General features: G+C 47.6%; 110 protein-coding genes, 2 tRNA genes and 1 riboswitch (1 of these 113 only partly in view). Of the genes, 53 read left to right on the top strand and 59 right to left on the bottom strand.

Going from position 1 to position 115343, the window contains the following annotated elements:
• The first annotated feature begins 376 nt into the window (after positions 1 to 376).
• Positions 377 to 742 carry a histidine triad nucleotide-binding protein gene (locus AMJAP_RS14365; RefSeq protein WP_019623240.1) on the top strand — a complete coding sequence of 122 codons (366 nt, stop codon included), beginning with the start codon at positions 377 to 379 and terminating at the stop codon, positions 740 to 742.
• Positions 743 to 787: 45 nt separating this feature from the next.
• Here the strand turns inward: AMJAP_RS14365 and AMJAP_RS14360 are convergent, their stop codons facing one another.
• From AMJAP_RS14360 to AMJAP_RS14330, 7 genes are all read right to left on the bottom strand, one after another.
• Positions 788 to 2305, bottom strand: a complete 1518-nt coding sequence (locus AMJAP_RS14360) for a SpoVR family protein (protein WP_019623239.1) — start codon at positions 2303 to 2305, stop codon at positions 788 to 790.
• 4 nt (positions 2306 to 2309) lie between these two features.
• Entirely contained in the window at positions 2310 to 3581 is a 1272-nt protein-coding gene (locus AMJAP_RS14355; RefSeq protein WP_019623238.1) for a YeaH/YhbH family protein, read from the bottom strand.
• 39 nt (positions 3582 to 3620) lie between these two features.
• Positions 3621 to 5543 (bottom strand): PrkA family serine protein kinase, encoded by a 1923-nt coding sequence (locus AMJAP_RS14350; protein ID WP_019623237.1) that lies wholly within the window; start codon positions 5541 to 5543, stop codon positions 3621 to 3623.
• Between the two features lie 177 nt (positions 5544 to 5720).
• Positions 5721 to 6836 (bottom strand): dihydrolipoamide acetyltransferase family protein, encoded by a 1116-nt coding sequence (locus AMJAP_RS14345; protein ID WP_019623236.1) that lies wholly within the window; start codon positions 6834 to 6836, stop codon positions 5721 to 5723.
• The gene (locus AMJAP_RS14340) at positions 6833 to 7816 is read right to left on the bottom strand and encodes an alpha-ketoacid dehydrogenase subunit beta (RefSeq protein WP_019623235.1); all 984 of its coding nucleotides are present in this window, start codon (positions 7814 to 7816) and stop codon (positions 6833 to 6835) included. The genes AMJAP_RS14345 and AMJAP_RS14340 overlap by 4 nt, the downstream gene beginning before the upstream one ends.
• A complete protein-coding gene (gene pdhA / locus AMJAP_RS14335) occupies positions 7809 to 8897 on the bottom strand; it encodes a pyruvate dehydrogenase (acetyl-transferring) E1 component subunit alpha (RefSeq protein WP_019623234.1) in 1089 nt (362 codons plus the stop codon). Before pdhA ends, AMJAP_RS14340 begins: the two co-directional genes overlap by 8 nt.
• 11 nt (positions 8898 to 8908) lie before the next feature.
• A complete protein-coding gene (locus AMJAP_RS14330) occupies positions 8909 to 9955 on the bottom strand; it encodes a Leu/Phe/Val dehydrogenase (protein WP_019623233.1) in 1047 nt (348 codons plus the stop codon).
• Positions 9956 to 10493: 538 nt separating this feature from the next.
• On the opposite strand from AMJAP_RS14330, the gene AMJAP_RS14325 reads away from it, so the two are divergent.
• Positions 10494 to 11717: a L,D-transpeptidase family protein gene (locus AMJAP_RS14325; protein WP_019623231.1), complete on the top strand. Its 1224-nt coding sequence runs from the start codon at positions 10494 to 10496 to the stop codon at positions 11715 to 11717.
• Between the two features lie 57 nt (positions 11718 to 11774).
• Here AMJAP_RS14325 and AMJAP_RS14320 read toward each other — a convergent pair whose 3' ends face one another.
• The 10 genes from AMJAP_RS14320 to aroQ form a co-directional block, all read right to left on the bottom strand.
• A complete protein-coding gene (locus tag AMJAP_RS14320; protein ID WP_083935428.1) occupies positions 11775 to 13211 on the bottom strand; it encodes a L,D-transpeptidase Cds6 family protein in 1437 nt (478 codons plus the stop codon).
• Positions 13212 to 13353: 142 nt separating this feature from the next.
• Positions 13354 to 14637 (bottom strand): phosphoribosylamine--glycine ligase, encoded by a 1284-nt coding sequence (gene purD / locus AMJAP_RS14315; RefSeq protein WP_019623229.1) that lies wholly within the window; start codon positions 14635 to 14637, stop codon positions 13354 to 13356.
• Positions 14638 to 14711: 74 nt separating this feature from the next.
• Positions 14712 to 16295 (bottom strand): bifunctional phosphoribosylaminoimidazolecarboxamide formyltransferase/IMP cyclohydrolase, encoded by a 1584-nt coding sequence (purH, locus tag AMJAP_RS14310; protein ID WP_019623228.1) that lies wholly within the window; start codon positions 16293 to 16295, stop codon positions 14712 to 14714.
• 38 nt (positions 16296 to 16333) lie between these two features.
• Positions 16334 to 16618, bottom strand: coding sequence for a DNA-binding transcriptional regulator Fis (fis, locus tag AMJAP_RS14305; RefSeq protein ID WP_261872439.1), 285 nt, complete (start codon positions 16616 to 16618; stop codon positions 16334 to 16336).
• A 28-nt stretch (positions 16619 to 16646) separates the two neighbouring features.
• Positions 16647 to 17633, bottom strand: a complete 987-nt coding sequence (gene dusB / locus AMJAP_RS14300; RefSeq protein ID WP_019623226.1) for a tRNA dihydrouridine synthase DusB — start codon at positions 17631 to 17633, stop codon at positions 16647 to 16649.
• A 220-nt stretch (positions 17634 to 17853) separates the two neighbouring features.
• Positions 17854 to 19035: a DUF3426 domain-containing protein gene (locus AMJAP_RS14295; RefSeq protein WP_019623225.1), complete on the bottom strand. Its 1182-nt coding sequence runs from the start codon at positions 19033 to 19035 to the stop codon at positions 17854 to 17856.
• A gap of 12 nt (positions 19036 to 19047) precedes the next feature.
• Positions 19048 to 19941: a 50S ribosomal protein L11 methyltransferase gene (prmA, locus tag AMJAP_RS14290; protein WP_019623224.1), complete on the bottom strand. Its 894-nt coding sequence runs from the start codon at positions 19939 to 19941 to the stop codon at positions 19048 to 19050.
• Positions 19942 to 20045: 104 nt separating this feature from the next.
• Positions 20046 to 21389: an acetyl-CoA carboxylase biotin carboxylase subunit gene (gene accC, locus AMJAP_RS14285; RefSeq protein ID WP_019623223.1), complete on the bottom strand. Its 1344-nt coding sequence runs from the start codon at positions 21387 to 21389 to the stop codon at positions 20046 to 20048.
• Between the two features lie 25 nt (positions 21390 to 21414).
• On the bottom strand, positions 21415 to 21855 hold the full coding sequence (gene accB / locus AMJAP_RS14280) for an acetyl-CoA carboxylase biotin carboxyl carrier protein (RefSeq protein ID WP_019623222.1): 441 nt from the start codon (positions 21853 to 21855) through the stop codon (positions 21415 to 21417).
• A gap of 29 nt (positions 21856 to 21884) precedes the next feature.
• Positions 21885 to 22328, bottom strand: a complete 444-nt coding sequence (aroQ, locus tag AMJAP_RS14275; RefSeq protein WP_019623221.1) for a type II 3-dehydroquinate dehydratase — start codon at positions 22326 to 22328, stop codon at positions 21885 to 21887.
• A gap of 337 nt (positions 22329 to 22665) precedes the next feature.
• Between aroQ and AMJAP_RS14270 the strand changes: the two genes are divergently transcribed.
• The 5 genes from AMJAP_RS14270 to AMJAP_RS14250 all read left to right on the top strand — a co-directional run bounded on the left by AMJAP_RS14270 (position 22666) and on the right by AMJAP_RS14250 (position 27694).
• Positions 22666 to 23697: a DUF2333 family protein gene (locus AMJAP_RS14270; RefSeq protein ID WP_019623220.1), complete on the top strand. Its 1032-nt coding sequence runs from the start codon at positions 22666 to 22668 to the stop codon at positions 23695 to 23697.
• Positions 23698 to 23724: 27 nt separating this feature from the next.
• On the top strand, positions 23725 to 24501 hold the full coding sequence (locus AMJAP_RS14265; protein ID WP_019623219.1) for a ParA family protein: 777 nt from the start codon (positions 23725 to 23727) through the stop codon (positions 24499 to 24501).
• Positions 24502 to 24718: 217 nt separating this feature from the next.
• Positions 24719 to 25345 (top strand): uracil phosphoribosyltransferase, encoded by a 627-nt coding sequence (gene upp / locus AMJAP_RS14260; protein WP_026340274.1) that lies wholly within the window; start codon positions 24719 to 24721, stop codon positions 25343 to 25345.
• Between the two features lie 12 nt (positions 25346 to 25357).
• Positions 25358 to 26671: a uracil-xanthine permease family protein gene (locus tag AMJAP_RS14255; RefSeq protein WP_019623217.1), complete on the top strand. Its 1314-nt coding sequence runs from the start codon at positions 25358 to 25360 to the stop codon at positions 26669 to 26671.
• Positions 26672 to 26842: 171 nt separating this feature from the next.
• The gene (locus AMJAP_RS14250; protein ID WP_019623216.1) at positions 26843 to 27694 is read left to right on the top strand and encodes a 3-hydroxybutyryl-CoA dehydrogenase; all 852 of its coding nucleotides are present in this window, start codon (positions 26843 to 26845) and stop codon (positions 27692 to 27694) included.
• Positions 27695 to 27864: 170 nt separating this feature from the next.
• Here AMJAP_RS14250 and AMJAP_RS14245 read toward each other — a convergent pair whose 3' ends face one another.
• From AMJAP_RS14245 to AMJAP_RS14230, 4 genes are all read right to left on the bottom strand, one after another.
• On the bottom strand, positions 27865 to 28701 hold the full coding sequence (locus AMJAP_RS14245) for a DUF6159 family protein (protein ID WP_019623215.1): 837 nt from the start codon (positions 28699 to 28701) through the stop codon (positions 27865 to 27867).
• Positions 28702 to 28969: 268 nt separating this feature from the next.
• The gene (locus tag AMJAP_RS14240; protein ID WP_019623214.1) at positions 28970 to 30145 is read right to left on the bottom strand and encodes a vWA domain-containing protein; all 1176 of its coding nucleotides are present in this window, start codon (positions 30143 to 30145) and stop codon (positions 28970 to 28972) included.
• Between the two features lie 12 nt (positions 30146 to 30157).
• On the bottom strand, positions 30158 to 31003 hold the full coding sequence (locus tag AMJAP_RS14235; protein ID WP_019623213.1) for an AAA family ATPase: 846 nt from the start codon (positions 31001 to 31003) through the stop codon (positions 30158 to 30160).
• Between the two features lie 113 nt (positions 31004 to 31116).
• Entirely contained in the window at positions 31117 to 32025 is a 909-nt protein-coding gene (locus AMJAP_RS14230) for a DMT family transporter (protein ID WP_019623212.1), read from the bottom strand.
• A 217-nt stretch (positions 32026 to 32242) separates the two neighbouring features.
• Here AMJAP_RS14230 and AMJAP_RS14225 point away from each other — a divergent pair, with 217 nt between their 5' ends.
• Both AMJAP_RS14225 and AMJAP_RS14220 read left to right on the top strand, forming a co-directional pair.
• A complete protein-coding gene (locus AMJAP_RS14225; protein ID WP_019623211.1) occupies positions 32243 to 33160 on the top strand; it encodes a LysR family transcriptional regulator in 918 nt (305 codons plus the stop codon).
• Between the two features lie 181 nt (positions 33161 to 33341).
• Complete coding sequence (locus tag AMJAP_RS14220; RefSeq protein ID WP_019623210.1) at positions 33342 to 33944, top strand: nitroreductase family protein; 603 nt, start codon at positions 33342 to 33344, stop codon at positions 33942 to 33944.
• A 34-nt stretch (positions 33945 to 33978) separates the two neighbouring features.
• Here AMJAP_RS14220 and AMJAP_RS14215 read toward each other — a convergent pair whose 3' ends face one another.
• Positions 33979 to 34317, bottom strand: a complete 339-nt coding sequence (locus AMJAP_RS14215) for a DUF2956 family protein (protein WP_019623209.1) — start codon at positions 34315 to 34317, stop codon at positions 33979 to 33981.
• A gap of 77 nt (positions 34318 to 34394) precedes the next feature.
• Between AMJAP_RS14215 and AMJAP_RS14210 the strand changes: the two genes are divergently transcribed.
• Positions 34395 to 35309: a DUF808 domain-containing protein gene (locus tag AMJAP_RS14210; protein ID WP_019623208.1), complete on the top strand. Its 915-nt coding sequence runs from the start codon at positions 34395 to 34397 to the stop codon at positions 35307 to 35309.
• 64 nt (positions 35310 to 35373) lie between these two features.
• Here the strand turns inward: AMJAP_RS14210 and ppa are convergent, their stop codons facing one another.
• Complete coding sequence (ppa, locus tag AMJAP_RS14205) at positions 35374 to 35907, bottom strand: inorganic diphosphatase (protein ID WP_019623207.1); 534 nt, start codon at positions 35905 to 35907, stop codon at positions 35374 to 35376.
• A 114-nt stretch (positions 35908 to 36021) separates the two neighbouring features.
• Positions 36022 to 36993 (bottom strand): class 1 fructose-bisphosphatase, encoded by a 972-nt coding sequence (locus tag AMJAP_RS14200; protein ID WP_019623206.1) that lies wholly within the window; start codon positions 36991 to 36993, stop codon positions 36022 to 36024.
• 264 nt (positions 36994 to 37257) lie between these two features.
• Here AMJAP_RS14200 and mpl point away from each other — a divergent pair, with 264 nt between their 5' ends.
• The 5 genes from mpl to AMJAP_RS14175 all read left to right on the top strand — a co-directional run bounded on the left by mpl (position 37258) and on the right by AMJAP_RS14175 (position 41818).
• Positions 37258 to 38646: a UDP-N-acetylmuramate:L-alanyl-gamma-D-glutamyl-meso-diaminopimelate ligase gene (mpl, locus tag AMJAP_RS14195; RefSeq protein WP_026340273.1), complete on the top strand. Its 1389-nt coding sequence runs from the start codon at positions 37258 to 37260 to the stop codon at positions 38644 to 38646.
• Entirely contained in the window at positions 38646 to 39284 is a 639-nt protein-coding gene (locus AMJAP_RS14190) for a flavin prenyltransferase UbiX (RefSeq protein WP_019623204.1), read from the top strand. The genes mpl and AMJAP_RS14190 overlap by 1 nt, the downstream gene beginning before the upstream one ends.
• A 78-nt stretch (positions 39285 to 39362) precedes the next feature.
• Positions 39363 to 40064, top strand: a complete 702-nt coding sequence (tsaB, locus tag AMJAP_RS14185) for a tRNA (adenosine(37)-N6)-threonylcarbamoyltransferase complex dimerization subunit type 1 TsaB (RefSeq protein WP_019623203.1) — start codon at positions 39363 to 39365, stop codon at positions 40062 to 40064.
• Positions 40065 to 40155: 91 nt separating this feature from the next.
• Entirely contained in the window at positions 40156 to 40959 is an 804-nt protein-coding gene (locus AMJAP_RS14180; RefSeq protein ID WP_019623202.1) for an undecaprenyl-diphosphate phosphatase, read from the top strand.
• A gap of 31 nt (positions 40960 to 40990) precedes the next feature.
• Complete coding sequence (locus tag AMJAP_RS14175) at positions 40991 to 41818, top strand: class I SAM-dependent methyltransferase (protein WP_019623201.1); 828 nt, start codon at positions 40991 to 40993, stop codon at positions 41816 to 41818.
• A gap of 54 nt (positions 41819 to 41872) precedes the next feature.
• On the opposite strand, the gene AMJAP_RS14170 is transcribed toward AMJAP_RS14175, so the two are convergent.
• Positions 41873 to 42082, bottom strand: a complete 210-nt coding sequence (locus AMJAP_RS14170) for a SlyX family protein (RefSeq protein WP_019623200.1) — start codon at positions 42080 to 42082, stop codon at positions 41873 to 41875.
• 198 nt (positions 42083 to 42280) lie between these two features.
• Between AMJAP_RS14170 and AMJAP_RS17830 the strand changes: the two genes are divergently transcribed.
• A complete protein-coding gene (locus AMJAP_RS17830) occupies positions 42281 to 42691 on the top strand; it encodes a cold-shock protein (protein ID WP_019623199.1) in 411 nt (136 codons plus the stop codon).
• Between the two features lie 72 nt (positions 42692 to 42763).
• Here the strand turns inward: AMJAP_RS17830 and AMJAP_RS14160 are convergent, their stop codons facing one another.
• Positions 42764 to 43378 carry a DsbA family protein gene (locus AMJAP_RS14160; RefSeq protein ID WP_019623198.1) on the bottom strand — a complete coding sequence of 205 codons (615 nt, stop codon included), beginning with the start codon at positions 43376 to 43378 and terminating at the stop codon, positions 42764 to 42766.
• A gap of 125 nt (positions 43379 to 43503) precedes the next feature.
• Between AMJAP_RS14160 and AMJAP_RS14155 the strand changes: the two genes are divergently transcribed.
• From AMJAP_RS14155 to AMJAP_RS14145, 3 genes are all read left to right on the top strand, one after another.
• A tRNA-Met gene (locus tag AMJAP_RS14155) sits at positions 43504 to 43580 on the top strand.
• A gap of 839 nt (positions 43581 to 44419) precedes the next feature.
• Entirely contained in the window at positions 44420 to 44788 is a 369-nt protein-coding gene (locus AMJAP_RS14150) for a hypothetical protein (RefSeq protein WP_019623196.1), read from the top strand.
• 240 nt (positions 44789 to 45028) lie between these two features.
• Positions 45029 to 45105 (top strand) — tRNA-Met (locus AMJAP_RS14145).
• A gap of 698 nt (positions 45106 to 45803) precedes the next feature.
• Here AMJAP_RS14145 and AMJAP_RS14140 read toward each other — a convergent pair.
• Together AMJAP_RS14140 and AMJAP_RS14135 are read right to left on the bottom strand one after the other, a co-directional pair.
• A complete protein-coding gene (locus tag AMJAP_RS14140; protein WP_019619881.1) occupies positions 45804 to 47033 on the bottom strand; it encodes a hypothetical protein in 1230 nt (409 codons plus the stop codon).
• 74 nt (positions 47034 to 47107) lie between these two features.
• The gene (locus tag AMJAP_RS14135) at positions 47108 to 49894 is read right to left on the bottom strand and encodes a glycosyltransferase (protein ID WP_019619882.1); all 2787 of its coding nucleotides are present in this window, start codon (positions 49892 to 49894) and stop codon (positions 47108 to 47110) included.
• A gap of 261 nt (positions 49895 to 50155) precedes the next feature.
• On the opposite strand from AMJAP_RS14135, the gene AMJAP_RS14130 reads away from it, so the two are divergent.
• Both AMJAP_RS14130 and hpaD read left to right on the top strand, forming a co-directional pair.
• Entirely contained in the window at positions 50156 to 51151 is a 996-nt protein-coding gene (locus AMJAP_RS14130; protein WP_019619883.1) for a hypothetical protein, read from the top strand.
• 699 nt (positions 51152 to 51850) lie between these two features.
• Positions 51851 to 52777, top strand: a complete 927-nt coding sequence (gene hpaD / locus AMJAP_RS14125) for a 3,4-dihydroxyphenylacetate 2,3-dioxygenase (RefSeq protein WP_019619884.1) — start codon at positions 51851 to 51853, stop codon at positions 52775 to 52777.
• A gap of 347 nt (positions 52778 to 53124) precedes the next feature.
• On the opposite strand, the gene AMJAP_RS14120 is transcribed toward hpaD, so the two are convergent.
• Positions 53125 to 53745, bottom strand: coding sequence for a TetR/AcrR family transcriptional regulator (locus AMJAP_RS14120; protein WP_019619885.1), 621 nt, complete (start codon positions 53743 to 53745; stop codon positions 53125 to 53127).
• Positions 53746 to 53880: 135 nt separating this feature from the next.
• Between AMJAP_RS14120 and AMJAP_RS14115 the strand changes: the two genes are divergently transcribed.
• Positions 53881 to 55908: an NADPH-dependent 2,4-dienoyl-CoA reductase gene (locus tag AMJAP_RS14115; RefSeq protein WP_019619886.1), complete on the top strand. Its 2028-nt coding sequence runs from the start codon at positions 53881 to 53883 to the stop codon at positions 55906 to 55908.
• Positions 55909 to 56061: 153 nt separating this feature from the next.
• Here AMJAP_RS14115 and msrA read toward each other — a convergent pair whose 3' ends face one another.
• The 4 genes from msrA to gatC all read right to left on the bottom strand — a co-directional run bounded on the left by msrA (position 56062) and on the right by gatC (position 60043).
• Positions 56062 to 56532: a peptide-methionine (S)-S-oxide reductase MsrA gene (gene msrA, locus AMJAP_RS14110; protein ID WP_019619887.1), complete on the bottom strand. Its 471-nt coding sequence runs from the start codon at positions 56530 to 56532 to the stop codon at positions 56062 to 56064.
• A gap of 188 nt (positions 56533 to 56720) precedes the next feature.
• Entirely contained in the window at positions 56721 to 58178 is a 1458-nt protein-coding gene (gene gatB / locus AMJAP_RS14105; RefSeq protein WP_019619888.1) for an Asp-tRNA(Asn)/Glu-tRNA(Gln) amidotransferase subunit GatB, read from the bottom strand.
• 90 nt (positions 58179 to 58268) lie between these two features.
• A complete protein-coding gene (gene gatA / locus AMJAP_RS14100; RefSeq protein ID WP_019619889.1) occupies positions 58269 to 59717 on the bottom strand; it encodes an Asp-tRNA(Asn)/Glu-tRNA(Gln) amidotransferase subunit GatA in 1449 nt (482 codons plus the stop codon).
• A 38-nt stretch (positions 59718 to 59755) separates the two neighbouring features.
• Complete coding sequence (gene gatC, locus AMJAP_RS14095) at positions 59756 to 60043, bottom strand: Asp-tRNA(Asn)/Glu-tRNA(Gln) amidotransferase subunit GatC (protein ID WP_019619890.1); 288 nt, start codon at positions 60041 to 60043, stop codon at positions 59756 to 59758.
• Positions 60044 to 60199: 156 nt separating this feature from the next.
• Between gatC and AMJAP_RS14090 the strand changes: the two genes are divergently transcribed.
• The 6 genes from AMJAP_RS14090 (at position 60200) to AMJAP_RS14065 (ending at position 68956) form a co-directional block, all read left to right on the top strand.
• Entirely contained in the window at positions 60200 to 61243 is a 1044-nt protein-coding gene (locus tag AMJAP_RS14090) for a rod shape-determining protein (protein WP_019619891.1), read from the top strand.
• 64 nt (positions 61244 to 61307) lie between these two features.
• Entirely contained in the window at positions 61308 to 62222 is a 915-nt protein-coding gene (gene mreC / locus AMJAP_RS14085; protein ID WP_156815086.1) for a rod shape-determining protein MreC, read from the top strand.
• Positions 62212 to 62697: a rod shape-determining protein MreD gene (gene mreD, locus AMJAP_RS14080; protein ID WP_019619893.1), complete on the top strand. Its 486-nt coding sequence runs from the start codon at positions 62212 to 62214 to the stop codon at positions 62695 to 62697. The genes mreC and mreD overlap by 11 nt, the downstream gene beginning before the upstream one ends.
• Positions 62698 to 62719: 22 nt before the next feature.
• Positions 62720 to 63358, top strand: coding sequence for a Maf family protein (locus tag AMJAP_RS14075; protein ID WP_019619894.1), 639 nt, complete (start codon positions 62720 to 62722; stop codon positions 63356 to 63358).
• A 127-nt stretch (positions 63359 to 63485) separates the two neighbouring features.
• Entirely contained in the window at positions 63486 to 64970 is a 1485-nt protein-coding gene (gene rng, locus AMJAP_RS14070) for a ribonuclease G (RefSeq protein WP_019619895.1), read from the top strand.
• A gap of 2 nt (positions 64971 to 64972) precedes the next feature.
• On the top strand, positions 64973 to 68956 hold the full coding sequence (locus tag AMJAP_RS14065) for a YhdP family protein (RefSeq protein ID WP_156815087.1): 3984 nt from the start codon (positions 64973 to 64975) through the stop codon (positions 68954 to 68956).
• A 33-nt stretch (positions 68957 to 68989) separates the two neighbouring features.
• On the opposite strand, the gene yjgA is transcribed toward AMJAP_RS14065, so the two are convergent.
• From yjgA to AMJAP_RS14000, 13 genes are all read right to left on the bottom strand, one after another.
• Complete coding sequence (gene yjgA / locus AMJAP_RS14060; RefSeq protein ID WP_019619897.1) at positions 68990 to 69523, bottom strand: ribosome biogenesis factor YjgA; 534 nt, start codon at positions 69521 to 69523, stop codon at positions 68990 to 68992.
• A 29-nt stretch (positions 69524 to 69552) separates the two neighbouring features.
• Complete coding sequence (gene mgtE, locus AMJAP_RS14055; protein ID WP_019619898.1) at positions 69553 to 70902, bottom strand: magnesium transporter; 1350 nt, start codon at positions 70900 to 70902, stop codon at positions 69553 to 69555.
• Between the two features lie 119 nt (positions 70903 to 71021).
• A complete protein-coding gene (locus tag AMJAP_RS14050) occupies positions 71022 to 71291 on the bottom strand; it encodes an HPr family phosphocarrier protein (RefSeq protein ID WP_019619899.1) in 270 nt (89 codons plus the stop codon).
• 16 nt (positions 71292 to 71307) lie between these two features.
• A complete protein-coding gene (gene rapZ / locus AMJAP_RS14045) occupies positions 71308 to 72165 on the bottom strand; it encodes an RNase adapter RapZ (protein ID WP_019619900.1) in 858 nt (285 codons plus the stop codon).
• A 5-nt stretch (positions 72166 to 72170) separates the two neighbouring features.
• Entirely contained in the window at positions 72171 to 72629 is a 459-nt protein-coding gene (gene ptsN / locus AMJAP_RS14040) for a PTS IIA-like nitrogen regulatory protein PtsN (protein WP_019619901.1), read from the bottom strand.
• 10 nt (positions 72630 to 72639) lie between these two features.
• Positions 72640 to 72930 carry a ribosome hibernation-promoting factor, HPF/YfiA family gene (gene hpf, locus AMJAP_RS14035; RefSeq protein WP_019619902.1) on the bottom strand — a complete coding sequence of 97 codons (291 nt, stop codon included), beginning with the start codon at positions 72928 to 72930 and terminating at the stop codon, positions 72640 to 72642.
• 60 nt (positions 72931 to 72990) lie between these two features.
• Positions 72991 to 74496, bottom strand: coding sequence for an RNA polymerase factor sigma-54 (locus tag AMJAP_RS14030; protein ID WP_019619903.1), 1506 nt, complete (start codon positions 74494 to 74496; stop codon positions 72991 to 72993).
• Between the two features lie 21 nt (positions 74497 to 74517).
• On the bottom strand, positions 74518 to 75243 hold the full coding sequence (gene lptB / locus AMJAP_RS14025; RefSeq protein ID WP_019619904.1) for an LPS export ABC transporter ATP-binding protein: 726 nt from the start codon (positions 75241 to 75243) through the stop codon (positions 74518 to 74520).
• Positions 75240 to 75794: a lipopolysaccharide transport periplasmic protein LptA gene (gene lptA, locus AMJAP_RS14020; protein ID WP_019619905.1), complete on the bottom strand. Its 555-nt coding sequence runs from the start codon at positions 75792 to 75794 to the stop codon at positions 75240 to 75242. Before lptA ends, lptB begins: the two co-directional genes overlap by 4 nt.
• Positions 75784 to 76353 carry an LPS export ABC transporter periplasmic protein LptC gene (gene lptC, locus AMJAP_RS14015; protein WP_019619906.1) on the bottom strand — a complete coding sequence of 190 codons (570 nt, stop codon included), beginning with the start codon at positions 76351 to 76353 and terminating at the stop codon, positions 75784 to 75786. The genes lptA and lptC overlap by 11 nt, the downstream gene beginning before the upstream one ends.
• Positions 76354 to 76890 carry a KdsC family phosphatase gene (locus AMJAP_RS14010; protein WP_019619907.1) on the bottom strand — a complete coding sequence of 179 codons (537 nt, stop codon included), beginning with the start codon at positions 76888 to 76890 and terminating at the stop codon, positions 76354 to 76356.
• Positions 76890 to 77864, bottom strand: coding sequence for a KpsF/GutQ family sugar-phosphate isomerase (locus AMJAP_RS14005; protein WP_019619908.1), 975 nt, complete (start codon positions 77862 to 77864; stop codon positions 76890 to 76892). The genes AMJAP_RS14010 and AMJAP_RS14005 overlap by 1 nt, the downstream gene beginning before the upstream one ends.
• Positions 77865 to 77915: 51 nt before the next feature.
• Complete coding sequence (locus AMJAP_RS14000; RefSeq protein ID WP_019619909.1) at positions 77916 to 78869, bottom strand: calcium/sodium antiporter; 954 nt, start codon at positions 78867 to 78869, stop codon at positions 77916 to 77918.
• Positions 78870 to 79131: 262 nt separating this feature from the next.
• On the opposite strand from AMJAP_RS14000, the gene AMJAP_RS13995 reads away from it, so the two are divergent.
• The 9 genes from AMJAP_RS13995 (at position 79132) to hisD (ending at position 85855) form a co-directional block, all read left to right on the top strand.
• Positions 79132 to 79938: an ATP-binding cassette domain-containing protein gene (locus tag AMJAP_RS13995; protein ID WP_019619910.1), complete on the top strand. Its 807-nt coding sequence runs from the start codon at positions 79132 to 79134 to the stop codon at positions 79936 to 79938.
• Positions 79938 to 80729, top strand: coding sequence for a lipid asymmetry maintenance ABC transporter permease subunit MlaE (gene mlaE, locus AMJAP_RS13990; RefSeq protein ID WP_019619911.1), 792 nt, complete (start codon positions 79938 to 79940; stop codon positions 80727 to 80729). The genes AMJAP_RS13995 and mlaE overlap by 1 nt, the downstream gene beginning before the upstream one ends.
• Positions 80730 to 80732: 3 nt before the next feature.
• On the top strand, positions 80733 to 81191 hold the full coding sequence (gene mlaD, locus AMJAP_RS13985) for an outer membrane lipid asymmetry maintenance protein MlaD (protein ID WP_019619912.1): 459 nt from the start codon (positions 80733 to 80735) through the stop codon (positions 81189 to 81191).
• A 41-nt stretch (positions 81192 to 81232) separates the two neighbouring features.
• Entirely contained in the window at positions 81233 to 81862 is a 630-nt protein-coding gene (locus AMJAP_RS13980) for an MlaC/ttg2D family ABC transporter substrate-binding protein (protein ID WP_236588726.1), read from the top strand.
• Positions 81862 to 82155, top strand: a complete 294-nt coding sequence (locus tag AMJAP_RS13975) for an STAS domain-containing protein (protein WP_019619914.1) — start codon at positions 81862 to 81864, stop codon at positions 82153 to 82155. The genes AMJAP_RS13980 and AMJAP_RS13975 overlap by 1 nt, the downstream gene beginning before the upstream one ends.
• A gap of 112 nt (positions 82156 to 82267) precedes the next feature.
• Positions 82268 to 82507, top strand: coding sequence for a BolA family protein (locus tag AMJAP_RS13970; protein WP_019619915.1), 240 nt, complete (start codon positions 82268 to 82270; stop codon positions 82505 to 82507).
• A gap of 21 nt (positions 82508 to 82528) precedes the next feature.
• Positions 82529 to 83791 carry a UDP-N-acetylglucosamine 1-carboxyvinyltransferase gene (gene murA, locus AMJAP_RS13965; protein ID WP_019619916.1) on the top strand — a complete coding sequence of 421 codons (1263 nt, stop codon included), beginning with the start codon at positions 82529 to 82531 and terminating at the stop codon, positions 83789 to 83791.
• An 88-nt stretch (positions 83792 to 83879) separates the two neighbouring features.
• Complete coding sequence (hisG, locus tag AMJAP_RS13960; RefSeq protein WP_019619917.1) at positions 83880 to 84548, top strand: ATP phosphoribosyltransferase; 669 nt, start codon at positions 83880 to 83882, stop codon at positions 84546 to 84548.
• Positions 84548 to 85855 (top strand): histidinol dehydrogenase, encoded by a 1308-nt coding sequence (hisD, locus tag AMJAP_RS13955; RefSeq protein ID WP_019619918.1) that lies wholly within the window; start codon positions 84548 to 84550, stop codon positions 85853 to 85855. Before hisG ends, hisD begins: the two co-directional genes overlap by 1 nt.
• Before the next feature lie 73 nt (positions 85856 to 85928).
• On the opposite strand, the gene AMJAP_RS13950 is transcribed toward hisD, so the two are convergent.
• Entirely contained in the window at positions 85929 to 87122 is a 1194-nt protein-coding gene (locus AMJAP_RS13950; protein ID WP_201356466.1) for a S1C family serine protease, read from the bottom strand.
• 95 nt (positions 87123 to 87217) lie between these two features.
• Between AMJAP_RS13950 and AMJAP_RS13945 the strand changes: the two genes are divergently transcribed.
• Entirely contained in the window at positions 87218 to 87979 is a 762-nt protein-coding gene (locus tag AMJAP_RS13945; protein ID WP_019619920.1) for a Nif3-like dinuclear metal center hexameric protein, read from the top strand.
• Between the two features lie 67 nt (positions 87980 to 88046).
• Here AMJAP_RS13945 and AMJAP_RS13940 read toward each other — a convergent pair whose 3' ends face one another.
• Together AMJAP_RS13940 and AMJAP_RS13935 are read right to left on the bottom strand one after the other, a co-directional pair.
• The gene (locus AMJAP_RS13940) at positions 88047 to 88619 is read right to left on the bottom strand and encodes a Z-ring associated ZapG family protein (protein WP_019619921.1); all 573 of its coding nucleotides are present in this window, start codon (positions 88617 to 88619) and stop codon (positions 88047 to 88049) included.
• 86 nt (positions 88620 to 88705) lie between these two features.
• On the bottom strand, positions 88706 to 89452 hold the full coding sequence (locus AMJAP_RS13935) for a FadR/GntR family transcriptional regulator (RefSeq protein WP_019619922.1): 747 nt from the start codon (positions 89450 to 89452) through the stop codon (positions 88706 to 88708).
• A 187-nt stretch (positions 89453 to 89639) separates the two neighbouring features.
• Between AMJAP_RS13935 and acuI the strand changes: the two genes are divergently transcribed.
• Complete coding sequence (acuI, locus tag AMJAP_RS13930; RefSeq protein WP_019619923.1) at positions 89640 to 90623, top strand: acrylyl-CoA reductase (NADPH); 984 nt, start codon at positions 89640 to 89642, stop codon at positions 90621 to 90623.
• A 158-nt stretch (positions 90624 to 90781) separates the two neighbouring features.
• Here acuI and AMJAP_RS13925 read toward each other — a convergent pair whose 3' ends face one another.
• On the bottom strand, positions 90782 to 91087 hold the full coding sequence (locus AMJAP_RS13925) for a TfoX/Sxy family protein (RefSeq protein ID WP_019619924.1): 306 nt from the start codon (positions 91085 to 91087) through the stop codon (positions 90782 to 90784).
• A 124-nt stretch (positions 91088 to 91211) separates the two neighbouring features.
• On the bottom strand, positions 91212 to 92399 hold the full coding sequence (locus AMJAP_RS13920) for an NnrS family protein (protein ID WP_019619925.1): 1188 nt from the start codon (positions 92397 to 92399) through the stop codon (positions 91212 to 91214).
• A 117-nt stretch (positions 92400 to 92516) separates the two neighbouring features.
• Here AMJAP_RS13920 and AMJAP_RS13915 point away from each other — a divergent pair, with 117 nt between their 5' ends.
• Positions 92517 to 93404 (top strand): cobalamin-binding protein, encoded by an 888-nt coding sequence (locus AMJAP_RS13915; RefSeq protein WP_019619926.1) that lies wholly within the window; start codon positions 92517 to 92519, stop codon positions 93402 to 93404.
• A 48-nt stretch (positions 93405 to 93452) separates the two neighbouring features.
• On the opposite strand, the gene AMJAP_RS13910 is transcribed toward AMJAP_RS13915, so the two are convergent.
• The 5 genes from AMJAP_RS13910 to AMJAP_RS13890 all read right to left on the bottom strand — a co-directional run bounded on the left by AMJAP_RS13910 (position 93453) and on the right by AMJAP_RS13890 (position 98598).
• A complete protein-coding gene (locus AMJAP_RS13910; protein ID WP_019619927.1) occupies positions 93453 to 93725 on the bottom strand; it encodes a hypothetical protein in 273 nt (90 codons plus the stop codon).
• A gap of 80 nt (positions 93726 to 93805) precedes the next feature.
• Entirely contained in the window at positions 93806 to 94366 is a 561-nt protein-coding gene (locus AMJAP_RS13905) for a cob(I)yrinic acid a,c-diamide adenosyltransferase (protein WP_019619928.1), read from the bottom strand.
• Between the two features lie 125 nt (positions 94367 to 94491).
• Complete coding sequence (locus tag AMJAP_RS13900) at positions 94492 to 96426, bottom strand: TonB-dependent receptor family protein (RefSeq protein WP_019619929.1); 1935 nt, start codon at positions 96424 to 96426, stop codon at positions 94492 to 94494.
• A gap of 36 nt (positions 96427 to 96462) precedes the next feature.
• A riboswitch (cobalamin riboswitch) is annotated at positions 96463 to 96688 on the bottom strand.
• A 90-nt stretch (positions 96689 to 96778) separates the two neighbouring features.
• Positions 96779 to 97615 carry a polyphosphate kinase 2 gene (gene ppk2 / locus AMJAP_RS13895; RefSeq protein WP_040403919.1) on the bottom strand — a complete coding sequence of 279 codons (837 nt, stop codon included), beginning with the start codon at positions 97613 to 97615 and terminating at the stop codon, positions 96779 to 96781.
• A 71-nt stretch (positions 97616 to 97686) separates the two neighbouring features.
• Positions 97687 to 98598 carry a ketopantoate reductase family protein gene (locus AMJAP_RS13890; RefSeq protein ID WP_019619931.1) on the bottom strand — a complete coding sequence of 304 codons (912 nt, stop codon included), beginning with the start codon at positions 98596 to 98598 and terminating at the stop codon, positions 97687 to 97689.
• 119 nt (positions 98599 to 98717) lie between these two features.
• Between AMJAP_RS13890 and AMJAP_RS13885 the strand changes: the two genes are divergently transcribed.
• Positions 98718 to 99200, top strand: a complete 483-nt coding sequence (locus tag AMJAP_RS13885; RefSeq protein ID WP_019619932.1) for a YajQ family cyclic di-GMP-binding protein — start codon at positions 98718 to 98720, stop codon at positions 99198 to 99200.
• 14 nt (positions 99201 to 99214) lie between these two features.
• On the opposite strand, the gene AMJAP_RS13880 is transcribed toward AMJAP_RS13885, so the two are convergent.
• Positions 99215 to 100633, bottom strand: a complete 1419-nt coding sequence (locus AMJAP_RS13880; RefSeq protein ID WP_019619933.1) for an AmpG family muropeptide MFS transporter — start codon at positions 100631 to 100633, stop codon at positions 99215 to 99217.
• Between the two features lie 271 nt (positions 100634 to 100904).
• A complete protein-coding gene (locus tag AMJAP_RS13875) occupies positions 100905 to 101666 on the bottom strand; it encodes an SDR family oxidoreductase (protein ID WP_019619934.1) in 762 nt (253 codons plus the stop codon).
• 420 nt (positions 101667 to 102086) lie between these two features.
• Between AMJAP_RS13875 and AMJAP_RS13870 the strand changes: the two genes are divergently transcribed.
• The 10 genes from AMJAP_RS13870 (at position 102087) to AMJAP_RS13825 (ending at position 111600) form a co-directional block, all read left to right on the top strand.
• Positions 102087 to 102569, top strand: coding sequence for an FxsA family protein (locus tag AMJAP_RS13870; RefSeq protein ID WP_019619935.1), 483 nt, complete (start codon positions 102087 to 102089; stop codon positions 102567 to 102569).
• A 136-nt stretch (positions 102570 to 102705) separates the two neighbouring features.
• Entirely contained in the window at positions 102706 to 102999 is a 294-nt protein-coding gene (locus tag AMJAP_RS13865; protein WP_019619936.1) for a co-chaperone GroES, read from the top strand.
• Positions 103000 to 103054: 55 nt separating this feature from the next.
• Positions 103055 to 104704, top strand: coding sequence for a chaperonin GroEL (groL, locus tag AMJAP_RS13860; protein WP_019619937.1), 1650 nt, complete (start codon positions 103055 to 103057; stop codon positions 104702 to 104704).
• 130 nt (positions 104705 to 104834) lie between these two features.
• Entirely contained in the window at positions 104835 to 105770 is a 936-nt protein-coding gene (locus AMJAP_RS13855) for a coiled-coil domain-containing protein (RefSeq protein WP_019619938.1), read from the top strand.
• Between the two features lie 34 nt (positions 105771 to 105804).
• A complete protein-coding gene (locus tag AMJAP_RS13850) occupies positions 105805 to 106419 on the top strand; it encodes a glutathione S-transferase family protein (protein WP_019619939.1) in 615 nt (204 codons plus the stop codon).
• 92 nt (positions 106420 to 106511) lie between these two features.
• The gene (gene thpR / locus AMJAP_RS13845) at positions 106512 to 107072 is read left to right on the top strand and encodes an RNA 2',3'-cyclic phosphodiesterase (RefSeq protein WP_019619940.1); all 561 of its coding nucleotides are present in this window, start codon (positions 106512 to 106514) and stop codon (positions 107070 to 107072) included.
• 31 nt (positions 107073 to 107103) lie between these two features.
• Complete coding sequence (gene trhP, locus AMJAP_RS13840; RefSeq protein ID WP_019619941.1) at positions 107104 to 108468, top strand: prephenate-dependent tRNA uridine(34) hydroxylase TrhP; 1365 nt, start codon at positions 107104 to 107106, stop codon at positions 108466 to 108468.
• Between the two features lie 76 nt (positions 108469 to 108544).
• Positions 108545 to 109372 carry a prenyltransferase gene (locus AMJAP_RS13835; RefSeq protein WP_019619942.1) on the top strand — a complete coding sequence of 276 codons (828 nt, stop codon included), beginning with the start codon at positions 108545 to 108547 and terminating at the stop codon, positions 109370 to 109372.
• A gap of 168 nt (positions 109373 to 109540) precedes the next feature.
• Positions 109541 to 111046, top strand: coding sequence for a fumarate hydratase (locus AMJAP_RS13830; protein ID WP_019619943.1), 1506 nt, complete (start codon positions 109541 to 109543; stop codon positions 111044 to 111046).
• A gap of 173 nt (positions 111047 to 111219) precedes the next feature.
• Complete coding sequence (locus AMJAP_RS13825) at positions 111220 to 111600, top strand: c-type cytochrome (RefSeq protein WP_019619944.1); 381 nt, start codon at positions 111220 to 111222, stop codon at positions 111598 to 111600.
• Positions 111601 to 111682: 82 nt separating this feature from the next.
• Here AMJAP_RS13825 and AMJAP_RS13820 read toward each other — a convergent pair whose 3' ends face one another.
• Positions 111683 to 112012: a hypothetical protein gene (locus AMJAP_RS13820; RefSeq protein ID WP_019619945.1), complete on the bottom strand. Its 330-nt coding sequence runs from the start codon at positions 112010 to 112012 to the stop codon at positions 111683 to 111685.
• Positions 112013 to 112182: 170 nt separating this feature from the next.
• Here AMJAP_RS13820 and AMJAP_RS13815 point away from each other — a divergent pair, with 170 nt between their 5' ends.
• Together AMJAP_RS13815 and AMJAP_RS13810 are read left to right on the top strand one after the other, a co-directional pair.
• The gene (locus AMJAP_RS13815; RefSeq protein WP_019619946.1) at positions 112183 to 112626 is read left to right on the top strand and encodes a flavodoxin domain-containing protein; all 444 of its coding nucleotides are present in this window, start codon (positions 112183 to 112185) and stop codon (positions 112624 to 112626) included.
• A gap of 256 nt (positions 112627 to 112882) precedes the next feature.
• On the top strand, positions 112883 to 115343 hold the 5' portion of the coding sequence (locus AMJAP_RS13810) for a putative bifunctional diguanylate cyclase/phosphodiesterase (RefSeq protein WP_019619947.1). It continues 1067 nt past the right edge of the window; the window shows 2461 of its 3528 coding nt (coding positions 1-2461); its start codon is at positions 112883 to 112885; the stop codon falls past the right edge of the window.

The raw sequence follows: 115343 nt of genomic DNA, 5'->3' as shown, positions 1-115343 counted from the left end.
TTTCAAAGTGCCTAAATAGGCCTTCAGAAGGAATGATGTTAATTGGTAAAGGAAAATATAAATAAAGTGGGCTATATCGTTTTTATCCATAAAATGCACCTTTCTATATGTGGCCGAAACATCCTTGTACGCGCCAGACTATGATTTAAAGGGTGCTGAAAATCAAGTGGCTTTTATATCTGCTAAGTGTCGAAAGCAGACCTCAAATACAACAAAGATCAGAATATTTTAAATTCGCTGTTTCTAGCAAGTAAAACGCAGTTTTACGTCTAGCCACTAGCGAGTCGCGTAGCGACGTTCTGTTCCCGGATACTTGCTATCCGGGAAGCGCTGCGGTGTAATCCAGTAATCGATTTAAGACTGAAAGGGTGGATGAATGGACTGTCTGTTTTGTAAGATTCTGAATAAAGAGATTCCAGCGGATGTTATCTATGAGGACGATAAGGTCATCGCTTTTAATGATATTAGTCCACAGGCTCCAACTCATGCGTTGATTATTCCCCGCAAACATATCTCAACGTTAAATGATATTGAGCCAGAGGATTGTGAGGTCGTGGGTCATATGACTATGGTGGCGGCTAAGATTGCAGAGCAGCAGGGATTTGCCGCAGACGGCTATCGCACCGTATTTAACTGCAACAGCCATGGTGGTCAGACGGTTTATCATATCCATTTGCACCTGCTGGGTGGAAAGCCGATGGGCTGGCCGCCTTATCAGGACACGCTGAAAACACCTGTTTGAATAGAAACCGCCATTTGGCGGTTTTTTTCGATTGATTCCCGCTTGTCAGGCCACCTCTTCGGTCTGAGGACGTACCGGACAGTGGTGCTCATCAACAATGTTGCCTTCGGGTGCAACGGACTCAAGGTGCACTTCAAACCCCCAGAGGCGATGAATATGCTTGAGTACCTCTTCGGTATCTTCACCGAGGGGTTGTTGGTTATGCATATAGTGTCGAAGCGTCAGGGAGCGATCTCCCCGAACATTAACGTTATAGACCTGAATGTTGGGTTCCCGGTTACCGATATTATAGCTGGCCGCCAGATCCTCACGGACTTTCTGGTAGCCGGTGTCATCGTGTATGGCAGTAATCTGCATAGTGCTGAGAGTGGAATTATCGGTAATGGTAAAGAGCTTCAACTCGCGGATCATACGGGGTGACAGGTATTGCAGGATAAAACTCTCATCTTTGTAGTTGCGCATCGCATGTTGCAGGGTCTTATTCCAGTCACTGCCGGCAATATCGGGAAACCATTTACGATCCTCTTTGGTGGGGTACTCGCAGATACGGCGAATGTCCTGCATCATGCCGTAGCCCAGCGCGTAGGGATTGATGCCATTAAAGTAGGGGGCGTCGAAGGGGGGCTGAAAGACCACACTGGTATGTGAGTGGAGGAACTCCATGATAAAGCCATCGGTTACCAGTCCTTCATCGTGTAGGTGATTCAGCAGGGTGTAGTGCCAGAAACAGGCCCAGCCTTCATTCATCACTTGTGTCTGGCGTTGTGGATAGTAGTACTGGGCTATTTTTCGCACAATCCGTACCAGCTCCCGCTGCCAGGGCTCCAGTAAAGGGGCATTTTTCTCAATAAAATAGAGTAAATTCTCTTCCGGATCTTTTGGGAAACGCGGGTTTTTAGATTCCTGAAGTTCTTCTTTCTTGGGAATGGTATTCCAGAGCCGGTTGAGGTGGCGTTGAACATATTCTTCCCGCTCTTCTAAGCGGTTTTTTTCCTCTTCAGGGGTGATTGGCTTAGGGCGCAGGTAACGGTTTACACCATAGTTCATCAGGGCGTGGCAGGAATCCAGAACCTGCTCTACAGCATCAACCCCGTGGCGCTCTTCGCATTTGGCAATGTAGTTCTTGGCAAACAACAGGTAATCAATAATGGCAGAGGCGTCGGTCCAGGTACGGAACAGGTAATTACCTTTGAAGAAAGAGTTGTGACCGTAACACGCGTGGGCGATGACCAGTGCTTGCATGGTCATCGTGTTTTCTTCCATCAGATAAGAGATGCAGGGGTCCGAGTTAATGACGATTTCGTAAGCCAGACCCATCTGGCCGCGTTTATATTGCTGCTCGGTAGAGACAAACTGTTTACCAAATGACCAGTGATTGTAGTTTAACGGCATGCCAACGGAGGAGTAAGCATCCATCATCTGTTCAGAGGTGATGACTTCGATCTGATTAGGGTAGGTATCCAGACCATAGTGACTGGCAACCCGGGCGATCTCTTCATCGTATTTCTGGATCAGTTCGAAGGTCCATTCAGACCCGGTGGAAATCGGCTCTCGCTGCTTCATAGGGTCACTCCTTTTTCTCGAACAGTTTTCTGAATACCGGATAGATATCTGAGGGCTCAATAATCGTTTGCATGGCAAAGGTTTCGCCGAACCTTTCCCGAATCTGTTCATATTCCAGCCACAGATTCTGATGCGGTCCGGTGGTGATCTCCACATAGGCGAAGTATTGCACCAGAGGCAGGATGCGCTGTTCAAGCATTTCGCGGCAATGGTGCGAATCGCCATCCCAGTTATCGCCGTCTGAGGCCTGAGCGACATAGATATTCCAGTCCCCTGGAGGGTAGCGGTCACGAATAATATCGGCACTCAGGTTGAGCGCGCTGGAGACAATGGTGCCGCCGGTTTCACGTGAGTAAAAGAACTCCTCTTCGTCCACTTCCTTAGCGTGGGTGTGGTGTCGGACAAAGACCACCTCAATTTTCTTATAACTTCGGGTTAGAAACAGGTAGAGCAGGATAAAAAAGCGTTTAGCGATGTCTTTGATCGACTGGGTCATTGAACCGGATACGTCCATAACGCAGAACATTACCGCTTTTGAGCTGGGCACAGGGGTACGTACCAGGTTGTTGTATTTAAGATCAAACTCATCAATAAACGGCATCCGTTTGATGCGCTTGTTGAGTGCTTTGATCTCTTCGTTGAGCGCGGCAATCTGAATGACCGCATCATGGTTGGGTAATAAACCTTCCAGTGTTTTGATCTCTTTTTTTAGTTCGCGAATCTTGCGTCGCTCTTTACCTGACAGCGCAATGCGTCGGGCGTTGGCGGCGCGCAGGGAGCGAACGACATTGAGCTTGTCCGGTGAACCGACACTGGTGAAGCCTGCCCGGCGCACTTCAAAACTGGTGGCATCCCGTAGCTGCTTTTTGATCATATTCGGCAGTTCAAGATCTTCGAACATGAAGTTGAGAAACTCTTCCTGATTGATCTGGAAAGTGAACTCGTCTTCCCCTTCACCCTGATTGCTGGCCTGCCCCTGGCCTGAACCGCCCCCGCCACCTTCGGGGCGTTTTATTTCATCGCCAACGACAAACTCTTTGTTACCGGGAAATACCCGCTCGCGAACGCCGCCGTTACCATGATGAAAGACCGGTTCAGAAATATCCTTAGTGGGAATACTCACTTCACCGCCCTGATCAATATCACGAATACTGCGGGTGTTCACCGCGTCTTCTACAGCACGTTTTATATGCTTTTTATAACGGCGTAGAAAACGCTGCCGATTAACGGTGCTTTTTTTCTTCGCATTGAGGCGGCGGTCGATGATGTAACTCATACAGCGCTCTCCTGCTCCAGCCCGACATTAGTAAACCCCTTACTGGGATTTACGCACCCTGATATACCATTCAGATAACAGCCGAACCTGCTTCTCGGTATAACCACGTTCGGTCATACGTTTGACAAATTCGCTGTGCTTTTTCTGGTCCTCAGTGGATGCTTTAGGGTTGAAGGAGATCACCGGCAGAAGGTCTTCTGTATTGGAGAACATCTTCTTCTCGATCACGGTGCGCATCTTTTCATAGCTATTCCAGGCTGGGTTCTTGCCATCATTATCAGCCCGGGCACGTAGTACAAAGTTGACGATCTCGTGGCGGAAGTCTTTCGGGTTACTGATGCCCGCAGGTTTTTCAATTTTCTCCAGTTCTTCGCTGATTGACTGGCGGTTGAGAATGTCGCCGGTATCAGGGTCCCGGTACTCCTGATCCTGAATCCAGAAGTCAGCGTAGGTGACATAGCGGTCAAAAATATTCTGGCCGTATTCTGAATAGGATTCCAGGTAAGCGGTTTGAATCTCTTTACCCAAGTATTCGATATATTTAGGTGAGATGAACTCCTTCAGGTAGCCGATCAACTTTTCGTGGGTTTCCTGGGGGAATTGTTGCTGTTCTATCTGTTGCTCCAACACATACATCAGATGTACCGGATTGGCGGCGATCTCTGTGGAATCAAAGTTGAACACTTTGGATAGAATCTTAAAGGCAAAGCGGGTTGAGATGCCTTCCATACCTTCATCAACACCGGCGCTGTCTTTGTATTCCTGCATCGATTTCGCTTTAGGGTCGGTATCTTTGAGGTTCTCACCGTCGTAGATTCTCATCTTCGAATAGACATTCGAGTTTTCGGGCTCTTTTAAACGTGACAGTACGGTAAATTGAGCCAGCATGCTGAGTGTATCAGGAGCGCAAGGTGACTTATGTAACGAGCTGTTTTCCAGTAATTTCTGGTAAATTTTGACCTCTTCAGAGACCCGCATGCAATAGGGGACTTTGACGATATAAACCCGGTCTATAAAGGCTTCGTTAGTTTTGTTGTTCTTAAATGTCTGCCACTCTGACTCGTTAGAGTGGGCCATGATAATGCCGTCAAAGGGGATAGCAGCCATCCCTTCGGTGCTGTTGTAATTGCCTTCCTGAGTCGCTGTCAGTAGCGGATGCAGCACCTTAATAGGGGCCTTAAACATCTCGACAAATTCCATCATGCCCTGGTTGGCGTGGCACAATGCACCTGAGAAGCTGTAGGCATCGGGATCGTGCTGAGGGAACTCCTCCAGCATACGAATATCGACTTTACCTACAAGACTGGAGATGTCCTGGTTGTTCTCATCGCCGGGCTCGGTTTTCGCCACGGCTGTCTGGTTGAGAATGGATGGGTAGAGCTTAACGACCCTGAACTGGCTGATATCACCACCAAATTCATGCAGGCGTTTAACGGCCCAGGGGGACATCAGTCCTTTCAGGTAGCGATGGGGGATGTTGTATTCTTCATTCAGAATTGTACCGTCCTCTTCCGGATTGAACAGGCCCAGCGGTGACTCATGGATAGGTGAACCCTTGATGGCATAGAAAGGGATGTGCTCCATCAATGCCTTGAGCCGTTCAGCCAGTGACGACTTACCTCCGCCAACCGGTCCCAGCAGGTAGAGAATCTGTTTGCGTTCTTCCAGACCTTGCGCCGCGTGCTTAAAGTAATCGACGATCTGCTCAATCGCATTTTCCATACCATAGAACTCGAAGAACGCAGGATAACGACGGATCATTTTATTGGAGAATATTCTACTGAGTTGAGGATCGCGGGAAGTATCGATCATCTCTGGCTCGCCTATTGCTGCCAGCAGTCGCTCTGCCGAACTAGCGTAGGCCATGGGATCGTTTTTACAAATATCCAAGTACTCCTGCAGGCTATATTCTTCTTCCTGCTTGGAGTCGTAACGCGCCTTATACTTTTCAAAAATACTCATATACCACCTTCCTGCAATCTCTGACTCTATCGGGCTGCCGGTGTTCGGTGCCCGTGATTAATTAAGGGCTCATAACGTTTCTCTCATTTTTTCCTAACTTTAGTTTAGTTCATGGATAACTTGCTTGTAGCAAATCTGAGATTTTTTTTGTCCTCGCTTTGGTAGTCAAAAATTATATTAACTAATTGATTCTTTGGCTAAATCGTCTATAACAGCACGAATAAAACGTGCAGCTTCCCCTCCGGTTGCTGCCCGATGATCAAAGGTTAGAGAGAGCGGTAATGTTCGTCGTGCAACAATCTCTCCTGCTACGCAAACCGCTTGATCCCGGATCACACCGGCTCCCAATATAGCGACTGTCGGCGGAACAACGATTGGGCTGGCGTAACGCCCGGCAATCGTTCCAAAGTTGCTTAAAGTGATCGTGCCACCCTGAAGTTCTGAGGGTGGAATGGTGCGGTTAATGACATCCTCCCGCAGCTGATTTAACCCCCCGCGAATGTCGTGGAGGCTGCGATTACCGATATCACGAATCACCGGGACAAAGAGCCCCTGTGCTGTATCAACCGCAACGCCAAGATTAATTTTGCTATGTTTCCGCCGGGCTAACTGCTGACCATCAAACCAGGCATTGAGCGCCGGTTCTGCCAGACAGCCGGCAGCAATCGCGTGGATCAGACGTATGGTGATATCTTCAGTTTCGGCCCAGTTATGAATATCGGCATCTTCAACCAGCGTTACCGGGACGACTTCTGCATGAGCCATCGCCATATTCCGGGCCATCTGTTTGCGGACCCCCCGAAGCGGCTCTGCTTTACCATGGGTACGATCGGTACGAGCCAGTCGTTCAATGTCTTCAGTGGTTAGCTGCCCATTCAGACCGCTGCCCTGTAAGTTATCGGTTTCAACATTGAGGCGGCTGGCGAGGGAGCGCACTGCAGGGGTCATTTTCTGACTGTGCGCCTGGGTACTGGGTGCGGCGCCGATAAAAAAGTGGTCCGTGGCGGCGGTATCTGATTCCTTTTTCAGTACGCCGACTACTGTCCCGCTGTCATCTTCCTCACCGGCAAATTCCAGTAGCGGCTCTCCGGTATGAATGGTGTCTCCGGCAAGCCCGAAAAGATGTGCGATTGTGCCATCCTGAGGGGAGGGGATCTCGATGATCGCTTTAGCGGTTTCGACGGTTGCCAGAATCTGATCGGTTTTAACGCTGTCTCCTTCGCTGATCATCCATTCCACAATTTCAGCTTCGGGTAACCCCTCGCCCAGGTCGGGTAGCTTGAAATATTTCATGAGAACTCCAGTGTGCTAGTGACCGCTTCGATGATGTCGGCGGTATTCGGCATATAGTGATTTTCCATTTGGTAGTAAGGCATAACGGTGTCATAACCGGTTACTCTGCTGACCGGGGCTTGTAGGTTAAGAAGCCCTCGCTCGGCGATGGTGGCCGATATCTCGGCACCGACAGCGCAACTCTTGGGTGATTCATGGATGATGACACAGCGCCCGGTTTTTGCGACTGATGCGAGAATTGTTTTATGGTCTATCGGGTTAAGGGTAACCAGATCAATTACCTCGCAACTGATTGTTCTCTCTGCGAGTTTATCTGCCGCTTCCAGCGTCTCTTTGATCATCGCTCCCCAGCTAATCAGGGTTATATCTGAGCCTTCTCTCAGGGTGTAACAGCTGTCCAGGGGAAGTGCTATGCCGGTGTCATCTACCGGTTGTGCATTGAGTCGGTAGATCCGCTTTGGCTCCATAAATATAACGGGATCAGGGTTCCGAATTGCGGCTAATAGCAACCCGTATGCACGTGCCGGAGAGGAGGGGATAACAACTCTGAGGCCGGGGGTGTGGGCGAACAGGACTTCGGTACTTTCTGAATGGTGCTCCGGTGCATGTATTCCTCCACCGAAAGGCACTCGCAGTACCATTGGACAGTGTAAGCGGCCCCGGGTACGGTGGCGTAGTCGGGCAGCATGAGCGATAAGGTGCTCCATTGCGGGAAAAATAAAGCCCATGAACTGGATCTCTGCGACAGGTTTCAGCCCCTGTGCCGCCATGCCCACTGAGAGTCCGGCAATCATAGTTTCTGCCAGCGGGGTATCGAGGACCCGTTTGATACCAAACTCCTCACGTAACCCTACGGTGGCGCGGAACACGCCGCCATTGACGCCGACATCTTCTCCCAGCACCACGACGGATGGGTCTTTTTGCATTTCGGAGCGCAGGGCAAGGTTAACCGCTTCAACGATGGTTAGTAGATTACTCATGATGGTTTCCTCCCGGCTGGGCATTACGGAGCAGGCGCTCGCGCTGCTCTTTCAATGCGTCAGGCAGCTTCTCATAGAGAAAATCGATCAGATCTGATGCCGGTTGAGGTGGACGCTGCAGGTATTCGGTCAGACCTTGTTGGATAATCTGACCGACTTCGTTCTGCCAGGCTGTTTCTTGTACCTCATCCCACCATCCTCTGGAGTGAAGGAAGGTTTGCAGGCGTTTTATGGGTTCCCGCTCCCAGGCTGCTTTGAGCTCTTCATTGCTTCGGTAGCGGGTCGCATCATCGGCAGTTGTATGGTCCGATAGCCGATAACTGATGGCTTCAATCAGGGTTGGCCCTTTTCCCTCTCTGGCGCGGTGTAAAGCATCACTGATCGACTCATGCAATGCGATAACATCATTGCCATCCACCTGCTCGCCTTGAATACCTGCTGCTACAGCTTTTTGAGCCAGGGTTGGTGCGCCACATTGAAGGCTGCGGGGTACAGAGATCGCCCATTGGTTGTTATTGATGATGAAAACCACCGGCAGTTGCCAGGCCCCGGCAACATTAAGCGCTTCCATGAAATCACCTTTTGAGGTGCCGCCGTCCCCGCATATGGTGACAGCGGCTCTTTTTTCACCGCGAATTTTAAATGCAGTGGCGACACCGGCGGCATGCAATGCCTGAGTCGCAATCGGGACGGCATTGGGGAAGTCTTCCCCCATTCCGACGGACGCATTACCCCTTTCATCGCCTCCCCAGTAACTGAGCATATCCGCCATTGGCAGACCTCTCAGCATCTGCAGGGCGTGATTACGATAATAAGGCACCAACACATCGCTGCTGTTCATTAGATCGCCCAGCACGATATCAATGGCTTCGGCGCCCAGTTGAGAAGCGTAGGTGCCTATTTGACCGGTGCGTTGCAGGGCGATGATTTTATTGTCCAGCTGACGGGCCAGGACCATATTGCGGTAGTAACGCACCAGTGTGTCAGCTGTATGTGCCCACTCGGGCAGTGGTTGCAGCGGCAGGCCGGCTTCAGACAGATAACCGCTGTAGGAAATATTAGTCGTAAATACGGTTTCCATAGAGTATCTCCTTATGCGGCCTGGTGAGATTTCAGGCTGGCTTGATGGATAATGGCTTCGGCTCTGATGTCAGCCACATAGCTGGTGGCGAGTTGATCGGCATCGGCATGTTGATAGAGCTCAAGCAGGGAATCATAGATGGTTGCTACTTTCTGTCGGATCGCTTGCTCATGGTGTCGGGCGTGTTGCAAAGCGACGAATATCAGCCCTCCTGAGTTGATCAGGTAGTCAGGCGCATACAGAATCCCCCGTTCGCAGAGTGCATCCCCCATGGCTTCATCGGCTAATTGATTGTTGGCAGAACCGGCGACGATGCCACACCGAAGGCGATTTATCGTGTCTGGGCTGATAATAGCTCCCAGCCCGCACGGACAGAATATATCGGCCTCGACATCATATATTTCATCAGGGGAAACAACGGTGGCGCCAAGCTCCGTTTTCGCCCGAGCTGTTTTTACCGGGTCAATGTCGGTAACGCTAAGGCGGGCGCCAGCATTATGTAGCTGCTTTGCCAATGCCCAGCCGACATGTCCTAATCCTTGTAGTGCAATATGAACCTTGTCCAGTTCGTTATGACCCAATCGAAATTGAAGGCTGGCTTTAATTCCTGCAAATACCCCGTCGGCTGTAGAAGGTGATGGATCACCCATATCCTGAGTGCAGGTCACATAGCGGGTAGAGAGGGCGATATTATCCATATCACTGATCTGAGTTCCGCTATCCATGGCTGTGATATAGCGTCCGTCCAGGCTGTCGACAAAGCGACCAAAGCTTTGCATCAGAAGCCCCCTGTTATAACGTCCGGCTGGTTTGATAATGACGGACTTACCTCCGCCATGGGGTAAGCCGGCAAGGGCTGATTTATAGCTCATCCCTCTGGCCAGTCGGATAGCATCTTCAATTGCCGCGCTGGTGTCTGGATAGGTTATAAAACGGCAGCCGCCGATGGCTGGGCCGCGGAATGTGTCGTGGATAGCGATTATCGCTTGCAAACCGGTGTCTGGATCCTGCCAGAAATGGAGATCCTGTAAACCGGCGCTTTCCATCTGTCTAAACATGACGGGATCCTCCGTACGCGTTTCAAACTTTGGAACTACCTGATCAAATAGCCTGCACTGTTTTTCCAATCTTATGGTCTGAAATGTTTTACAGGCCTGTCTCTTGGATAGCACAGCTTTGCAGAAAGTTCAGCCTGGCAGGTAAGACTGAAAATAAAGTTGAGGGCCGTTTAATTGTGAAAGCTTTTATCCACATAGTCGGTTATCCGCAGTCGTGGCAAGGGGTAGAAAGAAAGTTGAATTATCAGTATTTCGTATGCGGGAAGGTGAAAAAAAATATCAGAAAAAAATTACTCTTGAATAAAACTGAATAATTGCTAGCTTTTGGCGAGGCCGTCAGGTTTTGTTATTAATTGTGTTGAACGTGATAAATATAGAGGTTTTTTTCGGTTAAATAACGTAAAGTCTGATATGAGTCAGCTGTATTTTGCTTAGAATGAGTCGTCGAGCGCAGATTACAGCTGCAAAAGCGCACTGTATAGGTATAATTCTGCACACACATTGAATCTGTTGTAGTTAAAGGTTGCCGATCTGAGTTATGAAAACTCTTCCCTTATCTTATCTCAAGAAACCGTTGAAACGAGCGCTTCTGGTAGCGGCCTTTGCTGTGGCCCCTGGCGGTGTGCAGGCCGAAGATACTGTTTTGAGTCTGGACCAGGAAACACTGTTGTTGGCCAGTTTGGGTGATTTGCAACAGAATCAGATGAATGGCGCAATGTCTAAGTTACGTACCCTGATTGAAGAACAGCCGGATTTTAGGCTGGCTCAGCTGATTTATGCTGATTTGATGGCCGCTCAGGGAGTTACGCTGAGTGCTGTGGGTAATAATGGTCAAAGTGACAAAAAAACGTTGCAAGGGCTTATTTCTGAAGCGCGTGCACGTATGAGTGTTGATCGTTACAAGCCTCTGCCAGATACCATCCCAGGCAGCCTGTTACAGATGTCTGCGGATCAGAAACATGTGATCGTTGTTGATACAACGCTGTCTCGTTTGTATCTGTTTGAAAATAAGGCCGGTGTACCGAAACTGATTAAAGATTATTACGTTTCTTATGGCCGGGGTGGTGTAGAAAAGACTAAACGGGGTGATTTGAGAACGCCTTTAGGTGTCTATTTTACAACGGGCCGATTGACCGACGATCAGTTACCGCCACGCTATGGCACTGGTGCGCTGCCTATTAACTATCCGAATGCCTGGGATCAGCGCCTGGGGCATACCGGTAGTGGTATTTGGGTTCATGGTTCGCCAAAAGATACTTTCAGTCGACCACCTCAGGCGAGTGAAGGTTGTTTATCCCTGAGTAATAATCACTTTTCTGAATTAGATGGGATCATCGATTTGAGTGCGACTCCGGTACTGATAGGGACGTCATTTGAGTGGCTTGATCTGGATAGCTGGAAGCAGAAAAAAACGGTATTTACTCAGGTAGTCGATAGCTGGCGTAGTGACTGGGAAAGTAAAAATACCGATAACTACCTGAGTCATTACTCTAAAGAGTTTAATAACGGGGATATAGGGTTTGAGCAATTTGCTTCCCATAAACGTCGCGTTAATAGCAGTAAGTCGTTTATTGATGTAGAGGTTGATAATTTAAGTATTTATCAACATCCGGATAACCAGGGTATGTTTATCGCTACTTTTGTGCAGAATTATAAGAGCGATAATTACAGTGGTAGTGATATCAAACGACAATACTGGGTCAATGAGAATGGTCACTGGCGGATCGCCTATGAGGGGCTTCCGCAGAAAGGAAAACCATAATATCTACGCATAAAAAAACCTCCGGCTGGAGGTTTTTTTTATGTCTGATCACCGCGGTTAAAGCGTTGTTTCCGCCGAAATTTTCCATTGCCCGTTTTCCCGGGCGAGTATCAGTGTTTTGTATACCGTATCCTGATAAGTATCGGATTGATAAGCTTGACGGAAAACTGAGCGAACGGAACCATTACCTGCATCTGCAAGAGAAATGTCTGAGACCTCTATCTTGATGAAAGCAGGCTTGCTTAAACGTTTATGTCGTCCCCACTCCCATTGTTTATGCGTCACTGTTGGATCGGGAGAGTAGTTTCCGGAATAGAACTCCAGGTAAGCTTCTACATTTTGAGCAGACCATGATGTGGCCCAGTTGGCGATAAGTTGTTGCAGCTCACTACGGATCTCGTCAGAAAGAAGAGGGTCATTGTTAGTCTCAGCAACTGAGCTGGTCTGTGCATCGCTTTGCTTTGTGCTGTCAGGTTCTGCAACAACGGCAGGTGCTTTCACTGATGCAGTATCCACCGGCTGGGAGGTTTCCGTGGTGGCTACTTGTTCAGCCACGATTGTCGGGACGCTACCTTCCGATATCTGTCGTTCTTCAATCACCAGCTCAGAAGGTTGTGTCTCTGCGGTCTTAGCGGCGACTGTCGGGGTTACAGCGGGTTTCTGAACGGCAGGGGGTTGTGCCGCAGCGACTATGATAGTTGGTGCGGGAGTAGGGTTATAAACCTGATCCAGAATATCCAGATTCGCTCTTGGAGGCTGAGTGCTGGAGTCCAGATTCAAAGCCCGGTTGTAGGCCTGGGTGGCGAGGGTCGCATAGATACTTTTCAGGTTTGTCTGGACCTGAGCGTAGCTCGGGTGGGTTTCAAATGCCTGTAACAGTACCTTAACCGCTTCCTCGTTTTCTCCTTTACGTGCGTGAACCACTGCCAGGTTATTATAGGGCTCGGGAGATTCAGGGTAGAGTTGAATCAGCCGGCTAAACACATCGGCTGCCTCATCCAGTTTGTTCTGGTTAATCAGCGATATTCCGTATAACAACCACCCGTTAGGGTCTTTCGGATTGCTTGTCAGGTAACTATTGACCTTATCAAAAGCGCCTCGATGATCTCCTTTGCTTTGTAACTTTTTAGCTTGTTTTAATTCGGCGGCTAAGAGCTGAGCATTGAATTCAATTTTTTCTCTGAGCTTGTCTGAATCCGGTTGTCCTGCTTTGACAACTGGCGAGGTTAACGCTTGTTTCTGATCTTCTAACCAGTTATTCAATGCATTAAGTTTGGCGTCGATATCCGACTGGGTAGCCTGGAAATCAGATGTTTTAGTGCAGTCATAATTGTTGCTTGCACCTGCACTTTGACAGAACTTATCCGACTGAGTTGCACCACTGACTGTCATCGAACCGGTGAGCAGACCGATAGCGACAGCAAGTGTCAATTTGCGGGTCATGGCCGCTCGAGAGTGGTGTTTACCGTTATGAGTCATCGGAAAGGTATCCATTCATGAATATTCAGGCGTCGAAGTTAATAATTAAAGAGCGATTATAACTCGAAACGCGCTCTGCGAAAGCATTTACGGGGTAATCCCGTACATAAAAAAACAGCCACTTAAAAGTGGCTGTTCATCAGGGAGGGTAAAGTGATTACTGCTGTTCGCGGGCAATAGCCCGATAGGCAATATCATCCCGGTAGTAAACACCGTTCCAGTTGATCTGCTTAACCAGCTCATAGGCCCGTTGCTGGGCTTCTGTTACAGTATTTCCCATCGCGGTTGCACAGAGTACCCGACCACCACTGGTAACGATTTGACCGTCTTTCTGAGCGGTACCAGCATGGAATACTTTAGTACCTTCAGCAACTTCGGTTGGCAAACTGATAATATCCCCTTTGCCATAGTCGCCAGGGTAGCCGCCGGCAGCAAGAACGACACCCACCGCGCAACGGGAGTCCCAGTTTGCAGTGGTCTTATCCAGGTTGCCATCCAGTGCTGCATTACACAGCTCAGCGATGCTGGATTTCAGGCGTAACATAATTGGCTGTGTTTCAGGGTCACCAAACCGGCAGTTGTATTCAATAACCTTTGGTGTGCCGTCAGCCATGATCATCAGACCGGCGTAGAGGAACCCGACATAGGTATTGCCTTCCTCAGCCATACCTTTAACAGTCGGCAGGATAACCTCTTGCATAATGCGCTGGTCGATCTCTGGCGTGACCACAGGGGCAGGGGAGTATGCACCCATACCGCCTGTATTCAGACCGGTATCGCCGTTACCCATGCGCTTGTGATCCTGGCTGGTTGCCATCGGCAGAACATTGGTGCCGTCAACCATGACGATAAAGCTGGCTTCTTCGCCATCGAGGAACTCTTCAATGACAACTCTGTGACCGGCTTCGCCAAAGGCATTGCCAGCTAACATATCTTTAACGGCGTCTTCAGCTTCCTGCAGTGTCATCGCAACGATAACGCCTTTGCCTGCAGCCAGGCCATCAGCTTTTACTACAATTGGCGCACCGACTTTCTGCAGATATGCGAGGGCGGGCTCAACTTCGGTAAAGTTCTGGTAATCGGCCGTTGGAATTTGCTGGCGTTCCAGAAAGTCTTTCGTAAACGCTTTAGAGCCTTCCAGCTGTGCTGCACCCTTAGACGGACCAAAACAGCGCAGACCTTCACTCTGAAAGCGATCAACGATACCTTCTACCAAAGGCGCTTCCGGGCCAACGATGGTTAAGGCGACATCGTTATCTTTAGCAAATGTGACCAGAGAATCCTGATCCATTACGTCGATGGCTACGTTTTCTACTTTCGACTCAATCGCAGAGCCGGCATTTCCCGGGGCGACGAATACTTTAGTGATGTTGCTATCCTGAGCTGCCTGCCACGCTAAGGCGTGTTCACGGCCGCCGGAGCCAATTACCAATACGTTCATATCTCTACCTTTATCCTGACTTCGTCCGACAAAAGAAGAGCCAGATTAACTGGCTCAGTCTGTGTGCTCCGCGCTTAGTGGCGGAAGTGACGCATACCGGTGAATACCATCGCCATACCGTGCTCGTTGGCTGCATCAATAACTTCCTGATCGCGCATAGAGCCTCCAGGCTGGATAATCGCCTTGATTCCCGCAGCTGCTGCAGAGTCGATTCCATCACGGAATGGGAAGAATGCGTCTGATGCCATTACTGAACCTTCAACTTCCAGGCCTTCGTCAGCGGCTTTGATACCGGCAATCTTGGCACTGTATACGCGGCTCATTTGTCCAGCGCCAACACCGATGGTCTGGCCATTACGGGCATAGACAATCGCGTTAGATTTAACAAACTTAGCAACTTCCCAGCAGAATAGTAGATCACGGATCTCCTGTTCGGTTGGCTGGATAGTAGTCACGACTTTTAGTTCGCTGACATCAACCATTCCCAGGTCCTGGTCCTGAACAAGCAGACCGCCATTGACCCGCTTATAGTCGAATCGAGCGGTACGATCGGCAGACCATTCACCACATGAGAGCAGACGAACGTTTGGCTTGGCAGCCACGATGTCAGACGCTTCCTGAGTGACGCTTGGCGCGATAATGACTTCAACAAACTGGCGCTCAACGATCGCTGTAGCAGTCGCAGCATCCAGTTCACGGTTGAAGGCGATAATACCGCCAAAAGCGGACGTAGGGTCGGTTTGGAACGCTTTGTTATAAGCTTCCAGAATGTCTGCACCGATAGCTACACCGCATGGGTTAGCGTGCTTAACGATAACGCAGGCGGGCTCTTTGAACGGCTTAACGCATTCTAGGGCAGCGTCGGTATCGGCCACGTTGTTAAAGGAAAGTGCTTTGCCCTGAAGCTGACGGGCTGTGGAAACACTCGCTTCAGCAGGGTTTGCTTCAACATAGAACGCCGCTTTTTGATGCGGGTTTTCGCCGTAACGCATCTCCTGAGCTTTAACAAACTGGGTGTTAAAGGTGCGCGGGAAGTCAGCTGGCTCTTCTTCAGAACCATCGGTGATAGCGCCAAGGTAGTTGGCGATCATGCCGTCATAGGCTGCAGTGTGTTCAAATGCCTGCACAGCCAGATCGAAACGGGTTGGATGAGTCAGACCTTTGTTCTCGTCCAGTTCGGCAATAATACGGTCGTAGTTGTCAGCCGCAACAACGATAGCCACATCTTTATGATTTTTTGCAGCAGAGCGAACCATCGTTGGGCCGCCAATATCAATGTTCTCAATTGCCATGGGCAGATCGCAATCAGGGCGGGCAATGGCCTGCTCGAAGGGATACAGGTTCACTACCACCATGTCGATAGGCGTAATGCCATGCTCGTTCATGATTGTATCATCGGTTCCGCGACGGCCCAGAATTCCACCGTGAACTTTCGGGTGAAGGGTTTTTACCCGGCCATCCATCATTTCAGGGAATCCGGTGTAATCGGATACTTCAATCGCGGGTACATCGTTGTCTTTCAACAGTTTGTATGTGCCACCGGTGGAAAGAATCTCAACACCGCGCTGGGTCAGTGCCTGGGCGAATTCAACGATTCCGGATTTATCTGACACACTGATGAGTGCGCGGCGAACCGGAGTGATTTTCTGCTCTGCCATGGTTTAGTTCTTCTGAATTAAGTTAAAAAAGTAATCGGTTAAAGTAAGCCGTACTGCTTCAGCTTTTTCCGCAGCGTGCCACGGTTCAGACCCAGCAACTCAGATGCTTTAGTCTGGTTGTCACGGGTATAAGTCATGACGGCTTCAAACAATGGGGCTTCAATCTCTGCAAGTACCATCTGATAAACATCCGTTACTGGTTGTCCATCAAGTTGACGAAAGTAGTTATGCATCGAAACCTGTACGCTGTCGCGTAAAGTACGTTCCTGAACATCCATGTTTTCTGTATGTATTACTTGTGTATTCAATGTATTGTTATCCACGTGCATTAACCTAAAAATGAACTGTCACTCAGGCGGCGGCTTCTGCCTTATCCGTTCGGCTAAAAAATGATCGGATCGCGTTTTGCTGGAGTGCAGCTTCTTCTAATTGATTGAACTCTTTTCTAAATAATTCGGAACCGGGCCTGTTTCGGAGGTACCAACCAACATGCTTGCGGGCGATACGAACACCAGCAAACTCGCCGTAAAAATCTGACAGGGCCTCCAAGTGACCTAATAGGGTGTCTCTGACTTCAATCCGGGTCGGAGAGGGTAGCATTTCACCGGTATTGAGGTAATGACTTATCTCACGAAAAATCCATGGATTACCCTGAGCAGACCGACCAAGCATAACGGCATCAGCGCCGGTATAATTCAATACGTCTTGTGCTTTTTTCGCGGTATTGATATCACCATTGGCAAACAGAGGGATATCGATACTGTTGCGAATACGGGCAATCGTGTCATATTCGGCATCGCCCTTATAACCACAGGCCCGGGTTCTACCATGTACCGCCAGAGCCTGAATTCCACAGTCTTCGGCAATGCGGGCAATGGTTTCCCCATTACGGTTATCAGTATCCCAGCCGGTGCGAATCTTCAGCGTTACCGGAAGTTCGACGGCTGCGACTGTTGCCGTAAGTATCTCCCTTACCAGCTGTTCGTCTTTTAACAGGGCGGACCCTGCTGCTTTATTGCAGACCTTTTTAGCCGGGCAGCCCATATTGATATCAATAATATGAGCACCGTTGGCCGCATTAACTCTGGCGGCCTCAGCCATCATGTCAGGGTCGCCACCGGCAATCTGTACGACATGTAAACTTTCATGCTGATCTTTCTGTAAACGGTAACTGGATTTTCGGGTGTTCCAGAGGCGGGTATCAGAGGTGACCATTTCGGAAACCACCATGCCTGCACCTAATCGCCGGCAAAGCTGACGAAACGGTATGTCGGTAACACCGGCCATTGGTGCCAGGATGACCTGACTATCAACGGTGTGTTCTCCGATCTGAAACATGGCTGACCCCGTTTTTTTAAGAAATAGCTGCCCTTGGATACCTGCTGGGTAACCGTTCTACTGCTGTTTTGAAGGCGGACAATAATACTCTTTCAGAGGGGGAGGGCCAAGGACTTTTTGATGCTTTTTTGATCATTTTTGTCGTTTTGACTTGTTGCAAAATAATTTGAAAATGCTATGCAAAGCAGATGTTTGTATTTGCGGAAGTAGCAGGTCAGACTTAATGGATACTGGCGGGTATTGTGAGAATGGCCTCATAGCTGAGTGCTCGGCGGCCTGGATCCAGAATATCGAAACTGACTTTTACCGGCGTTCTGGCGGGCATGTCTATCGGTACTGTTTTGCTGTTTTTCAGGTATTCAGTTGGTTGAATAATCCGTTGGCTGATGAGTTGTCCCCGCCGATCTGAGAAGGATAGCTGAATGGCTGGGAATGGTTGATTAAAGGCCGCCTTGTTTTCTAATAAGAGCGTAACACTCAGTGCTCCCTGGTAATCCTTCTGGGGATGAACGACTAATTGTTGAGTTTTAATCAACTCAAGTGCAAGCGGTGTTTTAAGGTGGCAGGGCAGGTGTTTACATGCCAGTGTATAAATTGAAGCCAGTTCGGGGTAAACGCTGAGTTGTTGTCGGTTAAACCACATAAACTGGCTTGCCAAAAGTAGGCCTGCGAGAAGGGTGCAGATTGTCCAGCCGGCCCAGGAAGCGGGTTCCTCTCTGGTTGCTTTGATCACCACAGGCTCAGGCCGAAAATCAGTAACAGGCGATAAAGGTAGCTCTGCAGGTTTATCAACGGTGTCAGAAGCGGCTCGGTCATCGGTTGTGTCCGAAGCGCTTAAGGCGATGTTGCTCTGTTCTTTGTTGTGGACGTCAGTCGGAGGCACAGATGAGTTGTCTGATCTGGTCTCTATTGATTGCTGTAAAGCCCCATCTTCAGATGAGAGAGTAGAGGTATCGACAGCTATATCTGTAACAGAGAGGTTAGCCTTAAGTGCTGTTGTCTGTACTGGACTGGATTGCTGATCATTGATGTCTTCAGTGTTTATCAGTTCCTGAACCGGTTGCTCCAGCTCAACCGAGCGTTCATCGTCTGGTTCGCTATTTAACTGATCGGCAACTAAAGGCTCTTCTTCGGGTATTACGTAGCGTTTATCGAAACCTGTCGGGCTACGTCGGGGGGGCGCGAACGCGGGGACTTCTATCTGATCAAACAGGGGGTCTTTATGGCTTTGCTCAGACGCTTCCATCGGTGAACTGAGGTCATCGCAACGATAAACCTCAGCGTTAAATACCTCAAGACATGAGCCGCAGCGTACCTTGCCGTTGGCAATTTTTAACTGCCCCTGAGTCACCTGAAATCTGGTGGTGCAGGCGGGGCATTCGGTGACGATGTTAGCGGCCATGATGCTGCGCTATTACCGTTTTAAGCCAGTCACGCGGATCCAGCCTTCTTTCTCTGCGATGATGTCCAGTTCGAATTCGTTACCGTAGGCTTCTCTGATTTCAGTTTCCTGGTCACTTAACAATCCCGAGAGTATGAGTTGGCCGCCTGTTTTGCAGAGTGCCGATAGGGTTGGAGCCAGTTGCACCAACGGGCCTGCGAGAATGTTCGCAACTACCAGGTCTGCGGGATCTTGGGGAGCTTTCTCGGGAAAGAAGACTTTCAGGCTTTCTTTGGGTAATTGGTTGCGCTGCAAATTATCCAGACTCGCATCCAGCGCCTGGGGATCGATATCAACGGCGGTGACATGTTGTGCTCCCAGGAGCAGCGCTGCGATGCCGAGAATACCCGAACCGCAGCCGTAGTCGACGACTTGTTTTCCTTCGAGCGCAAGTTGGTCAAGAAATTCCAGACAAAGAGCAGTCGTGGGGTGTGTGCCGGTACCGAAAGCGAGGCCGGGGTCAAGCATCAGATTAACAGCGTCCGGCTCGGGTACTGCTTTCCAGCTGGGGCAGACCCATAACCGTTTGCCGAATTTCATCGGATGATAGTTATCCATCCACTCTCTTTCCCAGTCTTTATCTTCAAGAATTTCAGTTTTCATACTCGGGAAAGGAGTGTTGGGAAACAATTGTAGGTGAGATTCTTTCAGAAACAGTTCTGTCGCTTCCAGATCATGGTCCGCAGAAAAAAGGCCGGTCAGTACGGTGTTTCTCCACAAAGGAGTAGTGCCCAGGTCCGGCTCGAAGATTGGTTGATCTTCTTTGTCCTGCAGGGTAACGGCTGCGCATCCGGCAGCGAGTAGCAGATCTTCGTATTGATCAGCATTGTCAGGCAGGACGTCCAGTTTTATCTGTAACCAGGGCATGCAGTATTCCTTAATAAGCAACGATATATAGTCTTTATAGCAAGAGCGACAAACGAAAAAAAGCCTCCAGAGGAGGCTTTTTCGTGGTTAGATCCGGATTAGATTCAATCCAGTCCCAGCTTCTTCTCGAGATAATGGATGTTAACACCACCTTCGGCGAAGTTAGCATCTCGAACGATCTCTTGGTGGAGAGGGATATTGCAACGAATACCGTCGATAACCATCTCATCCAGCGCGATTTCCATTCGGCGAAGAGCGGTTGCTCTGTCTTCTCCGTAGGTGATCAGCTTGGCGATCAGAGAGTCGTAATGGGGTGGTATGCTATAACCGTTATACAGGTGTGAATCAACCCGCACGCCGATACCGCCCGGCGCATGAAACTGATTAACTTTTCCAGGACAAGGCATGAAGGTTTTTGGATCTTCAGCGTTAATTCGGCACTCAATAGAGTGGCCGAGGAGTTTAACGTCTTCCTGTTTGATGGAAAGCGGAAGTCCGGATGCAATACGCAGTTGTTCTTTGACGATATCAATACCGGTGACCATCTCCGAGACCGGGTGCTCAACCTGAACACGGGTATTCATCTCGATAAAGTAGAAACCGCCATTTTCATAAAGAAACTCAAAGGTTCCGGCACCGCGGTAGTTGATCTCATTACAGGCATCAACACAACTTTTCAGAACTTTGGCGCGGGCTTCAGGATCCAGATGTGGCGCAGGCGCTTCTTCAACAACTTTCTGATGACGACGCTGCATTGAGCAGTCACGGTCATACAGGTGCACTGCGTTGCCCTGACCATCGGATAGAACCTGAACCTCAACGTGGCGAGGGTTTTCCAGGAACTTCTCCATGTAAACCGTATCATCGCCAAATGATGCTTTAGCTTCAGCTTTAGTCACATAAACAGAGTTCAGCAGGCTGGCTTCACTATGCACAACACGCATGCCGCGACCACCGCCACCGGCAGCTGCTTTAATGATAACGGGATAGCCAATTTTGCGTGCGATCTCAATGACTTTGTTGCCGTCTTCGGGCAGCTCGCCGTCAGACCCGGGAACCGTGGGTACGCCAGCTTTTTGCATCGCTGAAATGGCCGCTACCTTATCTCCCATGATGCGTATTGTTTCCGCTTTAGGGCCGATAAAAGCGAAACCGCTCTGCTCAACCCTTTCTGCGAAATCAGCATTTTCAGCCAGGAAACCATAGCCTGGGTGGATACCCATAGCATCGGTGACTTCAGCAGCAGCAATAATGGCAGGAATGCTCAGATAACTTTGAGCCGAGGATGCCGGGCCAATACATACCGCTTCGTCTGCAAGGCGAACATGCATCAGGTCACGATCCGCTGTCGAGTGGATTGCAACGGTTTTGATGCCGAGTTCTTTGCAGGCTCGGAGGATACGCAGAGCGATCTCACCCCGGTTAGCAATAACAACTTTTTCTAGCATGTTGTGAACCTGTCAGATGAATAACTTAAACGATAACTACCAGTGGCTGATCAAACTCAACCGGCTGGCCATCTTCTACCAGAATTGCTTCGACAACACCTGCTTTGTCAGAATCAATTTGGTTCATCATTTTCATCGCTTCAACGATGCAGATAGGATCACCAACTTTAACGGTCTGTCCTACTTCAACAAAAGATGAAGAGGTTGGAGATGGAGAGCGATAAAAGGTTCCAACCATCGGTGACAGTACAGCGTTGTCGTTGGATGTCGAAGCAACAGGTGCTACCGCAACTGGAGCTGCTACTGGTGCAGCCACGGGTGCTGCTACTGCAACAGGAGCGGGTGCTGCAACAACGTTGGAGCCACGACTGATGCGAACAGACTCTTCGCCTTCGTGAATCTCAATCTCGTTAATGTTGGATTCTTCCAACAGTTCAATCAGTTTTTTAACTTTGCGAATGTCCATGTTAATGAAATTCTCTATTAATTCAGATGTTAAAGTGACTCAATCCGGCTAATAGCGGATTGTAATGCAAATTCATAACCCAGGACGCCCAGACCACAGATCACACCGACAGCTACATCCGAAAGATAAGAATGATGGCGGAATGACTCACGGGCGTGCACATTGGAGATGTGGATCTCGATAAAGGGGATAGCAACCCCCAGTAATGCGTCACGCAGTGCGACACTGGTGTGAGTATAGGCAGCAGGATTGATCAGTATAAATTGAACCTGCTCATCTCGGGCTTGATGAATCCGCTCGATAAGAACATGTTCAGCGTTGCTTTGCAGGCTATCCAGTTGATGACCTGCCTGCTGAGCAAGCACAGAGAGGCGTTGGGTAATATCCTGTAACGTATCGGCACCATAAACCTCGGGCTCGCGAGTACCGAGCAGATTAAGGTTTGGACCGTTAAGAAGCAGTATTTTAGCCATTAATTAGCCTCATATGACGCAAGATCGCGACCGATGGGTATATAAGACTCAATATTTTGCCGTAAAAGATAAACGCTGTAAACATCTTTACTACTTATTGTGTTTTATCATCAATTTACCCGACGTTCTGGATAGTTTCTGATCAGAATTTAACTTGTATCTCTGTTTTAGACCGGGTTTCAGATCATCAATTGTTAAGCGAGTGCAGTTTCAGGCGCAACCAAAGGGGAAGTCATAGTATAGTTAATCATTATTTACAGGATGTCCGGCATTGACCCGCTCTGGCAAATCGGACATATTGCGGTGCAATAAGTGCTTTATCGTTAAAGGAAATACCATGGATATGTTACAGCGGTTGTGGTTGAAAATGTGGGACAGGCTGACGGGACTCAAGTTAATGGGGCCTATCGGTGTTGTTATAGGGCTGTATCTGCTTGTGAGTTTGGTGTTAGGTATCTGGTGGAGCCAGGAGCCGGATCCATTTGAGGTGCAACCTGTATTTATTCAAACCACTGAAGGTGTGGAAAAGCCGGTTATCGGTTCAGCAACAGTATCAACACTGATTGCTATTACAGATACCTTGTTACAAAAGCCCGGCGGATATCTGTCTAATGACCGCACCCCTCCAGGAGTCTGGCTTGATAATATTCCCAACTGGGAATTTGGTGTATTGGTTCAGGCCCGAGATATGTCCCGGGCGATGCGAAAAGATTTTAGCCGTTCGCAGTCGCAGTCAACTGAAGATGTGGACCTGAAAGAAGCAGAACCGCTACTCCATTTTGATAATAACAGCTGGCTTATTCCTTCGAGTGAAGGGGAATACAAAAAATCACTTAAGTTCCTGCGCGCTTATGAAGCCCGCTTAATTGATCCACAGCAGCAAGATGCGCAGTTTTATGCCCGCGCTGATAATTTGCGGGGCTGGTTGGCGGACGTATCTACCCGATTGGGTAGTTTATCTCAGCGACTCAGTGCCAGTGTTGGTCAGAAAAGGGTTAATACGGATCTTGCTGGCGAAGAAAGTGCTCGCCAGTCAACCAACAATGCCGCCGAACTTGAAGTGAAAACCGGTTGGTTTGAAATTGATGATGTGTTCTACGAAGCACGCGGTACTGCCTGGGCGCTGATTCATCTTCTGCAAGCTGTAGAGGTCGATTTTGCTGATGCGCTTGAGAAGAAAAATGCATTGATCAGTTTGCGCCAGATTGTTCGTGAACTTGAAGCGACTCAGGGGACTGTCTGGAGTCCGATGATTATGAATGGAAATGAATTTGGTTTATTGGCAAACCATTCATTAGTGATGGCTTCCTATATCTCCCGTGCGAATGCAGCAATTATTGATCTGCGGACGCTACTGGAACAGGGTTAAGCTGAGAGATAAGCAGGGCTTTGAAATATGGGAAACAGTATGATTCGGGTTGTCTTTAATCAAAAAGGTGGTGTCGGTAAGTCTAGTATCAGTACCAATCTTGCAGCGATCAGCGCTAGCAAGAATAAGCGTACGCTGGTGGTGGATCTGGATCCACAATGTAATACCAGTCACTATCTCTTAGGTGAGCGGGTGAATGACACTGAGGGAGATATTAAAGATTTCTTTGAGCAGACGCTGAGTTTTCAGGTGCGCCCAAAAGAGATTACTGACTTTATTCATTCCACTTCCTATGAAAATCTTGATCTGTTGCCGTCTAATCCGGAGTTAGGTGATCTGCATGCAAAGCTGGAAGCGAAGCATAAGATCTATAAATTGCGTGATGCGTTACTGAATCTTGAGCAGTACGATGCGATCTATATTGATACACCCCCGGCGTTCAATTTTTACACTCTGTCGGCTCTATGTACGGCGGATAGCTGCCTGATTCCATTTGACTGTGATGAGTTCTCCCGTCAGGCGCTCTATAGCCTGATGTATAATATTCAGGAGACGCAGGAGGACCATAACGATCGATTAAAAATTGAAGGTATTGTGGTTAATCAGTTTCAACCCCGTGCTAATGCGTCGAAAAATATTGTCGAAACGCTAAAAGATGATGACCTGCCGGTACTGGAAGCAAAAATATCTTCATCGGTGAAGATGAAAGAGTCCCATAATGAGTGCAAACCGTTGATCTATTTTGCCCCAAAGCACAAGCTTACGCAGGAATTTATGGCTTTATATGAAGAGTTGAACGGGTAGTCATGTGCTTATAGTTTGTTGCCTAATGCCACATATAAACGTGGCAGCTTAACCGCTCTTATAAGAAACGCACCTCAGGTGCGTTTTTTTGTGATAGGGGGCTAAGACTTTCTGCTTAGGCTGGAGTATGATATTTCAAAATTTTGGGCTGACTCTGATGCTGCTATCAGTTGATGCTTCTGTTTATCTTATCGTCGCCTTGAAGAGAGACTTCAGTATGCGTATTCATGAAATTAACCACCCTTTGGTAAAACATAAAATCAGCCTGATGCGGGCTGCCGATATCAGTACTCGCGCTTTTCGTCAGTTGGCGGCAGAGGTGGGTGCTCTACTGACTTATGAAGCGACTAAAGATCTGACCACTGAAACCTATCAGTTTGAAGGCTGGTGTGGAGAGATGACCGGTGAACAGATTAAAGGTAAAAAAGTGACTGTTGTGCCTATTCTGCGTGCGGGCATCGGCATGCTGGATGGTGTTCTTGATCTGATTCCCAGCGCTAAGATTAGCGTGGTCGGGTTGTATCGGGATGAGGAAACACTTCAACCTGTTACATATTTCGAACGGCTTACCAGTGATATGGAAGAGCGTACGGCACTGGTTATCGATCCGATGCTGGCAACCGGTGGTTCAATGAATGCCACTATCGATATGTTGAAAAAAGCGGGCTGCACAGAGATCAAAGCGCTGGTATTGGTAGCTGCTCCTGAAGGAGTAAAGGCGGTGAATGAAGCTCATCCGGATGTAGAGTTATATACAGCGGCGGTGGACAGTCACCTTAACGAAAACGGTTATATTATTCCGGGTCTGGGCGATGCGGGTGATAAGATTTTTGGTACTAAATAAAGGGCAGTTCAGATGAATCATAATATTGATGATAGCTTGAACGGCAGCGAACCGTTGTGGCGGACCGTCCTGGCGGGGTCTCAAATGCTGTTTGTTGCTTTTGGTGCGCTGGTGCTGATGCCGTTATTGACCGGAATGGATCCGAGTGTTGCGTTGTTTACCGCAGGCTTTGGTACGCTTCTGTTCCAATTTGTGACTAAGCGTCAGGTGCCGGTTTTTCTGGCCTCTTCGTTTGTATTTATCGCACCGATTCTTTATAGCACTCAAACCTGGGGGATGCCTGCTACCTTAGGCGCGCTGTTCTGTGCTGGTCTGATGTATATGATGCTGGCCATGGCGGTTAAGTTTCGCGGTGTTGGTTTCTTACACCGTCTGCTGCCACCGGTGGTCGTTGGTCCGGTCATCATGGTCATCGGTCTTGGTTTGGCGCCTATTGCTGTGAATATGGCGATGGGCAAAGCTGGTGACGGTAGCATCCAGTTGTTTCCTTATATTGATTCGATGATCGTATCGATGTCCGCATTGGGAACAACGTTGCTAGTGGCCACGTTTGGTAAAGGCGTGTTTCGCTTGTTACCGATTTTAGCGGGTGTGGTTGTGGGTTATCTGGTTGCTAACTTTTATGGCATGGTTGATTATCAGGTTGTGTCCGATACAGCCTTTATCGCGGTGCCTGCGTTCGTTATGCCAGAGCTTAACTGGCAGGCGATTCTGTTTATGATTCCCGTGGCTATTGCGCCTGCAATTGAGCATGTGGGGGATGTTCTGGCTATCGGTCATGTGACCGGAAAAGACTATATTAAGAAGCCGGGTCTGCACCGTACTTTGTTTGGAGATGGCTTGGCGACCTCTGCTGCGGCGCTATTTGGTGGTCCACCTAATACAACTTATTCTGAGGTCACTGGTGCGGTGATGCTGACCCGCTCCTTTAATCCGATGATTATGGTGTGGGCGGCGGTCTTTGCGATTCTGATGGCATTTGTCGCGAAGTTTGGTGTGCTGCTGCAGACGATTCCAGTGCCGGTTATGGGCGGTATTTTGATTCTGTTGTTTGGCTCTATTGCAGCCGTAGGTCTGAATACTTTGATCAAAGCGCAGGTCGATCTGGCTGAGCAACGTAATCTGGTTATTGTTGCCACTACGCTGGTATTTGGTATTGGTGGGATGGTGATCGGTCAGGGTGAGTTCAGTATGCAAGGCGTGAGTCTGTGCGGTATTGTTGCTATCGTACTTAATCTGATCTTGCCGATGAATAAACCCGTTGCGAATGATCTTCGTGAAGAGCAAGAAGTTGTTGATGACTTGGTTGATCATGCCAATAAATGAATGAGGTCGGCAAAGCCTGAGGTTACGCTTCAGCTTTGAATGATTCTGATTAAACCGGCTTATGCCGGTTTTTTTATGGGATTTTAGCGTGTAAGGGTTATCCCTTGTTTTGTTGCATTTCAACAGATGGGGTGGAACACTGTGTCACTGTTTTAGTGAGGATGATCTGATATGACGATTAATAGTTTTGGTGTGGTGGGAGCTGGTCAGATGGGTGGCGGTATTGCCCAGGTTGCAGCCTGTTCTGGTTTTGATGTTGTTCTTTATGATCTTAATGATTCGGCGTTAACGCGCGGTGTGGGAGCGATTAGCGCGAGTCTTTCCCGAATGGTTAAGAAAGAAAAGCTAACTCAGGATGAAATGGATCAGGCTCTGGCCCGGATTAAGCAAACCTCCGATATGGCAGATATGGTCTCTGTTGATATTGTGGTTGAGGCGGCCAGTGAGGATGAGGAGATCAAGAAGAGCATCTTCCGTCAACTGGACGAGGTTTGTCAGCCCGGTGCCATTCTTGCGACTAACACATCGTCAATCTCTATTACCCGTTTAGCTGCGGCGACTTCCCGGCCAGGCCAGGTGATTGGAATGCACTTTATGAATCCGGTGCCGATGATGCAGCTGGTAGAAATCATCCGTGCGTTGCAAACAGAGGAAGCTGTATTTGATAAGGTTAAGCAGCTTTCATTGGACTTGAATAAAGTGCCGGTAGATGTGAAAGATGCGCCCGGTTTTGTGTCTAATCGCATTCTTATGCCGATGATTAATGAAGCGGTATTTTGTCGCTATGAAAATCTGGCGTCAGCTGAAGAGATTGATACCGTAATGAAGCTGGGAATGAGTCACCCAATGGGGCCTCTGGCATTGGCGGATCTGATCGGTTTGGATACCTGTCTGAGTATTATGGAGGTATTGTACGATAACTTTAAAGATTCAAAATATCGTCCTTGTCCTTTGTTGGTACAGATGGTGGATGCGGGTTATCTGGGACGTAAGAATGGCCGGGGTTTTTATCACTACGACTAGCCAGAACGGCACTACGTGCCTTGCCAGACGCGACTTCGTCGCTTGCTAGGAAAAGATAAGAGCGCCAAAGGCGCTCTTTTTATGTCATCTGTCGATCCAAAGCGGACAAGGCTGAGTAGCTAGAGCGTTGCTTCTCAACTCGCTAGAGGGAAAAGCCAGTCCATATCTGATTATCGAAAGGCATTATCAAGGTTTTTGGTATCAAATCCGGGCACTGATTGTTTTGCCATGGCAAAGCGGTAGAGTACGACAGTCAAAACCGACTTGGCTATCTGGTTGAGAAGGGTTAAAGCTAGAATGTACACAGTCCCAAATATAATGATATGGATGGTTCTGGTGCTTTCTATATTGGCGTAATAGATAAATATCAGGAAGACCGGAAGGCTGAGTAGCAGGGTATACAACCAAATACTAAATTGCGCACTAACATTTTCACCCCAGCTTTGTTTCATCAAATTGATGCTGCTCCCAACCGATGAAAAAACATTCTTTCGTTCGAAGATCATTACCGGCATAACAAAGTAGGTGAGAGCAGACCATGCGGTACCTATAATTGAGCGTAAAATACGACCGCCCTTTTCGTTGCTTTCTATTACACTGAGTAACAGACCAACAGTACCTGAAACCACTGACCAGGCGAGAATCGATAGAAGATGCGCATTTGCTGCTTTAAAACCATCGCCGAGGGTAGTGTCTTTCCCATCAAGGCTCAGCGCTGCTGCACCGATCAGGGCAGCATTGAAATAGATGGTTACAAATGACAGGGCGAAGTACAGTATCAGAGCTAATAAAGCCCCAAGCCAGGGGATTTCTCCTGTTTTGTCTTGGGTCTCAATCCATCCCTGAATATTGTCCGGTCCAATGCCTAAATAAAAGGCTGCAATTATCCCTACGGATGCTATACCTGAAATCAATGGAAACAGTGCCAGAGACTTATCATTCCATATGACGGCTAAAGATTGTTTCCCCAACTGCCAACCATTAGAGAGTCGATCAAAAAATCCCATACTAAACTTTCCTGTTCTGTAATGAGTTATTGAAAATAATCAGAGCCTGTAATTTCCAATACTTATCTCCTATCTGATTGATTTTGCTATAGCTAATGGTTTTTTACTATAAAAAAGTGCCTCAATCGCTTACTAAGGGAGTTGCAAAACGGCCCATATGGCTACAAAAAAGAGCGCAGATGCGCCCTTAATCTTTTTCTAGCAAGTCGTGTAGCGACGTCTGGCCACTAGCAGGAAGCGAAGCTTTCGTTCTAGCTACTATCGAAATTTATTTCGACAGGTATCGAATACCTTCTTCCATGCCTCCCAGTGTCAGCGGATACATTTTATCGTCCATGATCTGCTTTATCATCTGAGTGCTGGCCGTGTAGCCCCAGTAGCGATGATGACTAGGGTTTAACCAGATCGCTTTATCCCAGTTGTCCAGTATGCGTCTTAGCCAGACTGCTCCGCTTTCAGGGTTACGGTGTTCAACACTGCCGTAGCGCTCGGTTACTTCGTAGGGGGCCATTGATGCGTCGCCGACGAAGATGATGCGGTAATCTTTGCCATAAGTATGCAGTAGATCGAATGTATCGATATGCTCGTTCCAGCGGCGCTTATTATCTTTCCATACCCGTTCGTATACGCAGTTATGGAAGTAAAAGTATTCCAGATGTTTGAACTCAGTTCGGGCGGCGGAGAATAGTTGTTCGCATTGCTTGATGTAGGGATCCATCGACCCACCGACATCAAAAAATAGCAGAACCTTAGCGGCATTGTGACGTTCAGGTACCATCTTAAGGTCCAGTAGGCCGGCGTTGTTGGCTGTGGACCGGATGGTATCATCCAGATCCAGCTCTTCGGCGGCACCTGTTCGTGCGAATTTACGAAGTTTTCGCAGCGCAACTTTCATGTTGCGAGTTCCCAGTTCAACGCTATCATCCAGGTCACGGAACTGACGCTTCTCCCATACTTTGACCGCTCTCTTGTGTTTGCTTTCTCCTCCGATCCGCACCCCTTCAGGGTTATAGCCGCTATGGCCAAAAGGTGAAGTGCCTCCGGTGCCGATCCATTTACTGCCTCCAGCATGACGCTTTTCTTGCTCTTCAAAGCGTTTTGCCAGAGTCTCCATGAGCTTGTCCAGGCCGCCTAATCTTTCTATCTCGGCTTTTTCTTCTTCGCTGAGATTGCGGATGAAATCAGATTCCAGCCAGTCTTCTGGAATAATATTATTCAATGGATCAGGCAGTTCAGCGAGGCCTTTGAAGTAGTGGCTGAAAGCCAGATCAAAGCGGTCGAAATATTTTTCATCTTTTACCAGGCAGGTGCGGGCCAGTAGATAGAAGTCATCCCAGTTCCCGAACGCCAGATGTTTTTCTAAAGCTTCCAGTAGCGTCAGAAGCTCTTTAATAGAAACAGGCACCTGGGCTTTGCGCAGGGTGTAAAAGAAGTCTACGAGCATTTTTAATCCTGCTTAACGATTTTCGCGACGGGCCATAAAGGCTAGTCGCTGTAGCATATGAACATCCTGCTCATTTTTCAGCAGGGCTCCATAAAGGGGAGGAATGGCTTCACTGCTATCCCGGTTCTGCAGCAGGTCGACAGGGATGTTATCGGCGAGTAGTAGTTTCAGCCAGTCGATCAGCTCAGAGGTGGAAGGTTTCTTCTTCAGACCATTGATATCCCGAACCTGGAAGAATATTTCCAGTGCTTCATTAACTAAATCTTTCTGAATAGTGGGGAAGTGAACATCCACTATCTGCTTCATGGTTTCAGCGCTGGGAAAGTTTATATAATGGAAGAAGCAGCGGCGCAGGAAAGCGTCGGGCAGCTCTTTTTCATTATTACTGGTAATGATGATGATTGGACGGTGCTTCGCGACTACTCTTTCTCCGGTTTCGTAGACGCTAAATTCCATCTTATCCAGTTCAACCAGTAGATCGTTCGGAAATTCGATATCTGCCTTATCTATTTCGTCGATGAGTAAAACTACCTGCTCATCCGCGTCGAAGGCTTCCCATAGCATCCCTTTACGGATGTAGTTTGCAATATCATGGACTCTGTCATCACCGAGTTGAGAATCACGCAGGCGGGACACTGCATCATATTCATAGAGGCCTTGCTGGGCTTTAGTGGTCGATTTTACATGCCAGCGTAAGAGTTTCTTGCCAAAGGCCGTGGCCACTTCTTCAGCCAGCATTGTTTTACCGGTACCCGGTTCGCCTTTGATCAGTAGGGGGCGTTGCAGGGTGGCTGCAGCGTTTACTGCCATTCGCAAATCATCAGTGGCGACGTAGCGCTCGGTACCTTCAAACTTCATCTGACAAACCTCTGGAGAAACAGTTAACAAAGAGGTCTATCTTAGCAGAAAAGAACGGTTGAAATAGGGTTAAGAAATTGACTGAATCGGACATTATTTGACCAGTATGGCCTTTATGGAAGATGGGTCCCGGTGTCTCTCTTGTGAACTAGTATCATGGCGATGAGTACTAGAAAAAAACCGGGTAACAGCTGCCACTGAAAGCCTCCGGTTCCGATAATGAAATTCAGCATTGCAACAAAAATTGGTGTGAGGAAGCTATAGGATGCAACCTGTGTTGGTCCTAGTTTCAGAGTACCAAATTGCAGGAGAAAGAAGGTGATTAAGGTGGTGAAAATAGCTAGGTATGCAATGCCAGCATAGGTCCCGATACTGACATCGTTCCATTTTTGCGTTTCGAGTGCTGGCAGGGCCAGAATCAGAAGCCAGGCACTGCCAATACAGATTACCCAAAAGGTCATCACTTCCATCGGCTCGCCAGAGTAAAATTTCTTGATCAGGGGGTTATAGGCACCCATAAACAGACAGCCGATCATAAACAGGGCGTCGCCATAATTTAGCTGCATCTGGAGTAGTTCTTTGAGATCCCCGTGAAAGATAATCCATAGCGCGCCCAATGTGCCTAACAGCAGTCCTAATGCGCGACGCTTACCGGTTCTTTCCTGATTGATTAGCAGGACATACAAGGCGGTGATGGCTGGTACGGTGGTATAGATAGCGCTGGTGTTGAGAGCGCTAGTGTACCTTAGCCCTTCAAACATGCACCAGAAAAAGACGACTAAAGGAATGCTGAGCACTGTGTAGACCAGGAGTTGTTTCTGGCCTGGCAGGTGAACCCCATTTTTCATAAATACATAGGGTGCGAAGCACAGTGCTGCGAGTAAAAAACGAATAAACACCAGTAATTCTGGCGGTAAATCAGAGGTAATCATCTTACCAATTGGGAATGAGCTGGCAACAAGCACGCCCATCAGCAGCATCAGCGTATGAACTAGGGTATTTGAGGAGATGGCAATATTCATGAGTCTTTCTCAGTTGAATTAATCTGATATTAAACAGTGTGTCTTTTTCCAGGGGTAAGGTTGTAGGGGTAAGGTTGTAGGGGTTAGGTTGCAGAGATAATGCTATGGAAATGAGCTTACCCTGTTTCTAAATGATTGATAATCTATGAAATATGATATTCACTGTTGAGTAAAAGTTTACAAATGGGTGGTCTGGTGTTGAGTATGAGTAGCGTATATGGATAGTTTTGGTGCAATTCCCGTATTTGTTGCAGTGGTTGAGTCCGGTGGATTTTCCCCGGCTGCCCGCTTTCTGGGTATATCTAAATCAGCCGTCAGTAAGCGGATAACCCAGCTAGAGCAGCAGTTAGGCGTCAAATTGTTGCACCGGACTACCCGTAAGCTAAGTTTGACTGAAGCTGGCGAGCACTATTTTGAGCATGCGGTAATGGCGAATCGGGCCGCTAAGGATGCGGAAGATGCGGTGGCTCAACTGCAGGGTGAGCCCCAGGGGCGGTTGCGTATTAATGCCGCGATGTCATTCGGTCGTCTGCATGTGGTGCCAATGATTCCGGCGTTCTTAAAACGCTACCCTAAGGTCAGTATTGATCTCGAGCTTGATGATAAAACGGTCGATATGGTTCAGGGAGGGGTTGATATCGCCATTCGGGGTGGCACGATGATTGATTCTACTCTGATAGCCCGAAAATTAGTGCCCTTACGCAGTGTTTTATGTGTTTCGCAATCTTATTTAAATCAGTTTGGCAGGCCGAAGCAACTGGATGATTTGCTACAGCATAACTGTCTTTCTTTCCGTTACTCTAATGATTCTAAGGGCTGGAGTTTTCGTCAGAACGACCGGACTCAAATGGTTGCGGTATCAGGTAATTATCAGGCGAATAACAGTGAAGCGTTACTGGATGCTGTGTTACAAGGGGTGGGTATATCGCGTCTGCCTACCTTTGTGGTGGGGCCTTATCTTCGGTCGGGTCAGTTAATCCAGCTGTTTCCTGAATATCAGATGCCAGCGCAAGATATCAGTGCGGTAATGATTGAACGTCAGTATATGCCGGCGAAGGTCAGAGCGTTTCTGGATTTTGCTATTGAGTATCTTGGTAGTGATGCCCCTTACTGGGAGCAGGGTATCGATCTGTAAATAGCTTTATTGTTGATATTTAGTTAACAGTATTGTTATTTTTATGGTTATTATCATCGATTAGTAAACTGTTTAATCTGTACATCCTGGCTTGGTTGAAACGGCGAGCGGATACTCTCTTCGAAAGTATTCGGGGCACGTTTAAACCATTTTTCAAAAGATGACAAATTAAGGGTTTATTATGGAACTGTTTACTGCAATAGAAACGCGCCGTGCGGTGAAACACTACTCAATTACCGAGACGGTTAGCGAAGCCGACTTTGAACGTATTATGGAAGCGGTTTTGCTTTCTCCCACCTCTTATAATATTCAGCACTGGCGGTTTGTCAGAGTCGTTGATGCTCAAATACGAGCTCAAATCCAAGAGGCTGCCTGGGGGCAGGCTCAGGTGACAGAAGCGGCTGAATTGATTGTTTTATGTGCTGATACTCAGGCATGGTTTGTTAACCCACAGCGTTACTGGGCTAATGCTCGGCACGATGTTCAGGAGGTGATGTTGCCGATGCTGAAGTCTTTTTATCAGGGCAAGGAACAGTTGCAACGCGATGAAGCGATACGTTCCAGTGGGATGGCCGCACAAACCATGATGCTTGCCGCGAAAGGGTTGGGTTATGATACCTGCCCTATGATTGGTTTTAATGCCGAGCGGGTTGCTGAGATTATTAATCTGCCTTCAGGGCATGTTATCAGTATGATGATTACGTTGGGAAAGGCTGCTAAGCCTGCAAATCAAAGGGCAGGCCAGTTGCCGCTTGCTGAAGTGCTGGTAGAAAATAGTTTTTGAGGATAGGTGTTCCGTAACGATAGGGTAGCAAAGCCTACAGAGGGTTGTATAAGGCCGCGTAAACGGCAAAACCAATCCAGCTTAAGAGCAGTAACACCCAGCTTAGTCTGTTTTGCTGCCCCGATTGTTCTGTCGGTATCTCTGATGTGGAGTCGACTTCAGATGCTTTTTTGACTTGTTGCAATTTTCGCTTCTGCTTATCAAGCTCGCGAGACTTCTCTTTGTGGCGTTTTTTGTATTCTTCGATCCCTTTCTGAATCCCTTGGGCGATCAGTTTCGTTTGTTCTTTTGATTGTCCGGGCCGCTGGGTTGCCCGGGCAACCTGTAACGCTTCGGTTACCACCTGTTCAGATACTTTTTGTTTCTTAGCCATAGTCACTCCCCCGGTTTGAACTGTATCATCTCACGTTAAGTAAAGGTAATGACTGAAAAATACAAAAGGATATTCAGATGGCTGCTTCAAACCTTCTGGCATTAATTGATGATATAGCGACCCTGATGGATGATGTCGCTGGTATGACTAAAGTCGCCGCCCGTAAAACCGCAGGCGTGTTGGGTGATGATCTGGCGCTGAATGCGGAGCAGGTGTCTGGTGTGCGTGCCGATCGTGAATTACCCGTCGTCTGGGCGGTAGCCAAAGGCTCGCTGGTGAATAAAATGATCTTGGTGCCGGGCGCGCTGGCGATCAGTTACTTTATTCCCTGGTTGATTATTCCACTGCTGATGATCGGTGGCTTGTTTCTTTGTTTCGAAGGGTTTGAAAAGGTTTTCCATACCTTTTTTCATTCTGCGGAAGGGGATGAGGTGCATAAAGCTGAATTAAAGAAAGCGGTGGAAGATAGTTCGGTCGACCTAGTGGCGTTTGAAAACAGGAAGATTAAGGGAGCGGTGCGCACCGACTTTATACTCTCAGCCGAGATAATCGTATTGACCCTGGGCACAGTGGCGGGAGCTTCTCTGGCAACACAATTGGGTGTGCTGGTGGGGATCTCCTTAATAGTGACTGTCGGTGTTTATGGTCTGGTGGCAGGTATTGTAAAACTGGACGATCTGGGTCTATATCTGGTGCGTAAATCTGATGCGGCAGACATCACTAAAATCATCGGTCGCGGCATTCTTAAAGCGGCTCCAATGCTAATGAAAGGCCTTTCTATAGTAGGCACTGTAGCGATGTTTATGGTTGGTGGCGGTATTCTGGTTCACGGCCTGCCATTCCTGCATCACTTTATCGAACAACTGAATACCGGGCTGAATGAGATTGTTATGGTGTTTCTGCCGGTGTTGTTGGAAGCGCTGGTTGGAGTTGCAGCTGGCGGGGTGGTGTTTTTGGTGATTGGCTTGGGTAAAAAACTGTTTGAAAAATAGCCTGGTATTCGAGTATGCAAAAAAAAACCCGCTGAAGCGGGTTTTTTTATAAACTGCTAAGTAGTTACTTAGCGGCTTCGTAAGCTTTTTGAGACTCGATGATCGCTGCTTTAGCCGCATCTGCGCCTTCCCAGCCTTCAACTTTAACCCACTTACCTTCTTCCAGACCTTTGTAGTTCTCGAAGAAGTGCTTGATACGAGCGAGAAGAAGTTCTGGCAGGTCGTTAACGTCCTGAACGTTTTTGTAAGCTTTGCTCAGCTTGTCGTGCGGTACCGCAACCAGCTTAGCATCTTCACCGGCTTCGTCGGTCATGTTCAATACGCCAACCGGACGGCAGCGGATAACAGAACCAGGAACGACTGGGTAAGGTGTTACAACCAGAACGTCCAGAGCATCGCCATCGTCAGCCAGGGTATTGTTGATGTAACCGTAGTTAGCAGGGTAGAACATAGGTGCTGCCATGAAACGGTCAACGAAGATTGCATCAGAATCTTTGTCGATCTCATATTTAACCGGATCGCTGTCCGCTGGAATCTCGATGATTACATTGATGTCGTTTGGCAGATCATTGCCAGCAGGGACTTTTTCAAAGCTCATGTATCGCCTTCCTGTTTAAAGTATAGAAATCTGTTTTGAATCCAAAGGCCGCATTATATACAGCCTTTGGTGATAATTTGAATACGACTTAAAGAGCATAAAACACTATAGGTATTAATCTTTAGCGTGATACTTCATCATGGTTTCTACTTCGCCTGTAGAGCCAAGGCCAACAGCGACCCGTTGATGAATTTTTGTTGGCTCTACATCCATGATGTTGTCATAGCAGGTTGTGCTAAGGCCGCCAGCTTGCTCAATCAGGAAGCTCATTGGGTTGCCTTCATACATAAGGCGAAGCTTGCCTGGCTTACTGGTATCTCGATTGTCCCATGGGTATAAAAAGATACCGCCCCGGGTCAGGATGCGATGCACCTCTGCCACCATTGAAGCAACCCAACGCATATTATAACGTTTGCCTAGTGGGCCTTCTTCGCCTTGTAACAGATCAGCGACATAGGCCTGCATTTCTGGTTCCCAGAAACGCTGGTTAGACATATTAATACCGAATTCCTGGGTCTGTTCCGGAATCTGTACATTCTCTTCGGTGAGAATGAAGTCACCGCCGTGGCTCAGGGTGAACATGTTCACGCCGCTGCCAGTGGTCATTACTAAGACTGCGCAAGGCCCATAGAGGACATAACCAGAGGCGATCTGCTTACGACCATTCTGCATATAAGCGGCTTCATCACCACCGTCAATCCCTTCAGGCTTGCTCAGGATTGAGAATATAGTGCCGACAGAAACGTTTACATCGATGTTGGATGATCCGTCCAGCGGATCAAATGTAACCAGGTATTTGCCTTCTGGGTTACCACCGACCGGGAAATCTTCCTCTTCGGAAGCGATGCCCGCTACAGTTGGGTTGTCCAGGAGTATTGCTTTAAGAATATCGTTAGATATTACATCCAGCTTTTTCTGGGTTTCCCCTTGAACATTGACGCCTTCTGCAGTGCCTAAAACGCCAGCAAGTGCGCCTTCACGCAGTTTAATGGCGATCTCTTTGCAGGACAGCATCAGGCTGTCAATCAGGTCAATAAGATCATCGGGAGTTTCGTGGTGCTTGAGATACTGGTTCAGCAGTAACATGTGGCCAAAAACCTGTAGGTTTGGGAGGTTTAAAAGTAGTAGTGATTTTACGCTTAATTCTGAGGTAATTACACAGTCGGACCGTCAAAATTGTGTAAAAAAATTGTAATTATGGCGATTGCCTGCGCTCATAGTTCTGCTTATTGAGCGTATCGCTCGGCGAGGCCAGAGAAAAGGGAGCAACAAAGGGCATTACAGATCTCGGTTAGCTGTTATTATAGCGACTGATTTTGAGACTCAGAAAACGATTTGGAGAGCCCGTCTGTGCATGTTCATATACTGGGAATTTGTGGCACCTTTATGGGGAGTCTTGCGGTACTTGCGAAGGAATTGGGGCACCAGGTTAGTGGCTCAGATGCTAACGTTTATCCTCCGATGAGTACACAGCTTGAGCAGCAGGGGATTAGTCTGATCGAAGGTTATGACCCGTCACAACTTAATCCGGCGCCGGATATCATTATTGTGGGTAATGCGATGACCCGCGGTAATCCTTGTGTGGAATCTATGCTCGAACAGGGGCTGCCTTATACCTCTGGCCCGCAATGGTTGTCGGATAACCTTCTACGGGATAAATGGGTGCTGGCTGTGGCAGGTACTCATGGGAAAACGACAACAGCTACCATGCTAGCCTGGCTGCTTGAGTATGCTGATATGGCTCCTGGTTTTCTTATTGGCGGTGTACCGAAAAATTTTGATCGTTCTGCCCGGGTGGGTGAAAGCCCGTTTTTTGTTATAGAAGCAGATGAGTATGACACCGCCTTTTTTGATAAACGGTCAAAGTTTGTTCACTACCATCCTCGGACACTGATTCTCAATAACCTTGAATTTGATCATGCTGATATTTTTGATGATCTGGCAGCTATTCAACGCCAGTTCCATCATGTTGTAAGAATCGTGCCGGCAAATGGTCAGGTTATTATGCCTGCTGGCGTTACAGCGATTGATCAGGTGATCGATCAGGGGTGCTGGACACCAGTAGTGAAAACCTGTGTTGGAAACGAACCTGAGTTGGATGTTTCTGCTGAGTGGCAGGCGCGGCTGTTAAAGGATGATGGCTCTGAATTCGAGGTACTGCATCAGGGTGAAGTTGTTGGGATCGTGCGCTGGAATATGACCGGCTTACACTCCGTAAATAATGGTCTGATGGCGCTGGTTGCTGCCCGTAATGTTGGTGTGCAAATTGCGCATGGGATAGAGGGATTGTGTAACTTCGGTGGCGTAAAGCGACGCATGGAGCTGATTGGTGAGGTAGCAGGTGTTCGGATATATGATGATTTTGCCCATCATCCGACAGCAATTGAAACGACCTTGCAGGGGATTCGTGCGCAGGTAGGTGATGAAACTGTTTTGGCAGTGATTGAGCCGCGTTCGAATACGATGCGAATGGGGATGCATCGACAGAACCTTGCTAAGTCAGCTAATCGTGCTGATACCGTGTATTGGTATCAACCGGCCGGACTCGAATGGTCGCTGCAGGATGTCGTTGATAGCTGTGATAACCCAGCAATGTTGGCACGGGATACAAATAAGCTTATTCAACATTTGCTTGCTGACGTTAAGCCGGGTAGTCATATTGTTATAATGAGTAATGGTGGTTTTGAGGGGATTCATCACCGCTTGCTTGAAGCCCTGCAACAGAAGTTTGGAAACTAATGGAGTCGACCGTGGCAGAGACCTATAAAGACAGAGTAACTCTGGCGATTACCGGCGCGTCCGGTGCTCAGTACGGGTTACGTTTGTTGGAGTGTTTGGTGGCCGCTAATTGCCAGGTGTTGGTGATGATTTCCCGAGCGGCACAGGTTGTTATTGCGACTGAAACCGATGAGACGTTACCGGGTGCGGCTAAAGAACAGGAGGTGTGGCTGACGGCACGCTTCTCAGCGGCAGCAGGACAGGTACGAGTTTTTGGGCGGGAGCAGTGGATGGCTCCGGTTGCATCAGGTTCAGGTGCTCCGAGTAAAATGGTGGTGTGCCCCTGTTCAACCAGTACGCTTTCGTCGATCGCTAATGGTGCCAGTAATAACCTGATTGAGCGGGCAGCGGACGTGGCTCTGAAAGAGCGTCGACAACTTATTCTGGTGCCTCGTGAGGCGCCATATTCAGAGATTCATCTGGAGCATATGTTAAAGCTGACCCGAATGGGTACGGTGGTGATTCCCGCGAGTCCGGGCTTTTATAACCGGCCTGAATCAGTTGAAGATATGATCGATTTTGTTGTCGCAAGGATTTTGAATCAGCTACAGATCGAGCAGAACCTTATGCCGCGCTGGGGTGAGGATAGCCTTTCCTGAGTATTGCGCTTAAAATGCAGCGCTTTGGCGAACTGCCTTAATACAAACCTGCATACTCTGACTAATCGGATTAAAAAAATGGCTAAAATTCTTGCCCTGGATACATCAACAGATGCCTGCTCAGTGGCGCTGTCTATTGATGGTGAAATTCAGGAGGATTTCCGAATAATTCCTCGTCAACATACCCGTGAATTATTGCCAATGGTGGATGAGATTCTTTCGGCTGCCGGACTCAAAGTAAAGCAGCTGGATGCGATCGCCTTTGGTCGTGGGCCAGGATCATTTGCCGGTATCCGTATCGCCACGGGTGCTGCCCAAGGATTGGCGTATGCGGCAAATTTGCCGGTTTTGCCCATATCAACACTAGCGGCTATCGCGTTAAAAGCGGCTCGTGAATATAAAGCAGAACGGGTTATGAGCACGCTGGATGCGCGTATGAATGAACTATATAGCTGTGCCTATGAGATACGCTCGGGTCTGCCTGTCGCAGTGACAAAGGAAGCTGTTAGTGCCCCGGAAAACATTGTTTTACCTGAAGGTGATGGCTGGTTTGCCGCAGGTAAAGGCTGGGTTTATCTCGAGAGCATGTCGGAACAGGTACAGCAGGGGATCAGCGTGCCTGTTATGGATATTTATCCGGCTGCCGGCATCATGGCAGAGCTGGCTCAGGAGGCTTTTGTTCGAGGTGAAGGCGTCTCGGCAGAATTAGCACAACCGGTTTATCTTCGTGATGAAATATCCTGGAAGAAGATCAGTGAACAGAAAAAGAAAGGTCAGTGAATAATTGTCGGAAATGAGACGGCCATGTGGTTCAGTCAATAAGTTCTGGCAAGGTTATTAAATTTAAGGAAAGCGAGAGGAAAGGTTAAACATGGATTGGTTTCAGGTTGTTTTCCTGGCTTTACTGCAGGGACTGACAGAGTTTTTGCCGGTATCAAGTTCGGCGCATCTGATATTGCCCTCACAGCTCTTTGGCTGGACCGACCAGGGACTCGCATTTGATGTGGGTGTGCACATAGGTTCATTGACCGCGGTGATGGTCTACTTTCGTCAAGACATCTGGCGCATGTTAACCGCCTGGACAGGGAGCCTTACCGGCCAGGGCCGGAGTGTCGATTCGGTGTTGGCCTGGTATGTCATTCTGGCAACGATTCCAGCGGTAATAGCAGGGTTTATGTTTAACTCCGCCATCGATCATTATGGGCGCAGCATTTTAGTCATTGCGGGTACGACGCTGATCTTTGGTGCGCTGCTATGGTGGGCTGATATCAGTCGGACCGAAGTACGTCCTCTGGAAAAAATTACCCTTAAAGATGCAGTGATTATCGGGCTTGCACAGGCGGTTGCTTTGATTCCCGGGACTTCCCGGTCAGGTATTACGATTACCGCCGGATTGATGCTGGGTTTAAATCGTCAGTCAGCTGCGCGCTTTTCGTTCCTGCTGTCTATTCCGGTTATTCTTGGGGCCGGTTTATTGAAAGGCCTGGAGTTGTTGGAAACCGGTACGGGTGATCAATGGACTATGATCATCAGCGGCACAGTTTTGGCGGCTATTAGTGCTTACTGTTGTATTCATCTATTTTTGAAATGGCTGGATCGGGTGGGCATGTTGCCATTTGTTATTTACCGTATGTTGTTGGGACTTGTCCTGCTGGCAGTATATTTTCTGGTTTAAACATTGATTGGCCTAAGGTTGGTTTTAAGGAATGATTTTGACTCAAGAATCCTCGCTTTCAATTTCCACTGATATAGCTGTTTGTTATGCCGATGAAGGCGGTATGGAGGATGCCCGGTCGTTGGCGCAACGACTGGGCCTGCCCTTGCTTGATCAATATGATCTTCGTGATCAACAGTTTCCTCAGCTGTTGATCTGTGAGTCTGGAACTAGGCGATTACAGCAAACGGGGCGAAAAGCGCCGGGGCCGGTGTTAGCTGATTTTGTCTCTGGTGCGGTAGCTCATCGACGTAAGTTCGGTGGCGGTAAAGGGCAGATGATTGCTAAAGCGGTCGGTATCAAAGGTAGTATTCGCCCTCGGGTGGCAGATGTTACTGCTGGGTTAGGGCGGGATAGTTTTGTTTTGGCCACGCTTGGCTGTGAGGTTCAGATGGTGGAGCGCTCGCCGATTATCCATGCATTATTGGAAAGTGGTTTGCAACAAGCGCAGGAAGACCTGGAAGTTGCTGATATTGCTGCCCGTATGAGTCTGGTACATGCAGACAGCATCAGTTGGCTGTCTGGTCGGCAGGGTGACATTCAGCCGCCACAAGTGGTCTATGTCGATCCGATGTTTCCCCATACAGACAAGTCTGCGTTAGTGAAGAAAGAGATGCGAGTATTCCGGGATGTGGTGGGTGATGATCGTGATTCAGAAGCGCTGCTTAGGGCTGCGCTTAACCTGGCGGAATACCGGGTAGTGGTTAAGCGTCCCCGTAAGGCCCCTGCTATCGAAGGGCAGACTCCGAGTTATCAGTTGAGCGGTAAATCCAGCCGCTATGATATTTATACTTTGAAAAGTCTGTCTCAGAGCCAGTGATATAAAGGTCATTTGCTAAAGTGAAATGCCAGAAGAGGCCTGCTCCGCTATTAATTAATAGTGAGGAGGGGGGGACTCTTCTTCAGGCGCGCTGATCTGATCAGGCGCTACTTGCTTTAGTTGTTGGTGAAGAACTTTAACAATGCGAGAAAGACGCTCAATTTCAACGCCTTGCTGGGCCATCTCTGTGCTCATTTTATCCAGAGTGTCTTCCTGAAAGGCGACCCGGGTTTCCAGATCTTCCAGTTGTTGTTGCTGATTCATAAAGCTGGTGTTTCCCACTATTGGTTGTGCTTAATCAGTAAATTAGTCGTAATTATACCCTATTCAAGCGCTGTATCAGAGATTAAGTCGCTAAGCTGTTGAAAAAAAACCTGAAAGTCGGTATATAGAATAGTCTGGGTTCTGTTTATCTAGAACTCTGTTTTTTTTAACAACATTAATTAATTATAAGAGATATATATGAGTGTTAATCAACTTATACGCAGTGTAGTTGTCAGTGCACTTGCTACTGTAGTTATCCTTTTTCTTCAGGGATCGCTGACAGGTGAAGGCGGGTTGCCAGTTTTTGATATTGGCGTTGTATTTGCGGTTGTACTGATTAGCTGTGTTATTTCAGGTTTGGGTAGCTCCAGCATTGAAGAGGAATCCGATGAAAATGATGATCGCGAGTTGGGTACGGTAAAGTGGTTTAATGTTTCAAAAGGATTTGGCTTTATTACCCGTGAGAACGGTGATGATGTGTTCGTTCATTTCCGTAATATCCGTGGCCGAGGACATCGTTCTCTTACAGAAGGTCAGGGCGTTCGGTTTACAGTGAAAGAGAGTGATAAGGGTTTACAGGCAGAAGATGTGTCTGTCGCACGTACCTGATCAGACCTTTCTATGAAAAACGGGAGCTTTGGCTCCCGTTTTTTTTATCTATCGGCTATAGAAATAGCTGCATCAGATCAGTTCCAGGCTAGAGCACCGTCGTAGTAATTCATCCTGACTGCAGTAGCCTGCACAGATAAGGTTTAATCCTTCAGGGGTTTCTAGTCCAAGGAAGGGATAACCTTGAATACCTTTATCCTGACAGTAACTAAGATCTTCGAAGAGTATCTGAGCGGTCTTCTCGCCATACATCTGATTAGTGAAGCGTTTAGGATTTAACCCGATCTCTTCCGCCAGCTCTGTTAGAACAGAAAAGTCAGAAGGGTTACGTGCTTCCCTGTAATAGGCTTGTTGAATAGCCTCTGCCATTAGCATACCGCTGCCTGTTGAAATTAATTCTGCACTGATTACTGCACGACAGGCGGGGTAAGTCGATCGGCGAGGCTGGCATTCTTGCCAGAAATCATGGTTAAACAAAGTGTCAGTTCGTTTCTCAATATCATGCCAGGTTCGGGCAATAGCTTGTTGCAACTCATCTGGCATAGGTTTGTCGCTGTCAGGGGCCAGTCCGCCCATATAGCACAGGACTTTAACACCAGGTTTGAGTCTGCTGATCAGCGCTCTTAAATGGGGTTGAAATGCATAACACCAGCTACACATCGGATCCATAACATAAATCAGTGCCATACCCAGCTCCGCATCGAGGACTCGTAATATTTTAGTTATATCAGATAAAACGTAGTAATTGATTGAAAAGATTATTTATTAATTGCTTTTGTCGGAATCTGTCAGTAGTATCCCTGCCACGTTGATGCGGGGTGGAGCAGCCTGGTAGCTCGTCGGGCTCATAACCCGAAGGTCGTCAGTTCAAATCTGGCCCCCGCTACCAACGTAATAATTAAAGGTGTGTCGTAATGGCATGCCTTTTTTTGTGCCTGAAATTTATGGTCTTTGCGAAGAAAGGCGTCGGCTCGGCTCTTTATAAGGGCAGGAAGGTCGTTCGTTCAAATCTGGCCCCCGCTACCAACGTAATAATTAAAGGTGTGTCGTAATGGCATGCCTTTTTTTGTGCCTAGAGTTTGTGCTTTTAAGAAGAGAGGCGTCGTGCTCGGCTCTTTATAAGGGCAGGAAGGTCGTCAGTTCAAATCTGGCCCCCGCTACCAACGTAATAATTAAAGGTGTGTCGTAATGGCATGCCTTTTTTTGTGCCTGAAATTTATGGTCTTTGCGAAGAGAGGCGTCGTGCTCGGCTCTTTATAAGGGCAGGAAGGTCGTCCGTTCAAATCTGGCCTCCGATACCAACGTAATAATTAAAGGTGTATCGAAAGATATGCCTTTTCTTGTGCTGATAAAAGGTGAAATCTCTTGGCGAAAGTGGGTTGGAAAGGTGCTGGTTAGGTTCTATATGAGGAGGGTGATCTCAATTTTCAAAGTTGTTGTCCCCAGTGAAATTACAGGCTTTTGGGGGGCTGATAGATAATAGATGCTAATAATATACACTCTGTCAGAGAGGAAGTGTCGGTGTTCTGAAACAGGTCTGTAAGCATTACCCAAATTGGGTAATTGAGGTGAAGGAAACTGACATAGACCTGCTTTTATCCTTTTGGACTGTGTTATCTTTTGTTCACAAAGTGATCAAACAATTGTTTGTTTAGGGTTTGATGCCTGGGGGGGCTAACAACACGTGGGTTGATTGAAACTTCATTAGCTTTGAAGAGGAATAAAGCGATGAACAGATATCTGATTCCAGTAATGTCTCTCCTGCTTCTGCTTCCTGTCAGTGGGCATTGTAGCGGTTTGGACGGCTTGGCAGACCTGCTTTCAAGTGCTCTGGAAAGTGATGCTCCTGAGCAAAGTGAACAGAACATGCCGCTTCAGTTTGAAGGGTATACTGCGCTTGGTGCTCCCTCCTCAGTAGCTTTACGCAAGGAAAATAATCGGGTTGCGAACGTTGATACAGGCCAGTTTATGTTGGTCCGTGTTTCTTCTGGAGTGTATGCACTATACAGTCTGGATTCAGAAGACAGAAAGGATCCGGGTGTATGGCTGGGTAGCGTTAAGGGGCGCATCGGAATGGGGGTCTCTTACCGGTTTTGAAAGTGATTCAGGGCTATTATTTACGGATTTACTTTTTAATTAAAAGGGTGTGCCTCGCCTGTACCATTAGATGATTCTCTCTAGCAGGGAAGGCTAGAAATAAGTTACGTTAATGCCATTTCTACTGCTGTTCATATAAGGCGGCTAAGCTTGTTTTGGGAGTCTGGAATTATTTATCAGTTTTTCTGTGAAATCGTTTGCCAAGAGAGTAACTCGTATGTAGTATACGCCCCACGTTGATGCGGGGTGGAGCAGCCTGGTAGCTCGTCGGGCTCATAACCCGAAGGTCGTCAGTTCAAATCTGGCCCCCGCTACCAACGTAATAATTAAAGGTGTATCGAAAGATATGCCTTTTTTTGTGTCTGAAATTTGTGCTTTTTGTGGAGAAAGGCGTCGGGCTCGGCTCACTATAAGGGCAGGAAGTCGTCAGTTCAAAACTTGGCCCCCGCTACCAACGTAATAATTAAAGGTGTATCGAAAGATATGCCTTTTTTTGTGTCTGAAATTTATGGTCTTAAAAAGAAAGGCGTCGGGCTCGGCTCTTTATAAGGGTAGGAAGGTCGTCAGTTTAAATCTGGCCCCCGCTACCAACGTATAAAATCAGACTAGCCGAAAGGTTGGTCTTTTTTTGTCTGAAATTTAGGCGTTAATAATTATCAGTGAAAACGTCGGGCTCGGTTTTTTGTAAGGTCAGGAGGGTCGTCAGTTAACTAATTGTGCTTAGAGCATAATTAGCATCAAGACGTGAAGCGTCGAAGCCCGAAGGGGCATAACAGTCAACAGACTGTTATGAATTAATCTGGCCCCGCTACTAACGTAAAAATTAACAGATGTATCAAAAGGAATGTCTTTTGTTGTATCTGACGTGAGATGTTATTGGTTAGTAGGATATAGCAAAAAGTGCGTAGAACTTGGTTTATTACTAAAGACCAATTAGTTGAAGAAGTTTTGCGTAGGTGCTTTATTATTTGTTGTGTACTGTTCAGAGTATTAATTGCATTAAAGTTACAAAAAATTAAATTTCCCCGTCATTCACGAATGCAGCGAACTTTTTCTTACGTATGCGAATTATTTCATCAGTCAACTCTGTGGATGTGGGTTGACATGTTTGAATGATAGCTAATAGTAATAGCGCTTCGTTGTTTGTTATATAGTTGCTATCAATCAAACGATAAGTAAGTTTATGCAGCTGATCCAACTCTGTGTCTGCAATAACGGTAAGCCCTTGTGTTCCGCAAATAGCTTCTATTATCTGCAGCACTTCTTTAGCGGAGTAGTTACTGGTCGTATCGCTAACGTTTTGTGTACTACTGGTTGGAGCTTTAAATAAATTACGCCTTTCCCCAAAAAAATGCTCAAAAAAATTAACATTGGAAGTGTTCATTTGTTGGTATAGATCGTGTTGCTCAGGATAGGGCGGATTTTCACCAGGTTTTAGTAGCTCTAGGTTAAAAAGGTGTTTCTTGATAGATCTCACGCATCTGATTGGCACGTAGCCCAATTTTTGTACAAAACCTCGGTTGATTGCACGTGCGAAGGAAACCTGGCGGTCAGTTAAGGACTGGTTTTCTTTGTTGGAGTTGAATGTTAACTTGCTTCGATCAATGCTTGGTAATACCGAGAACAAAAAATCTAAACGAATGTCACTCTCGATAAAGTGACTTTTGTCGTAGACACGAATGATTAGCTGTTCTTTGCTAAAGACTGATTCCCATCTCTGGAATGTTGAAAAATAATTGTAAAAGCTATCATTTTTATTAAATGACTGGGCAAAGGCCTTAATATCTTCAGTAAAGCCTCCCTTCATTTTATTTGAGTAGCGGCTTTTTATTAACGCGCTTTGTTCGCGAACATAGCAAATTACTTGAATGTCATTGAACCATTGTAAAAGCCACTCTTTGAACGCATGGAGTTCTCCTTCGGTAGTTAAATTACGATAAAGATGTTCAGACGTAAAAAGGACGGTGTGGTGGTTCGTGCGAATGTCATCAAGCTCGGCTTTGAAATTTTCTGTTAATGTGGCTTTGAATTGGTCTCGTCCTCTTGAATCATAGAATCCTTCCATTCTTCCAATTTTATCAATATTGTCTTGAAACATGGTTGCCAGAAAACGATTGTTACCTGTCCGGAAGGTAGTAGTTAAGGCTATGGATTGGTTTGATAAAGCACTTTTATTTTCGTAAAGCCATTTTTGTAAAAGAGTTGTTGCTGTTTTTGGGGTTCCTATGTGGATGATGCATTTCATAAAAATACTCTTATGGTGGCTCTACAGTTCTATAGGATCTTAGGTCATAGCTTTAAGATATGACCTATGTTGTTTTATTTGTCTATATATCGAGCCATAAGGTCTTCGATAATTGTAAGCCGTTGCTTTATATCCTTCGCTGGAATAAGGTTTATCTCTATTAGACCCACTCCGAGTATGCGTGTATCTGCATGATCATTCATGGTGGAGCAGTCCATTACTTTGTTTGAATGAAGTGATAGAAAAATTGGTGAATTTTCCTTAACTGGCTCAATAACACCATGAATGATTTTTCGTTGATTAGGTGGCAAGTTTCCTTCCCAAAGTATTGTGTCACCTGAACGAACATGAAACGGTGTTGGGCTATGATTGTTGGAAATTGTGACAACGCCATAGAAGAAGTAAGGTTCTATCGTTGGAAGTTGGAAGCAAAGTTCGGCTTTAACTTTTCTCGTCCAGCTACCCCAGGAGTCAGGCGCATTCCAGCCATTGCCGCAGAGTAATTCTAGTCCCACCGTTTCGGGCTTTTTCAGATCAATGGTTTGCCGTTTACCAAAGTGATAGGCTTTTCCTGCTGAAAGTTTTGGCCACGTAACAGGGGTAGTGTTTTGAGATGCTAATTGGGTTTCAATTTGCCTTAGCTCCGAAGAAAATTCCTTCCAGGATTTAAAACAAACCTCTTGCTTAATTCGACTTTGTAGCTGAGATAGACGAGTTCTATCTTCTAGGAGGTGTGAAATTACATCGACGATATTGCTTTCGGAGCGTTCGTCGACAGGTATGATTAGGTTTTGCTTCGACGCCGTAGCAGCGGAGTTTTTCCCAACGACGCATACGCGGCCACTCGCTAGAGTCTCTGTTACGGGCAAGCCCCATCCTTCGCATCGGCTAATATATAGAGAGAAAAGGCAGCGTTGATAAAGCAGTGCTAGCTGTTTATCACTGATATTGTCGAGATGAATAGCATTGATGCGATCACCTTCCTCCTCCAAAATATGGGTGACGGCTTGAGGGTACGCCATCCACCCGGCTTTACCAACAATGACGAGCTTTGGACATGAGTTGCCGTGGATTCGTACGAGTGATTGCCATACATGAATTGCTGTAAGATGGTTTTTTCGGGGCTCAATCGTTCCGACCATTAAAACAAACTCACAGTTTTCAATGCCTAAACTTTTTAACTGGTCATCTTCGTTTAGGAGGTTCTTATTGGGGGGGGCATTAATAAAATTTGGATGAACATTGAGATTAGCAATAGCGGTGGGACCGCGGTAGGCGGTTTCAGAAAGTAATGCTGCTTGAGTTTCTTCTGAGTTACAGACGATGCCATCGGCGTTGCGTAAACAGTCGCTTAGCCAGTGCGTAATCATTATGTTGTGCTTCTGTTCGAAGAATTCAGGGTATTGAATTGGTAAAAGATCATGCATGTAGAAGATGCAGCGAACACCATTTGCTCGTAAATGCGTTAACGTTGAGAACAATCCAGGGCTATCCCATGTTGATCCAATAAAGTAAAGAGTCTCTCCCTTAAGGAAGCTAGGAGCCTTTAGGCTGGGAATAGTATTTTTGAACTCTAGGAGTTTACTTTTCAAGTCAGGAGTTTCAATGAACAAGTTTGCAAAATCTTGAAGAGGTAAAGACTTCCAACCTATATCTTGATCAAAATAGATAGCAAATTGTTTACTATTAATTTCCTGAGAGGCGATCGCTCGAATGACTTCTAATTGGACTCGTTGAATTCCCGTGAAATTACCAGAGGTAATGTAAAAATCGACTAAATTGGAGAAATCAAAATATTGTGCCTCTCTGGAGGACGCTATTATCTGATTACTTGCAGTTAAATCTGACGTTTGATGTAGAGAGCTTTCTTTTTTTGAATGAAGAGCCTGGTCGCATAGAGGTCCTTGCATAGCTGTTTCAAGAGCGACAGCAAAATCAGTGTCCAAAGTCTTCAATACGTTAAAATAGGGTTGAGCCATTCGTTTATGGTAGGCCCGAATGTCTGGATCTTGGACCTCTGTAACATAGGTTAAAACTTCCTCGAAAAAGGTTCTGTCTTGAAGGAGAGAGGTAAAGAGGGCCGTTAAATCGTTTTGCAGCTCTTTTAGGTTACAAGTTATATGATCATTGACGATGCTTATGACGTCTTTAAAAAAACTAGAGCTTGTCGAAAAGGTGAAATCATGAGCTGGCCGCTCGAGTTTGATTGATTGTTCTGTTCTATTCCACTCTGCATCCATAGTTGAGAGCATCTGTTCGGTATCATCTAGAAGCAGGTGTTCAGCTACGGCTTCTAATACTATTTTTCGCTTTGTCTTGGAGATGAAGTGATCGTAAGAAAGTAGCAAGCACTTACCTGGGCTTTGAAGTTTGGTCAATCGCCAGACAAGGATCATCATTTCGATATAAGGAGTAACCCCGTATTGGCCTGGATGCCAACTGGTGTCGTGCATATTGATAGCACGTCGATACCAGGAATATTCTACGTCCTCAATGTTTCGGAATATTGAGATTATTTGTAGTGATTGGGTAGCGTCGTTGAAACGTGGAATTATCTTATGAAAGTGCAAGTATGAGCGCGGACATTTTTCACCAATTATAATATCTGGTTGCTCTATTTTCTGCTTGATTAAATCATGGTGTTTAGAAACTGAAGCTCGTTCGAGGTCTAGTGTTTTGAATCCTTCAAACGTTAAATGTGCAGGTGAGAGTGATGGGCCGTTAAAACGCTCTAATCCGCATAATAAGCGCGGGTGTTCGTTAAGTATTCTGGCAAAAAATGTAGTGCCTGACCTTGGGACTGCTGTCACTAGAAAGTTGGGAGTTCCATTTTTTTCATGGATTATTTCGGTTGCAGTCATTTAAAAGCCTTCAGTACTGATATAAGTATAATTATCTATTAGATAAACACTGCCATGACTCATGATTAAACTCCAGATGAATTTTTGGCATACAGAAGATAGTTATCTTGAATTATTCTAAATATATGGGGCTAGGTTGTTGCGGTATGCGCTGATCAATAGATGATATTTAGTGATTGCTGTAGTCTTAAATGCATCACTCCTATGCAGCGCTAGTATAGGTTTTCTTATATAGATATTAATATGTAAAGGGCTTAATAGATGTCACGAAGGCAGCCTCCACGAATTCTTATACATATTGGTCATACAAAGTGTGGTTCAACAACATTTCAGAAGTTTCTTGCTGCGCATCGTGTACAGCTTGGTAAGGCCGGTTTTCTTTTGCCTGAAGCCTCTAAGGTAAATGTTGAAGATCAAGGTTTGTCCGCCTACGCAGGGCTTGATCGTTGTTTAAACAACTATATTCGGGAACATAAGCTCTCGTCTGAAGATGTTGCTAACTTTGATAAGTATTTTGAAAAAAAGCTGATCAAAGAAATTGAAAATTCTGATGCACATACAGTTGTGTTTAGTCATGAAGGCCTCTTTCCCCGTAGTAGTGAGAGTATTAAGAAACTAATGGGTCTGCTTAACAATATTTCTCATGACATTCATGCTTTTGTTGTGCTTCGTAGGCAAGATCGTTGGGCGGTAAGCTCATACAATACAAGGCTATCGGCACACGGGACATCAACCCGAGACGTATTTAAAAATAACAGTGGGCAGCCCCATGGGCTTATGTATGCAAATAAGCTCTCACTTTGGGTGGGCGCGTTGGGGGCAGGAGCGTTAACTGTTGTTGCGTTCGAAGATCATCAGGATATTTTAGATCCCTTTACAGAGTTTTTAGGGTTCAAGCCTTCTCCATTCCATACGCAGCATGATAATAAAGGCATGTCTGCTTATAGTCAGGAAGTGATGCGGGTATTTAATGAAATGCGTGAGAGGCAAGGGATACCAGCAATAAAGCAGCGGCAAACTCGAAAGTTATTGCGTGAAATTTTGCCGACAGGTCCTGCATTTAGGCCCTCTGCTCAGCAAGCAGAAGCTTTGCTTGCTTATTTTTACGAAGATAGTGAACGACTCAAAGGGCGATTTTTATCGCCAGATTCAAAGTTTTTTTCTGATGCAGAGCCATTTCCCGAGGAGGCGAGAATGGAAGTTGTATCGGAAGAAGAAGTGCTTTCCTGGTTAGAAAAATTGCCTCTAGGTTACTAAATAGAAGATGACAGAATTTTTATCATGGATGGATCCTATAATTTTATGAGCATCGGAGAAAAGGAACAGCCTTTTCCGTTCTTATCTAACTCCTTTGCTAAGAATTAAAGTCGTGCTTTGTGGTTTGCCACCACTTTGATTCAGGGCGGAACACTTTGAGGCCCATAGGGTCTAGCTTACTGTATAAAACTCTTAATGCGGTCAAAATACAGTCTGATCGAGGTTGTAAGTTTAAAGTTAACTCTATTTAGTTGCTTTCTGGTTGTGATGAACTGGTCTGGTTCGCTAGCATAATATTTAAAGGAGGGTCGGGATATATGTCTTTTTTGTACCTGATGCCTGTGCTTTTCTCAAGAAAGGTATTGAATTCGTCCCCTTGTTAAATAGAGATACTTCTCTACATAACTCAAGTGAGGCTCCTTGTTTTTTGTAGGTAAGTTTATTGTTAAGAGTAGCAAAGTCCCATTAGATCAATTGGTTATGACTCTTAATGTTGTTTGTGGGAGGGTAGATAAGATTATTACTTGAAAAAATCGTTGCAAAATAGTTAATATGTTAACAAAATAAGGGTGTGAAATCGGTCTTGCCTGTGGGCTTGTATATTTTTTGGCTTGACCGGGTACAGAGCGTTCTATACTGACTTAGTAGTCTGAGATGCTTAGCTCGATCGGTATATCATAGAAATTAGAGGAAACAGAAATGGGCAAACTGGCACTTGTTGCGAAAATCACGCATGTTCCAAGCATGTATTTATCTGAACTTGATGGTCCGCAAAAAGGTTCACGCCAGTCAGCTATTGATGGGCATATCGAAATTGGAAAGCGTTGCCGGGAGCTGGGTGTAGATACTATTGTTGTCTTTGATACGCATTGGTTGGTGAACGCTAACTATCATATTAACTGCGCGCCTCATTTCAAAGGGAACTATACCAGCGGTGAGCTGCCACACTTTATCTCTAATATGGAGTTTGAATATGATGGCAATCCCGAGTTGGGTAAAATTCTGGCTGATGAGTGTACTCAGCAGGGCGTAGAAACGCTTGCCCATGATAAGACTTCGCTAGGGCCAGAATACGGCACTATTGTGCCTATGCGCTATATGAATGAAGATCGTCATTTCAAAGTTATCTCTGTTTCTGCTTTGTGTACGGTTCACTATCTTAATGACTCTGCTCGTCTGGGTTGGGCAATGCGTGAAGCGATTGAGAAGCACTATGATGGTACTGTCGCGTTTTTGGCCAGTGGTTCTTTGTCTCATCGATTTGCCCAGAATGGCCAGGCTCCAGAGTTTGCCAACAAAGTATGGAGCCCTTTCCTGGAGACGCTTGATCATGAAGTAGTAGAGATGTGGAAGCGTGGCGATTGGAAAACGTTCTGCGAGATGTTACCTGAGTACGCGGCTAAAGGGCACGGCGAGGGCTTTATGCACGATACTGCGATGATGCTTGGGGCGTTGGGCTGGTCTGGTTATGAAGGAAAGTCTGAAGTCCTTACGCCATATTTCGGTAGCTCCGGTACTGGTCAGATTAACTGTGTCTTCCCGGTTACTGAGCAAGATGGTTCTGCGGTGCCAGGCCCGCAGGCATCAGAAACTAAAAGCTTTGAGCCAGGTTCAAGCCGTTTATAAACCTTCTTTCAGGGGTTAAAAGCGCTTATTTAATGATAATAAGGCTCACGTTTGTGAGCCTTTTTTATTTTTAGATGGAGTGTTTGAAGAGGCTTATAAGGGTGAAGAGAGGCTCTTAAAAAAGAAAGCAAGTTAGGTAGGTACGGGAATACTTGTTGCCATGTATGTCACGCCATTCACTTAGATTACTTATCATGCAGTGACTCTGATGATTTTTTTCGCTAGATGCTACTTCGTCTTTCATTAGTATCAGAGCAGGGGGTCGCCTTTGCCACTGGTGTTCCTTAGCGATATAAGCACCTCATTCTGAATTAATAGCGTTATGCTGGATGGGCTTAATTTTATGCTTAAGCGTCTTTCAACATCATATTCACAGCGGTATCGACCATCTCTTTCAGATGGCTTTGTTCGGTATAGATTCCATCATTTAACAATCGGCAGAGCCCGTGAAGGGTTGCCCAACATACCTGTGCTGTTCGCAGTGTTGAGTCACCGGAGTGAATAACGTTCTGATCGGACAGGTGTTCGATCCAGTTAAGCCAACTTTTGAAATGTTGCCGTGATCTGTTTTGAAGTGATGCAGTCGGTGTTCCATTGCGCCATATTTCTCGGCCGAACATCAGGTCATATTGCTCCCGGTGTTGATGGGCAAGTTCAATATACGTATGTACATACTCGGTGAAAGCGGCTGTCAGAGAGACCGCTTTTTCCTGAGTTCGAGCCTCAAGAAGTAGTTTTTCAACTCTTTCAAATCCCTGCTCAGCAATCGCACAGAGAAGTACGTTTTTATCTTTAAAGTGGTGGTAGGGTGCGGTCCGTGAAACGCCTACCCGATCAGCAAGCTTACGCATGGAAAGGTTTTCGGTGCCTCCCTCTGTAATCATCTCTGTGGCCATTAAAAGCAGTGACTGGTAAAGGTCGCCATGATGATAATTGCGGGATGATGGTGCGGAATCTGTTGGTTTCATCCGGGCAATCTAACAATCAATCTTGACAGTGTCAAAATATCGCTCTATCTTGACGCTGTCCAGTTTGGTTTTTCTATAACTACCTAAGAACAGCTGCGACTAAAAAAACAGAATAAAAACAGTGAGGAATTTGAAATGAACGGCCCTTCAAATGGTTACCCCCATCTGCTTGCCCCCCTTGATCTGGGATTTACGACGCTGAAAAATAGAGTGTTAATGGGGTCAATGCATCTTGGTCTGGAAGAAGCGCCGAATGGTTTCGAACGGATGGCAGCGTTCTATTCGGAGCGTGTCAGAGGAGGGGTTGGCCTCATTGTAACCGGTGGAATTGCACCTAATGGTGAAGGTGGGGTTCATTCTGGTGCGGCCCGAATGACCACTGAAGAAGATGTCGAAAATCACCGGATAGTGACAGAAAGAGTACATGCGGATGGCGGTAAAATCTGTATGCAAATACTGCACACAGGGCGCTATGCTTATAACCCGAAGCTCATTGCTCCCTCTGCGATACAGGCGCCGATTAATCCCTTTCCGCCTCATGAAGTAACCATTGAAGAGATAGAGCAACAGATTGAAAATTTTGTTCATTGTGCCGGTCTTGCTCAGCAGGCGGGTTATGATGGTGTTGAGGTGATGGGCTCAGAAGGTTATTTTATAAATCAGTTTATCGCCCTTCGTACTAATCAGCGAGATGATGAGTGGGGAGGGGATTATGACAACCGTATCCGCTTTGCTGTTGAGGTTGTAAAGCGCATACGGCAGCGGGTGGGAACCGATTTTATTATAATTTTCAGGTTGTCGATGCTTGATCTGATCGAAGACGGTAGCAGCTTTGAAGAGGTTATCGTCTTAGGTAAAGCGATTGAGCAGGCCGGGGTTACCATAATTAACACCGGTATTGGTTGGCATGAAGCGCGTATCCCCACTATCGCAACTAAAGTGCCCCGGGCGGCTTTTACCTGGGCTACGGCTAAAGTGCGTCAGGCGCTGACAGTGCCGGTGATCACTTCAAATCGAATCAATATGCCGGAAGTAGCCGAGCAGGTCCTGGCTCGTGGCGACGCTGATATGGTTTCCATGGCTCGTCCTTTCCTGGCAGATCCTGAATTTGTCCTCAAGTCCGCAGAAGGCCGCAGTGATGAAATCAATACTTGTATTGGTTGCAATCAGGCCTGTCTGGACCATATTTTTGTTGGAAAACTGACGAGTTGCCTGGTCAATCCGCGTGCGTGTCATGAAACTGAGTTACAGGTTATTGCAACGGACCGTCCTAAAAAACTAGCCGTTATCGGAGCCGGTCCGGCGGGTCTTGCCTTTGCGACCACTGCTGCTCAGCGAGGTCATGGAGTTACTCTGTTTGATGCTGCTGAAGAGATTGGAGGGCAGTTTAATATCGCTAAGCAGATTCCTGGTAAAGAAGAATTTAATGAAACGCTACGTTACTTTGGTCGTCGTATCGAACTTGATGGTGTGACGCTCAAACTGGGGCATCGGGTAACAATGGATGAACTACAGCAGAGTGATTTCGATGAGGTTGTCATTGCCACCGGCATTACTCCTCGCGTGCCCAATATTGAAGGTCACAATCACGAGAAGGTTTTAAGTTATCTTGATGTGATTAGAGGGGCTGCTGTAGGACGCTCTGTGGCTGTCATTGGTGCGGGCGGAATCGGTTTTGATATTAGTGAATACCTGACCCATCAGGGTGTATCAACCAGTCAGGATATTCCTGCGTTTATGCGTGAATGGGGTGTGGATATGAGTCTGCAAGCCCGGGGCGGCGTGAAGGGCGTTAAGCCGGAGCAGCAACCTACAGCCCGCCAGGTTTATCTGTTACAGCGTAAAGCTTCTAAAGTGGGTAATGGGTTGGGGAAAACCACTGGTTGGGCGCATCGACTGGGTTTGAAAAAACGACAGGTCGAGATGTTATCCGGTTGTGAATATCATCGAATTGATGATGCAGGTTTACATCTTGTAGTGAATGGTGAAAATCGGCTGCTGGAGGTGGATAACGTTATTCTCTGCGCTGGGCAGGAGTCGTTGCGGGAGTTGGCAGAGGGGTTGCATAAGCCGTTTCATCTGATTGGTGGAGCAGATCTGGCCACAGAGTTGGATGCAAAGCGGGCAATTGATCAAGGAACTCGCTTGGCTGCTGAAATCTGAAATCTGAAGGCTGAAGGCTGGCGGTTGAGTAGATCTTTGATATAAGAGTCGATCGAGGCTTCTGAGTTTCTGAGCCGATGTCTCGTTGTACTGGTAATAAAGATGGACTATGAGATCACCTGAATACCTGTTGGTAAGTATTCAGGTGTTTTTTTAGATTGAGCATCCACCATAGCCGTTCTTGGCATTGTACTGTTGGTGATACTCTTCTGCGCGCCAGAATTGTGAAGCCTTGGCTATCTGTGTCACGATGGGGTTGCCAAAGATGCCGCTTTTGTCCAGCACTGCTAAGCTTTGCTCTGCCATAATCCGCTGATGATCATCATGATAAAAAATAGCAGATCTGTATTGATCACCGATATCCGGCCCCTGCTGATTCAGGGTGGTAGGATCGTGCATCTGCCAAAAGATATCCAGCAGAGTGTCATAGCTAATCTGTTGTTCGTCAAATTCCAGTTGTACTACTTCGGCATGCCCTGTGCCTTTGCGGCATAGCTCTTCATAGGTCGGATCATTCGTATGTCCGCCCATATAACCGACAGCTGTTGAGGTTACTCCCGAGGTGCTGGCAAAGCGGGATTCAACCCCCCAAAAGCATCCTGCTGCAAATGTCGCGGTTGGCATAGTTTTGCTCCTGTTTAAGCCAATACGTGTTGGACAATATTAGACGATTTTTGGCTTCTGAGGTTCATTTTTTATGCTACTTAATCCGACTATTTTGCTAAATTAATCCTTCTCTCGGCTATGCTTAGGTAATTTTATGAACAAAAAAAACCGGCAAAGCCGGTTTTTATTAGCAGGTGTGGACAGCGTTAGCTGTTGGCTAAAGAGTCAAGTTTCTGCTTGAGTAACCCCTGAACTTGTCCAGGATTTGCTTTACCCTGAGAGGCTTGCATTACCTTCCCCATGAAGAAGCCGATCATCTTGCCGCGCTTTTCCGGTTCAGCATTGACGTATTGATCAACCTGAGGTTGGTTTGCACCGATGACATCATCAACCATCGACTCGATAGCGCCGGTATCGGTTACCTGCTTCAAGCCCTTGGCTTCAATGACTTCATCGGCATTGCCATCACCAGCCCACATCGATTCAAACACTTGTTTGGCTATTTTGCCAGTAATAGTGTTGTCTTTGATACGTAGTAGCAGTCCACCCAGCATCTCAGCGGTGACCGGAGAGGCGGTGATATCAGTATCGTTCTGATTTAGATGCTTTGACAGTTCGCCCATTACCCAGTTGGCTGCCAGTTTTGCATCGCCTGCGGTATTGGCTACGGTTTCAAAATAACCGCCAAGTTCTCGGTAGGCAGACAGTACCATTGCATCGTAGTCGCTTAGTTTGAACTGCTCAAGGAAGCGAGCTTTACGGGCATCCGGTAGCTCCGGCAAACAGTTGCGGATCTGCTCTACATATTCATCGTCGATAACGATCGGCAGTAGATCAGGGCAGGGGAAGTAACGGTAATCGTTGGCTTCTTCCTTGCTTCGCATAGAGCGGGTTTCATCTTTATTGGCGTCATAAAGACGAGTTTCCTGAGTGATAGTGTGGCCATCTTCAATCAGGTCGATCTGGCGTATAATCTCGCCTTTAATCGCTTTTTCGATAAAACGGAAGGAGTTGATGTTCTTGGACTCAGTACGATTGCCTAGTTTCTCTTCGCCCTTGGGGCGTACTGAAACGTTGCAGTCGCAGCGGAAGGAGCCTTCAGCCATGTTGCCGTCACAGATACCCAGATTGGTTACGATCGCGTGAATCTTTTTAACGTAAGCGACCGCCTCTTCAGCGCTGCGCATATCCGGTTCGGATACGATTTCCAGCAACGGGGTTCCAGCCCTGTTGAGATCGATACCGGTCATGCTTGGGAACTCTTCATGCAGGGATTTACCTGCATCCTCCTCAAGGTGTGCCCGGGTAACGCCTATCCGCTTGGTGGAGCCATCTTCCAGCTCGATATCGATATGGCCAATGCCGACGATAGGATGGAATAACTGGCTGGTTTGATAGCCTTTTGGCAAATCCGGATAGAAGTAATTCTTACGATCAAATACCGAGGTGTGGCCTATTTCTGCTTCAATGGCGACACCGAACATGACGGCCATACGCAGTGCTTCAGCGTTAAACACCGGCAGGGTGCCAGGCAATGCCAGGTCAACGGCGCATGCCTGGGTGTTTGGTTCGGCACCAAAAGCGGTGCTGGCTCCGGAGAATATCTTGGACTTAGTCGCCAGTTGGGCGTGAATCTCAAGCCCGATGACTGCTTCCCATTCCATCTTGTAAACCTCTTCTTGCAGTCAGTTGTGGTATTTGCACAAATGCGACTGCGTTAAATTCTGTATCTACATGCTGTTGTTATGCAGCGTTTAACTTGTTGGCGTCTGCTTATGCCAGTCTGTCGCTTGCTGAAACTGGTGTGAGGCATTTAAAAGGCGCTCTTCAGCAAAGTAGTTTCCGATCAACTGAAGGCCAACAGGAAGTCCATTAGCAAAACCGCAAGGGATAGACATCCCAGGCATGCCCGCAAGGTTAAGGGAGATGGTGAAAATATCTTCCATATACATCGCAATTGGGTCAGACGATTTCTCGCCTAGTTTAAAGGCGGGATGCGGTGTGGTGGGGCCCATAATAATATCAACTTCAGACAGGGCATTAACGTAATCCTGTTGAATCAGTCGGCGAATCTGTAGCGCTTTTTTGTAGTAAGCGTCGTAGAAGCCTTCGGAAAGCGCGTAAGTGCCTACCATGATGCGGCGTTTAACTTCTTCCCCAAACCCTTCGCCCCGGCTGCGTTTATACATATCTTCCAGATCTGCCGGCTCTTCACAGCGATGGCCGTAGCGAACGCCGTCGAATCGAGAGAGGTTGGAAGAGGCTTCAGCCGGTGCAATAATATAGTACGCCGGAATAGCTAAGTGGGTGTTTGGCAGGCTGATCTCTTTAATGGTCGCGCCCAGTGCCTCGAACTCGCGAATCGCATTCTGCACCTGAGTGGTAATCTGCGGATCAATTTCTCCAGAGAAGAACTCTTTTGGCAGGCCTATTTTCAGCCCTTTCAAGGAATCGTTTAATGCCAGGGTGTAATCCGGAACAGCTTTATCGATACTGGTTGAGTCTTTTGGATCGAACCCCGCCATTACGTTGAGCATCATCGCGTTATCTTCGGCAGTGCGTGCCATCGGCCCACCCTGGTCCAGTGATGACGCGTAGGCGATCATGCCGTAACGGGATACTCGACCGTAGGTTGGTTTCAGACCGGTAATGCCGCACAGGGCTGCGGGTTGACGGATTGACCCACCAGTATCGGTACCGGTTGCAGCGGGTGCCAGGCGGCCGGCTACTGCTGCGGCTGATCCACCGGACGAACCGCCGGGTACGCAGTCATTATTCCATGGATTACGAGCGGGGCCGTAGAAACTGGATTCGTTGGAGGAGCCCATCGCGAACTCGTCCATATTGGTCTTACCCAGGCTTACGGCGCCGGCAGTGTTGAAGTTCTCAATCACCGTAGCGTTGTAAGGGGAGGCGAAGCTATCCAGCATACGGGAGCCACAACTGGTTCTAACGCCCTGGGTGCAGAAGATGTCTTTATGGGCGATAGGCAGGCCGGTAAAAGTGCCAGCCTCTCCAGCGGAACGACGTTGATCAGCCGCTTCAGCCTGCGACAGTGCTTGTGTTTCAGTGACAGTAATAAAACTGTTCAGAGCGTCATCTTCGGTCTTTATACGATCAAGGTAGCTGCGGGTTAGCTCAACACTGCTAAATTCACCGCTTGCCAACCCCTGCGCCAATTCGGCGAGTGTTTTCTCAAACATAATGTTAATTGATCCTTAAACAGGTATTGGGTTCGGGGTTATTCGATTACTTTAGGAACCTGAAAGAGTCCCGCTTCAACAGCCGGAGCAACCGTTTGTAGGTGGTCGCGCTGATTGCCCTCGGTTACTGTGTCGCTACGTAAACGCTGAATAGCATCCATCGGGTGAGCCATTGGTTTAATATCCGTGGTATCTATGGCTTGCATCTGATCGACAAGGTCCAGAATGTCGGTCAGGTTTTCAGCATATTCCTGAATATCCTGTTCGGCGATATTTAATCTCGCCAGATGCGCGATCTTTTCGACGTCAGAGCGGTCTAAAGACATGATTGAATTCTCATTGCTATGGTATTTGGTCAGATAACTAAATAAAGCGCTACGTTAACACATTTGCAGCTTGCCCAAAATCCCCGCCATTGCTACAGTGGGCCTGTTTTTTTGATCAAGTGAATGTGCAGTCGCACAATCTAAGGCGGACAACCGATGTTTAAGAAGATTCGAGGGCTTTTTTCCAGTGACCTATCTATTGATTTGGGCACGGCCAATACCCTTATTTATGTTCGCGATAAAGACATTGTCCTGAATGAGCCTTCTGTGGTCGCTATTCGTCAAAGCAGTAATGGCGCGCAAAAAACCGTTGCTGCAGTTGGTACTGATGCAAAACGGATGTTAGGTCGTACTCCAGGAAATATCACTGCCATCCGGCCGATGAAAGATGGTGTTATCGCAGATTTTCATGTGACTGAGAAGATGCTGCAGCATTTTATTAGCAAAGTACATGATAATAGTTTTCTGACGCCAAGCCCGCGGGTTTTGGTGTGCGTTCCCTGTCAGTCGACACAGGTTGAACGTCGTGCAATAAAAGAATCAGCCATGGGCGCGGGTGCACGTGATGTTTACCTGATTGAAGAGCCGATGGCCGCTGCAATTGGAGCAGGGCTTCCGGTTGATGAAGCTAACGGTTCAATGGTCGTGGATATTGGTGGTGGCACCACTGAGATTGCGATCATCTCGCTCAACGGTATTGTTTACGCTGAATCAGTTCGCGTAGGCGGCGATCGTTTTGATGAAGGTATTGTGACCTATATCCGCCGTAATTACGGTAGCCTGATAGGTGATGCCACGGCAGAACGGATTAAGCAGGAAGTCGGTACCGCATACCCTACTTCTGAAACATTTGAGATCGATGTGCGTGGACGTAACCTTGCCGAAGGTATTCCCCGTAGCTTCACGCTCAATAGTAACGAAATCATGGAAGCGTTACAGGAGCCACTGTCTGCAATTGTTCAGTCGGTAAAAAGTGCGCTGGAACAATGTCCGCCTGAGTTGGCATCTGATATTGCTGAGCGCGGTATCGTACTGACCGGTGGTGGAGCCTTGCTGCGTAACCTGGATAAGCTGATCAGCGAAGAAACAGGTTTGCCAGTAATCGTTGCTGAAGATCCTCTGACCTGCGTAGCACGAGGCGGTGGCCGGGCGCTGGAGCTGCTTGATAAGCACGCGTTTGAGTTGCTGACTTTTGAATAAGCGTGAATAAATTGAATGGTTGATTTTGCCAGAATAACGGAACAACTTCGACAGGAGGTGTTCTATCGCTAGTATCTTCATTAGCGGGTCCCTATGGACCCGCTTTATCGTTCTGTTGGTGCTGTCTGTAGTGCTGATTGTTCTGGACTTGAAGTGGTCCAAAATGAATCAAACCCGCTCCAACCTATCTTTGTTAATCACTCCACTGCAATGGATTGTGGATGCCCCCGCGCAGGTGGCTGATGAGCTTAGCGATGTTTTAGTGACCCGTAGTCAGTTAACCGATGAAAATCGGCGCTTGCGTCAGGAAGCCTTGCTGTTGAAGCAGAGGGTTCAGCAAGTGGCCTCTCTTACCGCTGAAAATGTTCGCTTACGTGAATTGTTAGAAGGCCGTCAACGGCTTGATCAGGATGTGTTTCTAACGGAGTTGATAGGGGTTAATCCCGACCCGTTCCAGCATCAGATCGTGCTTAATCGGGGATCGGAGGATCATGCGTATGTGGGCCAGGCGGTGCTTGATTCCGGTGGAATTATGGGACAGATCGTTGAGGTCAGTCACTATACCAGTCGGGCGATGCTGATTACTGATTCCCGACATGCGATCCCTGTTGAGATAAATCGTAACGGTTTCCGCTCGATTGCACTGGGGAATGGATCAGTTAATCAGTTAGAGCTTGTGCATGTGCCAGACACCGCTGATATTCGTGAAGGCGATCTGTTAGTTTCGTCTGGATTGGGTGCGCGTTTCCCCCGAGGTTACCCTGTGGCTCGGGTTTCCAGTGTACAGCGAGATCCTGGGCAGCCTTTTTCTATTGTTAAGGCAAAGCCTGCTGCCATGCTGAATAAGAGCCGTCATATTTTATTAGTCGATATCCCCCAGGTAACGGAGTTGCCTGTTGAGCTTGAACAGGCAAGCCCAGAGAAAGTGACCCCGGATCAGGTCGGTATCGAAGCATCGGAGAGCAGCGTTGAGCAATAAACGGGGTGGGGGATCGATCATCCTGGCAACGTTTTTAGTCGGTTATATGCTTAGCCAGATGCCTCTGCCTCAGTTTGCAGAATGGTTTCGGCCTGAATGGGTGGCGATGATTCTGATTTATTGGGTAATGGCGTTGCCTGAACGTGTTGGCCTAGGCACTGCCGCCCTGGTAGGGTTAGGGCTTGATCTGATTAAGGGCAGCCCGATGGGGTTGAATGTCTTATCCTTGTTGATTATCACCTATCTTACGCTGTTACTATATAAGCGCCTGAGAATGTTTCCGCTTATACAGCAGGCGGTCATGGTGATGATGCTGGTGGGTATCAATCAACTAATTTTCAATTGGGTTCATAACCTGATGGGCACCCGCAGTGACAGTTTGATTTTTTTACTGCCCGCGTTGATGAGTGCGATCTTGTGGCCCTGGCTATTTGTAATCCTCAGAGGGTTGCGTAGAGCATTCAGGGTTGCCTGATATATAAATAGAGGCCGTGTAAGTGATTGAGTTTGATAAAGCTTGCTTTGAAATCTCCGGCGTTAAAAAGAATACTTCTGAATTAATTCTCGCGTCAGCCTCTCCCCGTCGTTTGGAACTTCTGCAACAAATCGGTGTGTCTTGCGTTGTAAAACCGGTGGATATTCCAGAAATCCCTCTGCCTGGTGAGGCGCCCAGAGTGTTTGTTGAACGTTTAGCCAGAGAGAAAGCGAGCGCTGGATTACAGCGAGCGAGTCTGGAATCCGTAGTGCTGGGTGCTGATACGGTGGTGGTGACCGGTGATCGTATTTTGGGTAAACCTGTCAGTAAGCAAGATGCAATTGAGATGCTACAGCGACTATCCGGAGATAAACATCAGGTTATGACCGCTGTTGCTGTAATGGATCGGGAACGAATTGTTAGTCAGGTAGTCACTACAGAAGTAACTTTTCGTGTTTTAAGCCAGGCGTTGTGTGAACGATACTGGAACAGCGGGGAGCCAAAAGATAAGGCAGGTGCTTATGGAATTCAGGGACTTGGAGCAGTGTTTGTTGCTAATATAAAAGGTAGCTACTCCGCCGTTGTGGGTTTGCCCCTGACAGAAACTGCAGCGCTTTTGGAAAGTTTTGGCATTACGGTATGGCAGAGTTCGGTTGTATGACCTGGGTTACTGTAGTGGTTTTTCGTTTTGTTTAAATTGAGTTATTGATCCAGTCAGGCACTCCTGCAGACTGCGGCGTATACAGATTACTGATGGGGCCAGCAATCAGGTCACCTGGGAATGGAATATGAGTGAAGAGATTCTGATCAACTTTACCCCAATTGAGACACGGGTAGCGGTTATTGAAAATGGTATGCCGCAGGAGATCTATGTCGAGCGGGCAGAGCGCCGGGGAATAGTTGGAAATATCTATAAAGGAAAAGTGGTCAGGGTGCTTCCCGGTATGCAGGCTGCTTTTGTTGATATAGGGCTTGAGCGTGCTGCATTTATACATGTCGATGAGCTGCAGCACCCGGAAGATGAAAATGGTGTTGGGAATGGGAAAAGTAACCTGACGATAAACCGTTTGCTGCGAGAAGGGCAGTCTCTGGTTGTTCAGGTGACTAAGGACCCGTTAGGCACTAAAGGTGCTCGGCTGACAACGAATATTTCGATTCCATCCCGCTATCTGGTGTATATGCCAGGCAATGAACATATTGGTATCTCTCAGAGAATAGAAGATAGTGATGAACGTGACCGTCTGCGTGGGATGGTTGAGGAAGTGGTTGCCGGGCTGGAAGATCTGAATACCAAGGTCGGAGGCTTTATTCTCCGAACGGTATCAGAAGGTGTGAGTGAGGCTGAATTAAAACAGGATATTCTGTTCCTGTGCCGCTTGTGGGACTCTATTAACCGCAAGATAGGTGAGTTTAGTGCTCCTTCCTGTATCTATGAGGACTTGCCGCTGAATATGCGTGCATTAAGGGATATGGCTCATGCGGGAGTGGAGCGTATTCGAGTGGACTCTAAAGAAACCTTTCAGCGGTCTCAACAATTTGCTGAAGCGCTGGTGCCTGAGATTAGCAATATCCTTGAATATTATCCGGGTGAACGGCCAATATTTGACCTTTATAATATTGAAGATGAAATTCAAAAAGCGCTGGGGCGTAAAGTTGAACTGAAGTCTGGCGGCTATCTGATTTTTGATCAGACCGAAGCGATGACTACGGTGGATATCAATACCGGTGGATATGTTGGCCATCGAAACCTTGAAGAAACCATTTTCAAAACCAACCTTGAAGCAGCGACGGCTATTGGTCGACAGCTTAGACTGCGTAATCTGGGTGGTATCATTATTATTGATTTCATCGATATGCTTGATGAAGATCATCAACGGCAGGTATTACGTACACTTGAACGGGTGCTCGAAAAGGATCATGTGAAGTGTAAGGTCACCGGTGTTTCTGAGTTAGGTCTGGTGGAAATGACGCGTAAACGTACCCGCGAAAGCCTGGAACATATCCTCTGTGAAGCTTGCAGTCACTGCCAGGGGCGCGGCTCGGTTAAAACCCCTGAAACTGTGTGCTATGAAATCTTCCGGGAAATTCTGCGGCAGCACCGGGCATATGATACGGACTCCTATCTGGTTTTAGCTGCGGATCAGGTGGTTGCGATGCTGCTCGATGAAGCCTCTGATCATGTGGCAGAGCTGGAGGCCTTCATCGCTAAGACGATTCGCTTTCAGGTAGAGCCGATGTATGGTCCGGAGCAGTATGACGTGGTGCTGAAATAGTTGTGCCATCTATAGGGATGGTTTTAAGGTCACTAAATCGCTGGCTTGGCTGGTTTTTGGTGATCGCTATCTTATTGATTGCGTTGCTAACAGTGGTGGTGCGTCAGCTCTTGCCTGCTGTTTGGGACTATCGTGAAGAGATCGAGCAGTATCTGAGTGATCGCTTGCGAACAGAAGTCAGTATTGGCGATATAAATGCCAGTTGGGAAGGTCGGTTTCCTACACTGTTGATTCAGGATATGGTCATTGCAGATCACCGGTCACAGAATATAGGCCGGGTAGAAGTCGGTCAGCTGGTATTGGGTCTTAATCCAGTGTCGAGTCTTTTAAAATGGCAGCCGGTTCTGAGCAAAGTTGAGCTGTGGTCTCTCCATACTGAAGCGAAGTTAGTTAGCTGGCCCCAGCCGCACACACAAAACTCACCCAGTGCTTCCAAAAAAAGTAATCAGGCGGTGGAACTCGATCCTTTGGCTGCCTTGTGGTTACAGCCGCATATTTTCTTCTATGATACCCAGATCGATTTGACCTTACCGTCTGGAAAGCAGTTGCTGCTTCAGAGTGAGAGTATCAATCTTGAAAATAGTCAGCGCCAGCATCATTTTTCCGGCGAGCTATTGATCAGTCATGAACAGCAGCAGTTATCTGCTGTGCTGAGAGTTGAGTCGGAAGGGGCTCAGTTTAATCCTAAAACAACGCGTTTTGACTTCTATCTTCAGTTGGCTGGCGTTGATACGCCTCTGCTGGAGGCTGCGCGTGAGCTTTTTCCAATACCCACAGCGCTTAAACAATTAGAGCTGGGGGCTGAAATTTGGGGGAGTTGGTCGGAAGGGCGTTTGACTCGCATGTTTGGCAATCTGGCTACGGATAAGCTGAAAATAGTGACCGGGAGTGATCAGTTACCTGAACTAGAGGTGCAAGAGTTATCAACTGGTTTTGTATTGTTACAACCTGCGCGCAGACAGTTTCAGTTGCAGGTTAATGAATTCACAGCACAGATAAATCATCAACCACTTACGTTTCCCCAGCTAATAATAAACCGGCAGCAAGGAAAAATTACTTCTGTTGGCTTAACTGAGCTTGATGTGAAGTCAACAGTTGAGTTTATCAAGCCCCAAAGCTGGGTGCCTGAAGCGTTAAAAGGCGTGATAAAAGAGATGGCGCCGGTGGGGAAAATATGGAATCTGGCACTAGAGTGGCCCGAGGTTTCAAGCGAAGCGGTAGCGAAGGGCTCACCCGACTCACTACAAAACTGGACGCACCTTAATCTCAAAGGAGATCTTGACCAGGTTGGTTTCTCTGCAGCTTATGGTGTTCCTGCAATGGCTGGTATCAATGGTTTATTGCAACTGGAGTATGGCACTTCAGGTTTGCAGGGTCGCATAGATCTCGAGAGTGATAATCTGGGGCTGCATTTTCCTGATATTTTCGATAAAGGGTGGGAGTTTACGTCTGCCAGAGGGGTGACACATTTTAGCCTGGCAGAAGATGTCCTACACTTGAGAAGCGAGCGTGCTGAGGTAAAGAAGGCGGGGATTAACGCCAATGGTCGCTGGAGTCTGCACTTACCTTTGATACAAGGGGTGCAAAGTGAGCTAACGCTGTTGATCGGTGTAAAGGGATCTGATGGTAGTCTGGCGCCTGAGCTTATTCCTGATCATGAAATTGATCCGGGAATTAAACCCTGGGTCGCACAAGCGGTGAAGCGTGGGCATATTAATCAGGGTGGCTTTATGCTTCATACCGGGACCCGGAATATTCCGGAACGGCAGTCGCCAACGGTACAGATGTTTATGGATATCGCAGACGCGGCTGTCGATTATCAGGTTGGATGGCCCGCTGTGACAAGTGCGGATGCCTCTTTGTTGTTACGTGAGCAGGGGTTGTCGATTAATGTCAGCGATGGACAGATCCTTAACAGTAAAGTTGATCATGGCTGGGTCTATCTGCCGCCGGGATCGAATAACTTGAGTATACTGGCCCGAGTATCAGGCGATAGTGCTGATATAGGACGAACGCTGATTGAAAGTCCTGTTATCGGCAGTAGTAAAGAGTTGGCCAGTTGGCAGCTTAGTGGGCAGGCCGATACTCAATTGAGCTTAATGATTCCTTTGGATGGTAAGGAGCCTGATATTGATGTTAGTAGCCGTTTTACCGAACTGAAACTGATATCAAAAGAACGCAATTTAAGCTTTGATAAACTCTCCGGGCTGATTGGTTATCGTAATGATCGCGGTCTCTATTCTGAGCCGCTTAGCGGTGTTTTTTTTGGTCAGCCACTAACCGCTAACATTAAAACTAGCGGTAGTGGTCAGGCTGAAGTCATCCGTACCCGATTTAAATCCAGTATAAAAATCAAACAGCTGCGTGAGTGGAGTGGTGTTGATCTATTGGCTTTAGCGGAGGGTAACCAGCCTTTTGATGCAGATCTGGATATCTGTGTCCGCTCAGGCTGTTCGGGGCTCACGGTTCGCTCAGATCTTAAGAAAACTCACCTCGATATGATACCCCCTTTTAGTAAGAAGGCAGGGGAAAAGATGCCGTTGTTGCTACGTACTGACTTTGAGTCGCCGCGGACTGTTAATATTAAACTGGGTGATCAATTGAGTGCCTGGCTGCAAGTGGATAACAATAAGCTCAATAAAGGGCATTTAACCCTGGGAGGGGGAGATGCCAGACCGACTGACTTTACTGGGTTGATGGTTGGCGGAAGCTTGCAACAGTTGGACTATGATCAGCTATTCAGCATGTTACAGGGAGCTAAAATCATCGGAGAAAAGGTAGCTGTAGGCAATCGTTCTCCGATAACTCCTGTGCAACTTGATGTGGATATTACAGAATTGAGTTATGCAGACCTACGGGTGCTTAAAGCGAGGGTACTGCTGGAGCGATTGGCTGATAGCTGGCGCGCAGGGGTTACCAGCCCGGATTTAAAAGTGCTGGTGGATATGCCTGATAATAGTGCAAAAGCGCCTACACTATTATTCGAGCAGCTGAATCTGGATTCGTTATTGCCGACGCCTGATGGACCGTTGCCGCAGTCAGCAGAAGTGGGTGGTGAGAATGTAGCGGTTGAAACCACAAAAGGGCTGCTGGCGATGGAAACTGCTCAGCTTGATGAGCTGTTACAACCGGGATCTATCTCTGATCTGGATTTCGAAGTGCGAGATCTTATTTTGAAAGGGAAGCGCTGGGGTCAGTGGCAATTTAACGTTCGTAATCGTGAAGGGCGGACGTATATAGAGAATATTGTTGGCCAGTTGCCTGGGCTCGATGCAAAAGGTGGTATTGTTTGGCAGCCTGGAGAGCCGAGTCAGAGTCAATTAAAGCTGGTTATATCGGCCAAAAACTTAGGCGAAAGCCTGACGAGTGCAGGTTATGAAAAAGTGCTGGAAACGGAAAAGTTCGGTGCAGATTTACAACTGACCTGGCCGGGCGCGCCCTGGGAATATGAATTGGCTGCGATTAATGGGGCCGCAAAATTTAGTGCCAGTGAAGGGCGGTTGATTGAATCCGGAGGCGCGGCAGGTTTTTTGCGGGTCTTCGGGATTCTGAATATGAATGCGCTGGGGCGACGGCTAAAGCTAGATTTTGCCGACCTCTTTTCGAAAGGCGTTAGTTTTGACCGGATGGAAGGAGACTACCGAATCAGTGAAGGGGTGGCGATAGCCAATACGCCCTTTGTGATGCGCGGGCCATCATTGGATATGGCGATGAGTGGAGAGATCGATCTGGTCAATGAAACAGTAGATCAGCAGATGGCCGTAACGTTGCCCGTGACGGATAATCTTCCGTTCGCCGCAGTATTGTTGGGCGCTCCGCAGATTGCTGGTTTAGCCTTTCTTCTGGACAAGCTAGTGGGCGATAAAGTGAAAAAGGAATTTGCGACGGTGACTTATACGATGGTGGGTGACTGGAGTGACCCGAAAGTCGAGTTACTCCAGCAAAAGCCAAAAACAGGAAGTGATTCTGCGGTCAATCCGAATTAAGCTTTACTGGCCGCATTGACTAAGTTTTTCTGTTTACAGGCGATCTTCCGCGCGCTCCCGCAGATATTTGAATAGCTTTCTGGCTGCGACAGGTGGCTTGTTAAGGCTGGCCTCTTTCTTGGCGTTTCGTAGCAGCTGACGCAGATGTTGGATATCTGCCTCCGGATCGTCATTCAGATACGCTTGAAGGTCACTGTTGTCACCCAGAATAAGCCGGTCACGCCAGAGCTCCAGTTTGTGGAATATTTGCAGGTGCGCTTGTTTTCCCGCCTCAAAGCGTTCAATAGCCGTCTGTATGGCGTCAGCATCTTCCGCTTGCATCAAGCGGCCGATATACTGCATTTGGCGTCGGGTTGCTTCTGAGCGGGGCTTAAGACGTTGAGCTTCCTCTACGGCTTGGCGTAGCATATCGCCTAAAGGTACCTTAGCCAGCTGCTCTTTGTTCAATTCTGGCAGTCGGGCACCCAGGGTCTGTAGGTGGTCCATCTCCCGCTTACGCTGGCTTTTTGATACCCTGTCTTCGTCGAACTCGTTATCGTCTTGGTGAAAATTGTCATTCTGACTCATATAAATCTCTTTTGTAGTCTGGGTAAACGCTAACTATAGAAAGCGGTTGCCAGGCCGAGGAATGCAAAAAAACCAACTACATCAGTAATTGTAGTCAACAAAACACTACCAGCCAGTGCCGGGTCGATGCCCCAGGATTTGAGGATGATTGGCAGCAAAGTACCCGCCAGCGCAGCGGCAAACAGGTTGATAATAATAGCACAGCCGATGATGATGCCGATGGTTATCTCTTGAAACCAGAGCATAGCGATAGCCGCGACGACGAGGGCCCAGAGTAGTCCGTTGAGTGTCCCTACTATTATTTCACGGTTGAGCAGCCAGCCGGCATTAGAGCGCTCAACATGCCCCAGTGCCTGACCGCGAATCATCAGCGTTAATACCTGGCTACCCGCAATTCCGCCCATGCTGGCAACAATAGGCATCAGTACTGCCAGCGCGACAACTTTTCCTATTGTTTCTTCGAAAATGCCGATAACAGCGGAAGCTAGGAATGCTGTAATCAGGTTGATCCCTAACCATACAGCACGTCGCCGGGTTGTTTTCATGATCGGAGCGAACGTGTCTTCATCTTCGTCCAGACCCGCCATGCTCATCAGAGAGTGATCGGCATCTTCACGGATGACGTCTACTACGTCATCGATGGTAATTCGTCCAAGCAGTTGATTTTTTTCATCGACAACGGGGGCTGATACCAAGTCTTCTTGCTCAAATAGCTGAGCGACTTTGGTATCTTCCATTTTTGCAGCAATTGGTGGCTTGTCTGTCACCATCATTTCCCGGACCGTACTGGTCGGATCACTAACGAGCATACGAGTCAGGGGAAGGCTGCCGATATAGGAACCTTTTCGACTGACAACAAAGAGGCTGTCGGTCATCTCAGGCAATTCATCGTGCCTGCGTAGATAACGCAGAGCGGCTTCTACGGTGATATCCGGACGGATAGTGATGGTGTCTGTATTCATCAGACCACCGGCGGTGTCTTCCGGATAGGAAAGTACTTTCTCGACCCGCTCCCGGTTTTGATGGTCCATTGAGCGCAGCAGTTCGTGCATCACCGTTTCCGGTAATTGCTGCATCATATCCGCAAGATCGTCTGTTTCCAGAGCTTCGGAGATCGCCAAAACCTCGGCAGTCTCCATTTGGCTCAGTATTTCTGCCTGAACGTCGTCGCCAAGATCCTGTAGTACCTCTGCCTCGATATCTTTATGAATCATGCTCCAGAGCAGTTTTCGCTCTTTTGGCGGTGATTTCTCTATCAGGTGGGCGACTTCAGAAGGGCGGAGTGTTTTATTCAGGGTATAGCGGATCTGCCTGAAAGCGCCCTCTTCGAGAGCTGTATTCAGCTTATCCAGTTCGCTCTCGTTTGTGTTGGCGTTCATGGCCGGACCCCGGTCAGACGTGTAGCATAAAAATTATTGCCGGATTATCAAATAAGGCCGGCGAGTACTTTCTGTGGGGTAGTATAGCGGATTGTTTTTAAAGGAATAAGACGTACAGGTTATTCTTCTTCATCAAAACGGTTATTTATTAACTGTTCGATAGCATCCAGTGCTTGTTGTTCATCATCGCCACAGGTAGATATAGTGAGTTCGGTTCCTTTGCTGGCAGCGAGCATCATTACTGACATAATACTTTTGCCATCAACCTGGCGGCCATCTTTATTGAGTTGTATATCAGAGGAGAAGGAGCTGGTGACATTGATCAGTTTAGCGGCGGCACGGGCGTGCAGGCCAAGCTTGTTAATAATAGTGATCTGTTTTTCCTGCATCTGTAAATACCCTTAATCAGTTCAATTCACGATGGCGTATCTGGACATTATCCATAGTTGTCCGAAAATGGCCAGCCAGACGTTCGCTGATAAAGACTGAGCGATGCTGACCACCGGTACAGCCGATACCTACTGTGATGTAGCTGCGGTTATTCTGTTCAAAGCGAGGTAGCCATTTTTCCAGATAACGGGTGATATCTTCTAGCATTTCCCTGACATCAGACTGTTGTTCAAGAAAAGTGATGACTGGTTTTTCCTGCCCGGTTAGTCCTCGTAATTCGGGTAGCCAATAGGGATTTGGCAGGCACCGGACGTCAAAGGTGAAATCGACATCCAAAGGTACGCCGTGTTTATAGCCGAATGATTCGAATTGCAGAGAAAGCTCTTGCTCCTGCCGCTTGGCAACTCTGAGTTTGATACTGTCCCGCAGCTCATAGAGAGACAGGCGGGTAGTGTCAATACGGATGGTCGCCAGATCGGCAACCGGTGCCAGTAGGACCTTCTCATAGTTAATTGCTTCTTGCAGCCCCTGATTATCATTTGATAGTGGATGCTTTCGACGGGTAGCACTGTAGCGTTTCAACAGAGTGGTTTCTGAACTATCAAGATAGAGAACTTCGCACTCAAGCTGACCGGTTTCACGCAGCTGCGCGAAGATCTCCGGAAACAGTTTTAGATTGCTGTGCTGGTTGCGTGCATCAATACTGACAGCAAGCTGGCCCGGGTGATCAGGGTCGCTGAGGATCTGTTTAACAAGCCCTGGAAGCAGAGGGGCGGGCAAGTTATCGATACAATAGAAGCCAACATCTTCAAGGGCCTGCAAGGCGGTAGACTTTCCAGAGCCAGAACGCCCGCTGATGATGATTAGCTTCATTGGTGTCAGCCCTGTTTGAATTCCGTCACTGCGGTATAAAGACTTTCAGCTGAGTTAGCGCTGCGAAGTTGATTGCGGAACTCGGGCTGGCTGAAGAGCTCAGCCAGATTTCCCAGCGTTTGCAGATGCTGATCGCAAGCTTCTGAAGGAACCAGAAGGATGAATAACAGGTCGACAGGTTTGCTATCAATTGAGTCAAAATCGATAGGCTCTTTAAGCTGAATAAGCAGAGCGGTAGCGTGCTCGCATGCATCGAGTCGACTGTGGGGGATAGCGATGCCATCACCAATGCCGGTGCTACCTAGTCTTTCCCGGCAAATGAGACCGGCAAAAACTGTTTCAGCGTCAAGTTCAGGGTGTAGCTCAGCGATATGCTCGCTGGCAATTTCCAGTATACGTTTTTTACTACCCCCCTCCAGAGCACAAAGTACTCCGGAGGGCGCTAATAATTCTGAGATTAGCATGGCGTTATATTTACTTGTGAGTTCGTGTCTTTTCTTTATGTTTGATGATCTGACGGTCCAGTTTGTCAATCAAACCATCAATCGCAGCATACATATCTTCTTGCACATCGGAGGCAAATAGCTGGCCGCCGGCAACATGCACATCGCCTTCTGCTTTCTGACGAGTCTTCTCAACGCTTAAAGTTACCTGTGCATTAGTAATATTGTCGAAGTGGCGCTCGAGCTTTTCAAATTTACTCTGAACATATTCATTCAGGGAATCAGTCAGTTCAACGTGGTGGCCGGTGATATTGATCTGCATGGTAATCTCCTAGTGTTTTAATGCCGGGATAATGGCCCGGTTCCTATGGATATTAAGCTATTAAACCAGACGCTTGCGTTCATTAGAAGGCGGAATATTAAGCGACTCTCGGTATTTTGCAATGGTTCTGCGCGCAACATTGATACCTTGCTCTTCTAAGAGCAGCGCTATCTTGTTATCGCTTAAAGGTTTGGTTGGGTTTTCAGCAGCAACCAGTTTCTTAATGAGTGCGCGGATTGCCGTTGAAGAACAGGTGCCTCCATTGGCCGTTGTTACGTGACTTGAGAAAAAATACTTTAGCTCAAATATTCCGTTTGGCGTATGCATGAACTTCTGGGTGGTAACCCGCGAGATAGTTGATTCGTGCATTTCGACCGCTTCTGCAATGTCATGTAGAACCATTGGTCGCATCGCTTCGTCACCATGCTCCAGAAATGCTTCCTGCCGTTTTATGATTTCACGGGTGACTTTCATTAGCGTGTCGTTTCGGCTTAAGAGGCTTTTTATAAACCAGCGAGCCTCCTGGAGGTGGTTCTTTAAATAGGTGTTGTCGGGGCTGTTGTCCGCTCTGCGAATCAGACCCGCATAGCTATCATTGACCCGTAATTTTGGAGCAACTTCCGGGTTTAGTTGTACCTGCCAAACGTCGTTCTCTTTATAGACCAGTACATCCGGAATAACATATTCAGATTGGGAGCTGGTAATTGAGGAGCCCGGCTTAGGATTAAGTGTTTGAATCAGGCTGATTGCTTGTAACAACTGAGGTTCACGTATGCGTGCTTTTCGCATCAACTGCTTATAGTCGTGATTGCCCAGCAGGTGGATATACTGAGAGACAATTTTCAGAGCCTCTGCCCGGTACTCTGTTTCTCCCGGTAACTGTCGTAGCTGGATTGCCAGGCATTCACTCAGGTTACGTGCGGCTACGCCAGGTGGGTCAAACTGTTGTATGCGATGCAGTACCGCTTCAACTTCATCTAACTCGATGCTGTTGAGTAGCTCTTCGTTCTGGGCCTGAAAGTGTTCGAGAATTGAGTCCAGCTCAATTGTTAAATATCCATCGACATCAATACCGTCGATAATATTAGTGGCGATCAGCTGATCGACGTCACTCATCGGTGTGAGATTGAGCTGCCAGGAAAGGTGGTCCTGAAGGGTTTCATCCGCAGTATCGTTTGACTCCATCTCCATGTCAGAAAAGTCATGGGAAGATGATGATGAAGAAGATACGGTTTGGTAAGTATCTTCCCAGCTACTGTCAGTTGATAGTTCCTCAGGGATGTTCTCGCTCCAGTCACCATCTGCTACCTGGATCTCTTCTGACTCAGTTGTCGCACTTGTCGTGTTTTCGGTGATGGGTTGTTCACTTTGAGAAGACTCTTGAGTCGGAGCTATTTCAACGTTGAGTTCATCTTCATTTACCTCAAGCATTGGATTGGACTCAAGTGCTTCCTGGATCTCCTGTTGCAGGTCAAGCGTCGATAATTGCAACAAGCGAATCGCTTGCTGCAATTGAGGGGTCATGGTCAGGTGCTGACCAATTTTAAGCTGTAACGCCTGTTTCATAGAGTGTCGCTTATATGCCTGTTACAAACGGAACTGATCGCCTAAATAGGCTTCTCTGACTTGTTGGTTCGCAAGTATATCTTCTGGTGACCCTTCGGCAAGAATATAGCCTTCGCTGACAATGTAAGCCTGTTCGCAGATGTCCAGAGTCTCACGAACGTTGTGATCGGTTATCAGTACACCGATCCCTTTGTTTTGCAGATGCTTAACGGTTTGTTTTATATCACTTACCGAGATCGGATCTACGCCGGCAAAAGGCTCATCCAGCAAAATAAATGTCGGTTCAGTCGCCAGAGCCCTGGCTATTTCGACCCGACGCCTCTCGCCCCCGGATAAACTCATTCCCAGGCTGTTGCTCAGGTGAGTAATGTGAAACTCTTCCAAGAGCTCGTTTAGCTTCTGTTTTCTTTCACTACGGCTTAACTCTTTACGGGTTTCCAGGATTGCCATCAGGTTATCATGGACGCTTAGTTTACGAAAAATTGATGCTTCCTGGGGTAGGTAGCCTATGCCTTTTCGTGCTCTGCCGTGCATGGGTTCCAGGGTTAAATTCTGGTGATCAATCCTGATTCGTCCCTGGTCGGCATCGACCAGCCCGACAATCATATAGAAACAGGTAGTCTTACCTGCACCGTTTGGTCCCAGTAAACCGACAATTTGCCCACTTTCTATCGAAATTGAGACATCTTTTACAACAGCGCGACCTTTGTAGCTCTTTGCCAGATTGCTTGCTTCAAGTCGACTCATTGGCTGTTTGATTCTCCGATGGGTGGTTCGCTGGTATCTTTAGTTTCTTGTGCTGCTTTGGGTTGAATAATCATCTGTACCCGTTCGCCTTTCGAACTGCTGTCACCAAATGCATTAACGGTGCTCTTCTTCATATCATATACAATTCTATTACCGCTGAAACTGTCGGTGCCTTGCGATACTTTTGCCTGACCCGTTATTTCCAGCTCTTTCGTGTGGATATTGTAATCAAGAACCTTACCGTATGCATGGGTTATCTCTTTGTTAGCTGCCGGGCGCTGTTGAAACTGTGCCAGGTTGCCTTTTGCAATGATTGAGGACACTGCTTTTCCGGTTTGTCTTAGTTCAAGGGACTTGCCGGTTATTTTCATACTACCCTGAGTCAATATAACATCGCCACTGTATATGGTAATACCTGTCTTATCATTCCGGGTCGCGCTGTCGGCGGTGATGTGAATCGCCTGGCGGGCATCTTCAGGGAGGGCCTGAACCAGACAGGATAGGCATAGCAGAGATGCGCATAGGCTTTTCTTTACAACGTTAATTAGCATTATGCACTCCGGTTACTTCAGATAGCAGCTTAAGAATGCCACTGTCGGTATCTATTGTCATGCCAACACTGGTGGTTGTGCTGGTAGTGTTGGTTATGGTGACTTTTTTATCTGTTTGTGCAAGATTTTTCTGTGGATAAAATATCAATGATTCAGTCTGCAATATATTGGCCTGTTGTGGGTCAGGGCTGTCTTGTAATAACACTGTACCGTCTAAGGTGATTGAATCATTGTTGTCACGAATGATGCCGCTTGCGCTGCTCGCTTTGTGGCTGGGAAGGCTCGCGCTGTATAGCTGCAACTCTGGATTGGTAACAAGAATAAGCTGTTGCACTGGCTGATGCTCCAGCTGGCTTGAGCTGAGTTGTTGTTTCAGGTGACCGTGGTTATCGTAGTCTCTGATTCGACCGTTGATAATATAATAGTCTGATTGTTGATAAGCGGGATTGGGTTCCTGCTTGATTTTGTTAGGCCGGCGCTCTTCATCCATGCCAAGGTAGATGACAGCAGGGATCAGAATGGCTGCTGCCGCAGCAAGCCGGGCGCGACCGGTCAGCATTTACAGATACTCTCCGTACAGGGCTTCCAATTTACCCTGAGCGGCAAGAATGGTTTCGCAAAATTCACGTCCTGCACCATTACCTGCGGTCCTGTGAGTGCACCAGTCTGCATGCTGGGCGACAAATTGATGTCCTCCGTTCACCGTTGCGCCAAATGCCACCGCGCGAATAGCCGCAAGGTCGGGCAGGTCATCACCGATATAAGCGGTTTCGTTTGCCTGGAAACCGGTATCGAGCCATAGTTCCTTCAAGGCGGTGAGCTTATCTTCACGCCCCTGGTATAGATAATCAAAGCCTAGTGATTCCGCTCTTCGTTCTACCTGAGGTGAGCGGCGACCGGTAATGATCGCAGTTTTTATACCGCTTTGAGCTAAGAGCTTAATGCCCAGGCCATCCAGAGTATTGAAGTTTTTTACTTCAGTTCCGTCAGCCAGAAAGTTTAGTTTGCCATCCGTGAGGACACCGTCTACATCGAAGACTGCGAGTTTTACCGGTAACAGTTTGTGGATCAATTGTTCGCTGAGTATGGCGTGCATCAGATGACTCCTGCTTTAAGCATGTCATGCATGTTAAGTGCTCCAACGGGCCGTTGCATCTCATCCAGTACGATCAGTGCATTGATCTGTTTTTCCTGCATGATTTGTAGCGCTTCTGCCGCGAGTATTTCGCTGTTAACTGTCGTGCAGCTGGTGGTCATTACTTCGGTAATCAGGGTGTTCTTCATATCAATTTCATGATCGAGGGTTCGACGCAGGTCACCGTCAGTGAATATTCCCTGCAGAATACCTGCAGCGTCGATAACCGTTGTCATGCCCAGGCGTTTGCGGGTGACTTCCATAAGTGCTTCATTGAGCATCGTGGTATCGCTGACTTTGGGAATGTCATTTCCGCTGTGCATGATATCCGAGACTTTAAGTAATAAGCGTCGACCCAGACTACCGCCGGGATGCGAAAAGGCAAAGTCTTCAGCACTAAAACCGCGGGCTTCCAATAACGCAATAGCCAGGGCATCACCAATGACCAGCGTCGCAGTAGTGCTGGACGTGGGGGCAAGGCCTAATGGGCAGGCTTCTTCGCTAATAGTCACGTTCAGATTAGCGTCAGCGCTACGGGACAGAGTTGAGCCCGGGTTTCCTGTAATGCTGATTAGTGGGGCTTTCATACGCTTAATCAGTGGCAGTATGGACAGTACTTCGCTGGTCTCACCTGAGTTGGATAGAGCGATGACGACATCATCAGAGGTGAACATGCCTAAGTCGCCATGACTGGCTTCGCCAGGGTGAACAAAAAAAGAAGGGGTGCCGGTAGAGGCCAGAGTTGCCGCTATTTTGTTGCCAATATGACCGCTTTTCCCCATGCCAGTGACGATTACCCGGCCTTTACATTCCAGCGCCAGCTTGCAGGCTGTTTCAAAATTGGAGTCCAGATGAGTGATCAGGTCGTTGACAGCGTCTCGCTCCATCAAAATAGTGCGTTTGGCCGATGCTAAAAAATCCAGTTCTTTGTTCATAGCTCTATATTCACAGCTCGTTATTCAGGAAGAGAGTCGCCGTCTGAAAAGTCAGATACTCATATTGTATAGCAGTGCCAGATAGCCTGCATAGGCTGTCACCAGTAATCCCCCTTCAACACGAGAGATTTTGGGTGGCTTTTGAACAAGGGCAAGTAGTGCTAATAACAACGTTAGCCCCAGCGTCATTCCATAATCCCGTAATAGTACAATCGACTCCAGTTCAATGGGCGCTATAAGCCCGGGAACCGCCATTACTGCGGCAATGTTGAATATGTTTGAGCCGACAATATTTCCAAGTGCTATATCAGTATGGCCTTTTAGGGCGCTGGCAACCGATGCTGCCAGCTCTGGCAGGCTGGTACCTATAGCTACGATAGTCAGACCGATAATAAGTTCACTTACTCCGAGGGTGGTGGCTATCTCTGTCGCGCCCCAGACCAGTAACCGGGAGCTGCCAGCCAATAGCAAAAGGCCGATAATAAGCCAGAAAATAGCCCATGAAGTGGGTAGTTCAGGTAGTTCCTCTTCTTCATCAGTCAAATCTTCATCACTGGCGTTACGCTGAAATCGAGTGAACAAGAATAAGCAGGCTATCAGTGAAAGAATAAGAATGACGGAATCGATTCGTCCTAGGTAAAGATCGTAGAGGACACCGCCGGCCAGGAAAGTTATCGCCAGTAACAGGGGGATCTCTTGTTTCAATACTTTCGACTTTACAGGCAGGGGGGCCACAAGAGCGGTTATCCCGAGGACTAAGCCAATATTTGCTATGTTAGAGCCCAGTGCGTTACCAACGGCCAGGCTTCCTGCTCCGGTAGTCGAGGCCATAACAGAAACCAGTATTTCCGGAGCCGAGGTACCAAAAGAGACCACGGTTAGTCCGATCAGCATGGGAGACATGCCAAAGTTCTTAGCGGTACCTGCTGCACCGATGACAAAACGGTCTGCACTCCAGACCAGTATAATAAAACCAACTAACAGAGCGATAATAGGGTATAGCATCAGGTTATTTGTTCAGCTGTGATTAAAACGGAGGCCTATTTAATGAATTATATGAGACATGTGCAAGAGGTTGCTGCAGTGGATGCTGAATTTATTCAAGTTTAATGGCAAGAGTGTTATAGTCGTCGGGCATTTTTTAATGGCAATGCGGCGGTTTTGGGTCGATTAAAGTTTACCTCTCCTGCATCATTTATATTTTTAAAGCAGTCTTTGTGAGACTGCTTCGTAGCCCTTATATGGTCTAGTTTGAGTCATCGTTATTATGGATCTTTTTGACGATATCATTATTGATATTAAGCAACTTACCTTTAGCCGGGGGGAACGCTACATCTATAAAGATGTGGATCTACGTATTCCCAGGGGTAAAGTGACGGCTATCATGGGCCCAAGTGGTACAGGTAAAACCACTCTGCTCAGGTTGATTGGTGGTCAATTGAAGCCTGATTCCGGTTCAATTTTGCTGGATGGTGATGATATTCCGCGCCTGGGGCGCTCCGAGCTATTCGATGTTCGTGAAAAAATGGGGATGTTATTTCAGAGTGGTGCTCTGTTTACTGATATGACCGTTTTTGAAAACGTGGCTTTTCCTATCAGAGTCCATACTAAGCTGCCTGAAGATATGGTCAGGGATGTTGTTCTGATGAAGTTGCAGGCGGTCGGTTTACGCGGAGCCGCGCAGCTAATGCCAAGTGAATTGTCAGGTGGTATGTCCCGACGAGTTGCTTTGGCTCGGGCTATAGCGCTCGCTCCGGCTCTGGTTATGTATGATGAGCCGTTTGCGGGTCAGGATCCTATCGCTATGGGAGTACTGGTTAATTTGATTAAGAAGCTTAATCAGGCGTTGGGGCATACTAGTATTATTGTCTCTCATGATATTAAGGAAGCCCTGAGTATTGCTGATTATGTCTATATAATAGCTGATGCCGGAGTGATCGCTCAGGGCACACCTGAGCAGTTAGCACAGGTGGATTCGGAGCAAGTCCGGCAGTTTATGTTGGGGCTGCCCGATGGCCCCGTTCCATTTCATTTTCCGGCTGCTGATATTACTGCAGAGCTGATGGAGGGGTGATGCGACCAGTATTAGATAATATCGCTCTGTTTGGCCGGGCTGGACTGGATAAGATTGAAGCGATTGGGCGTTCTGGCATGGTATTGGTTAATGCCATTGTTGCCCGTCCTGACCCAGTTCAGTCGTTTCCAATGCTGATCCGACAGCTTTATTCTGTCGGCGTGCTATCGATGATTATTATTATTGTCTCCGGGCTTTTTATCGGCATGGTTCTGGCACTTCAGGGTTATACCATTCTGGTGGATTACGGCTCTGAACAGGCGGTTGGCCAAATGGTGGCGCTAAGCCTGGTTCGGGAATTAGCGCCTGTTGTTGCCGCATTATTGTTTGCTGGCAGGGCTGGTTCTGCGTTAACTGCAGAAATTGGGCTTATGAAGGCGACCGAACAGTTGTCCAGTATGGAGATGATCGGTGTAGACCCTCTGCGCAGGATTATAGCTCCCCGTTTCTGGGCAGGTTTTATTAGTTTACCCATTCTGACGATGATCTTCAGTGCTGTAGGTGTTTGGGGGGCTATGCTGGTCGGTGTGGAGTGGCTGGGTGTGTATGAAGGGTCGTTCTGGGCGAACATGCAAAACTCCGTTGATTTCTTTGATGATGTGGTAAATGGCCTGATTAAAGCGCAGGTCTTTGGTTTGGTTGTGACTTGGGTAGCAGTGTTTCAGGGGTATGATTCATTACCCACTTCTGAAGGGATAAGTCAGGCAACGACTAAGACGGTAGTCTACTCATCTCTGGCTATACTTGGACTTGATTTTATTATGACAGCATTGATGTTTGGAGATTTTTGAAACATGCGTATTCGTGGAGTTGAGCTGGCTGTTGGTATCTTTATGTTGGTGGGTGCTCTCTCGCTGGCGGTATTGGCTATCAATGTCAGCGGGCTGGGGTTATCGAAGCAGGAGGGCTCATATAAAGTCTATGCTTTGTTTGAAAATGTGGGTGGACTGACAGCGCGCTCTAAAGTATCTATGTCGGGTGTAACCATTGGGCAGGTGAGTGCTATTCGTATCGATCCAGAAAGGTTGATGGCTGTTGTTGAAATTGAGATGAATGGTGATGTGGATTACCTGACAGTTGATAGTTCAGCGTCTATCCTGACAGCAGGTTTGTTGGGTGAGAAATATATCGGCATTACCACAGGCGCTGATGATGAAGTGCTAACAGAGGGGGGGTATATTGAAGATACTCAATCCTCTCTGGTGCTGGAAGAGTTGATCGGTAAATTTCTCTTCAATAAAGCGTCAGAATGATTTTTGTAGAACCGGTTTGTTAGGAAATGGAATTGATTAAAATGAGTTATTTGAATCGCTGTCTGGCAGCACTATTAATGCTGCTTGTTAGCTTTACCGCCAACGCCTCCTGGGATGAGGCGCGTGATGCTGTTGAGCAAGCTTCTGCTAGCATGATGACTGTGCTTGAAAATGAAGTATTGAAACAGCCAGAGCAGCCAGAGTTGTTGATAAATGAGATCGAAACTATTCTTAACCCTGTCGTAGATTTTGATTATGTATCTAAGCGAGTGATGGGTAAGTATTTTCGTCGTGTAAACGCGCAACAGCAGCAGGAATTCTCAGGCGTTTTTAAAGATACGATGGTGCGTACCTTTGCTAAGTCTTTGGTTGGTTTTGATATAGTTCGCTACGAAATGGCTCCGCAAGGAAAACCAAGCCCGAAAGTAGAGAAACAGATTGTGAGTGTTTACATCTACTCATCTTTGGGTCAGCAGTATACATTGGTGTATTACATGTTGAAGCAGGCTGACGGCTGGAAACTGGTGAATGTGCTGGTTGATGGGATTAATCTGCGCTTGAATTTTAAAAACCAGTTTTCTGATATGGTTTCCCGCAGTGGCGGAGATGTAAAGCAGGTCATCGCAGACTGGAAAATGGCGATGGCCAATAATAGCAGTAAGGATAGCTGATGACCGCTCGAGTTGAGTTTAATGGCAGCTCTGCAGTGTTATCTGGTGATCTGTTGTTCGGTACGGTTTTATCGGTTCGGACAGAGCTTGAGGGTTTTATCGACAGGGCTGAAAAGCCCCTTGTAATCGATTTTACGCAGGTCTCCCGAGTAGATAGTTCTGCGGTATCGCTTTGGTTGTGTCTGCAGCGTCGCTCGAAACGCAATGAAGTAGTATTGGTGGCACAAAATGTCCCAGCAGAGCTTAGTTCTATTGCCCGATTGGCCGGGTTGGATTCTTTAGGTCTGAGCTAGTCGTCCGGGTACTTACAAGACTGGCTGATTCGCTACAGACATCGCCTTTTGTCTTATTTTCGGCTATCATGGCCGACCTAATATTTTCCCCAAATTTTCATCGGTATCGTGCATGCAAATCGAAGACGTAAAACGGATTCTGGAAGAGAAGCTGGAAGGTTGTGAAGTATTCCCTGAAGGTGAGGGCTGTAATTTTCAGGTGACGGTAGTCGGCGATCTTTTTGAAGGTCAGCGCCCGGTTAAGAAACAACAGATGGTATATGCCTGCCTGGCAGATCAGATTGCTGATGGCAGTATTCATGCTCTAACCATCAAAACCTACACTCGTGCCCAGTGGGCAGAACTGAACTGAAGCGCATAGAGATCTTATTTCATGGATAAACTGATTATTACAGGTGGAACTCGCCTGGACGGTGACGTACGTATCTCCGGTGCGAAGAACTCTGCACTGCCGATTCTGGCTGCGACCTTACTGGCCGATGAGCCGGTAACTATCAGTAATCTACCGCATCTGCATGATATTACTACGATGCTCGAGCTGCTCCGGCAGATGGGTGTGGATCTCACCATTGATGAGAAACTCAATGTTGAGATTGATACCCGTACCCTGACATCGACCGTTGCGCCGTACGAGCTGGTTAAGACCATGCGTGCCTCTATTCTGGTATTGGGGCCTTTGCTGGCACATTTTGGTCATGCGGAAGTCTCCCTGCCAGGAGGCTGTGCTATTGGTAGTCGTCCGGTTGATCTGCACCTTAAAGGTCTGGAAGCACTGGGTGCTGAAATAACAGTAGAAGAAGGTTTTATTCGTGCGACCTCGGATGGGCGTCTTAAAGGCGGACGGGTGTTCTTCGATATCGTTACGGTGACCGGCACCGAGAATATCCTGATGGCTGCCGCTCTTGCAGAAGGGCAATCTATTATCGAGAATGCGGCAAGAGAACCTGAAATTGTCGATCTGGCTGAATTCCTGATTGCGATGGGCGCAGATATTACGGGTCATGGCACCGACACAATCACCGTAAACGGCGTAGCCTCTTTGAAGAGTTGCAGTTTCCCGGTGATGGCCGATCGCATTGAATCAGGTACTTACCTGGTGGCCGCTGCCGCGACACGGGGTAGAGTTAAAGTTAAAGATACACGCCCTGATACTCTTGATGCGGTGCTGCAAAAGCTGGAAGAAGCGGGTGCTGAAATTGAGACTGGAGAAGACTGGATCAGTCTGGATATGAAAGGTAAGCAACCTAAGGCGGTTAGTATTACAACCGCACCATATCCTGCGTTCCCGACCGATATGCAGGCTCAGTTTGCTGCGCTGAATATTATTGCTGAAGGCATGGGCGTGATTAAAGAGACCGTCTTCGAAAATCGGTTTATGCATATGCAAGAGATGCTACGGATGGGGGCTAAGATCACCATAGATGGCAATACTGCTATTACTGAAGGGCGTGAAGAGCTCCATGGTGCGCCAGTGATGGCTACCGATTTGCGTGCGTCTGCGAGCCTGGTTATCGCGGCAATGGTAGCCACTGGTGATACTGTTATCGATCGTATCTACCATATTGACCGTGGCTATGAGTGTATCGAAGAGAAACTCCAGTTACTTGGAGCAAAGATAAGGCGGGTTCCGGGATAACCGGAGTAGATGTATATAGAGTTTGAACGTATACCGGCATAGACAGAGAGTCTAACCTGATTTTTTAAGTGGCAACGAAACAGCAAATATGAAACAGAACCTGACCATTGCGCTATCTAAAGGGCGTATTCTGAAAGATACGCTACCTCTCTTGGAAGCGGCAAATATTATTCCTGCTGAAGATATTTTCAGTAGTCGAAAGCTGATTTTCGATACTAATCACGACAATATTAAGTTAGTGGTTATCCGTGCGACCGATGTGCCAACCTATGTTGAGAATGGTGGCGCAGATATGGGTGTTGCCGGTAAAGATGTGTTGCTTGAGTATGGTGCAAAAGGGCTTTACGAACCTTTAGATCTTGATATCGCTAAGTGCAGATTGATGGTAGCAGGGATGAAAGGTGCTGCTGATGTTCAGGGGCGGATGAAAGTTGCGACGAAATTTGTCAATGTCACCAAGGCGTACTTTGCTCGTCAGGGGCGTCAGGTTGATATTATCAAACTCTATGGTGCGATGGAGCTAGCCCCGATTATGGGTCTGGCTGACCGCATTGTGGATATTGTCGATACCGGAAATACATTACGGGCTAATGGTTTAGAGCCTCTGGAAGATATCTGCTACGTTAGTTCTCGTATGGTGGTAGGTAAAGCGGCGATGAAGATGAAGCATCGGCAGATACAGCCTATCCTTGAGTTATTGGCGGCAGCTGTTGAGGCCCGTAAAGAAGGCGTGGAAGTAGAGAAGGCTGACTTATAATGGCCAATGTAAATGTTCAAAGATTAGATAGTCAGCAGGCGGATTTCAGCGAACAACTGGATAAGTTGTTGGCCTGGGAATCGGTTTCCAATAAAGAGATCAACCGAACCGTTGATGAGATTCTGGAACGGGTTAAAGTTGAAGGTGATCAGGCGGTGGTCGAATTCACCAACCGTTTTGATCGGCTGAATGCGAGCTCAATGGCAGAGCTTGAGTTTTCCCAGAAGGATATGCAGGAGGCGCTTGAAAACCTGCCTGAGGATCAGCGTCATGCGTTAACCGTAGCTGCTCAGCGGGTGCGTGATTACCATGAGCGACAAAAAGGTGAGTCCTGGCAGTATCAGGAAGCTGATGGTACTTTGTTAGGTCAGAAAGTTACACCAATGGACAGAGCGGGCCTCTATGTGCCCGGCGGTAAAGCGTCTTATCCGTCATCGGTACTGATGAATGCTATACCTGCTCATGTGGCGGGCGTAGAAGAGTTGATTATGGTTGTGCCGACCCCTGACGGAGAGGTTAATCAGCTGGTTCTGGCAGCGGCCGCTCTGGCGGGCGTTAGCCGCGCTTTTGCGGTTGGCGGCGCTCAGGCTGTTGCAGCGCTGGCCTACGGCACCGAAACTATCCCTAAGGTCGATAAGATTGTCGGCCCGGGTAATATTTTTGTCGCTACGGCTAAGCGAGCTGTGTACGGTACGGTTGGCATTGACATGATTGCGGGCCCATCTGAGATCCTGGTGATCTGTGATGGTAATACCGATCCAGACTGGATAGCGATGGATCTGTTCTCACAGGCAGAGCATGATGAGGATGCACAACCCATTTTGATCAGCCCGGATGCGGCATTTCTTGATAAGGTCAGCGCCAGTATTGATAAACTCCTGCCTACCATGGAGCGAGAAGCTATTATTTCTCGATCACTGATAGACCGTGCTGCGTTGATTAAAGTTGCAGATCTTGACGAAGCGGCATTGGTGAACAATCGGATTGCGCCTGAGCATCTGGAGCTTTCTGTTGAGGACCCTCAGGCGTTGCTACCGCAGATTAAGCATGCAGGAGCGATCTTTATGGGGCGATATACCGCAGAAGCGTTGGGTGATTACTGTGCCGGGCCGAACCATGTTCTGCCGACATCCGGCACGGCCAGATTCTCTTCACCTCTGGGAGTGTATGACTTCCAGAAACGTTCTTCTTTAATTATGTTTTCTGAAGACGGTGCGTCAGAAATGGGTAAAGTCGCTTCTGTACTAGCGCGGGGTGAAAGTCTGACCGCCCATGCTCGTTCTGCTGAATATCGCATAAAGGATTGAGCAATCCAGCGTTTAAATAAGCCTCGCTAGTGCGGGGCTTTTTTTTCACTATTCAGCCTGAGATCCAGGCTGGTTAGTTTTCACTTCCGTTGGGGCTGTTTTCAGGGGCGTCGTCAGGAGTGTTGTTCTGGTTACTCACACCTTTAATCGGGCGTTCAGCAACGGTTATCATGAGCTCCAGTACTTTACCGTTACGCCATACCTTCAAAGGAAGGCTTGTTTCTGGCAACATGCGGGCCACACTGTACATTGAGTTGTAGCTGTTGATGATTTTTTTACCGTTGATCTCTAACAGAATATCGCCGGGTAGCAGGCCGCCTTTATGGGCTGGGCCGTCTCGGAATACGCCAGCGATGATCAGGCCTTTGGTATCTTTCAGGCCGAACGATTCGGCTAGCTCGGCTGTAATTTCTTGTGCTTCAACGCCAACCCAGCCCCGTATCACTCGTCCGTGTTCAATTAAATCCTGCATTACCTGCTTGGCTTGATTCGAGGGGATAGCAAACCCAATGCCCTGAGACCCTCCTGAGCGTGAAAATATCGCCGTGTTTATGCCGATCAGATGGCCAGCAGCATTGATCAGTGCGCCTCCGGAATTGCCTGGATTAATCGCTGCATCGGTTTGAATAAAATCTTCATAGGTATTGAGTCCCAGCTGGTTGCGGCCGGTTGCGCTAATAATTCCCATCGTCACGGTCTGTCCAACTCCGAAAGGATTGCCGATTGCCAGGGTGACATCGCCGACTCTGAGATTTGCAGAGGAGCTAATGGTAATACCGGGGAGGTCGGGAAGGTTTATTTTTAAGACAGCAAGGTCTGTATCCGGATCACTACCGATGACAGATGCTGTAGCCTCCCTACCATCTTTCAGTGCAACAACGATACTATCAGCGCCGGAGATGACATGATTGTTGGTGGCGATATAGCCTTCCGGGCTTAGAATTACGCCGGATCCCAGGCTAGACTGAGTTCGTTCTTTATTTTGATTCTTATCGTAGTGCTGTTGAATGTCGGGGTCGTTGTAGAGAGCTTTGTTATTATTCGGTAACGCTGTGCGCGTATAGATGTTTACCACGCTTGGGGCAGCATGTTCTACGGCATCAGCATAGGAAAACGGCCCTTGGCGACTACTCTGAGAGTCGTCCGCCTGGTTGACCTGTAGCGTGTTTGCCTGCGGTGCAAACATATCTGGCAGATAGATCAGTAGCGCTATCGCTGCCAATATACCCGACAGGATAGGCCAGACCAGAAAAGCAAAGCGTTGAATCACGTAATAAGCCTTTATAAACAGTGGTAAAGTTATACAGCTGTCATAGAATTATACGGATTATCCGGTAACTTTGGGAATTTAAAGAAAAGATTATGGCTATATCGCTAAAACAACTGATTGATTACTGTGACACTCTGTTAACGCCTGATAAATATCGGGATTATTGTCCTAATGGATTACAGGTGGAAGGCGGGAATGAAGTCAGCAGGATTATATCAGGGGTTACTGCCAGTCAGGCCTTACTGGATAGAGCGGTAGAGCTGGAGGCTGATCTTATTCTGGTGCATCACGGTTATTTCTGGAAGGGTGAGGCGGAGCCTGTTACTGGGATGAAAAAGCGTCGCCTGCAAACGCTTCTGAATCATGATATCAGCCTGGTGGCATACCATTTGCCTTTAGATGGCCATCCTCTCTTGGGGAATAATGCACAGCTTGCTGAAAAGCTTGGGTTGAAGGTACAGGGGGGGCTGGAGCCTGATAATCCATTGAGTATTGGTTTGACGGGGTGCTTGGACAGGCCCTTAAGTGGGAGTGAGTTTAGTCAGCGTATTAAAACAGCACTGGATCGTGAAGTCCTGCATATTGAAGGGGGACCGGAGCAGATAGCCACTGTTGGCTGGTGTACCGGTGCTGCTCAGGGGTATATTGAAAAAGCAGCTGCCTTAGGGGTAGATGCATTTATATCAGGGGAGATTTCCGAACCTACAGTCCATTTTGCAAGAGAGCTGGGAATTCATTACTTTGCCGCTGGCCATCATGCGACAGAGCGTTACGGGGTGCAGGCATTGGGCGAGCACTTGGCCGGGACGTTTAATCTTGAGCATGAGTTCATTGATATAAAAAATCCGGTCTGAGTCCAGTAATGACTTAGCGGGCAGAAAAAAACCGACAGAAGTCGGTTTTTTTAATGAGTGTTTATTATCAGACTGACGCCTTGGTATCACTATCCTTCGGGCTATTATCGGGGACATGGTCCTTTAAAATCGGTGGGATATCTTCTCCCTCGTCTGCTTCCTGTTCCTTCTTGAGCCCAAATTTTTCAGACAGAGTACCCTCTTCATCCGGGCTTTTAGGCGCGTAGTCTCGAGGAGGCTCAACAGCTTCAGGCTCTTCAGGTTCAGGAGCCATTTCTTCGGTGACCGTTGGTATTTGCTCATCTTGCTCGTTGTCAGTCAGTTCAGTAAGTTTGGACTGAGTATCACTGTTCAGCTGAGCTGGTGAATGTTCCCCTTTGCATAGGCTTTCTGAACCCTGTGCCAAGTGCTGGTGCACTTCTCGGTAACTTTCTGTCAGGTTGTTGACCAGCTCTGCGGTTTTTTCGAAGTGACCGTTGACCTGTCCTTTATACTCATTTAGCTCCTGCTGAGCTTCATTCAATTGATCGACTAACTTCTGTTGGCCAGAGTTGTCACCGGAACGGCCCATCAGATAACCGATCAATGTGCCGGCTGCCAGGGTAACGATACCAATAATCCAGACGCTATTCTCTTCCACTGTAATTCCTCAAATCCTGCTGATCTACAGCAAAAGAATACCGCAATTGAAGACTGAATCCTACGTTAATTTAGGTGTATTGTTATTCATGATTCAGCGGGCTTTTCAGCTTTCCATTGTTGTGCCTGATCTGTTTTTTCGGCCAGATAACAGACTTGCTCTGTAAAGATCGAGCAGGCTAGTTCCGGGTTGCGTTGCTGCAATGCGGCAAGTAAGCGCTGGTGTTGGTCAATAATGACGGAACGTTCCCTAAAGCGAAAAGTCACCATGTTGCTGACCGGTTGCAGGGCCTCAATGACACTGTGCATGATGAAACTGAGTAGCGGATTGCCAGAGGTTTCTGCAATGAGTCGGTGAAAACGAACATCTGATGCGCAGAATTGTTCAGGTGAAAGGCTATCATCTTGTTGCTGAACAAGCTCCCGCTCTAACTGATGCAGTTGTTCGTCATTTATATGCTGCGCGGCTAACTGCAGACAGCTTGTTCCCAATAGTAACCGGGTTTGATTAATATCTTCCATTGAGAACGCGTTCATACCTACCAGCAGGGTGGTAGCGCTTGCCAGTGCATCGCTCAGGTCTGCAGCGGAAGGGCGGTTAATAAAAGTCCCGCCGGTTGGGCCTCTGCGAGAACGAATCAGGTTTTGTGCTGCCAGCCGTTTGAGCGCTTCGCGGATAGTCGGTCGGGAAACTTGATAACGCTGTGCCAGCTCTTCCTCTGTTGGCAGGCGATCATCTGCCTTAAGGGAACCATCCATAATCGCCTGACGGATTTGATGGGCGATCTGACTTGAAAGGCTACGCTGGGCAACGGGCGCTATTTCTAAACTCACGGAATATCTCCTACAGTGGTAGAGAGATTATTTCATATAATCGACTTATTGTTAATTTGTAAGACAAATAAAATTGGTGTAAATTTGGCTAATGTTAATTTGTAAGACAAATAGATTTAAGTTTGTAGTTTAAGCTTGCAGAGAAAGTGTGAATAGAAAACTTCATAAAGAAAAGAAGAGGTGAATTATGTTTAATGCCCTGGTACTGGAGCAGGAAGAAGGCAAAACGTTAGCCGCAATCAAGCAACTGGAATTGAGTGATCTGCCTGATGAAGATGTATTGATTGAGGTGACCTACTCCTCACTAAATTATAAAGATGGACTGGCAGTCACCGGGACAGGCAAAATCGTTCATAGCTTTCCAATGGTACCGGGTATCGATCTGGCAGGGGTTGTAAAAGAATCACGTGATCCGGGTTTTCAGCCGGGTGATGAGGTTATTATGACCGGCTGGAGTGTGGGTGAGCGTTATTGGGGTGGTTACAGTCAGTATGCCCGTATGAAGCCAGAATGGCTGGTTAAGATGCCGCAGGGGATGGATGCTGCTAAAGCGATGAGCATCGGTACCGCAGGTCTGACAGCAATGCTTTGTGTGATGGCACTGGAGGAGGGAGGTATTACTCCAGATAAAGGTACTGTTGTTGTTACCGGTGCGGCTGGTGGTGTTGGTAGTGTTGCCGTGGCGATTCTGAGTAAACTGGGTTACAACGTCGCTGCTGTTACTGGACGCGAGTCGACGCATGAATATTTGCGAGGTCTGGGTGCAACTGAGCTGTTGTCCCGTGAAGAGATGGCTGAAAAAGCGCGGCCCTTGGAAAAACAGCGTTGGGCTGGTGCAATTGATACGGTAGGTGACACTATTTTGGCTCGGCTATTGGCTGAGACCGATTATCGGGGTGTCGTTGCTGCGTGTGGCCTGGCAGGTGGATATAAACTCCCCTCTACTGTTATGCCATTTATTTTGCGTAACGTTCGTCTACAGGGTGTTGATTCAGTGCTTTGTCCGGCAGATATTCGTTCTGCTGCCTGGAGTCGATTGTTGACGGACTTGCCTGCCAATGCATTGGGTGAAATTTCGAATGTTATTGGTTTGTCAGAGCTGCCTCAGGCCGCCGCAGATATTGTTGCGGGCAAGGTTCAGGGTCGGACGTTGGTAGATCCCAACAAATAATTACCGCGCAGCGGTAATTATTTGTCAGACCGCCCGCTTCGCAGGCTAGCTAGATGCGGCTACGCCGCTTGCTAGTGGTTAGACGTCGCTCCGCGACTTGCTAGGAAAAACAAAAAAAGAGACCTATATAGTCTCTTTTTTTGTTTTAGCTGTCCGGCCTATGGCGGGGGAAGTTTTATTCCTTCTGCTTGAAACAGTTCTTCCAATTCCCGGTAGCCTTCTAATTCGGATAGTAGGCGACTTTTTTCATGTTTAGCAATTTTTAGCCAGCTTTCACCTTCAAGGGCGCCGACCATGGCATAAAGAAGGTTAAGGCTGGGCTTGGTGTCAGACTCTTTACTAAGCCTGAAAAATGCGCGGACTGCTCCGATATCCCGTAACTCTTCGGGTGTATTAATTCTTACCTGTATCAGCGAGTCCTCAGACTTAGGCCCTAATCCCGGCATATCTCTTAAGCGTTGCATCAATCGAACCTGAATAAGGTTGAGAAAGAGTCTTTAGCAGGCTTTTTGGTAGCGTTTTTTTTCATAGTGAGAATGTCATCAGTGATGTCTGGCCAGCGGCATAGCCGGGTCGGGATGACTTAGATTATCCAAACTGTCCATCCATTCTGGGTTTTAACAGAATCGAGGTATAAGGAATCAGAAACAGTAGCCAGGATACAGCCCAGAGAGCGCCGGATATATGAATAGCGATCGAACTGAGTTCGGGTATCAGTGGCAGGGCTACCCGGATCACCCCTGCGGTGACCATCACGATAAAGGCGGCAACGGTTACTTTTGCCAGCTTGAGTGGTCTGGCTGTGTGACCCAGAGAAACTCTGGCCATCATGCCGATAGTCATAGACCCAATCGCGCCAGCGGCAAAAGCGTGGATAGCAAGATAGGGCGATAGCAGTGATAGCCCGCTTAAAGCGTCAAGCAAAAAGCCCAGTGGAATAAACAGGTAGGCGGCATGCAAGATCCAGATAAGGGGGTTACGGAACATGCGAGGTTTAAACCAGCCCGCTAGTCGAATAAAGTGTACAAGAGCGTTTGTAGCTGCAAGCAGGCTGGTGGCGATATGTAATTGAAACAGATCTGCTATCAGCCAGCCCGCCGCCAGTGGGATGATCGATTTTTCAATCCAGTTGAATCGCTTTGCATCAAATGCCAGCGCGCGTTCGGTGAAAAATGGGATTACACGACCTCCCATGACGCACATGACGACAACAATCAGTCCTAGTTCTAACTGCATCCCTTTTGCCAGAGTTGATTCAGTTAGCCCTAATAGTTGCAGGTGGGTTAACAGGTTTGCCAGTGTCATGGCGATCAGAATTACAGTGAAGATCAGGTTGCGGTAATTACCTGAGCGGATAATCGGTATGCTGATAGACAGGACGACTAATGGCAGAAAGATCAGATCGATAGCGGCAATCACCACAGGAGGTATGGGTACAAAGAACTCGCTGATAACCGGTAACAGGCGTGCACTCAACCAGAGCAGGAAAAGCCCGGCGAGGGTTTTACCGTAAGGTGTTTGGATGGAGGTCCAATTGCGTACTGCGGTCAGCAGAAAGCCAACGATGACTGCGACAGCATAGCCAAAAAGCATTTCATGACCATGCCAAAACTGACTAAGTTGATAATAGCTATAAGTTAAATGACCTTTCCCCAGCAACATCAGCCAGTGGACCATCAATAGTAAACTGGACAGGGCGGCGAAAAGGAAAAAGGGTCTAAAGCCCAGATTAAAGAGGGCAAAGCCTCTGCTTTGGTTGGGTTCTTGAATCTGCATTGGGTGTCTATGCCTTAGAAAATCAATGATAAAAACTACAGCCGTGCGCTTTTATCCTGTTGAATAGAGTAAAATTGTTGCTTTCCTAACTCTATCACATAGGTTCGGCTGTTCGTTATGCGGTTGACGTTACTCTGTTTTAAGTTGTTTGTATGTACCTTGCTGATCGCTGCTTCAGTGGTTGAGGCAGGCATTAGTGTGTCAGATAACCAGGGTCGGGTGATTGATATTGCTCAACCTGCCCGTCGGGTTATTGCTTTGGCGCCCCATATTACTGAAAACTTGTTTGCTATTGGTGCCGGTCCTTATTTGGTGGGTGTGGCAAGCCATAGTGATTATCCGGTAGCTGCGACAGAGCTTCCTGTTGTGGGGGGCTCTCAGAGCTTTAATTTAGAAGCCATTATTAAGTTACAGCCAGATCTGATTATCGCCTGGCCAGGGGGGAACCCTCAGCTACCGCTGCAGCGATTAGAGCAGATGGGTATTCCGGTTTATTATTCGGATCCACATGAATTCAGTGATATCCCTTTTAATTTGCGTGCGCTGGGTGAATTGTTTCAGCTCCCGGGGGCGGAACAACAGGCCATCTTATTTGAAGAGCGATTGCAGGCGTTACAGCAACGCTTTAACCGGAGCGAAAAATTACGGGTGTTTTATCAACTTTGGAATCAGCCATTAATGACGATAAACCATACCCAGTTGGTTGATCGGGTGATCGGCCTGTGTGGCGGGACGAATGTGTTTTCGGAACATAAGGAAGTGATTCCCAGATTAGGGGTTGAGTCTGTGTTGTTAACCGATCCACAAATAATTCTGACTGGTGAAAATGTGCCTGAAGGCTGGGAGCGACAATGGCAGCGCTGGCCAACGCTGTCGGCCAGTCGGTATGCGCAATTCTATCGGCTCAACGAAGATCTGCTTTATCGCCCGACGATGCGTATTCTGGATGGTGCCGAGCAAATGTGTACTTTGATGCAGCAGGCCAGAGAGGTTGTTACTCAATAGCCTGACGGATACTTAACTGACAGTTGGAATAGAAACAGCGAGTAAAGCTTATTCGGTCAGCCCTTTAAAAAATGATTTAGTTTTTTGGGCGGCATCTTTAGTTGCGTCCCAAGCGGTCTCTGCGCCAGACTGGGTACTGCAGGCAGCGCGGGCTGCAACGCATTTGGATTTACAGCCGGTAGCTGCAGCGTTGTCTGTAATATGTTTCACTTCGCACTTAGTCTCACACCAGTTTTGTTCATCGGCACAATCAGCCTGGGCCAGAGGCGCTAACAGAGTTAGTGTCAGAGTGATGGTCAGTGGGGTGATGAAACGCAACATATTAATCTCTCTTTTAAGTTAAACACTCGCAACGGTAACCGGTGTTTTGCCTTTTATGGGTAATATTTATTAATACGGAATCAGGTTGGCTTACGGGGGCTCCATAATACTTCCTCGCCATCATCCTGACGGGCCAGTATCCGTGCTGCGACAAACAGCAGGTCGGATAGCCTGTTAAGATAAGTAGCAGCTTCCTGATTGACCGTTTCTTGTCGTGCAAGTTCAACAATTCGACGTTCAGCCCGCCGGCATACGCTACGTGCCTGGTGGCAAAGTGCGGCTACACGATTGCCGCCCGGAAGAATAAACTCTTTCAGGGGCGGTAAATGGCTATTTAAGCGGTCGATCTGTTGTTCCATCTCAGTAATGACTGCTGCGGTAATGACTTGGTAATCGGGATCAGCTACTGCCAATTCACCCCCCAGATCAAACAGGTCATTCTGACACTGTATCAACAGCTTCCTTAACGGTTCCTGAGCGGTTAGCTCAGCAATCAATACGCCGAGCAGACAGTTTAGCTCGTCGGCGTCTCCCAGAGTTTCTATGCGAGGGTGGTCTTTATTGACTTTACTGCCGTTGGCTAGCGAAGTAGTCCCTTTGTCACCGGTACGGGTGTAGATCTTGGTGAGGCGATTGGCCATATTGATCTCCTCCAGAGAATAGGTTGTGAAACGTTAGTATATTCAGCAAACCGTTTTATCAGTATAAAAAAGGGGAGCGTATTTCGCTCCCCTTTTATCACTAAAATAATTAGACTCTGGATCGCTTAAAAGCGGTAGCCCAGGGTCAGTTTCAGGTTGCGCTCAGGGGCGGGGTAGTGATTGGCACCAGAGAAGGCTGAATAGATAGCATAACCGTCGTATTTCTCGTTACTCAGGTTATTTACCTTGAAGCTTGCAAACCAGTTATCGCGCTTATAATTAACAGCAGTGTTCAGAATAAACTGCTCCGGGATTTGACGTTGTACATTTAAATTATCGTCATCCTGATAACGAGAACCGGTGTACTGGCCATCGACAAACAGACTCCATTGGCTGCTGAACTGATAATCGGTAAACAGGTTCAGTGTGTGTTCTGCCACGAATGGTACTGCGTTTCCTTTGAAGCTTCCTGAAGTCAGCTCTGCATCGGTATAGGTGTAGGTCGCACCTGCAAGTAAGGCCGGTGTCAGCGTCTGGCTAAATTCTATGATTACTCCCTGTCGTCGAGAGTCATCAAGGTTAATATTTGCCCCTTTACCCCCGAAACCAAATGGATTAGCTATTTCCGCATCGTAAAGGATTTCATTCTTTAATGTCAGGTGGTAAAGGCTGGTTGTTATGCTGGAGTCGTCTAGCTGACGCTGCCACCCCATCTCCCAGGATGTGCCTTCCTGCGGTTTGAGGAATTCGACAGAGGGTAAAGTAAAGCCATGCTCGTCCAGGTTGGCAAAACGGAAGCTTTCATCACGTCTTACAAATAGGCGCTGTTGCGGATTCAACTGCCAGGATAGTCCGATCTCTTTGACTGTTGCACTTTCCTTGTTGTTCCGACTTTTTGATGTGAAGCTGCTTAAGTTTTTATCTTCTACCCGGCTGTGACGTGCGCCTAAGGTCAGATCCAGGCTGCTGTTTAGCGGGATAATGGTCTGTAAGTAGAAAGCGCGAAGGTCTTGTCTATATTTACTGCCCCATGAGTTCTCATAGTTACTCTGGATCTGGTCAAAACCACCTGTTAAATATAGCGTGCCCTGATTCAGATCCCATTCACCACTGAGTCGCGGTGTGAGGCTTTCGACTGTGGAACCATTATTAAAGTTAGCGCCAAGGTAACCGTAGTTATTAGATTCCCTTTTGCTATATTCACCTAGCAGGCTGAGATTGTCTGTCAGAACTTGATCAATACCAAATATGAGGATGTCAGTTGTACCGTTGCTGAAATCATCCTTAGAACTCTGGCGCCGATCTTCTGCTAAGTCGGTGTCATTCAGAGCACCTGGCAGGCGCAGATCATCATTGATTTTCTGCTTTTCGATAAACAGCTCTCCGCTGTTGTGCTGATAGCTTAGTTCGCCGGTGTAGGTATCAAATTCGGAATCATTATTATCACGATAACCGTCACTGACAGCGTGTTTGCCACTGAGGCGGATACCGATACCGTTGTCATAGCTGTGGCTAATATTGGCCTGTAGGCTATTAGTATCATCACTGCCGCTACTGATCTGGATGCTGCCGCGGGTTTCTGTCGATGTCTTGGTAATGATATTGATAACACCGCCAACAGCCTGATCGCCATAGAGAGCTCCGGCACTGCCATGAGTAATCTCTATTCGCGCGATGTCGTGAACCGCAACGCTACTGAGTCTGGGAGCTTCCAGTGTAGGGTTGTTTAAGCGTCGTCCGTCGACAAGAATCAGGACGTTATTGCTGGTGTTCTGACCAAAGCCGCGCATCGAAACCGATACTCGGCTACCGTCGCCCAATGTGTCACGTACTTGTACCATTCCACTGCTGCGAAGCAGGTCTGCCAGAGTGTTTGCGTTACTACGAGCGATCTGTTGAGAATCAATAACAGAGATCATAGCAGGCGCCAGATTTTCACTCTGTTCTGAGCGGGTAGCGGATACGACGACGGTGCTTAAGGTGTTTTCTTGTGCTACGGCAGCAGCAGAAATCAGTGAAGTGCCTAGCAGCACAGCCTGATAAAGACGGGAATGTTTCATTGTATTTCCTGTTTAGCGCACCCACCGTGCACCTAAATAGTGAACTAACTACTGGCCGGTCTCCGGGCTTGTAACCTGATCAGCAGTTGGCTGATCGATACATCAACTGACGCCTTCCCATGACAGTGGCGTGTGTCAGTTTTGCAGTTACTTACCGTTGCGGGGGCAGCGCTGGATTTACTCTCTTATAAAAGTGCACCAGTCTTCCCGATTAACCCTGGCTGTGGAATCAGCTTTGGGCACCAGTAGAACGAGGCGCTACTCTATGTTGCAGTAGCGCCGAGGTCAAATGAAAATGTGTCAGGCTTTAATGAATTCGGGTCATCTGGGAAAATGTCCGCAGGGGTCATTCTTAGTCTAGCTTGGGGATGTGCTTTTTCCCAAACTGAGGAAGCCGGTCCATAGCATCGGCAACGATTGAGCTGTCGGGATTAAGGTCGAGTTTTTTGTCTTTGTCCTCATAAGGTAAGGCGTTGAGGACTATCTTCATCGTTTCCAACCGGGCTCGTTTTTTGTCATCGGACATGATTGTGGTCCAGGGGGCGAACTCAGTATGGGTGTAATGGTACATCGCTTCTTTAGCTTTGGTGTATTCCTTCCATTTTTCGACTGAAGCCAGGTCCATAGGGCTGAGCTTCCAGTGTTTCAACGGATCTTTACTGCGTTTCTTAAAACGGCGGAACTGCTCGCGCTGATTTACTGAGAACCAGAATTTGAAAAGTTTGACGCCACTTTCTACCAGAATCTGTTCCAGCATTGGGGTATGTTTCAGGAAGAGTTTATATTCCTCTTCTGTACAGAACTCCATTACCTGCTCTACGCCGCCCCGGTTATACCAGGAACGGTCAAACAGAACCATTTCACCAGCATTGGGGAGCTGTTCCATATAGCGCTGGTAGTACCATTGTCCCTGCTCAACAACGGAGGGCTTATCCAGAGCGACAATGCGAGCTCCCCGAGGGCTCAAGTGTTCGGTAAAACGTTGTATAGCACCGCCTTTACCTGCGGCATCTCTCCCTTCGAAAATGATAACAACTTTCTGGCCAGTCGCTTTGATCCAGTTCTGCATTTTCAAGAGTTCGATCTGTAGCTGCTGCTTCTCTTTCTCGTAAGCTTTTCGGGACAGTTTCTCATCATAGGGATAATCCTCCCCTAGCCCTAATGATCTGCGTCTTTCCGAGGGGCTCATCTCCGATTTTTTTTGGTCATCGTTACGTCCTTTTATGAGTTTAGTAATTAATAATTAGCTGTGATCAGGGGTTAATTGTCGTCTGGTTCATTAATCGTACGTATCGCTTCCAGAACGAGTTGGTTTGCGGGTACGGCTATGCCAACCTGTTCTGCGATCTTGCAAAAGAAACCGGTAATGGTCTCAATTTCAGTGGCACGACTATGACTAACATCCTGTTGCATCGATGAGTGATTGTTTCCGGTCAGCTCTGCTACATCCCAGGCTTGTTCCATTAACTTTCGCTCAAAAAGAAAGATGCCTGACGCTTCGGCTACGTTGTCTATTTCTTTGCAGATTTGGGCCATTGCAGCCCGCCGATCGGTATACTTAATCAGATCGCCATTACGGCAATTGTACAGTGCCGTTAGGGGGTTGATGGCGCAGTTGATAGCCAGCTTTCGCCATAAAACAGAGTTGATATCAGTTGTCAGTTTCAACCTGTTATCGACAGCAGCTATCTCTTCAAACAGCTGATCGTTACCCTGTTTTGAGAGCCTGCCGATCTGGGTGTCGCCGATACCTGCTCGAATAAGATTAAAGGGGGCGTTGAAGTATGCGCCATCGGTTGTGCTGCCGGCCCATATTTCTAATGCCGGATTGTCATCGACGAGTTGCTGTTGTGGCCCCATACCGTTATGTAATAAAAGAATACGGACATCATCGGCTAGTCGGTGGCGGATTGAGTTAAAGGCATCTACTGCAGCAAAAGATTTTGTGGTGATCAGTAGCTGGTGGATAGGTGTCGTATTATCGGCCAGCTCTACCGCTGTTTCGAAGTGTTCTGTCTGTTCGTTTGTCGTGACAGAAAAGTGTCCGTTATTGCGGTATTGATCCAGCTTTTCCTGATTTCTAAGAATCAGACTGACATGATGGCCTGCCTTATGTAATTTGCTGGCCCAGAGCAGACCAATCGCTCCTGCGCCTATAATATGCCACTGCATTATCGATTCCAAAACTCTTGCTGAATGGGGTAGGTGTCTGTCCATCATAACGGTATGATAGGCAGGATCAAACGAATTAGGCCGCAGGTGCGCGGTGATTGTTTTAAGGAGTAATTTCGATGCCATCATTTGATATCGTGTCAGAGCTGGATCTGCATGAAGTAAACAACGCGGTAGACCAGGCAAACCGTGAGCTGGGTACCCGTTATGACTTTAATAAAGTTGATGCGACCTTTGAATTGGCGGGTGAAGTGATCACGCTGCAGGCTGAGGTGGATTTTCAGTTGCAGCAGATGATGGATATTCTGCGTAATAAGCTGGTGGGCCGAAAGATTGATACTAAGAGTCTTGAGATCGGTGAGGCGCAGACCGTGCATATGCGTGCGCGTCAGATCGTGACGCTGAAGCAAGGGTTGGATCAGCCGTTCAGTAAGAAAGTTGTTAAAATGATCAAAGATGCCAAGCTGAAAGTTCAATCCCAGGTTCAGGGCGAACAGGTGCGAGTGACGGGGAAAAAACGTGATGACCTTCAGCAGGTTATGGCGCTGTTACGTGAAGCTGATCTTGAGCTGCCCCTTCAATACACGAATTTCCGCGATTAATAACGCTTGCTTGTTCAGGTATCGGTAACCGATTCCTGAGCATTCTTTTCTGTACGGCTCTTTTGCTGTGCCCGGGAAGCCATCCAGACCAGTATCAGTACGGGTAATCCCAATAATGCAGCCCCGCTAAAGAACCAGATATATCCGAAACTATCGACAAACCCACCTGAAAATCCGCCTAGAAACTTAGGGAATAGCAGCATCACTGAGCTGAATAGCGCGTATTGTGTGGCCGAATACTGGATGTTAGTCAGGCTGGAAAGGTAAGCAACAAAGGCGGCGGTTGCAATACCTCCACTGAGGTTGTCCAGGGAGATCACGACAGTCAGAACAAGCGTGTCGTTGCCTACGCTGGCCAACCAGGCAAACAACAGGTTAGTCAGTGCAACCAGTAATGCCCCGCTGAACAGGATCTTCATGACTCCAAAACGATTGACCAGAATCCCACCAACACCAGCGCCAATAATGGTCATTATGACACCATAGACTTTGATAATTTTGCTGATCTCTTCTTTAGTAAACCCCATATCGACATAGAAAACATTGGCAATAATGCCAAGGATTACGTCGGAAATGCGGTACGTGCTGATCAGTGCCAGGATAATAATGGCCTGCATTCCGTAACGCTGAATAAAGTCGCGGAAAGGACAGAAAAGAGCGATATAAAGCCACCCCAGACAACGTGAGAGCCAGTGTGGAAGATGGGCAAGACCTTCGCTGAAGGCGACAACTTTTTGTTGTTGCTCTAAGGTTTCCTGATCCATATCCACCGCTTTTGGCTCTGTGATGATGAAGCTGGTTAGCAGGCCGATACCCATCAGGGCTGCCATAAATAGATATGCGGTGCGCCAGGCCTCCATTGAATAAGCATCACTAGCCGGTGATGCCCAGGCGGCCAGAGATAATGCTCCGGCGCCAGCAACAATCATGGCGATACGATAGCCAGCCATATAGGTAGCGGCCATAGCGGCCTGAAGTCTTTCTCCTGCCGATTCAATGCGGTAAGCGTCGATGACTATGTCTTGAGTTGCAGAGCTAAAGGCTACGACGAGCGCCAGGATAGCCATCGCTTCGAGGTTTACCAACGGATTTGAAAATGCCAGTCCAGATAAGCTAAAGATCAGCATCAGTTGTGCCAACACCAGCCAGCTTCGCCTTCTACCAAGTAGCGTTGAAAGCAAAGGAATCGGTAGACGATCTATGAGAGGAGCCCAGATCCATTTAAAGCCATAAGCCAGCCCCACCCACGAGAAATAGGTAATTACACTGCGCTCTATGCCTGCCTCGCGGAGCCAGAAAGACAAGGTGCCAAACACCAGCAATATAGGTAGTCCGGATGAAAAACCCAGGAAAAAAAGAGTGATCGCTCGTGGATGCAGATAGATTTTACTGGATTGAATCCAGGATTCAGATCCGGATGGCGCAGACGACATTGTCAGTTCCTTGCTTGAATGGAGCATCATTGTCTCTTTCATCAGCGATGGAGGCAACAATTGAGAAGGGCTCTTTTTGTTCTGGCCTCTTTATACCTGAGGTTGTTTTTTTAACGTATAGACAGCTGTCAGGAAGGTTAGGTGCTGTGGTTAAGTTCGATTAAACGAGGGGGTGCTAATAAGATACAAATTATTATAGGACGGCACAAATATAAAACAAAAAAAGCCAGCATTTCTGCTGGCTTTTTTATTGAGTAGCTTGAGTTAGAAATTAAACTCGAAGCGCACCATCAACCTCGATGCAACGACCATTAACATAGTCATTTTCCATGATGAAGGCTACAGTGTTAGCGATCTCCTGTGGCTTGCCCAGACGCTTAGCAGGGATGCCAGCAGCGATCTTTTCCAGTGCTTCTGGCTTCATGCTCATAACCATTTCAGTCGCGATATAACCTGGAGCGATTGATGCTGCACGGATACCGTAACGAGCCAGTTCTTTAGCCCAGGTAACAGCCATTGCCTGTACGCCTGCTTTAGTCGCAGTGTAGTTAGTCTGGCCCATGTTGCCGTGACGTGAAATTGAAGAGATGTTGACGATACAGCCTTCACAGCCCAGCTCGATCATCTTGATAGCTGCTTCACGGCCGCACAGGAAAGTACCGGTCAGGTTTACGTCCATAACCAGATTCCAGTTGTCCAGGCTCATCTTGCCAACAACTTTACCTTCTTTAACTTTAATAAACAGGCCGTCACGCGTAACGCCAGCGTTGTTTACCAGGCCATTCAGTGCGCCAAAGTCGGATGCCACGTCGGCGAACAGCTTTTCAACAGAAGCTTCGTCAGCAACGTTTGCGATGTAACCACGGGCTTCTACGCCGAACTCCATACACATACCAATGGTCTCATCCAGACCTTCCTGATCCAGATCAGCCAGTGCCAGCTTCGCGCCTTTTTGCGCCAGTTCCAACGCCATAGCACGACCCAGACCACGACCACCGCCGGTTACAACGATTACTTTATCTTTCAATTCCATCAGTTCTACTACCTTATCTTCTATATTTTAATTTTTAATATAGCAGTTATTGTGCATTGCAAAATATGCTGAGTAAGAACTTATAACGCTTCTGCACAAAAGTCTACTGCCTAAAAGTGTTAGATTGCTTATTTCTTAATAAACAACGGGTTACCATGTTGAAAATTAAGGAGTTGTTTATTAAGTGACTGATTGGTAAGAGATAATATTGCATGACGGTACTTGTGTTTTTTGAGGTTTTTTAATGTAAATGCTGCGATTGCTCGTTATTGGAGAAGGGTTGAAAAATGAGAAAATGCCCCTAACTATGTTGATTAACAGGCGTTTTTTCTATTCGCAATTCTTTAGTGCTTATTTAGATCTAAAGAAAAAATATTTTCGATAGCCCGGTATGATTCCGGCGCAGAAGGTTGGAGTACTATGCGTTTTCTGTTTTTACTTTTTATTATCGTTCCGGTAATTGAGATTACTCTGTTGATTAACGTGGGGCAGGCTATTGGTGCCTGGTACACCGTGGGTCTGGTACTTCTGTCGGCGTTCATTGGCGTTAATATGTTGCGTTATCAGGGGATTTCTACGTTGGCGCGGGCTCAGCAGCGTATGAATGAGGGGCAGATACCCGGAAATGAGATGGTCGAAGGGATTGTGCTTGCCGTAGGTGGTGCGCTGTTGCTGACACCTGGATTTGTCACCGATGTCGTGGGTTTTCTCTGCCTTATTCCTTTTACGCGTAAACGTTTTGCCCGGCTGGTGATGAGTCGCTTTACGGTTGTGGCTATGTCGCAGCAACAGCAGGATGGTAATGCTGAAACGCCTTTCGTTCACCGAGCTCATCCTCTGCATCCTCAGGGTAAAGACCGGGATGGCGATGTGATTGATGGCGATTTTCGTCGCGAAGATTAAATTTTTTTCTACTGGGCGTTGAAATGATTTTTACCGCCCCCATTTATTCAGTCATCTAATGGTACGTAGTGGCTTCGGCTACTGCGCTTTAAAACAAAAATCACTTTTTTGATCAAGAGATCAGGAGATAGATTCAATGAAAATTCGTCCGCTTCACGACCGTGTTGTTGTTCGCCGCAAAGAAGAAGAAGCAACTACCGCAAGTGGTATCGTGCTACCAGGTTCTGCTGCAGAAAAGCCTAATCAGGGTGAAGTTCTGGCTATTGGTACTGGTCGTATTACCAGCACTGGTGAAGTTCAGGCTTTAGATGTCCAGGTCGGTGACACTGTACTGTTCGGTCAGTACGCAGGATCAAATACCGTTAAAGTTGACGGCGAAGAGCTGCTGATCATGAATGAAAGCGATATCTACGGTGTACTGGAAAGCTGAGTTCAGCTGACTGGCAAACGTTTTTGATTGAATTTTAGACACAGGATTTTTCAAAATGGCTAAAGAAGTACTATTTGGTAACGATGCTCGCGTTCGCATGATGGCGGGTGTAAATATTCTGGCTGACGCTGTTAAGACTACACTGGGGCCTAAAGGTCGTAATGTTGTTCTGGATAAGGCATTTGGCTCTCCTACCGTCACTAAAGACGGTGTATCTGTAGCGAAAGAGATCGAGCTGAGCGATAAGTTCGAGAACATGGGCGCGCAGATGGTTAAAGAAGTTGCTTCCCAGGCGAATGATGTTGCGGGTGATGGTACAACGACGGCAACCGTTCTGGCTCAGGCGATTGTTAATGAAGGCCTGAAGTCTGTTGCTGCGGGCATGAATCCAATGGATCTTAAGCGCGGTATCGATAAAGCGGCTGCCGCTGTTGTAGAGCAGTTGAAAGTGATGGCGGTTCCTTGTGCTGATGGTAAAGCGATCGCTCAGGTAGGTACTATCTCTGCTAACTCTGACACCCAGGTGGGTGACATCATCGCTGAAGCGATGGACAAAGTTGGTAAAGAGGGTGTTATCACTGTTGAAGAAGGTTCAGGTCTGGAAAACGAACTGGACGTTGTAGAAGGTATGCAGTTCGATCGTGGCTACCTGTCTCCTTACTTCATCAACAACCAGGATAGCATGAGCGTTGAGCTGGAAAGCCCGCTGATGCTGATCGTTGATAAGAAAATTTCTAACATCCGTGATTTACTGCCTATTCTGGAGCAGGTTGCTAAAACCTCTCGTCCACTGTTGATCATTGCAGAAGATGTTGAAGGTGAAGCGCTGGCAACTCTGGTTGTTAACAACATGCGCGGTATTGTTAAGGTAGCAGCAGTTAAGGCGCCTGGTTTTGGCGATCGTCGTAAGGCGATGCTGGAAGATCTGGCGATTCTGACTGCCGGTACTGTTATCTCTGAGGAAGTGGGTCTGAGTCTGGAAACAGCTACCCTGGAACAGCTGGGTCAGGCGAAGCGTGTGACTATCACTAAAGAGAACACAACTGTTGTCGATGGTGTAGGTGAGGCGGTTGCTATTGAGGCGCGTGTTTCTCAGATTCGTGCGCAGATGGAAGAGACTACCTCCGATTACGATCGTGAGAAGTTGCAGGAACGAGTTGCTAAGCTGGCCGGCGGTGTTGCGGTTATCAAGGTAGGCGCTGCGACTGAAGTTGAGATGAAAGAGAAGAAGGCCCGTGTTGAAGACGCACTGCACGCTACCCGTGCTGCTGTTGAAGAGGGTGTTGTTCCTGGCGGTGGTGTTGCACTGATCCGTGCACTGGATAATGTGGGCGTGCTGAAAGGCGACAACCATGATCAGAGTGTTGGTGTTGAACTGGCATTCCGTGCGCTTGAAGCGCCACTGCGTCAGATCGTTGGTAACGCAGGTGAAGAAGGTTCTGTCATCGTTTCTAACATCCGTGAGAAGGGTGAAGGTAACTTTGGTTACAATGCTGCCACTGGCGAGTACGGCGACATGATCGAAATGGGTATTCTTGATCCTGCGAAAGTGACACGTTCTGCTCTGCAGGCGGCTGCTTCTGTAGCTGGCTTGATGATTACCACTGAAGCGATGGTTGCTGATGTACCTTCTGAAGGTGGTGCTCCAGGCATGCCTGATATGGGTGGTATGGGTGGTATGGGCGGTATGGGCGGTATGATGTAATACCGGCTTACTACGCCTTAGCCATTTGAAAAGCCCCGTGTTCTGCACGGGGCTTTTCTTTTGGCCAAAAAAAGACTGAATAGTGTAAAATCGACTGTTCTGAATCAAACCCACAATTTGAGTGAGTGATATGCGTGATCAGGATAAAGATCTGGACCTGCCCAGTTTTGGACCGGCTGAACGGGAGCCTGAAATAAAAACTTCTGTTAATGCGTCTGAATCTAAGTCTGAACCCCCGAAGGGTGGGCAGTCTCAGAGTGATGGTAATCATCAGCAGCCAGATTCTATCCAGAAGAGTGGTTCCGGTGGTAACGGCCTGAGTTTTTTTATTATTTTGTTACTGGCGGCCTCTGTGGGCGGTTTAGCGTATTGGAACTTTCTGCAACATCAGCAACTGTTGACTCTTGAATCAGAGCGTCAGGGCATAGATGAAAAAGTGCTTGAGTTACAGCAATTGTTACAGGTTGCTGAGAGCAGTGCAGCCCAGTCTGGTGAGACTCTGCAGAGTCAGGTGCAAAAACAGGCATCAACGACACAGCAGAAATTCAGTAAGCTGGACTCAGAAACGGCCAAACTGAATTCTGAAATTGCCAAGTTATGGGTAGTGGCGCATCAGCGTAATGCCCCTAAAATTGCCGAGTTAGAGAAACAGCTGGCAGCAAGCACCGCCCTGGTGAGCGCGCAGGCAAAAACACTCAAAAGTCTGAAAGCTGATCTGGCTATGTTAGGTAAGCAGATTAAAACAGCTGAAGCGAAAGGGCAGGGTGCCGTTAAACAGGTGGCTGCGGTTAAGCAGAGTATTGCGGCATTGGGTACTGAGTTCCAGGTGTTGTCAGAATCGATTGAATCCGCACAAAGTGATTTGAGTAAAAAGCTGGCTTTCCTGGCGGAAGAGATGAAGTCGATGAAAACCAATCAGGGTTCAGCTGCCGGTCTTGAGCGTCGGGTGAGGGTGAATGAACAGGCGGTTAAAGCGATCGATGGCTCCCGGTTACTGCTGAATAAAGAGCTGCTGCAAATCAGACAGAAACTGAATAACCTGCAATTAAAAATAGAGCAGATCTAACGTTGATGGTACGTCAGTGGAAAAGGATAGTTCAATGATTAAAGTTTATGGTGGTGTTTATTCCAGAGCCAGCATGGTGATGTGCGTTCTTGAAACGTTGGGGCTGGAGTATGAAAATATCCCGATGCAGCCGCGCAGTGAAGCGACGCAAAGTGATGAATACCGGGCTATAAACCCCACGGGAAAACTCCCTTCGCTGGTTGATGGTGATTTGGTGTTATGGGAGAGTCAGGCGATCTTGTTCTATCTGGCCCGTAAATACGGGAATGGTGAGCTTTGGGTCGATACTCTTGAGAAAGAAGCAGATCTGTATCGCTGGAGTCTGTTTATCAGTAATCAGATCGAGGTGCCGGCACTGGAGATGTTGCTGGCAATTAAATATGCTCAGGGAGAACCTGATCAGGCGGTTATCGATCATCAGGCTCAAATACTGGCGCGCTTTTTACCAGTGCTTGAGAGCCATCTGCAGGGCAAAGAGTATCTGGTTGCAGATAAGCTTACTGTAGCGGATTTCCATGGTGCAGCCGTTCTCTCCTGGCCAAAAGTGGCAGGATTTGATTTGAAGGCATACCCGGCGATCAACAGTTGGTTGAGCCGAATTTTAACCTTGCCGGTGCAGAAAAAAGTTCGCTCGCAGGCTTCTGTCTGATAGTGAGTGTTTTTTATACAGTTTAGTGATTGCGATCCACTCCCGGGACGGGCAAAATAGTGGGTCTTTTTGATTAGGAAGACGATGCTTTAATGGAAATACGTGCATTCTTTGCGCTGGCTCTGCCGGATGCTGTTGCTCGCTGGCTGGCAGACCATGCTGATAACTTGTGTCAGTATGATAAGCATGTGGAAGTCAATTGGGTTGATTCTGAGTCCTACCACCTGACACTCTGCTTCCTTGGTGATGTCTCTTTGGGGCAGATTGATCGACTGGAAGCGATCGCCCGGGCTAAGTTGGCGGATGTTAACTCGTTTCAGGTTCATGTGAATACGGCCGATTATTATCCGATCAGTAAACAGCTGGCGGTGGTTGCTGCGCTGAGTCCGCAAGATGAAGCGCTGAGTCGCCTCAATCGTTTGATGATGGAGATCGCCTTAGAAGCGGGTATTGAGTTTGAAGAGGAACACTTTAAACCGCATATCACACTGGGGCGTTTGCCTGCTAAAAATCGATTTATACCGCCACAGGACTGGCCGGAACTTGATCTCTTCAGCCTGGCTGATTCGGTTATTTTGTTCCAGAGTAAACCTGGCGAACGCGGTTCAATTTATACACCGTTGTTCGAAATATCCCTACAGGATATGGCTTGAGCCAGTCCTTAACTTTTCTACGTTGTGAATAATGTTTAAACCAGAACTACTTTCGCCAGCGGGTACGCTGCGCAATATGAAATACGCTTTTGCTTATGGGGCTGATGCCGTATATGCCGGTCAGCCACGTTACAGCCTGCGGGTACGTAATAACGACTTCAACCTGGATAACCTGCAAGAGGGGATTAATATCGCCCACGCACAGGGCAAAAAGTTCTATGTGGCCAGTAATATCATGCCGCATAACAATAAACTGAAGACCTATATTGATGATTTGCGTCCTGTCGTTGAAATGGGGCCTGATGCGCTGATTATGTCAGACCCTGGTTTGATTCTGATGGTGAAAGAAAACTGGCCGGATATTCCTATCCATCTGTCAGTGCAGAGTAATACCATGAACTGGGCCAGTGTTAAGTTTTGGCATCAGGCGGGTATTGAACGCATAATTATGTCGCGAGAGCTGTCTCTGGATGAGATCGCAGAGATGCGTGAAAAGTGCCCGGAGATGGAGCTGGAAGTATTTGTCCATGGCTCTCTTTGTATCGCTTATTCAGGTCGTTGCCTGCTGTCCGGTTATATTAATCACCGAGACCCTAATCAAGGCACTTGTACTAATTCATGTCGCTGGAAGTATGACGCTCATGAGGCAAAGCAGGATGATAATGGTGATCTGATTCCGGTGCAGAACTTTGATCCGAATGAAGCGTCGGTTCAGCCTGCACTGGGTGAGGGTGAGCCTACTGATAAGACCTATCTGCTTCAGGAAGAGACCCGTCCGGGTGAGTATATGCCTGCGTTTGAGGATGAGCACGGCACCTATATTATGAACTCTAAAGACCTGCGCGCGATTCAGCATGTGCAGCGTTTGACCGATATGGGCATTCATTCGTTAAAGATTGAAGGACGTACTAAGTCTCATTATTACGTTGCCCGGGCGACTCAGGCGTATCGTAAGGCGATTGACGATGCTGCAGCGGGGCGTCCCTTCGATATGAGTCTGATGGATAATCTGGAGAATCTCGCTAACCGGGGGTATACCGAAGGCTTTTATCGTCGTCATGTTCATGATGAATATCAGAACTACGAAACGGGTAATTCTGTGGGCGTTCACCAGCAGTTTGTCGGTGAAGTGATCGGCCGTGATCAACAGAAGGGGACTATCGATTTCGAAGTGAAGAACCGCTTTATGGTGGGTGATACTCTGGAATTAATGACGCCAACAGGTAATCAGAAGTTTAAGCTTGAACAGATGGAAAACTTGCAGGGTGAGGCAAGAGATTGCGCGCCGGGTTCGGGTCATAAAGTACGTATAGCACTGGATGTCGATGCTGATCTGGAGTTTGCGTTGTTGATGCGTGACTTGCCCAATGCGCCGGCCTATGAAAGCGAAAGTTAAGGATTGTTAAGTGTAAAAAGGTATCTGCTGATACCTTTTTTTATGTCTGCTCATGTAAGGGATATCACGGGAATTGATGAAACAGGATAAGTATTCGCTGGGGCGGGCCTTGCGCCCATTCTCTTTTTCAGTGGCACTGATCACCTGTCTGGTCGGTATCGTTAGTGCTGCTGGATTGCCTGCGTTTAATTACTCGGTGGCTTTCCTGATTCTGTTGGGTGCTTTGGTGCTTCAAGCGGGAGTGAACCTGATTAATGACCACGCTGATTTGAAACAATTGAAAAATCACAATGCCCGTCAGCAGGTCATTCGTAATTTCAGACTAGGGTTAGTGTGCTTTCTGTTGGCGTCGGCGATAGGCGTTAGTCTTCTGAGTGTTACCGGGCTCGAGTTACTTATACTGTTGTCGATCGGGCTGCTTGGTGGATTGGGCTATACCGTTGAGCCGGTCAACTTTAAGCGGCGAGGCTTAGCCGTGGTGTTAGTGTTCTGGCTGATGGGCGTGCTGATGGTCTGTGGTAGTTATTTTATACTGGCAGGAGAACTTAGCTGGTCAGTCTTCTATCGGTCGATCCCGGTGAGTCTGGTTAGTTCGTTATTACTTCTGGCCAATGAGATCAGGGATGTAAGGAGTGATTCTGCCGCGGGTATTCGAACCCTGACGGTGCGGATAGGACTGAATGCGGCGAAAGGTTTGTATGTCACGCTGTTGCTGCTGGTCGCGGGTATATCGTTGATACTTTGGGTTACAGAGGTTATTCCCGGATTATGGTGGCTGGGAAGTTTACCGCTTATCTACTGGCTTTATAAACAACAGTTAACCGAAGCAGGAAGGATATCTTTGCCTCCGGCCAGTGGTCGGTTCTTTATGGTGTTTGGCCTGTTGTATTGTTTGAGTTTATAAAAAGCATCCTATTGATAACCTGCTGAATAGGCTCTGTTTAATACTAAGGCCGGGCAACGTCCGATGATTAAATTAGTGTATAATATTGCGCAGAACTTAAGGACTACATCGATAGTCCTCTTTTGACCGGTCTTACTTACATTCTAGCCTGATACCGCGGAGCCAATCATGAGCGTAATTCGCCAAGACGATTTCATCAGCAGCATTGCCGACTCGCTGCAGTTCATCTCCTATTACCACCCGATCGACTTTATCCAGGGTGTGCACGAAGCCTATCAGAAGGAGGAGAACCCAGCGGCTAAAGACGCTATGGCGCAAATCCTGATTAATTCCCGTATGTGTGCCGAAGGTAAACGTCCTATCTGTCAGGATACGGGTATCGTTACCGTTTTCCTGAAAGTCGGTATGAATGTTGTCTGGGATGCCAAAATGAGCGTGACCGATATGGTCAACGAAGGTGTGCGTCAGGCTTACACTCATCCCGACAATGTGTTGCGTGCTTCTATATTGGCTGATCCTGCCGGTAAGCGTCAGAACACTAAAGATAATACTCCAGCGGTGATTCACTACGAGATCGTTGAAGGTGATGAAGTAGAAGTACATGTTGCGGCGAAAGGCGGCGGCTCAGAAAACAAATCTAAGATGGCGATGTTGAACCCATCTGACAGTATTGTTGATTGGATAGTGAAGACTGTTCCTACAATGGGTGCAGGCTGGTGTCCACCGGGTATGTTGGGCATAGGTATTGGTGGTACCGCTGAAAAAGCTGCTGTCATGGCGAAAGAGTCCCTGATGGACCCGATTGATATCCATGAGCTGCGTGAGCGTGGACCACAGAATCGCGTTGAAGAACTGCGTATCGAAATCATGGATGCAGTCAACGCTCTGGGTATAGGTGCGCAGGGTCTGGGTGGTCTGACGACTGTACTGGATATCAAAATTATGGATTATCCTACCCACGCAGCTTCACTGCCGGTATGTATGATCCCTAACTGTGCGGCAACCCGCCATACTCACTTCAAGCTGAACGGTAACGGTCCGGCTGTATTGACCCCGCCGAGCCTGGATGAGTGGCCGGAAGTGACATTCGAAGTGGGTTCTAATACCCGTCGTGTCGATTTGAATACCGTGACGCCTGAAGATGTGTTGAGCTGGGAGCCAGGTGAAACTGTCTTGCTGAACGGTAAGATGCTCACCGGTCGTGATGCTGCGCATAAGCGCATGGTCGAGATGCTTAACAACGGTGAAGATCTGCCGGTTGATCTGAAAGGGCGCTTTATCTATTACGTGGGTCCGGTTGACCCGGTACGTGAGGAAGTTGTTGGGCCTGCTGGTCCAACGACGGCTACCCGGATGGATAAATTCACTCGTCAGGTAATCGAAAGCACTGGTTTGCTGGGAATGATCGGTAAATCTGAACGTGGACCGGTTGCGATTGATGCTATTCGTGATAATAAAGCGGTGTATCTGATGGCGGTGGGTGGTGCTGCATACCTGGTATCTAAGGCAATTACGAATGCTGAAGTACTGGCCTTTCCTGAAATGGGGATGGAAGCGATCTACGAGTTTGAAGTGAAGGATATGCCGGTTACTGTTGCCGTAGACACGAACGGTGTTTCCGTTCATAACACCGGCCCTGCTCAGTGGAAGAAGATTATCGCCGAACAGGTGTAATCACAGCATAGAGTCAGGCTTTTAAAACGCGGCGTATGCCGCGTTTTTGCGTATATGTCCTACTGATGTAGGTCATCGGTTGCTGTAAAAGGGTACTCAAGTAGTAAGTTCTCGGAGTCTGTCAGAAAGTATACTTCTCAGACCCGTATAAATTACGATGAGAGTATCTGAAAATGAATAAAGTAATGGTTAAGTTGCTGTCTGTGGCCGCACTGGCCGGAGTGATGGCTTCGCCTGTACAGGCGGAAGAAGCTGCAATGGTTGCGGCTGGAGCAGAAGTGTTTAAACGCTGCCAGGCCTGTCATACAGCGGATAGCAGTAAAAATGCCTTTGGCCCAAGTCTGACGGGCGTAGTCGGTCGTGAAGCTGCAGCCCTGCCGCGTTTTGCCTATTCTGAAGCGCTGCAAAAATCAGGTATTACCTGGACGGAAGACAATCTGCGCCAATGGGTTGCTGACAATGCCAAACTGGTTCCCGGCACGCGGATGCGCCACGTAGCAATTTCTGACGTTGCTGAGCAGGATTATCTGATTGCTTACCTGAAGACACTTTAAGTTTCAGGCTGGGTACTATTCAGTAAGGGGGTGTAAGCCCCCATGCTGTTTAAACAGCAGAGTATTTGGCTTTGCTGTTTTTTTAAGCGCATTTAGTCGATTTATTCAGACGGTTCTTGATTGCCATATAGCGCGGCATTGGACCGACATCTTCGTAGATCGGATCCCCTTCTTCAACGCGGATGACGTTGGAGCCTGCCCGATAAGGCATTTTCTCTTCCATTTCCAGCAGGACGGTATGGAGCAGGTCGGCAACCAGCTTGTCGGCGGGCAGCTGAAACAGCTCTGCCATTGCCTCTACTTTGATCTGGTCCTCTTTGCTGATAGAAAAGTTACAGTCGACAAGTTGGGTTTGCTCGGTGGAGTGCTCCTCTAACTTGTTCAGAAGGTGGCTGACATGGTTGTTAGGCATTGTCTTATTCCCCTTGTTTTCTTTCTGAATGGTCATATATAAGATAGTTGACAAAAACAGTCGGGTAAATGATGAATAGATAAAAATGACGTTCAACTGGCTGGGTATTTTCTTTATTATATGGCTTGCTTCAAGGGGAGGCTGGTTTTAAAGCAACAGAAGGTGGATTGATGGCGGATATACAAGTATTAGTGGGCTCAACCTATGGCAATGCCGGTCAGATAGCAGATGACTGCACCGAACAGTTAAATAACTTAGGTCATAAGGCAGTGCTGTTGAGTGAGCCAGCCTATGAGCAAGTGATCGCTCAGCCTGATGTGTTGTTAATCTGCACTGCAACAATCGGGCAGGGTGAAATCCCCGCCAATCTGATGCCGCTGTACTGTCAGTTGAAAGATCGTTCTCCCGATTTTACAAAGGTTAGATTTGGCCTTATTGCACTAGGTGATAGCTCATATGAATCTTTTGCCGAAGGCGGCAAACAGATGAATGAGCTGATGTATGATCTTGGCGCTAAGCCGGTGGGGCAGGCGCTGTTTATCGATAGTTGTGAAACACCAGATCCGGACGAAGCTGCAGCGGAATGGATTGATGAATGGTCCACTAAACTCTGAAGTCGTTTTTGCTCAGTTATCAATTCTGGCCTCTCAATCGTGGCTGTGAGGCTTGTTAAATGTAGTGGAGCAATTTACTTAAAGATGAAGACAAAGCGCTATTAGGCGCTTTTTGTGTGTCTGAAAGGTGGTGAATCCGGGTTTTAGCGTTTTTGTGTGACTCACCAAATTGGTAAATAAGTACCACGCAGGTCTTTCAATGATGCACTAGAGTGGTATCAATCTTAGTGTAGAAGAAAGGGATCTTCGCTTGGCAATGAAATATATTGAAAGCACTCGCGGAAAGCTGATAAGTATTTTTGTCCTCATAAAGGTAATTCCATTAATCTGTCTGGCTTTTTTTGCCTGGAATGCGGCGACCGAACTGGGGAAAAAAGTTACTGATCGTTCTGCTGAAATGACTGATGGAATGTTCGAAACAATCCAGAATGTTGGCAATATTGTCATTGATGACAGCACAAAAGCGCTGGATAGTCGTTCAAGAGAAGCGATCGAGCGACTCACCACGGATACGGCGCAAGCGGTTGCCAAGTTCCTCTATGAAAGGGATCAGGACATCCGTCTGGTCGCGTTGCTTGAACCCACAGAGCAAAACTTCAGACACTTTTTCAATAATAGAACGCGAGATTTATATCAGCATGGTGAGTGGGCATTATCCCCAGATCAAAGCCACTGGCTTGCGGTCGAAGATAAACGCTTTTCAGAGTCGCCAAACGTAAAAGCAGAACTTAAAGACAATGCTAAGCAGTTTCATCAGCGAGAGGAAGAGTTTTTTGGGCAAAAACAATCGGTTCGTTTGTATCAGGAAATAACGCTGATCGGCCTGGATGGCGTGGAGATACTCAAAGTTTCTAGTGATGATGGCGATAAAAAATCCTTGATTGATACTTCTCAACGCTTGCAGACTTTCGCGAAAGCAGAAACTTACTGGTCAGAGTTGCAATCACTGCAAGCGGGTGAAATCTATGTTTCTGAAGTTATTGGAGAATATGTTAAAAGCTCAGTCATAGGGCCCTATATTCCCGAAAGCGTATCCAAAGCTGGTCTTGATTTTAAGCCGGAAGAATCTGCATATGCAGGTACAGAAAATCCAATGGGGAAACGCTTTCAGGGTATTGTTCGATGGGCTACACCATTGCTGAAAGATGGAAAAATAGTTGGTTATGTTACTCTGGCTTTGAATCACGATCATATACGTCAGTTTACTGACCGAATCACGCCTACAGAACAACGTTACACTCAGATAGCGGACTCGATAGAGGGTAATTACGCTTTCATGTGGGATCACAAGAATCGTTCTATTTCCCACCCCAGAGATTATTTTATTCATGGTTATCATCATGAAACAGGATTGCCTGAAACGCCCTGGATGGACAGTGAACTGTATCAGGCGTGGCAGCAGTCGAAGTTGCCCTCTCATGAATTCCTCGCTGGGATCCCTTATTTTGACCAGCCTTCTTTGAATAAAAAGCCAGCGAAAGAACTGATTCGTCAGGGCACTATAGCCCTGGATTGTCGTTATTTGAACTTCTCCCCTCAATGTCAGGGCTGGGATCAACTGACTCGAGATGGTGGTTCTGGGTCGTTTGTTATCTATTTCAGTGGGCTTTGGAAACTTACCACTGCAGCCACTATTCCCTATTATACCGGCCGTTATGGTCAGAGCAGAAAAGGATTTGGTTTTGTTACTATTGGTGCCAATGTGGATGAGTTTCATCTTGCGGCGGTTGAATCAGGTAGCCGTATTTCAAATATTATTACCTCTAAGATAATTGATTATCAGAAACAGCGTGACGCGCTCATCTCTTCGATTCAACACCGGCTTAGCGTTTCAACACTTGAGCTGGCTATCTCAACGGTAATACTCATTATTATTGTTATCGCTATAGCGATCTGGATGGCTAACTCATTGACCCGTCGGATCACCGCTATAAATGACGGCATCCAAAGATTTCATAATGGAGATATGAATCATCGATTGCCAATTCATAGCCGGGATGAGATGGGGCGCCTTACCGCTTCGTTTAATGCAATGGCAGACACCATTGAAAGTAACATTGAGCAGATGAGCAATGAGATCGTTATCAGACGTCAAAATGAAGATCAACTCAGGGTTGCTGGTGTGGCTTTTGAAACCCAGGAAGGGATGTGTATTACTAATGCTGATAACGTAATTCTCAGCGTAAACCAGGCATTTACGGATATTACCGGCTACAACCCGGTAGACGTAATTGGTAAAACACCTAAGATTCTTCGTTCAGGCGAGCACCCTCAAGCGTTTTATGATCAGATCAGGCAAGAAGTACGCAATCGGGGTCAGTGGCAGGGAGAGATCTGTTGTAAACGTAAAAACGGTGAAATTTTCCCTGAGTGGTTAATGATTACAACCGTTACAGATGATCATGGGACTATCACTCACTATGTTAGGGCGCTCACCGATATCAGCGAACGTAAAGCATCAGAAAAGCATATTCGGCAGCTGGCTTATTACGACTCTTTAACGAAGCTACCAAACCGGAGAATGCTCACAGAACGTCTTGAACAGGCAGTAATGGCTTCACAGCGCTATGGCAGAGAAGGTGCTCTGTTATTTATTGATCTAGATAATTTTAAGACGCTGAACGACACCGTAGGCCATCATCAGGGTGATATTCTGTTACAGAAAGTTGCCGAACAGTTAACCTGCCTTGTTCGAAAAACCGATACAGTCGCCCGGT

The organism is Amphritea japonica ATCC BAA-1530 (assembly GCF_016592435.1).
Taxonomy (GTDB): domain Bacteria; phylum Pseudomonadota; class Gammaproteobacteria; order Pseudomonadales; family Balneatricaceae; genus Amphritea; species Amphritea japonica.
The sequence above is the reverse complement of the archived record's forward strand: the minus strand, read 5'-3'. Positions and strand labels throughout refer to the sequence as shown.

Bases quoted from the DNA above. Each gene is read 5' to 3' on its own strand.
- AMJAP_RS14365 (WP_019623240.1), top strand. From the start codon at position 377: ATGGACTGTCTGTTTTGTAAGATTCTGAATAAAGAGATTCCAGCGGAT.
- AMJAP_RS14360 (WP_019623239.1), bottom strand. From the start codon at position 2,305: ATGAAGCAGCGAGAGCCGATTTCCACCGGGTCTGAATGGACCTTCGAA.
- AMJAP_RS14355 (WP_019623238.1), bottom strand. From the start codon at position 3,581: ATGAGTTACATCATCGACCGCCGCCTCAATGCGAAGAAAAAAAGCACC.
- AMJAP_RS14350 (WP_019623237.1), bottom strand. From the start codon at position 5,543: ATGAGTATTTTTGAAAAGTATAAGGCGCGTTACGACTCCAAGCAGGAA.
- AMJAP_RS14345 (WP_019623236.1), bottom strand. From the start codon at position 6,836: ATGAAATATTTCAAGCTACCCGACCTGGGCGAGGGGTTACCCGAAGCT.
- AMJAP_RS14340 (WP_019623235.1), bottom strand. From the start codon at position 7,816: ATGAGTAATCTACTAACCATCGTTGAAGCGGTTAACCTTGCCCTGCGC.
- pdhA (WP_019623234.1), bottom strand. From the start codon at position 8,897: ATGGAAACCGTATTTACGACTAATATTTCCTACAGCGGTTATCTGTCT.
- AMJAP_RS14330 (WP_019623233.1), bottom strand. From the start codon at position 9,955: ATGTTTAGACAGATGGAAAGCGCCGGTTTACAGGATCTCCATTTCTGG.
- AMJAP_RS14325 (WP_019623231.1), top strand. From the start codon at position 10,494: ATGAAAACTCTTCCCTTATCTTATCTCAAGAAACCGTTGAAACGAGCG.
- AMJAP_RS14320 (WP_083935428.1), bottom strand. From the start codon at position 13,211: ATGGATACCTTTCCGATGACTCATAACGGTAAACACCACTCTCGAGCG.
- purD (WP_019623229.1), bottom strand. From the start codon at position 14,637: ATGAACGTATTGGTAATTGGCTCCGGCGGCCGTGAACACGCCTTAGCG.
- purH (WP_019623228.1), bottom strand. From the start codon at position 16,295: ATGGCAGAGCAGAAAATCACTCCGGTTCGCCGCGCACTCATCAGTGTG.
- dusB (WP_019623226.1), bottom strand. From the start codon at position 17,633: ATGTTTCAGATCGGAGAACACACCGTTGATAGTCAGGTCATCCTGGCA.
- AMJAP_RS14295 (WP_019623225.1), bottom strand. From the start codon at position 19,035: ATGGCCGCTAACATCGTCACCGAATGCCCCGCCTGCACCACCAGATTT.
- prmA (WP_019623224.1), bottom strand. From the start codon at position 19,941: ATGCCCTGGTTACAGATAAAACTGGACGTCCTGCCTGACAATGCTGAT.
- accC (WP_019623223.1), bottom strand. From the start codon at position 21,389: ATGCTAGAAAAAGTTGTTATTGCTAACCGGGGTGAGATCGCTCTGCGT.
- accB (WP_019623222.1), bottom strand. From the start codon at position 21,855: ATGGACATTCGCAAAGTTAAAAAACTGATTGAACTGTTGGAAGAATCC.
- aroQ (WP_019623221.1), bottom strand. From the start codon at position 22,328: ATGGCTAAAATACTGCTTCTTAACGGTCCAAACCTTAATCTGCTCGGT.
- AMJAP_RS14270 (WP_019623220.1), top strand. From the start codon at position 22,666: ATGGATATGTTACAGCGGTTGTGGTTGAAAATGTGGGACAGGCTGACG.
- AMJAP_RS14265 (WP_019623219.1), top strand. From the start codon at position 23,725: ATGGGAAACAGTATGATTCGGGTTGTCTTTAATCAAAAAGGTGGTGTC.
- upp (WP_026340274.1), top strand. From the start codon at position 24,719: ATGCGTATTCATGAAATTAACCACCCTTTGGTAAAACATAAAATCAGC.
- AMJAP_RS14255 (WP_019623217.1), top strand. From the start codon at position 25,358: ATGAATCATAATATTGATGATAGCTTGAACGGCAGCGAACCGTTGTGG.
- AMJAP_RS14250 (WP_019623216.1), top strand. From the start codon at position 26,843: ATGACGATTAATAGTTTTGGTGTGGTGGGAGCTGGTCAGATGGGTGGC.
- AMJAP_RS14245 (WP_019623215.1), bottom strand. From the start codon at position 28,701: ATGGGATTTTTTGATCGACTCTCTAATGGTTGGCAGTTGGGGAAACAA.
- AMJAP_RS14240 (WP_019623214.1), bottom strand. From the start codon at position 30,145: ATGCTCGTAGACTTCTTTTACACCCTGCGCAAAGCCCAGGTGCCTGTT.
- AMJAP_RS14235 (WP_019623213.1), bottom strand. From the start codon at position 31,003: ATGAAGTTTGAAGGTACCGAGCGCTACGTCGCCACTGATGATTTGCGA.
- AMJAP_RS14230 (WP_019623212.1), bottom strand. From the start codon at position 32,025: ATGAATATTGCCATCTCCTCAAATACCCTAGTTCATACGCTGATGCTG.
- AMJAP_RS14225 (WP_019623211.1), top strand. From the start codon at position 32,243: ATGGATAGTTTTGGTGCAATTCCCGTATTTGTTGCAGTGGTTGAGTCC.
- AMJAP_RS14220 (WP_019623210.1), top strand. From the start codon at position 33,342: ATGGAACTGTTTACTGCAATAGAAACGCGCCGTGCGGTGAAACACTAC.
- AMJAP_RS14215 (WP_019623209.1), bottom strand. From the start codon at position 34,317: ATGGCTAAGAAACAAAAAGTATCTGAACAGGTGGTAACCGAAGCGTTA.
- AMJAP_RS14210 (WP_019623208.1), top strand. From the start codon at position 34,395: ATGGCTGCTTCAAACCTTCTGGCATTAATTGATGATATAGCGACCCTG.
- ppa (WP_019623207.1), bottom strand. From the start codon at position 35,907: ATGAGCTTTGAAAAAGTCCCTGCTGGCAATGATCTGCCAAACGACATC.
- AMJAP_RS14200 (WP_019623206.1), bottom strand. From the start codon at position 36,993: ATGTTACTGCTGAACCAGTATCTCAAGCACCACGAAACTCCCGATGAT.
- AMJAP_RS14190 (WP_019623204.1), top strand. From the start codon at position 38,646: ATGGAGTCGACCGTGGCAGAGACCTATAAAGACAGAGTAACTCTGGCG.
- tsaB (WP_019623203.1), top strand. From the start codon at position 39,363: ATGGCTAAAATTCTTGCCCTGGATACATCAACAGATGCCTGCTCAGTG.
- AMJAP_RS14180 (WP_019623202.1), top strand. From the start codon at position 40,156: ATGGATTGGTTTCAGGTTGTTTTCCTGGCTTTACTGCAGGGACTGACA.
- AMJAP_RS14175 (WP_019623201.1), top strand. From the start codon at position 40,991: ATGATTTTGACTCAAGAATCCTCGCTTTCAATTTCCACTGATATAGCT.
- AMJAP_RS14170 (WP_019623200.1), bottom strand. From the start codon at position 42,082: ATGAATCAGCAACAACAACTGGAAGATCTGGAAACCCGGGTCGCCTTT.
- AMJAP_RS17830 (WP_019623199.1), top strand. From the start codon at position 42,281: ATGAGTGTTAATCAACTTATACGCAGTGTAGTTGTCAGTGCACTTGCT.
- AMJAP_RS14160 (WP_019623198.1), bottom strand. From the start codon at position 43,378: ATGGCACTGATTTATGTTATGGATCCGATGTGTAGCTGGTGTTATGCA.
- AMJAP_RS14150 (WP_019623196.1), top strand. From the start codon at position 44,420: ATGAACAGATATCTGATTCCAGTAATGTCTCTCCTGCTTCTGCTTCCT.
- AMJAP_RS14140 (WP_019619881.1), bottom strand. From the start codon at position 47,033: ATGAAATGCATCATCCACATAGGAACCCCAAAAACAGCAACAACTCTT.
- AMJAP_RS14135 (WP_019619882.1), bottom strand. From the start codon at position 49,894: ATGACTGCAACCGAAATAATCCATGAAAAAAATGGAACTCCCAACTTT.
- AMJAP_RS14130 (WP_019619883.1), top strand. From the start codon at position 50,156: ATGTCACGAAGGCAGCCTCCACGAATTCTTATACATATTGGTCATACA.
- hpaD (WP_019619884.1), top strand. From the start codon at position 51,851: ATGGGCAAACTGGCACTTGTTGCGAAAATCACGCATGTTCCAAGCATG.
- AMJAP_RS14120 (WP_019619885.1), bottom strand. From the start codon at position 53,745: ATGAAACCAACAGATTCCGCACCATCATCCCGCAATTATCATCATGGC.
- AMJAP_RS14115 (WP_019619886.1), top strand. From the start codon at position 53,881: ATGAACGGCCCTTCAAATGGTTACCCCCATCTGCTTGCCCCCCTTGAT.
- msrA (WP_019619887.1), bottom strand. From the start codon at position 56,532: ATGCCAACCGCGACATTTGCAGCAGGATGCTTTTGGGGGGTTGAATCC.
- gatB (WP_019619888.1), bottom strand. From the start codon at position 58,178: ATGGAATGGGAAGCAGTCATCGGGCTTGAGATTCACGCCCAACTGGCG.
- gatA (WP_019619889.1), bottom strand. From the start codon at position 59,717: ATGTTTGAGAAAACACTCGCCGAATTGGCGCAGGGGTTGGCAAGCGGT.
- gatC (WP_019619890.1), bottom strand. From the start codon at position 60,043: ATGTCTTTAGACCGCTCTGACGTCGAAAAGATCGCGCATCTGGCGAGA.
- AMJAP_RS14090 (WP_019619891.1), top strand. From the start codon at position 60,200: ATGTTTAAGAAGATTCGAGGGCTTTTTTCCAGTGACCTATCTATTGAT.
- rng (WP_019619895.1), top strand. From the start codon at position 63,486: ATGAGTGAAGAGATTCTGATCAACTTTACCCCAATTGAGACACGGGTA.
- yjgA (WP_019619897.1), bottom strand. From the start codon at position 69,523: ATGAGTCAGAATGACAATTTTCACCAAGACGATAACGAGTTCGACGAA.
- mgtE (WP_019619898.1), bottom strand. From the start codon at position 70,902: ATGAACGCCAACACAAACGAGAGCGAACTGGATAAGCTGAATACAGCT.
- AMJAP_RS14050 (WP_019619899.1), bottom strand. From the start codon at position 71,291: ATGCAGGAAAAACAGATCACTATTATTAACAAGCTTGGCCTGCACGCC.
- rapZ (WP_019619900.1), bottom strand. From the start codon at position 72,165: ATGAAGCTAATCATCATCAGCGGGCGTTCTGGCTCTGGAAAGTCTACC.
- ptsN (WP_019619901.1), bottom strand. From the start codon at position 72,629: ATGCTAATCTCAGAATTATTAGCGCCCTCCGGAGTACTTTGTGCTCTG.
- hpf (WP_019619902.1), bottom strand. From the start codon at position 72,930: ATGCAGATCAATATCACCGGCCACCACGTTGAACTGACTGATTCCCTG.
- AMJAP_RS14030 (WP_019619903.1), bottom strand. From the start codon at position 74,496: ATGAAACAGGCGTTACAGCTTAAAATTGGTCAGCACCTGACCATGACC.
- lptB (WP_019619904.1), bottom strand. From the start codon at position 75,243: ATGAGTCGACTTGAAGCAAGCAATCTGGCAAAGAGCTACAAAGGTCGC.
- lptA (WP_019619905.1), bottom strand. From the start codon at position 75,794: ATGCTAATTAACGTTGTAAAGAAAAGCCTATGCGCATCTCTGCTATGC.
- lptC (WP_019619906.1), bottom strand. From the start codon at position 76,353: ATGCTGACCGGTCGCGCCCGGCTTGCTGCGGCAGCAGCCATTCTGATC.
- AMJAP_RS14010 (WP_019619907.1), bottom strand. From the start codon at position 76,890: ATGCACGCCATACTCAGCGAACAATTGATCCACAAACTGTTACCGGTA.
- AMJAP_RS14005 (WP_019619908.1), bottom strand. From the start codon at position 77,864: ATGAACAAAGAACTGGATTTTTTAGCATCGGCCAAACGCACTATTTTG.
- AMJAP_RS14000 (WP_019619909.1), bottom strand. From the start codon at position 78,869: ATGCTATACCCTATTATCGCTCTGTTAGTTGGTTTTATTATACTGGTC.
- AMJAP_RS13995 (WP_019619910.1), top strand. From the start codon at position 79,132: ATGGATCTTTTTGACGATATCATTATTGATATTAAGCAACTTACCTTT.
- mlaE (WP_019619911.1), top strand. From the start codon at position 79,938: ATGCGACCAGTATTAGATAATATCGCTCTGTTTGGCCGGGCTGGACTG.
- mlaD (WP_019619912.1), top strand. From the start codon at position 80,733: ATGCGTATTCGTGGAGTTGAGCTGGCTGTTGGTATCTTTATGTTGGTG.
- AMJAP_RS13980 (WP_236588726.1), top strand. From the start codon at position 81,233: ATGAGTTATTTGAATCGCTGTCTGGCAGCACTATTAATGCTGCTTGTT.
- AMJAP_RS13975 (WP_019619914.1), top strand. From the start codon at position 81,862: ATGACCGCTCGAGTTGAGTTTAATGGCAGCTCTGCAGTGTTATCTGGT.
- AMJAP_RS13970 (WP_019619915.1), top strand. From the start codon at position 82,268: ATGCAAATCGAAGACGTAAAACGGATTCTGGAAGAGAAGCTGGAAGGT.
- murA (WP_019619916.1), top strand. From the start codon at position 82,529: ATGGATAAACTGATTATTACAGGTGGAACTCGCCTGGACGGTGACGTA.
- hisG (WP_019619917.1), top strand. From the start codon at position 83,880: ATGAAACAGAACCTGACCATTGCGCTATCTAAAGGGCGTATTCTGAAA.
- hisD (WP_019619918.1), top strand. From the start codon at position 84,548: ATGGCCAATGTAAATGTTCAAAGATTAGATAGTCAGCAGGCGGATTTC.
- AMJAP_RS13945 (WP_019619920.1), top strand. From the start codon at position 87,218: ATGGCTATATCGCTAAAACAACTGATTGATTACTGTGACACTCTGTTA.
- acuI (WP_019619923.1), top strand. From the start codon at position 89,640: ATGTTTAATGCCCTGGTACTGGAGCAGGAAGAAGGCAAAACGTTAGCC.
- AMJAP_RS13925 (WP_019619924.1), bottom strand. From the start codon at position 91,087: ATGCAACGCTTAAGAGATATGCCGGGATTAGGGCCTAAGTCTGAGGAC.
- AMJAP_RS13920 (WP_019619925.1), bottom strand. From the start codon at position 92,399: ATGCAGATTCAAGAACCCAACCAAAGCAGAGGCTTTGCCCTCTTTAAT.
- AMJAP_RS13915 (WP_019619926.1), top strand. From the start codon at position 92,517: ATGCGGTTGACGTTACTCTGTTTTAAGTTGTTTGTATGTACCTTGCTG.
- AMJAP_RS13910 (WP_019619927.1), bottom strand. From the start codon at position 93,725: ATGTTGCGTTTCATCACCCCACTGACCATCACTCTGACACTAACTCTG.
- AMJAP_RS13905 (WP_019619928.1), bottom strand. From the start codon at position 94,366: ATGGCCAATCGCCTCACCAAGATCTACACCCGTACCGGTGACAAAGGG.
- AMJAP_RS13900 (WP_019619929.1), bottom strand. From the start codon at position 96,426: ATGAAACATTCCCGTCTTTATCAGGCTGTGCTGCTAGGCACTTCACTG.
- ppk2 (WP_040403919.1), bottom strand. From the start codon at position 97,615: ATGAGCCCCTCGGAAAGACGCAGATCATTAGGGCTAGGGGAGGATTAT.
- AMJAP_RS13890 (WP_019619931.1), bottom strand. From the start codon at position 98,598: ATGCAGTGGCATATTATAGGCGCAGGAGCGATTGGTCTGCTCTGGGCC.
- AMJAP_RS13885 (WP_019619932.1), top strand. From the start codon at position 98,718: ATGCCATCATTTGATATCGTGTCAGAGCTGGATCTGCATGAAGTAAAC.
- AMJAP_RS13880 (WP_019619933.1), bottom strand. From the start codon at position 100,633: ATGTCGTCTGCGCCATCCGGATCTGAATCCTGGATTCAATCCAGTAAA.
- AMJAP_RS13875 (WP_019619934.1), bottom strand. From the start codon at position 101,666: ATGGAATTGAAAGATAAAGTAATCGTTGTAACCGGCGGTGGTCGTGGT.
- AMJAP_RS13870 (WP_019619935.1), top strand. From the start codon at position 102,087: ATGCGTTTTCTGTTTTTACTTTTTATTATCGTTCCGGTAATTGAGATT.
- AMJAP_RS13865 (WP_019619936.1), top strand. From the start codon at position 102,706: ATGAAAATTCGTCCGCTTCACGACCGTGTTGTTGTTCGCCGCAAAGAA.
- groL (WP_019619937.1), top strand. From the start codon at position 103,055: ATGGCTAAAGAAGTACTATTTGGTAACGATGCTCGCGTTCGCATGATG.
- AMJAP_RS13855 (WP_019619938.1), top strand. From the start codon at position 104,835: ATGCGTGATCAGGATAAAGATCTGGACCTGCCCAGTTTTGGACCGGCT.
- AMJAP_RS13850 (WP_019619939.1), top strand. From the start codon at position 105,805: ATGATTAAAGTTTATGGTGGTGTTTATTCCAGAGCCAGCATGGTGATG.
- thpR (WP_019619940.1), top strand. From the start codon at position 106,512: ATGGAAATACGTGCATTCTTTGCGCTGGCTCTGCCGGATGCTGTTGCT.
- trhP (WP_019619941.1), top strand. From the start codon at position 107,104: ATGTTTAAACCAGAACTACTTTCGCCAGCGGGTACGCTGCGCAATATG.
- AMJAP_RS13835 (WP_019619942.1), top strand. From the start codon at position 108,545: ATGAAACAGGATAAGTATTCGCTGGGGCGGGCCTTGCGCCCATTCTCT.
- AMJAP_RS13830 (WP_019619943.1), top strand. From the start codon at position 109,541: ATGAGCGTAATTCGCCAAGACGATTTCATCAGCAGCATTGCCGACTCG.
- AMJAP_RS13825 (WP_019619944.1), top strand. From the start codon at position 111,220: ATGAATAAAGTAATGGTTAAGTTGCTGTCTGTGGCCGCACTGGCCGGA.
- AMJAP_RS13820 (WP_019619945.1), bottom strand. From the start codon at position 112,012: ATGCCTAACAACCATGTCAGCCACCTTCTGAACAAGTTAGAGGAGCAC.
- AMJAP_RS13815 (WP_019619946.1), top strand. From the start codon at position 112,183: ATGGCGGATATACAAGTATTAGTGGGCTCAACCTATGGCAATGCCGGT.